Raw genomic sequence first — 96,794 nt, 5'->3', positions numbered from 1 at the left:
CTTTTCTGTCGTTCTGTTCCCTATTTGCGGTTGCAAAAGTAAGTATTTATTTCTAACTGACAAAATGTTTACCAAAGAAAATTTAAAGTTTTTTTTAGTAACCTTAATCCCTCTACAAACATCTGTCCTTACTGCTTCTGCGCTCCGTTTAACCGGACTGCAAAGATAAGAAAATTTTTAACGTCCACAACTTTTATTTCTAAAAATTTGTAAGCTCTTTTTTATCTTATTAAAAGCGGTTCTTAAATACTATTGCTTATCTAAAAGCTCTTCTGTGCTACTGGATAACTCGCGTTTTTCAGTGGGGCAAAGATAACAACTTATCATAACGCAAAACAAACTTATTTAACATAAAATTTACCATTCCGTCATATTGGAGCATAAACTGCTGGTAGGCAGAGAGAAAAATTTAAACTAATGTTTAATCTTAAATGATGTTTTTATGTAAAAACAGGTCTACTGTTTATTTTGTACATAGATAAGGCTTAAAAAATCGGCGTAGGATCTTTCTAATCCAATAATATCACCGGATTTTAAATTTAACCCCCCTGTTCCGGAAGTATCTGATTTCACTTTTGCAGATGAAACTTGAAAATAGAGGTTTTCATCATGATTTTTTGCCTGAACTCTAATGGTGGCGCCCAAAAGTTTCTTTGTTGATATGGTATACACTTCTCCCGAAATGATATCTTTTGTAAGATAAGATCTTGGAGTCAGGACATAATCCTTTTTATTGATATTAATTTTTTGATCTTTGTCTGACGAAGCAAAGATGTAAAGCATTCCTTTCTGACCTGCTAAGTTTTCTTTGGGTGTATAATACAGAGCCATTTTATAATTTGCAGGATTGATCGGTTGGGGAATGCCATTTATATTTTCAAAAGGTTTAAATGAAAATGTATTAGCTCCTATTTCTTTTGCTTTCTTATATATTAAAGAAAAAACAGCTGCATCATCATTTGAAAATCCCTGGACTTCAATTTCGCCCAAATATTCAGCCCCCGTTATCGTTTCAGCTTTTTTATAAAGAAATTTATCTTTATTGTCATGTGTTTTTTCAATTTTTGAAAGGTATACATTCTGTGCATAACACAGCTGGACACATAATACAGAAAAGGCAACTGCTAAATTTTTCATATTATTGTTGTGTAAGTATTTTGACAGATTCTTCCAGGCTATTTTCCCAATGTTTCGGTTCTACTTTATAAATCTCTTCTATTTTATCTAAAGACATGGTACTTCTTGCGGGTCTTTTTGCAGGAGTAGGATACTGATCTGTAGTTAATGGATTTAACTTTACTGAAGCGTTTGAAAATTCTGCAATTTTTTTTGCAAACTCAAACCAGGTGGTTTCCGGATAGTTTGAGAAATGAAAAATACCAAAAGTCTTTTTCGGGGTATTTATAATATTCATGATTGCTTCAGCAAGGTCATTGGCATTGGTCGGCTGTCCAAACTGGTCGGCTACAATTCCCAATTCTTCTTTTTGAGAAAAGAGGTTCAACATGGTCTTAACAAAATTCTTATTAAATTCTGAATAGAGCCATGAGGTTCTCAAAATAATCGTTTGTGGATTGATTTCTAAAGCCAGTTCTTCTCCTTTTCTTTTTGACTTTCCGTATACTCCGCTTGGATTGGTAAAGTCATCTTCTGAGTAGGAAAGATTTGTATCTCCATCAAATACATAATCCGTAGAAACGTGGATCAGAATACTTTTATGATCTGCACACGCCTGAGCAAGGTATCCTACTCCGTCGGCATTGACCGCAAATGCTTTATCCGTTTCTTTTTCAGCCAAATCAACTGCTGTGTAGGCTGAAGCATTGATACAGTAATCAGGTTTATTATCATAGAAGAAATCATTGATCTGATCTTCATCTGTAATATTTAAGGTCTGAGAATCTGTAAATATAAATTCGTAGGAATTTTCAAAGTCAGGGGCAATTTTTCTGATACAGTTACCTAACTGTCCGTTACTTCCTATTACTGCTATTTTTTTCATCTGTAATTTTATTATTTACTTATCAAAGGTACTGCTAAAGAAAATATATACTTTCATCGAAAAAGATTATTTTCCTTCGTTGCCTGATTAAGAATTTTTTGCGTTCTGAGATCTTAAGTACTTTACTCTTGGCTGGAAATCCTTTTGCTCCAGATTTACAAAGAACTTATGGAAAGTCTCTTTTATATCTTCGGGATGAACTTCAGATTTTCTTGTTGCGATATTAAAATAGATTACAGTCACCCATAATACGGCATGAACTGTTTTTTCATCCAGACTTTTCATCAGTATTTCTACTTTGGCTGTTCTGTCCTGTATTTCTATAGTCTTGCTGCTGATGACGACCTGAGTATTGTATCGTACTTCTTTTAAATAAGCGATCTCGTTTTGAATGGCAATCCAGGTGCACCCTGTTTTCTTGGTATATTCTTCGTAGGTGAATCCGTAAAATGTTTCTACGTGATCTTCTCTTGCATTGAACATATAGTCCAGATATTTCACATTATTTAAATGCCCTATCGGATCACAATCGCTGAACCTTACTTTTACGGTTGTTGATACTTCTCTTTCCATAGCGCAAAAATAAAAAAACCGCCCCTAAAAGAGACGGTTAATTTATAAAACTTTGTTAATTTATTAGTTGATGCCTAATTCTTTCTTAACAGCAGCTGTAGCATCTGCACCTGATTTGTAAACCAATGCTGCAGAGTTTGCATCCATGATGAATTCATATCCGCTAGCTTTAGCTACTTTTTCGATAGCATCGTTCAGTTTTTTCTCGATAGGTCCGAAAGCAACATCCTGCTTAGCCTGAAGATCTTTCTGAGCTTTATCCTGCATTTGAGCAATTTCTTCCTGAATTTTCTGTAATTCTGCTTCTCTAGCTTTGTTTTCGTCAGCTGTTTTCTTAGGAGCTTCCTCACTGTACTGTTTCAACTTAGCTTGTCCTGCGTCTGCTTTTTTCTTGATTTCAGCTTGTTTTGCATCTAAGAAAGCTTTAATATCAGTATCTGCTTTTTTCTTTTCAGGCATTGCATTAAGCACCCCCATCAAATCTACAGTAGCTAATTTCTGAGCTTTTGCCATACTTACCGATACAACCATTATTACCGCGGCAAATAATACACTTAATTTTTTCATAATTGGTAAAATAAATAATTTAATTTGTTTTTAGATTTTAATTTTAGGTAAAAGTTAATTTAAAAAAGTTACTTTTTACTTTTACTACTAGTCTTTTCTTTTTTATCAGATCCTTTTGATCCTTTTAATAAGACATCCAATACTTTTTCTGTATAATCATATCTAGGCTGATGGATAATAACATTAGTGTTGCTTTTATCAATAACTATGCCTAATCCATTCTTTTCAAACACTGTTTTAACAGCACCCCAGATCTGATCCTGAAAGGGTACAACCAGATTGGTTCTTAGTTTTGTAATTTCGCCATTGGCTCCAAAACGTAAGCTTGTGGTTGTTTTGATATTTTTATCCAGATCTACAACTTCTTTTTCTCTAAGCTTAAGCTGGTCACCAATAAGCAATACTTTCTCACTTTCAAATGCAGATTTTTTTCTTTCGTACTCGGAGTGCAGATTTTGAAGTTCTGACTGCCATGTATCGATTTGCGAATTTAATCTTGCCTCGGCTTCTTTGTACTGAGGTAATTTATTTAAAATATACTCCGTATCTACCACTCCTATTTTCTGGGCATTTGAGAACCCGAAAAGCAGTAAAAATACAAATGTGAAAATGATTTTAAAGTTTTTCATAGGTATGAATTATAATGATTGATTCATCAGGAAGTGAGTCTTCCATCCGGATGGTTCTGTTCCGGAAACGGTCTTATCAAATCCATAAGCAAAGTCAAATCCGATCAAACCGAAAGCTCCCATATATACTCTGACCCCAACACCTACTGATCTTTTCAGCTGGAACGGGTTGTAGGTACTCCATGAGTTCCATACGTTCCCTCCTTCAGCAAAGGTAAGAGCATAAATTTTAGCGGTCTGGTTCATTGAGATTGGGTATCTTAATTCTAATGTAAATCTGTTATAGATTGTACCTCCCCCTCTTTGGGTGATATCATCCAATTCTCCTCCATATGTAGAAGCGTTTTCGTATCCTCTTAAAGGAATTAATTCACGCCCGTCATATCTACCTCCAAATAAACCTGTTCCTCCTACATAGAATCTTTCGAATGGCGGAGCACCAAGTTTTTTGTTATATCCGTCCATGAATCCCATTTCAGCAGAAGATCTCAATACCAGTTTTCCGGCAACTTCGTTGTAGACGTCAGCTTTGAACTTGATTTTATAGAATTCCATCCACTTGTATTTATCCACCGGAGACATTGTAGAATAATCTTTATTGCTGAACAATGAATAAGGTGCAGTCATCTTCGCAGATACTTCGATATTTGAACCCATTGTCGGGAAAATAGGGTCAATCCCTGCTGAGTTTCTGCTTAAACCTAAGTTAAGACTTAAGTTATTGGCATCCCCATAATACTCTGTAGTATCTCCAAACTGGAATGGATAGTTACTGAATTTATAATTCTGGTACTGGATTCCGGTGTATAATGAGAAATAGTCATCCGGCCAGTTCAGTAATCTGTTCAGACCTACTGATGCGGAGAAGATATTAAGCTTCTGGCTACCTCCACTACTGTCATTGTATTTTACCCGTGAAGTGTTCACACTTACCGAAAGGGCAGTAGGTCTGGTTCCAAATAACCAAGGTTCAGTAAATGAAACCCCATAGTTTTGGAAATACTGTCCAGCCTGCGCCTGAATAGATAAGGTTTGCCCATCTCCCTGAGGTACAGGCTTAAAGTCTTTAAACTTAAGGAAGTTTTTCAAAGAGAAATTGCTGAAGGTAAGTCCTAAGGTACCAATAAAGCTGTTACCCCCGTAACCTGCCTGTAGCTGCACCTGGGAAGACCCTTTTTCAACGAGTTTCCAGTTGATATCTACTGTATTATCCTGCTGATTTGGCTGAATATCCTGACCTACCTGCTGCGGATCAAAGAAGGACATCCCCGCCAGATCAAAATACGTTCTTTTAATCTCTGTTTTTTTGAAAAGCTGTCCTGGTTTTGTTCTCAATGCTCTAAGTACAACATGGTCATGGGTCGTAGTATTCCCCTGCCAGGTCACTTTGTTCCATGTAGCCTGTTCTCCTTCATTAATTCTGATTTCAAGATTTACAGCATCTCCGGATACAGATTTTTCTACTGGAGTAATATTAGAGAAAAGGTAACCGTTATTCATATACATAGATTTGATATCTGAATCGTCTTCTTTACCTCCGTCTTCTCCGACTTTTTTGTTAAAACCTACAGCATCGTAGATATCTCCTTTTTTATATCCTAATAATCTCTGTAAATATTCTGTAGGGTAAACCGTATTTCCGGTGAATGTCACATCTCCGATATAATATTTTTTCCCTTCATTAAGCTTTACATTGATTTCGTAGTTATTTCTTTTATTTCTCCATACAGAATCGGAAACGATGGTCGCATCTCTATATCCCAAAGAGTTATAATAGCTTACAAGATTTTGTTTGTCTTCCTGATATTTTTCTTCAATAAATTTTGAAGATTTCAAAATTCCACCGATCCCAAATCTTTTTTGTTTGGTTTCTTTGAAAGCTTTTTTTCTAAGCTGTGCATCGGTAACCGTTTGGTTGCCTTCAAATTCGATATGGTCAATTTTTACTCTTTTGCCCTTTTCTACATTGATCGTCCAGTCTACCATAGAGGGATCATTTGCATTCACCTTATCCTGGATGGTAATTTTAGCATCAGCAAAACCTTTTTTCACATAATCCTTAGGAACTTTAGTCTTAAGGCCAGAGATCAGGTTTTGGGTGATCTTTGTTCCCGGCTTCAGATTATTGTCTTTCACCAGTTTTTCGTTTTTAGATTTACCAATACCTTTACCTGTGAATTTTACTTCTCCAAGTTCTTTAAGGTCTTCCAGGTAGAATCTTAAAATTATGGTTTGCCCTTCAATACTCTGAACATATACTTCAACTTCTGAAAAAGACTGGGTATCCCAAAGCTTTTTAACAGCGTTGCTGATTTTTTGTCCTGGAATATCTACAACTTCGCCTTTTGTTAAGCCCGTAAATCGTAAGATCTGTGCTGGCGTATATTTTTTTACCCCATCTACAACAATGTCTTTAAGAGTGTAAGTTCCTGCTTCATTTTCGGCATGTACTGCACTATTTACTTTAGTGCTGTCCTGAGGAGTTACTTGTCCATAAAAATGCGCCGAAGCAGCAAACATTATGATGGGTAATAGTCTAAACTTCATTTTATCGAGTCTTTCTTTTCTTTAAATTTATTGGGCATTTATCTGATCGCCAGTTAATCCGTATCTTCTTTCTTTATTTTGATAATCAACAATACACTGGAAGAAGATATCTTTTGTAAAATCCGGCCATAGGACATTTAAAAACTGTAGTTCGGCGTAAGCAATCTGCCAAAGAAGGAAATTGCTTATTCTAATTTCACCGCTCGTTCTGATCAGAAGGTCTACAGGAGGGAAATCTTTTGTATAAAGATAACTTTCGAATAGTTTTTCATCAATATTTTCAACATCAACTTTTCCTTCTTTCACATCAGTGCTGATATTTTTTACAGCCTCTACAATTTCATTCTGTGCGCCATAGCTTATGGCTAATACCAGGTTCCCTTTTGTGTTTTCTTTGGTAAGCTCTACTACACGTTCAAGCTGTTCCCTCACCAGAAGGGGTAGCTTTTGCAAATTCCCTATCACATGCATTCTGAGGCCTTTGCTGAAAATTTCTTCAGCTTCCAGCAATAAAGTTTCCACGAGCAGATTCATCAGTGTACTTACTTCATCTGCGGGACGGCTCCAGTTTTCAGAAGAAAATGTATACAGTGTTAAATAAGGTATATCAATCTCATTACAGGCATTAATGGCATTTCTTACTGCATTAATGGCATTCTTGTGACCGAAGGTTCTTTCTTCGCCACGAGTTTTTGCCCATCTTCCATTGCCATCCATAATGATGGCGACGTGTTTCGGTAAATTCTCAGAATTTATTTTATCTTTAATCAATGACATATTAATTAATCACAATAGCATGGAGGTCTTCCGAATGAATAGCTCAGTCCTAAACTAAAAGTATTCATCCAATCTTTGGACCTTTCATCCCCTATATTTCTTTTGTTAATAAGTTCCTGTTCTCTTTCTTTAGAGACGGCATAATAGTTTCCTGACTGCAAAAGCGAACCTCCGGTAGAAGGGTCTAGGATATCTCCATTAAAGCTGGAGGTTACATCTTTAGGCATAATCCTGCTGTGGTCCAACTGGTCTGTTAATGTATATCTAAATGTAGCTTCTGCAAATATAGACCAGTTATGGTTGAACTTATATTTTAAACCTACCCCAAAAGGGATATGCATGGTTACTTTTTTTCCTACTGTATATTGTGGTGTGCTTGTAAAATCCAGTTCGTTAAGGGGAGCCTGTGCTACTCCGTCTGCATCTCTTCTGAAGTCGTTGACAAGATTAGCTTTAGGAGCATCAAACATTAAAGCCCCGATACCTCCGAAGATGTATGGACTCACCATGCTTACCTGCTCATTATTGATAGGAAAAAAGTTGTATTCGAACATTAAGCTGGTTTCGTATACGTTGTTTTTTCCATATGAATTTCTATTCACTCTATATTCTTCTTTCGCAGCTTTATCGCTGAACTGGATCTGGTTATACCCTAGGTCCACCCGAACGGTCTGATGCGGATTAAAATTAAATCTATATAATAAACCTCCATAAAATGGGAATCCCCATTCTGACACTCTGTCTAAATCCAACGGCTTTTGTAAAATGTAATTGGTCCTCCCTACGTCCCCAACTAGGTTACTCATCCCTAGACGAACTCCCAATTCGTTTCTTTGTGCTTTAACACTTACCATTCCAAGGAAGGCAAGAAAGCTAAACAATAATTTTTTATTCATAAAAGAATATGGATTTATGGTTATTTTAAAATTTAATTTTTGCAAATATAAAACATTTTTATATTAATGATATTCTTAATGTATAGTTAAAAATAAACAAAAAAACATAATTTGTTATAAAGTAAACGGCAAAGTGCCAAAAATATTCTTTTTTCCTTAGATTCCAAATACTGACAGTATAAAAAAACCCCCATTTGCTGAGGGTTTAAAACGCTATTTTTTATTAAATATTGCCTGTACCTTATTTCGTATTTTAATCAATAACGGTTCTTCATAATTTTTATCTTCATCAAAATATCCATAACCATAGCCGTAGCCATATCCGTAACCATAGCCATATCCTTGTTTTGTATTATAGTCATTATAGATAAGACCCAAATGGTTAATCTCTTCATTATGATACTTCTCAGTGATCATCTTCAGCATATACTTTTCAGTATATTCATGACGTACAACATAGATATTGGCATCAGAATACTTCATCAGTTCATAAGAGTCTGCGACCAAACCTACTGGCGGAGAATCTATAATAATGAAATCGTATTTCTCTTTCAGCTCTTCAATAAATTTGATATTTCTCTGACTCATCAAAAGTTCTGAAGGATTGGGAGGAATGGGTCCGGAAGTAGCTACATCAAGATTCGGGATGTTGGTATGATTGATAATTTGTTCGATTTCTACTTCTCCTGTAAGATAGTTTGAAATACCATATTTATTATCAATTTTAAAATCTCCGAAGATTTTAGGTTTTCTAAGGTCCATCCCAAGCAAAATGGTCTTTTTGTCACTTAGCCCTATTACTGAAGCTAAGTTGATGGAAATATATGTTTTTCCTTCTCCACCAATGGATGAAGTGACCAAAATAGTTTTTCCTTTGCCATCTTCTCTATTGTTCTCCATCAGAAATCTCATGCTAGCTCTGATTCCTCTGAATGCCTCTGAAACTGATGATTTCGGATGTTCTAAAACAGTAAGCATATTCTCGTTACTATTATTTCCAATCACGCCAAGAAGCGGAATCTTGGTTGCACTCAACAATTCTTTAATGTTTCGGATCTTATTATCCAATACTTCCCCGATCAGAATAAATAAAAACGGAAGCAATAATAGACCGGTCATGATGCCCATCTTCATTGCCTTTACATTCGGCCCTATCGGACCTTGTCCCAGATTCTTTGCCGGATCTATTACGGTAATATCAGACTGGTTGGTGGCCACCTTCATCTGTGCTTCGTTCTGTCTTCCCAAAAGGCTGTTGTAGGTAGCTTCAATCATGCTGTATCCTCTTTCTGCATCAAGATACTTTCTTTCTTTTTCTGGATAAGAATTCAAATCACCATTGGCCTCTGCTACCTGCTGATCTATTTTATTGATCTCATCATAGTATTTTGTATAATAATTTCTCAAAGTACCTGAAGATCCGGCTCTTGCTTCGGCAATAAGTCTGTTTATTTCTTTAATAGGTTCAGAATTTGGCTTATAGATCATTGCCATTTCTCTTTTCTTTGCATATAAAGCTTTAAGCTCTGTCACAGAGGCAGAGAAGAAACCATCTTCAAAACCAGCAGCATTTGTACTGATCATTTTCTCAAAATCCTGAGCCTGCAGGGTATTTTTGATATTATTAAGAGAACTGAGTTTACTTACAATATCTGCTTTTCTTCCTTCAAGCTCTTTTATTTTATCCAGTGACTTTTCATCTCTGTCTTTGATATTATAAAGTTTTTCAGAAGTTTTCAGATAGTTTAGAACCGCTGCACTTGAATCCAGTTTTTTACGGATATTATCTACGTTGTTTTGAAGATAAAGATCTGTGTTCTTGTTAACAATATTTTTGTCGGCCAGTCTTTTCTTCTGTAGTTCGGCTACCGATTTATTTAAGAAATTTACAGTACTATTCAGATTAAATCCTTTTTTGTTAATAATCATTATAGTCCCAATCTCCTTGTCAAATTCTACACCTATCGTAGACACAATATCATTAACACTCTGATTTACAGAACCTAGAGTTACGATAATATTATCTACTTTTATTTTAGGCGTCTCTGTATTTCTCAGCAGTCTAAATCTAAGATTAGGGGCGTTATACCATTCGTTGATACTGACAATTTTATTTGCTGGTCTGTTATATCCGTTAATCGATTGAAAACCTTCGGATTCGTAACTATATAGATTGGTCGATTGTCCTTCTTCAGGCAGCACAACTTCAAAGGCATCTTTTCCTTTTGGAATTAAAGTAATGGGATAATTAATCTGCTGAAGATGTTTTTTATCGACCTGTAAAAAGATGGGCGAATCTGTTTTATCAATATATGTTGACTTGATAATCCCCTTGGTAGAGTAATTCACGAACAGATCAAGCTCTTTTACAAGAAACTCATTGTGAGATCTTGATAATAGCATTTTCTTAAGATAAACCCCATCCTGGTTTCCATTCTGGCCCCAGATAAAATTGATTGACTGGTTTGGTGTGAAATAGCTCGAGGTATTGTTTGATATACTTAAAGAAAGGTTTGAAGAATAAATGCTTTGTGCATAATATTTACTGTATACCCACGAAATGACATAGCCGATAAACAGCATCAATACAAACCAGTACCAGTTTTTTAATATTCTTCTGAGAAAATGCTCTATATCAAATAATGCAAACGATCCATACTTATCCTTCTGGGGCTCGTTTTTACTTACTTTGGTGTCTCTCTCTGGAATCATGGTTAAAGGTTTTTAAGAAGCAAGTAAATTGATAATGCCGTGGTAATCACCGATACCCCAGTCGTTAAGGTCTGTATTGGATCTTTTCCAAATCCGTTTAAGCTCTTTCCTCTGGTATTCAGATAGATCTCATCACCGTTTTGCACATAATAGTAAGGCGAATTCATGATATCTTCGCGTGTAAGGTCTATTTTTGCTATTTTGATTCCTTCCGGTAATTTTCTGTGAATAACGATATTCTGTCTGTCTATCGTTCTGTTCAGACCTCCGTTAATAGCCAATGCCTCAGTGATAGTAAGAGTATTTTTGTGTACTACTTTTTCTCCGGAAAGACCTGTTGTTTCTACGTCTCCCAGAATATAATACGTTATCCCGTTTGTATTGAGCCTTACTTCAGCCTTCCCTTCCTGAAAATTTTCATTTACTTTTTCCTGAAGTTCCTGGGTAATCTCTTCCAGGGTTCTTCCTTCAGCTTTCACATATCCTATTCCGAATACATTGATGTCTCCTTTCGAATCCACTTTTAATCCGTTAAAATAGAAACTCATATTCCCTCCTGCACCGGATCCTCCGCCAGTACTCATCAATGAAGAGCTGCCTGCTCCCGATGAGTTCAGAGATGAATAAAACTGAGCTGCATCTCCCTTGGGAGTGGTTACAACATTAAGATTAAGTATATCGTTCTTGGTAATCCTGTATGTAGGAATATTGTAGGGAACAAGTCCTTCTTCATTGATTACCAGGCTTTCGCTGGGCTGCATATACCTTACATCTTTTTTGGTGATGCAGGATGTAATAAAAAAGGGTAATAGTAAAAATAAATACTTTAAGTTCTTCATCATGTTTGAATGTTTTGCAAAAGTAAAAATTAAATTGATATTTTCTTATTATTTCGTAAACGATAAATCACATCAGGTAGATAAGCTCCAAAAAAACCTAGTAAAACTACAATCAATAAGAGCAGATTTATATTAATATGCCTTAAATAGTAAGCAACTGTTACGATCATAAGATAATAAACAATGATATAAAATGTGGAACGTCTATGCGTAAGATCTAGTTTTAGAAGTTTGTGATGGATATGGTTTTTATCGGCATCAAAAGGTGATTTTTTGTTGCAAAGCCTTATAATGATTACATTGAGGGTATCCACAATGGGCAGAATAAGAATAGCTACTGCTACAACGGGTGCAGACTGGAGGTGATACCTCGGAACATTGGGAAGCTCTTTATCTATAAAAATATCAATAAAGCATATGGATGTAAAAGCCAGCAGAAAACCAAGAAGCATCGATCCGGTATCTCCCATAAATATCTTATTGGCCCTGTAATTTGACAGATTATAATACAAAAATGCGAGAACAGTCCCTATAATTATTGCAGACAAAACAACTAAGGGATAATTGTATTCGCCAAGTCTGTAGTAGCTTATTCCGAAGAGCCCACTGCATATTACCGAATACCCTCCTGCCAGGCCGTCTATCCCGTCAATGAGATTGAATGCATTAATTAAAACAATAAAAGTAATGATACTGAATACGATACTGACTGCGTAGCCGAGTTCGTATATTCCAAAGATGCCAAACAAGCTTCTGATCCTGATATCTGACCCTATTACAACGAGTGATGATACGACGATCTGTGCTACAAGTTTCTTATAAGCCCTCATTACGACAATGTCGTCCATTACCCCTATGTACAAGAGAATAATTAATGAAGCAAATAAAAATTTATAAAGATCAAAGAGTTCATAAGCAAAAATCGATGCTGTGATCCCGATCGAGTAAAAAATGGCAATCCCTCCAAGATTGGGAATTTTCCTGAGGTGAGAGCTTCTTATCCCCGGTTCATCCATAAGATTCTTTCTTCTGGATATTTTAATAATGGTGGGGATAGAGAAAAAGGTGATTAAAAAAGCGAACAGAAAACCGAATCCTATTTTCACGTAAAAAATAGAAATTCCTGATTCGCTTAAGAACAATTCAAAATTTTTCATTCTTTTTTTTTCAAGCACATCATCTACTGTTCTAATAAAACTTATTACATTGTCTTATAAAAGGACTTCTGTCAAAGTTTTAGTAATGACCGAAATAATTGTACTTATCATTTGTGTTATAACATTTTTCTTATCAGTTTTTTTTGTCCCGCAAAAAACAACAGATAAAAAATCTTTTTTTTCAACGGCAAAGATAAAAGATAATTCTTACCAAAACGACTATAGCTCAATATATCTTGAATTTTTATTTTTCTTTCCTTCATAAAAACAGCCAATTCATCAACCATTTTATTGAATATTTCTTCGTTCTTTACAAAAGCCACATAAGCCAGAAAAGAATACACTCCTTCAAAAATCTGAAAGTTTTTCAGCTCATTCTTTTGATGAGAATATTCTGATTCTTCAAATATGGATTCCACATCTTTTACTGCTTTCAGAATATCAAGCCCTTTTTCTGTATGTGTTTTTGTAATAGAATCTGTACGCTCCAGATACTGGTAATGAAAATTCTGAGTCTGAGCCAGAATCTTACACTCCAGAATAAGCTGTGGTATGAGCTGAATATCTTCAAAATGAACGCCTGTCTTAAACCTTTTATGAGCAAAAAGTTCTTTTTTAAATAGCTTATTGCACGCAAAATAGCTGAGATCTGCAAAAACCGAAAAATGATCTTCCAGCGCTATTCTTTCCGGCATATTCGGAATCTGGGTCAGTTTCTGGGTAATTTTTCCTTCCTGATCTACCTTTTGGATATTACAGATGACCATTTTGGCCTCATATTTTTCTGCGAGGGAGACCATTTCTTCAAACATGGTTTCCCCGACATAATCATCGCTGTCTACAAATCCTATATAATCTCCTGAAGATTTGTCTATCCCAAAGTTTCTGGCATCACTTAAACCTCCATTCTCTTTGTGAAAAGCTTTTATCTTTCCGGGAAATTTCCGGGCATATTCTTCCATGATATGTCCAGAACTGTCTTTACTTCCATCATTAACAAGGACAATCTCAATATCCTGAAGACTTTGATTAACCAGAGAATCCAGACATTGAGCAAGATAATTCTCTACATTATACACAGGAACTATAATTGAAACCATCATTTTATTGGTACTAAATTAACGATTCCTTTTGCTAAAAATTCACTGAATTTCTGATATCCTTGCTTATTTAAATGAAGGGGATCTGCGTATAAATTCCTGTCTTTTTCATAATCCTCACTTACTTCATCGAAATTTAAAATGACGCTATTTTTATCCAGTCCGTTCGCTTTTAAGTCTTTCAGCAGAGTATTTCTGTAATCCGGTATTTTAAATTCTTCCCCTTTATTTAAAAACAATTCAGCACTTCTATTGCTGAGACTACTTATCATATTTTTGTTTTTAAAGTTTTCTTCAACTCCAAATTCAGGAAGAGAAACGATAATAGGTTTGATATGATAATGCTGCAACGTTTTAATGATCATCATCATGTGATGGCTATAAAAATCAGGTCCAACATGGGTTGCAGCATCATTGACCCCTGCAATTACAATACAGTAATCCGGTTTTTTTTCAATGACGGTTTTGGAAGAAAACTCTTCTCCTTCTTTTTTGAAAAGATTTCCGTAGATCCTTTTGGTTGTAGCTCCAGGATTTCCGGACGAGTAGATCTCTGCCTGAATTCCTTTATCCAAAAGCTTTTTTTGCAGAAGGGAATCAAGATTCTGACGAACCACCCAGCTGTCTCCAATAATACCAATCTGTAAACCGGTTTCCGCTTTTGTGTCTGAGGGAAAATATTTTTCTTCCCCGGCATAGGAGTATTTATTCCAGAAATATCCTATACAGAACACTCCGGTCAATAGAACAATACTTAATACTAATTTTTTTTTCATCTTGTGTATACTTAAAAGGTCAGCCTGGGATTAAGCGTTCCTCTTTTGGCTTCTTCAAAATCTCTCCTGGAACATGGAATACAGTTTTCTATATTATCATCATCTCCAAAATACCATAAATTACTGAAGGTATCTCTTTTGAAAGCGTATTGGTCTTCATCGATCAAAACGTAGAACAATTCGTAATGCCTTTCTCTGGGATGGGACCGCTGAATATTGATCCCTTCAATCAGATACCAGATCATTTGTGCCAGTAGCTGGTGGTTGAGCTGATTTTCAGAATAAATATTATAATTAAAAACCCCTACGGATTTTAAATTTTCGCTCAATCCTATCTCTTTCATATAGGCGCATATTTCCCTCCTGTTCAATCCGTTCACCTGAGCATTCATAGAAAAAGGCTCGTTGAAACTTTCAATAGCATCACAATTCAGTGTTACCAAATCTGTTTTTCTGAAAAACGGTTCTGTCTTTTCCGTAGAATTCATCATTTCGGCCAGACGAATGATATCAAATTCAACATCTTTGATTAACCTTATTGAGTCTGCTTCATTCAGATGTTTCTGATATCCCAGATGATGATAATTTTTGATCGAGAAATTCTTTGATCCTAATATCTTTCCTAAAAAAGTACGCTCATTGATCTCCTCGCCCTGCTGAAGAGAAATAATATTGCTGATCTGAGTATAGTTAATATTTTTCTTATGAAAATTCAATGTTGAAAATAGCGAAAAAGCAAAATCATTAGATCCTCCGATAATCACCGGAAGCGCTCTTTTGTAATGGCATGCCGACAAAACTTCCTGTAGAATATAATGGGAATCCTGAACAGATTTCCCGGAAACAAGATCTCCGAGATCGACTATGGGAATTTCAAAATCCAGCTGTGAAAGTTTATAAAACTCTTTTCTTACTGCTGTAAAATCCTGTACTTCCGCATCTCCGCCCGCTCCTCTATAATCCGAAACAAAGAGAAGAACAATACTGTCTTCTTTTATATCTTTTGTGATCCTGCTGCCAATCTGCCAGCTTTCTGTTTTGAAATTCCTTGGTGAAATGATAAAATCTTCAAAATCCATATTTTTAATCTGAAAACTTGAGAATGGGTTAATTTATTAATTGCTTTTACCGAACAAACATACAAAAAAACCACAGCAAGTTGATATGCTGTGGCGTTTTTGTTCATAAAAAAAGCCGTCAAAATTTATTGTTAACGGCTTTGTATATTGATTTTATATTACTTTTTTTTAGCAGCCGGCTTTTTGGCAGCTGTTGTTTTCTTGGCAGCCGGTTTCTTGGCGGCTGGCTTCTTTTTTTCTACAAAAGCATTTTTATCCTGATCCGTGATCCATTTTTTAACCTCATCCAGAGACACGTCCTTCAGCTCTTCAGCTTCATACTTCGTATCGTCTTTTTTCTTCGGGATCTTGAACATTGCTTTTCCGAATTTCACAAAAGGTCCCCATCTTCCGTTTTCAATGGATATTTTTTCTTTCTCCCACTGTTGAATGTATCGGTTTGCTTCTTTTTCCAGCTTGGCATCAATTAATTCGTTGATGTCACTTTGGGAAAGGCTATCGAAGTTATATTTCTTCGGAACATTGATAAACAGGTCTTTGTATTTGATAAAAGGCCCGAATCTTCCGGTTCCTTTGGTTACCGGATCTCCTTTATAGGTAGCAATTGGTGCGTCGGCTTTCTTCTTTTCGTTGATGATCTCCTCTGCACGCGCCTGGCTCACAGAAAGAGGATCTTCACCTTTGGGAATACTGATGAATGTTTCACCCCATTTCACATAAGGTCCGAATCTTCCTACTCCTACAGAAACTCCTTGTCCTTCAAATTCATTAAGTTCAAATGGAAGCTTGAAAAGCTCCAGTGCTTCAGCTAGAGAGATGGTTGCAATATTCTGACCGGACATCAGTGAAGCGAAAATTGGCTTTTCTTCATCTTCTGTTTCACCGATCTGAATCATTGCTCCGAATCTTCCGATTCTTGCATGAACATTTTTACCTGTTTTAGGATCTACTCCCAGAAGTCTGTCACCATTGGCTCTGTCCGCATTTTCTTCTACATCCTCAATTCTCGGGTGGAATTTGGAGTAGAAATTGGTCATCATTTCTTTCCATTTCTGATCTCCGTTGGCAATTTCGTCAAAACTTTCTTCTACTCTTGCGGTAAATCCATAGTCCAGAATTTCTTTGAAATTATCCGTCAGGAAATCATTTACCACTTCACCGATATCTGTCGGTACAAATTTATTTTTGTCGCCCCCGAATTTTTCTTCAAGAACTTCTTTTTTAATTTTATCTTTTATCAGAGACATTTTGACTACCTCACGAGTTTGAGGATCAATTTCTCTCTTGTCTACATATTCTCTGTTCTGAATAGTCTGGATTGTCGGTGCATAAGTAGATGGACGTCCAATGCCCAGTTCTTCCAGTTTTTTCACCAATCCTGCTTCCGTATATCTTGCGCTTGGTCTTGTGAATTTCTCTGAAGCCGTTATTTTTTTATAGCTTAAAATTTCACCTACCCTTACTTTAGGCAAAAGCTTCTCATTGTTTTCTTCATCATCGTCCTCTGTCTTTACAATACCATAAGCTTTCAGGAAACCATCGAAGATGATCACCTCACCCTGTGCTTCAAAATGCTGGGGCAATGATGCATTTCCTATTTCAATCACGGTCTTCTCTATTTTAGCATTAGCCATCTGTGAAGCCAGTGTTCTTTTGTATATTAACTGGTATAATCTGTTTAGCTGGACATCACCAATACTTTTAACGGCAAAATCAGTGGGACGAATTGCTTCGTGAGCTTCCTGTGCAGAAGCAGATTTTGTGGTGTAATTTCTCGGGGAAGAGTATTCGGGTCCATATTCTGAAGTAATCTGCTTTTTTGCGCCTTCAATAGCTTCCTGTGAAAGGTTCACGGAGTCCGTTCTCATGTAGGTAATATACCCTTCCTCATACAGCCTTTGGGCAAGACGCATGGTATTGGTCACATTATATCCTAATCTTGAAGAGGCTTCCTGCTGTAAAGTGGATGTGGTAAATGGTGCAGATGCTGAACGCGTTCCCGGTCTTGTTTCAACATTCAGAACTTTAAATTCTGTAGTCTTAGCTTTTTCCAGGAATTTCTCTGCATCTTCTTCTTTTTCGAAGTCTTTTTTAAGTTTAGCAGAAATTTCCTGCTCTGTTTTATTTAAAAATATTCCGTCCAGCTTGAAACTTGCTTTCGGCACAAACTCACGAATTTCTTTTTCTCGTTCTACAATTAATCTTACGGCTACAGACTGTACCCTTCCTGCAGAAAGGCCCGGTTTTATTTTTTTCCAAAGAACCGGAGACATTTCAAAACCTACAATCCTGTCCAAAACTCTTCTTGCCTGCTGGGCATTCACAAGATTCTGGTCAATATCTCTGGGATTTTCGATAGCTTTTAAGATCGCGTTTTTAGTAATCTCGTGGAAAACAATTCTTTTTCTGTTTTCAGGCTTTAATTTTAATTCGTCTGCAAGGTGCCAGGCAATAGCTTCTCCTTCACGATCCTCATCGGAAGCAAGCCAAACCATTTCGGCTTTCTTTACGGCAGCCTTTAATTCTGTTACCAGTTTCTTTTTATCAGCCGAAACTTCGTAATCAGGACTGAATGTGGCAAGGTCTATTCCCATTCCTTTTTTTGGAAGATCACGGATGTGTCCGAAACTTGATTTCACTTCGAAATCCTTCCCTAAATATTTCTGAATAGTTTTTGCTTTTGCCGGGGACTCTACGATTACTAAATTTTTCGACATTCTAAAAAAATTTTTTGCAAAAGTAAAGCTTTTTTATTATATACTTTTTGTTAAAACGTTTTAATTTAATATTTGGATGCGTTTAACACGCGTTCCCGAGGGCATTTTTAAGGAGACCAAGTCCTTTAGACCGTAAGTTTTAGCGGTAAAACCGACCGTAATAAAATAGATAATATAGAATTTTTCATCAATGTTGATAGATGTAAAAAATATACAAGTCATAAAAAAGCAGAATAGGGTTCACTATTCTGCTCTGTTATTGATTTTTTAAGTTCTACTGCTTGATTATTTTCACCAGCTTTTCTGAATCATTAATTCTTATCAGATAAATGCCTGAAATAAGTGTGGAAAGATTTGTTTTTCCGTTTTCAAAACTTCCTTTCTTTACTATTTGTCCGGACATATTATAAACCTGATAATAGTACCCTTTCTCTTCCGGCGCATTAATATAAAGGATATCTTTTACCGGGTTGGGAAATAAGGAAATGCTTTTTTGGCTTACCTTTTCTATTACCTCAGCACGGCTTAATACCTCAGCCTGTTTACCTGAAACCAATGCTGTAATCTGCAAAGCCGGAACTGGCCCCGCTTCGTTTCCTGTAACATCATACTTCACTCTCACACATCGACAGCTTGTCCCCATATAAGGATCATTATTATCATTAAAAGCGATAAAACGATTGGCTGTAGATGCAGCATCAAAAAGAACATTAACAGATCTTCCCAGATAATTTGCCGCCATAGATGCGGTCCAAACACCAGGATACTGAAAATTCACTGTATTAAATGTTCCCTGCGGCGATTGATTCGCTATAACATTTCTGAATCCTCTTGATCCGGAGTCCGGAAAGTTCCCTACTATATAAGATGGGCCTACAAACATATAGCCTATAGTAGAAGTCGTTGAAGGATGTCTTACCCTGAATCCTGAATAGTCCGCAGAAACACTGTAAAAACTGGCTACATTTTTATCTTTCTTATACCAGGGCGATTGTCCAAAATCCTGATTAGAGATCAATGCTGAAGTGGTAAGATCTGGAATTCTCCAACCTTCCGGACAGGGATCAAAAGGCGATTTTTTGCCTCCTCTGCCCCATCTGTCAGGAGCCAGATTAGGCTCATCAGCCAACCAGTCTGTTCCGTTGGTATAATTGGGCATTGTACTGTTATAGGGAGCAAAAGAACTTGGAATCATATACACCAGAGGATTCTTTACCGAATAGGACAATACTTTGGCAATTTTATCTGCAGGCCTGTCCGTTACCAGCACATTCGAAGCAGCAGCATAGGTATTGAACGGGATAATATAACTTCCTGACATATTGTTGTATGCAGCAGGCGTAAGAGTCGTGTACGCAATCGCCCCATTGTCTGACGCCGTTCCTAAAAACACATTGAAAGCAGCCTTATTATCTGCATATTGAAATGTAGGAATCGGATCTTTCCTTCCCCACTGATAATGCAGACCTGTGGCGGCCCTTATTTTCGCCAGCTCTGCCGTTGTCGGCGTAAGAGCATTGGCCACCATAGGAAAAGCCTCTACAGCACCAAGATTCCTATCCATAAACTCGGTCTGAAACACAACGTCTGCTTTGCTTACGTAGTTTACATAATTTGTAGCTTCCGCTACGGGAGTTTCAGTGGTATAATTAAAAGATCCCAGAGAAGAATCTGTGATCCAGATATGCCAGCTCCAGTATACCGGGGAAGAAATACTTCCGTTATGGAGCGTTACCACGGCATTGCCACTCTGATTGGGAGCGATCTCAACTGAAATTCTGGATTCACTGATCGCCTGAAGTGATGAAGGAGAAGGGTTAACGACTGAAATTCTGTTGATTAAAGCAGTATTGGTGGTCCATAGTACATTTGCTTTTAGATTATTAAAACTTGAAGTATTAAGTATTTCCTGATTATTCAAAAGTTGACTCTGCACCGAAAATGCTTTACTTACAGGAATTTGTATAGTATAGGGCTGTGTATTTTTAATAGACTGGTATGTATTGGAATTATCAATACCTTCTTTATATTCCAGAGGAGGAGCCAGATATTCGGAAGGAAAATCATAACGGTCCACGAGATAAAGCGGATCTTTAATGCATCTGCATCCATTGGCTTCTGACGTATACATTCCCGACATTGGCATATAGAAATATCGCCCTTTAATAGTGGGGTAATTCGGATCCGGAATGTCAGGCTGGCCTTTATCAGGAATCATATAAAGTCCTCTAATGATCACCGCCGGTGAGGCATCAAAGTGTCTAGCCATCGTTGCGGTCCATAGCGCAGTATGGTGTTGATCTGTATACTGCCCCAGGTGAGCACTTCTTATCAGTTGTCCTGTGCCGGGAAAAATTCCCATATTATTTCCACCAACATCCGAAAGATCAAACCCAAGATTAGGGTAAATCTTAACCCCCGTCATAAATGAAGGAGCTCCTGCATCCGACGGTTTTATAATATGGTATTTATTTGCTTCAAAAACATTTTTAGCCATATTGGTTCTGACACCGAAAGGAGAAAAATCGATTCTGATATCATCTATATAAGCCTGTGAACCTAAATTAGCCACGAGCATCGATGGTATCCTCCATCCATTCGGACATGGATCGTAAGGGGATTTATCTCTGTAAGGCTGTGCCTGACTATCGTTATTATACCCAGTACTGATCATCCCATTGGAATTATCAGACCAGAGATTGAGTTCTGACAGTCTGTTGTCCGGAAGAGCAGCAGAGCGTCCAAACCAGTTGACAGGAAGATTCAGGTTGTTATTATAATACGCCTGACCACTGTTATCATCTTTATTTACATAGATAAGACTTAAGGGATTTTTTACAGATATTCTAATATTATTGCGTACTTCGGCACTAGCAAGAGGAACAAATCTCGTCAGATTATCAATGCTTATTGCCCCATTAAAGTTTTTCGCTCCTCTGTGTCTAACTCTTCCCACTGATCCGGACACTTCGTAAAAGTCATTCCCTCTTGTAACCAAAGGTGGAATCGGATCTTTTCTACCCCACTGATATAGCAGGCCAATACTTCTATTCCAATCTGAAGAAGTGATGGAACTATTCAGGGCTCCCAGGTTACGGTCCATCCACTGCCAATCGGAATCAGGGATTGGCTCAACAATCCCGTCTGTTCTCATTCTGGTAATATTATCAAAACTTTTGTAAACAGATCCTTTTGTAGGATCATCGGTTACCCAGATATGCCAGCTCCAGTAGATCTCGTTATTTACCCTCAAGGCAATAACAGCATTTCCTTTTTTTGCTTTATTGACTGGTACTTTTATTTTGGCATTCTGATCAGAATCCAGAATCTCGAGTGAATATCCCGGACCTGATTTGATCAATCCATGGGTATCTTCCCACAATACATCGGCTGTTACCTGACCAGCTGGAATTCCACCATTTTTGATGTATTTATCTTCTTTCCACATAGCGTAGGCTTTCCTCACCGGAACCAAAAGGCCTTCTCCGCTTTGATTGGGATCAAAAATATAGCTGTTAGGGGCCTTTGTCCAGTCCGGGACTACCTCTACTCTATTATTTTGCCTCACTAAAGTATCCCCTCCAGATACTAATCTCTCCGTATCTCTGTACGAAGAAGGAATTTCATTGAATCCCCTACTATTCATTGAATAGGTAACAATCGACACTAAGCAAAAAATTGCCGCAAAATTTCTAACTAAATTTTTCATATTCTTGAACTTGTGTGCTATTACTGGATATACAATTCCCAAGCCTTCATTATCAATAAATCATTGATATTATAAATATCATTAATTATATTTCACAAAGATACTAATTATATCATTAATAAATTATTAATAAAATATTATATATAACTAAACAGATCTCTATCTGTACATTGACTGCATTAAGGAATTTCGTATTGGCAGGGGGATTCCAAAAGTATACGCAACAAAAAAGACAGCTTTTTCGCTGTCTTTTAGTATGATGTAATGAATCATCTTTTCTTACGGAAGAATATGGTTTCTGTATAGTTCAATTGTAAATCTTCCAATTTTAATATTGTTAAAAGAAGAGAAAACTATAAAATTAAAAATAACAAGTGCAATGATAAAAGCATAAATCATTTTTTTGACCCCACTTGAGACTACATACATTGTATTGGGAATAAGCACATACGAAAAACCAATAAATGCCCCTACAAGCCTGGATGAGAACACCGGATTGTTTCTGAATATAAAATAAAAGCAGATTCCAATAACGGCATAATTCCGATGGTATTCATAATAGGGATACAGTTCTTTCATTTTGTTGTCGAAAACAAAAAGGAAGAATGTCAGGATCATCATCATCGCTTCAGGAATTCCAAAGCCTCCGTTCAGTCTTTCTACGGATTCTTCCATATACCCGTTTAGACCAGCCACCAAAACATTATCAGAGGCCATCCCATTTAAGAAATCTCCAAAAGCCCTATACACCTCAAAGGGTGAAAGAAATATAGAAATGATAATAAGGATCAGCATGGCCGCTTTGTTCAAAGGAACCCGTGCCAGCCAGTACATGGGAAGAAACAAATAGCTCACCGTGTGTATACCGGATGCTATAAATATAAAGAACAGATAATGCCACAGCTTCCGCTGCTTGATATACCGTATCGCAAAGTAAACAATAAATGTTCCAAGATTCTGCCTCATCTGTCCACTTTCCCCTACAAAAAAGTACGGAACAAACATGAACAAGGTAAAGGTAAAAGGATAAAAAGTATTGTCCTCTGTATATTCAATCTTAAAAAAGATAGCACAGATCGCCATCACTAAGGTAAGGGCATAAAAAGGAGCATTGAAAACGCCTAGCAATATTTTATTAATCAAGGTATACAGCCACTCTACATCCAGCTGTTCCGGGCCCTCCATATGCAGCATCTTCATAAAGATACTGGTGTAACTTTTGGTATCGGAGTAAATGTACAGCCCACGATAACTTCCATAGTCCGGCCCCACATTATCCCTGAAACCGACCAGTATAATAAGATAGATTCCTAAAAACCAAAACCATTTTTTATCTACTTTTTTTCCAAAAACTTCCTGTACACTGAAAAAAAGCATGTAGGCAATTGCAACTATAAAATAGGGGTGTAATATACTCATGCTGGTCTAATGTTTTTTTTTAGCTGTTGCAGTTGGCACAGAAAAGATCTAAACCTGTAATAAGGTATGGCATAGAGTGGGAAAGGGAATACTATTGTCCATAGAAATCCGTTTATTTTTTCATCATTTTTTTTCAACATATCTAAAACAGATTCTTATTTCATTAATAATAATATTGGTTTAAAATATATTTTTTAAGAGGGAACTTTTGCAAAAGTAAATTATTTTTTCATTCTGCATAGAATATTTTGTTGATTTTCAGACAAAACTTATCGCTGAAATGTTTTGAACTAATATTGAAAAAATTAAATTTGCAGACTTGATTTCACCATGTAATGCATCGTTTTTTTATATTTTTATATTATCTGATCTCTAAAAACAGAATTTTTTCTGTAATTATTGCTTTGGGAATAGCCGTAGTATGCGGATTTTTTGCCTCAAAAATTAACTTTGAAGAGGATATCAACCAGATAATTCCCAAAAATGAAAAGTCTGACCTTACGGCAAAAGTTCTTAAGCAGCTTAATTTTTCGGATAAAATTATTGTCATTATAGAGAACAAATCCCACGAAGACCTTTTTCAGCTTTCAGAAACCGCTGACACTTTTTTACGGAAAATAGAGCCTTTAAAAAAATATATTGGTTCTGTTCAGGGTAAAGTGAACGACAGTGAGATCTCGGAAACCTTTGATTTTGTCAACCAGAATCTCCCACTTTTCCTTGATGAGAAGGACTATAAGGAAATCGAACGTAAACTGCAAAAAGACAGTATTTCAAAACAAATAGAGAACAATTATGTATCATTGGTTTCGCCAACGAGTCTTGTGATGAAAGATTTCATTAAAAAAGATCCGCTGGGAATTACCTATTTGGGGATCAAAAAATTAAATGCTTTAAATATCAGCCAAGACTTCAAACTTGAAGACAGCTATATTGTCACGAAAGATGGTAAAAACCTTCTGCTTTTTATTGATCCTAAAAATGAGAGTAACGATACTAAAGGTAATGAAGCCTTTATCAATCAGCTCAACCAGATCAAAGACCAGATCAATAGACAGTTCAAAGGAAAAACGGAACTGAGTTATTTCGGCTCGCCCGTCATTGCCGTAGCCAATGCACAACAAATCAAAAAGGACATCCAGAATACCGTAATGATCTCTATGACCGTACTTCTGATCCTGTTGATTTATTATTTCAGAAATTTTTTCACCCCTATTATTGTTTTCCTGCCAACTGTATTTTCAGTGTTACTGGCTCTGCTGATCCTTTATTTTATCAAAGACAAAATCTCGGCTATTTCTTTAAGCGTAGGGGCTATTTTAATAGGAATCACAATAGATTACGCCTTGCATATTCTTACGCATTATAAGCATAACAATAATATTGAAGAGCTTTATAAAGAAATTACCCAACCGATTGTCCTGAGCAGTGCCACGACCGCAGTCTCTTTTTTGTGTCTGGTATTCGTTCGCTCTGAAGCTTTGAAAGATCTTGGCCTTTTCGCGGCGATTACAGTCCTTTTATCATCCGTTACCGCACTCATCATCGTACCTCAGCTCTACAGGCCAAAACAGAAAGAAGAACATCAAAGCGATAATTTTATCGACAGAATAGGTTCTTATCCATATGAGAAAAACAAACCTCTGATTATTGGCTGTTCGGTGATTATCATTGCCTGTCTTTTCGGTTTCAGACATGTGGGTTTCAATGAAGATATCGGCGCTCTGAATTTTATTCCGAAGGAATTAAAAATAAGTGAAGCAAAATTGCAGAAGCTGTCTGACATCACTTCAAAATCTATTTATACGATTTCTTATGGGAATTCAGAGGAACAGGCACTGACTAGAAATTCGCGTCTGAATAATTTTCTGGAGAAAGAAAAAAGAGCCAGAAAGATCCTTAGCTACAGTTCACTAGGAAACGTCGTTCTCTCTGAAAAAGATCAGAAACAAAGGATTGAAGTATGGAATACCTTCTGGGATGCTGACAAAAAAAGCAACACTCTTTCGGAAATGGTCAGTAGTGGAAACCAATTTGGATTCAATACCAGTGCTTTCGATAATTTCAATGATGTTTTAAATAAAAATTACACCCCATTAAACCTTAAGGACTACCAACAGGTAAAAGCTTTACAAGTTTCCGAGTTTCTGAGCCATGAAGAGGGATTTTATACAGTCTCCAATGTTGTAAAAGTGGACGAAAAGAAAAGAGACGCTTTTATAAAAGATGTTGAAAAAAATCATGATGTATTGGCCATTGACCGTCAGCAGATGAATGAAAACTTTTTGGGACTGCTGAAAAGAGATTTCAGTACTCTGATTAATTATTCTCTTCTGGCTATCGTCCTGACAATTATTGTTTTCTTCAGAAATTTTGAGTTGACGGTTCTTACGATGTTTCCTATTGTTCTCACTGGTGTGGTAACAGCTGGAATCCTGTATTTCCTGGGACTGGAATTAAATATTTTCAGTACCGTAGTCTGCACACTGGTTTTTGGGGTGGGAGACGACTTCAGTATTTTTCTTACTAAAGCAATGCAAAAGGAGCATACAACAGGAAAAAATGAACTTCCTACGTACAGGACTTCGATTATTCTGGCTGTTTTCACAACAATATTATCTATTGGTTCTTTGATTTTCGCCAAGCATCCTGCTTTACATTCACTGGCGCTGGTCGCTTTGATCGGAATGTTCTCTGTGATTATCATTACCTCTACCCTATATCCGTTCTGGTTTAGATTACTGATCACCAACAGGGCAAAGAAAGGGTTATCACCTATTACTTTCAGATTATTGCTGAGATGTATGATCTGCTTCTTTTATTATGGATTGGGAGGGTTTATATTTTCCCTGATCGGAAGCGTATTTGTCAAAAGATCAAAAGGGAAAACTTTAGATATCATTAAATTAATTTTAGCTAAATTTTTAACATCAGTATTGTATATTACGCCTTTTGTAAGAAAAAGAGTGATGAGGAATCCATCAGAAGATTTCAGCAAACCTGCTGTGATTATTGCCAACCATACTTCATTTCTGGATACGTTGGCCATTGCTATGGCTACCCATAAAATCATTTATTTGGTCAATGATTGGGTATATGAGTCTCCGGTCTTCGGAAAACTAGTCAAAGCTCTGGGATTTTATCCGGTATCTCAGGGTATAGAGAATGGGATGGAAAAGCTGAAAGAAAAAATAGATCAGGGGTATTCTCTGGTTGTTTTTCCGGAAGCCGAACGTTCTTATACGAATGATGTGAAAAGATTCCATAAAGGTGCATTTTACCTGGCTGAACAGTTTGGATTGGATATTCTTCCACTGTATATTCACGGGAATTCTGAAGTACTGCCAAAAGGTGATTTTATTATCTACGACGGTAGCATTACGGTGAAAGTAGGTGACAGAATCCGTAAAGAGGATTTGAGCTTTGGGCAAAACTATTCGGAAAGAACAAAAAAAATCAATGCTTATTTCAGGCAGAAATTCGCCGAACTGAGAAGTGAACTGGAAGATGAAAATTACTTTAAGAAAAAATTATTCTTTAGCTATTTATTTAAGGATAATGAAGTGGTAAAGGAAGTGAAAGATGATTTTAACACCAACAAATCTGTCTATTTTGAATTGAACAAACATATTTCTAAAAACGCCTCTATTCTGCATATGGCAGATGATTTCGGGCAAAAAGATATATTGCTGACTCTTTACCAGGCAGAAAGAAGGATTTTTTCATGTATTGAAAACGAGGAAAGAAGACAAACTGCTATGCAGACTTATCTCGTAAAAAGAAGAAAACTGCATTACATAAAGACTGTTTCTGATATTCATAAGAGTATCGATATCCTTTTGGTCTCAGATCCTAGCTTTGACCTTAATAGGATGGATCAGCTTCCCGAAACAATCATCTTCCTGAATACTCCTCTTTTAGAAATGAGTCATTCGGATTACACCCAGGAATTTCATTCAAATGCAATAAAAATATTCAAAAAACACTAAATAAATATGAAAAGCATATTTTTGTAAACGCTAAAGAATATTAATGAAAAAGAATATACTCGTAATCTACTATTCTCAGACCGGACAGCTGGAAGACATTGTAAAAAATATGGCCCAACCTTTTGAATCTAAAAAGGAGGAATATGACGTTACCTACTACAATATCCAGTTAAAGGAAGATTTTCCTTTCCCATGGCCGGGTGATGTTTTCTTCAATACTTTTCCTGAATCCTACCTTCAGATCCCGAAAGAGATCTTTCCTCCTTCTGAAGAGATTCTGAGTAAAAAGTATGACCTTATCTTATTCGGATATCAGGTATGGTATCTTACCCCTTCGATTCCCATCATCTCCTTTTTAAAGAGTGGTTTTGCGGAAAAAATAATGAAAGGCACAGATGTGGTGACTATCTCCGGAACCAGAAATATGTGGATGCTTTCTCAGGAGAAACTGAAAGTATATTTGAGAGATCTGGGAGCAAAACTGGTAGGAAATATCGCTTTAGTAGACAGGCACGACAATTATACAAGTGTACTCACCATCCTGCGCTGGCTGACTACAGGACAGAAAGAAAAATCAGGAATTCTTCCTGCGGCCGGGATCTCAGATGAAGAAATTTCGGGAGCTGCAAAATATGGTACTGTTATAGAAAAACATCTCCGCAACGGAAATCTTTCTGGCCTTCAGCCAGAACTGATACAAAACGGAGCGGTAGAGATTCGTCCTTTTTTGGTAAGAGTAGAAAAAGTAGGCAACAAGATCTTCACAGTGTGGTCTAATCTGATTATCAAGAAAAAAGAGAAGCGCCCATTGCTGATAAAATTCTTTAAGGTATATTTGATGGCCGCGATATGGATTATCTCACCTGTCGTCTTAGTTTTACACTTACTGACAACCCCCATATTTTGGTTTAAAAGACAAAAACAAAAAACATATTTACAAGGAATTAATTTAAAATAGAATGTACGACGTATTTATAACAAAAGCATCAACATATTTACCTAATAATCCGGTATCAAATGATGAAATGGAGACTTATCTTGGTCTGATAAATGACGCTCCTTCTAAAGCAAAATCATTGATTTTAAGAAATAACAAGATCACAACAAGATACTATGCTTTGGATAAAGAAGGAAATCCTACTCATACCAATGCACAGCTGACTGCCAAAGCTGTAGAAGGACTATTCGATGAAAATTTCAAAAAAGAAGATATGAAACTCTTATCCGTAGGAACTACTTCTCCGGATCAGATGCAGCCTTCACACGCTTCTATGGTTCATGGTGAACTGAATATCGGCAAATCTATCGAAATTAATACAGCTACAGGTCTGTGTAATTCCGGAATGAATGCCCTGAACTACGGATTCCTTTCTGTAAAAGCTGGTGTGAACGAAAATGCGGTATGTGCAGGATCAGAAAGAATGTCTGCATGGATGACAGCTGATAAATTCAACCATGAAGCTGAAAATTTAAAAGTATTAGAGGAAAGACCTATCGTTGCTTTCAAGAGAGAATTTCTGAGATGGATGCTTTCTGACGGCGCGGGATCGTTCCTTCTTCAAAATAAACCGAGAGAAAATGGAATTTCTTTAAGAATAGATTTCATTGATTTTTATTCTTACGCTCACGAGATTGAAGCCTGTATGTATGCAGGATGTGATAAACTGGAAGATGGAAGCCTGAAATCATGGGCAGATTATCCTTCCGATGAATGGCTGAAGCAATCCATCTTTGCGATCAAGCAGGACACCAAAATCCTGGACAAATATATTCTGGTAAAAGGAGCTGAAAGCTTAAGATCTTCTTTTGACAAACATAATTTAGATCCTGAAAAGATTGACCATGTTCTGGCCCATATTTCTTCAGGTTATTTTAAAGATGGCCTTAAAGAAGAATTTGCTAAAAAAGGCATGGATTTCCCTGCAGAAAAATGGTTCTATAACCTTTCTGAAGTAGGAAATATAGGGGCCGGCTCTATTTTTATCGCATTGGAAGAACTCATGAATTCAGGAACGCTGAAAAAAGGAGAGCAAGTATTGCTGTGTGTCCCTGAAAGCGGAAGATTTGCCTATTCATGTGCCCTATTAACAGTTTGCTAATGGAGCATCAATTACCAACCTCTGACAAAGATTTTGTTGAAAGCCTTATTCCTCAGCGCTTCCCATTTGTTATGGTTCAGGAGCTGATGGAATACACTGATGAAAACCTGATGTCCGGATTTGAAATTAAAGAAGACAATATCTTTATTCAGGACAGAATTTTCCAGGCCTCCGGGCTTGTTGAACATCAGGCGCAGAGTGTTGCTTTACATACCGGCTACAAGTATTATCTCTTGGGGAAAGATGCGCCCACCGGATATATTGGCGCCATTAAATCTTTCGAGGTCACCACTCTTCCTGAAACAGGAGACCGTCTGATATCAGAAGTAACGATTCTGAATGAAGTAATGGGAGTAACGCTGGTAGACGTGGTAACAAAACTGAATGGCACCATCATTGCAAAATCCCAAATGAAAACTGCTGTAAAATAACTGTAATGGAAATCAAGGAAGACCACCTCATCAATATACATCACTTTCTGCCGCACCGTGAACCGATGCTGATGGCAGACTATATTCTGGAATTGACCAAAGAAAAAGTTGTGACTTCCTTTGAAATCAAAGAAGATAATATCTTTGTCCACAACGGAGAATTTGTAGAAGCCGGACTTATTGAAAACCTGGCTCAAACCTGTTCTTCGATTCTAGGGCAGAGTTTTTTCGAAAATCCTGAAGCAGACACCAAAGTGATCGGTTTTATTACCAACATCAAAAAGATCAAATTATTTGGTCTTCCAAAAACAGGCGATAAGATCATCTCAAAAGCCTCTCTGATCTCTCAGTACGAAAATATCTGTACTATTTTTTGTGAGACCTTTAATCATGATGAATTACTGATCAGAGCAGAGATCAATCTGTTTATTCAGGAAGTGAAATCTTAATACTCCATTTTAGTGAAAATATAGAACCGTACGATTATCGTGCGGTTTTTTTTTTGCTACATCAGTGCTAAATTTAATCTAAGTTCAGATAAGAACAAGGGATGGGAATTACTAATTTTTATCCTTGTCAAGGTTCAGAACCTTGACAAGGATACAGGACTGCTGATATCCGAGTAGTTTCTCACCTCATATCATTAAAATAAAGACTTTATCCCATACTCAGGTTAATGTAGGTTTTGGCAAAAGCCGGATCGGATGTTGAACGCTAAACACCAAACGAACTATTGATGTGGCTATTTGCGAAAAGATTGGTTCTATGTTCTTAACCACGGATTGCACGGATTTTCACAGATGATTATGAAGAAGGAAGCGGGAGGCTGGGAGCGGGAAGTTATTGAAGTCGGAAAATAACTTTAAGCCGGTCATATTATTCTTTTAAACTATCTAAATTATAAGATAAACTATGAGATATGGAAAGCCTGCCAGTAACTTCCAGCCTCCATCTTCCCTCTTCCTTTCCCTACTACTTAATAACCCTTATTTTTCGATATATTTGACGAAAATAAAGTCATGAGTGTAAAAGTAAGATTCTATTCAGATCATGTTGAATTCGAGTTTGAAAATTCTGTGGAGTTTCCGGTAGCCCCGGTAATAGGTGATGAAGTGAATCTTCTCTCATTTTTCAAATACCAGACTTCCGAGAGGATAGAATACTACAACAATATGGAAGACCTCTATCTGTATAACGACGCAGTTGTTTCACAGCGTACCTGGTGCAATGATCTTGAAAAGCAAGAAGTGTATCTGCTGGTCAAGCTGAATTACAGACAAAGGAAGTAAAACTCCCTTTCAAAATTAAATGTAGAAAACAAAAAGCGGAGCATTCCTGCTCCGCTTACAAAATTGGTATTATCAAAGTTTAGTACCCGAAGATCTCTTCAAGAGATACCTCCTGGAATGTTCCCATTTTATTGATAGATTCCATATTCAGGTTTTCTTTTTTACCGATGATCGCCGTGTTGTATTTTACCGGCTTAACCTCAGTATCATAGAAACTGGTAAGCTGTGGCAACGTCAATCCCTGAATTTCAGAATAAATATCTTTTCTGATATCATAGTCAACCCCTAGCTTTTTAAGCGCCATTTGGTTAAAGAAAATATTCGTTCTGTTAATTCTGTTGGAAGCAATCTGCTTCAGTGCAGAACCTCTTGAATTCTCAAACTGTGCCGGAATCTGTGGCAGAGAAACCATAAGATCATTCATTGCACTGACTGCCAAAGGAAGCTTATTAGCCTGAGTTCCGATATAGTTCGTGATATAATTGGCATGTCCTTTTTCTGTAGCATTCGCATAAGAAACATAAGCAGAATAAGCCAGTGACTTACTTTCTCTGATTTCCTGGAATACGATAGAAGACAAACCTCTTCCGAAGTACTCATTGAAAACGTTCGCTTTTCCGAAGTTGCTTAGATTCACTTCATTTCCTTTAGCTACTTTCGACATTTCCATCTGAACCATGTCGTAGTTTGTAAAGTATACTTTTCCTTCCGCTGCAGGCTCCTGATATTCTTTAGCTTTTGCAGGCTGCAGGTTGGCTGCTACAATATAAGGTTTAACTGCTTTCTCCATACCGGACTGATCCTGCCCGTAAAGCAAAATTTCATATGGAGACTGGTTTAAAGCTTTGATCTTCTTGGTCAATTCTGCCGCATCGATGCTTTCAAGGCGTTCTTTAGAAACCACATCTGCCATTCTGGAATTCTTTCCATATTTAGCATAGTTCGTCAGAGCGTTCATGATTCTTGCCTTATCTTTTTTAGCTGCATCTCTGGACTCCAATATCGTTTTTACAGTCTTGCTATAAATATCTTGGTCTGCTTTCACATTCGTCAGCCAATGATTCATCAGTTCTACGCCTTTCTTCATATTACTTTCCAATCCGCTCAATGTAATAAAGATCTGGTCATTGGAAGTTCTGAAACTGTAAGTGATTCCCAATTTATAGAACTCACCTTTCAGCTGCTCAGGAGTATATTTATCGGTTCCAAGGTATTCGAAAAGCGTTACCGCTATTGAAAGTTCCTTATCATTATCTGTTCCGAAAGGGAAGATATAACTGATTTGAGCCACGTCATTATACTTGTTCTTTACAAAGCTTATCTTTTTGTCTTTGATTTGAGAAGTCTGGATTGCAGCCTTGTAATCGATGAATTCAGGTTTGATCTCAGGCACTTTAGTTCCTAAAATATCTTTAAGGAACGGGGATTGAGCATCTCTGTTCAATTTGATTGGAGTAATTCCCGGATTCTGTACACGAACCAGTTTATCATTCACTCCTTTTTCTTTGTAAACGACTACATAATTATCCTTGAAAAATTCATTCGCAAATTTTACAACATCTGCTTTCGTTATTTTTTCATATTGATTAATGTCATCAAGCTCCTGCTCCCAGCTTATTCCGTTGATATAAATGCTGTAAAGATTGGTAGCCAGACCATCTGCTGTTTCCCAGGCCTTCATACGCTGCACCTTTTTATCATTAACGATCGCTTTCAGCATCCAATCCGGGAACTGACCTTTTTTCACTAAATCCAGCTGGTCTAATAACAGCTTTTTAGCATCATCAAAACTCTGTCCGTCTTTCGGAGTTACAGACATTGTAAAAGCACCATAGGTTTTAAAAGCAGATTCGTATGCTCCTGCACTCAATACCTTTTGGGTCTGATTCATATTAAGATCGATTAAACCGGCGTCACCTCTGTTACTTAAAATTTCGGCAACCACATCTGCCAGTCTCGCATTCTGAGTTCCATTAGAGTCTGATCTCCAGGCCATCGTCATTCTTGGGGTACTTGGGCTTTTTACGGTTCTCGTCACAATACTTTCCATCGGCTGCTCAGATACCATTTTTTTCATCGGTAGCTCCTTGTATTTGAAAGTTCCAAAATACTGATCAACCATTTTAATGGTCTTATCAAAATCAAGATCTCCTACCAAAACCACAGCCATATTATTAGGCACATAGTACGTATCAAAATATTTATGAATAGCAACCATTGAAGGACTCTTCAGGTGTTCTGAAGTTCCTATGGTCGTCTGCTGTCCGTTTGGATGCTTCGGAAAAAGCGCCTCCATCATCGCATAGTTGACAAGACGGCCGTCATTATCTTGAGCCCTGTTATATTCCTCATACACAGCCTCCAACTCTGTATGGAAAAGACGTAATACCAATTCTGAAAAACGTTCTTTTTCTACTTTAAGCCATTTTTCAAGCTCATTAGAAGGAATGTTGTTTTTATAAACTGTTTCGTCTAACCACGTGTGAGCATTTGTTCCTGTAGCTCCCAATGATGAAATCGCTTTGTCATATTCATTAGCAATAGCATATTTGGACGCTTCCTGAGAAACTTCATCTATTTTTTTATAGAGTAATTTTTTCTTTTCAGGATCCTTTTCAGCCTTGTGCTGCTCGTAAAGGTCAGAAATCTGCTGCAGCAATGCTTTTTCCTTTGCCCAGTCCTGAGTTCCCAAATGAGAAGTCCCTTTGAAAACCATATGTTCCAGGTAGTGAGCCAAACCGGTATTGTCACCCGGATCATTATTTGATCCCGTTCTTACCGGAATATAGGTCTGAATTCTTGGCGCATCATCATTTTTAGCCAGATACACTTTCAATCCGTTTTTCAGGGTATAAACCCTTACCCCTGCCTGATCATTTTTCACTGTTTCATAGGTATACCCCTGGCTGTCCGTCACCTTTTGAGTATCAAACTTCTGTGCCATTGCATGCAGCATGCAGAAAAGCGATACAGAAATAAAAAATTTCTTCATAAGTCTTATTTATTTTAATCCAAATTTCTTAGAATCCTATTAGTCTGCATTTATAACCCACTTGTTACAGCAAATCCATTACAAATCTGGGATTAGGATTTTCGGCTTAAAAATTGAACTTACTCTCTGACAATACCGATCAGGGTCATTGGTATTTAATATGATTTACATATAATGTATTTTCACTATTTTAGCCAACTCATTAAAAAGGTGATGCATTTTTCATCTTAAAGTAAAAGAATAATACGGTTTACATGAAAAAACAAGACCTGCCTCAGGACGAAAGCAATCTGAAGTCAGCAAACATGACCGAAGTCTTGTATGTGACGGATGAAAACGACAATTATACAACAGCCAACAGCATCGGCTGGGAAGCTAAAAAAGCAGCACTGGAAGAATCTCTGGAGCTTATTCATGAAAGAATTGAAGAGGCCAGAAAAGAGGTTGCCAACAACACGGTAAGTCCCATTATTTATTTCATGGAACTTAATAAAATGGATCTGGGTGTCCTCGCTTCTTATGTCGGAATGTGGCAGTGGAGAGTGAAAAGACATACCAAACCCAAAGTATTTAAAACACTAAGCGAAACCGTACTGAAAAAATATGCCGATGCATTCGGAATTTCAGTGGATGAACTAAAGAACTTTGACGGAAAATAATACGGAAATGAAGCATACACTTTATGCACAATTTCATTTCGCCAATGAAAAGATAAAAGCAACAAATGAAACTTAACTTTGAACACCATCAGACCGCACATTGCGAAAACGGTGTCGCCTCCAATCTGCTACTCAATAAAGGCTTAAAACTCAGTGAACCCATGATCTTCGGGATCGGTTCCGGATTGTTTTTTGTCTATCTGCCATTTTTGAAAGTTAATTTCGCCCCAGGCTTCAGCTATCGTCCGATGCCCGGTGCTATTTTCAGTAAAGCAGCCAAAAGATTGGGAATTAAAATCAAAAGAGAAAAATTTTCCAATCCTAAGGAGGCACAGTCCGCTTTAGAACGGAACTTAAATCAGAATATCCCTACAGGACTTCAGGTGGGCGTTTTCAACCTTACCTATTTTCCTGAAGAATATAAATTCCACTTCAATGCCCACAACCTTGTGGTATACGGAAAGGAAGACGGGAAATTCCTGATCAGCGACCCGGTAATGGATTATACAACCTCACTATCCGAGGCTGAGCTGGAAAAAGTACGATATGCTAAAGGCGCACTTCCGCCAAAAGGCCATATGTACTACCCTACTTATATCCCGGAACAGGTAAACATTGAAGAAGCCATCAAAAAAGGGATCAAGGACACCTGCAAAAACATGCTGGCTCCCGTTCCTCTTATCGGAGTAAAAGCCATGAGATGGGTCGCCAAAAGCATCCCGAAATGGGCTGAAAAGAAAGGCACCAAAGTCACCAATCACTATCTTGGTCAACTGATCAGAATGCAGGAAGAGATTGGAACGGGCGGCGGTGGTTTCAGATTTATTTATGGAGCCTTTCTTCAGGAAGCATCAGTCATTCTCAAAAATGATGAATTAAAGGAATTATCCAAAGAAATCACCGCCATAGGTGATCTGTGGAGAGATTTTGCCGTAGATATCGCCCGTGTTTACAAAAACAGGAATTCCAAAAGCGACATCTACAACAATCTTTCAAAATCGATGCTTCATATCGCTGATCTGGAAGAAGCTTTCTATAAAAAACTGAGAAAAGCGATCTGATATGGCGGAGAATATGATTGAGATTAAAAATCTTTATAAAAAATATAAAAATTCCGACGAGTTCTCTGTAAATGACATCTCGCTGAATATTGAGAAAAATGAGATCTATGGAATTCTGGGACCCAACGGTGCCGGGAAAACCACTTTGATTTCCATGCTTTCAGGATTGATAAAACCTACTTCCGGACAATTTACCATCAATGGATTTTCACCTCAGAAGGATAGTTTTAAAATCAAACAGATTATCGGAATCGTCCCTCAGGAATATGCGCTTTATCCGACCCTTACCGCTAAAGAAAACCTGATGTTTTATGGAAGCCTGTACGGTTTAAAACATAAAGATCTTAAAAGAACCATCGATGAATCTTTAGAGACGATGGGGCTTTCAAAATTTGCGGATAAAAAGGTAGAACAGTTCTCCGGAGGAATGAAACGACGCTGCAATCTTATTGCCGGAACGCTTCACAATCCGAAAGTATTATTTTTGGATGAGCCAACTGTGGGCGTAGACGTTCAGTCGAAAAAAGTAATCATCGATTTTTTACAGAAGCTGAATAAAAACGGAACGTGTATTATTTACACCTCCCATCACCTTTCCGAGGCAGAGGAATTCTGTACCAAGATCGCTATTATCGACAGAGGAAGAATTCACGCTGTAGGAACACCGGAAGAATTGGTCGCTCAGATCGCCAACGCTGAAAACCTGGAAGACGTTTTCATATCATTAACAGGAAAAGAATTAAGAGATGTTGTTGTATAAACTTTGGAGAAGCTTCGTGAAGGAAATCCTTCTTCTGAAGAGAGATATTGGAGGAATTGTCATTATTTTCGTCATGCCGCTGCTGCTCATTATAACGATTACTTTAATCCAGGATTCGACCTTCAAAAATCTGGAAGGTTCAAAAATCCCGATTATTTTTATTGATAATGATAAGTCTGAGGTATCAAAAAACATAAAAAAAGAGCTGGAAACTGGCAAAACATTCCAGCTGCTGACGAATTATACCGAAAAAACAGCGCAGGAAGCTGTGTTTTCAGGAGAATACCAAATGGCGATCGTTATTCCTGAAAATCTAACGAAAGATTTAAATTCAAATATCGATTCCAAAGTTCAGACGATCGTAAGTTCATTTGGATTGGAGGGCGATTCGGCCGCTGTAAAAAAATCAGCTCCAAAAACTAAAGACATTCATCTGTATTTTGACCCTGCCACCAATGTAGGATTTAAAAACTCAGTCATGAATTCCGTGAATAAAATGGTTTTTGAGATCGAAAACAAAAAGATCTATAAAGCATTTCAGGATCAGCTCGGAACTGAAGAAAATCTTGAGGAAAATAAAAATCTGATCAGTTTCAAAGAGATCACTCCTAAAAAGGGAATCATAGATGTAATGCCGAATTCTGTTCAGCACAACGTTCCTGCATGGACTCTTTTTGCGATCTTCTTTATCGTAGTTCCGCTTTCTATTAATCTGGTTAAAGAAAAAAGTCAGGGAACCAGCGTGAGAGCAAGGATCAGTCCTACTCCCTACTTTGTGCATATTTTGGGGAAGACATTCACTTATCTGATTATCTGTATCATTCAGTTTTTACTGATGGTGGCAGTGGGAATCTATCTTTTCCCCTATATGGATCTGCCCGCATTTGATGTTTCAGGAAAAATGTTCCAGCTTATTGTCGTGACCTTATTTTCCGGACTGGCAGCTATAGGATTTGGTGTTTTACTGGGAACTATTGCAGATACCCAGGAACAGTCTGCTCCTTTTGGGGCTACTTCAGTAGTGGTTTTGGCCGCTATCGGAGGAATATGGGTTCCTGTATTTTTAATGCCGGAATTTATGCAGACCGTAGCGAAGTTTTCCCCAATGAACTGGGGGCTGAATGCTTATTATGATATTATTTTGAGAAACAGTGGTATTGGAGGAATTGCCAAAGAACTTGTATTCCTGTTCTTATTCTATATTGCCATGGTCGCCATTTCTATTTTTTACGAAAGAAAACTCCACAACGTTTAAATTTGTAATGGTAACTAAAATGAATGGGAGTTTCCTGATGTCTATCAAAACATTAAAAAATACCTGAAGAAAACAAAATGCAGTCTAAAGAAAACCTATTAACCTGTACGGAAGAAGTAAGGGTAAGATTCAATGAAACAGATCCGCTGGGCATTGTCTGGCACGGACATTATATTGTGTATTTTGAAGACGGAAGAGAAGCTTTCGGAAGAGAACATGGCCTGACTTATCTTGATATTCAGAGAGAAGGCTATGTGACGCCTATTGTAAAGAGTACCTGTGAGCATTTCCTTCCTTTAAAATATGGGGAAACCTTCAGGATTGTCACTACTTTTGTGAATTCGGTATCGGCAAAACTCATCTATACCTACGAACTGTTCAATCAGGAAGACAAACTTGTGTGCAGCGGAGAAACCATTCAGGTTTTCTTAGACAGTAACGGAAGCTTGTGCCTGTATAATCCTGATTTTTTTCAGGCATGGAAAGATAAAATGGGATTGTAATGAAGAAAGAAATTTATATTACAGACTACAACTGCGTCACTCCTTTGGGGTTTGATGTAAGTTCTAACTGGAATCATCTGGCACAAGGGAAATCTGGAGTAGCACTCCATAAAGTGATCAAGAATCAGGAGGCTTTTTATGCTTCTGTCATCGATACAGAAAAGCTTGAAAAAGAATTTAAACGCAATTTTGACAGCCAGGATTTTACAAGACTGGAGAAAATGTTTCTTCTCAGTCTGAAGCCTCTTGTTGAAAAGCATGAACTTTCGGAAGAAACAGCGTTGATCTTATCTACAACCAAAGGCAATATCAGCTTACTAAAAAATCAGAAGGAATTACCTGAAGGCGTTTATCTGTCAAAATTAGCACAGAAAATTGCTGATCATTTTGGATTTAAAACAAAACCAATCGTGATTTCCAATGCCTGTGTTTCAGGAGTAATGGCGATTGCTGTTGCTAAAAATATGATTCAGGCCGGAAAATATAAAGAGGCTTTCGTGATTGCCGGAGATGAGGTTTCAGAATTTGTGATCTCGGGATTCAATTCTTTCCAGGCCATCGGAACAGAACCATGTAAACCTTACGACAAAAACAGGAATGGAATCAACATAGGTGAAGCAACAGCAGCAATGTATATTACTTCTACCTCAGATAAAAACGAAAAATTTAGGTTTAAAATATTAGGAGACTCAGCGGTTAATGATGCCAATCATATTTCCGGACCTTCCAGAACTGGAGACGGACTGTACGCCAGCATCAGAAATGCGATGAATGAAGCTCATGTTAATTCTGAGCAGATCAGTTTTATTTCAGCTCACGGAACCGCAACCCTGTACAATGACGAAATGGAAGCGATTGCTTTCAACAGGATGGAACTTCAACATGTTCCGTTAAACAGTATGAAAGGCTATTACGGCCACTGTCTTGGAGCTTCCGGACTTCTGGAAAGCATTATTTCCATGGAAAGTGCCCGTCACGGACTGTTGATTCCCTCTAAAAATTTTAAAGAAATGGGAGTTTCCCAGCCATTGAACATTATTGAAGAGAACCAGCCAGCATCGGTTCAGTATATTTTAAAAACAGCTTCAGGATTCGGAGGATGCAATGCGGCGATAGTTTTAGAAAAATGTTAAAATGAAAGTGATGAAAAAAACCGACAGCTGTACCATAGAACACTCAAAAATAACCGTTAACGAAAATCCTGTTTTTGAGAGCCAGACAGAGACATTTCATGACTTTGCGAAAGATGCCTATAAAAGCTTTGAACTCAATTATCCCAAGTTTCACAAAATGGATAACCTGAGCAAGCTGGCTTTTCTTGCCGCAGAAATGATTTTAAAAGACGAAGACCACAGCAGAACCGCATTGGTTTTTGCCAACCGATCATCAAGTCTGGATACGGATTTTAAATACCAGGAAAGTATCAACTCGGAAGAGAACTACTTCCCAAGTCCTGCCATATTTGTCTACACTCTTCCTAACATATGCGTAGGTGAAATCAGCATCAAACATAAAATGCAGACGGAAAATGCTTTTTTCGTGCTGGATGAATTTGATGAACAATTTTTAAACGATTATGCAGAACAGATCCTGATATCCGGAAAAGCAGAAAAAGTTCTCTGCGGCTGGACAGAACTTTATCAGGAAAATTATAAAGCTTTTGTATATTTGCTAACCTTATAAAAATGTAACACTATAACAGTGTAGCAATGTAACAATTATTGGTAAACTGGTACATTGCTAAACTGGTAAATTAAATAATTATGGAAAATTTAAAAACAGAATTGAAGCACAAAATTATTGAAGTTCTTAACCTGGAAGACGTTTCTGTAGAAGAGATCAAAGATACCGATCCTTTATTCGGAGGCGGATTGGGTCTTGATTCTATCGACGCTCTTGAGCTTATTGTTCTTTTGGATAAAGATTATGGAATAAAATTAGCCGATCCTAAAAAAGGAAAGGAAATTTTCCAGTCTATCGAAATAATGGCTCAGTTCATTGAAGACAACAGAACGAAATAAATAAATGTACCAATGTAACAGTTTAACAGTCTAGCAATTATTGGTAAATTGTTACACTGATACATTAGTACATTATTACACTGTTATATTAAAATAATAAATGAACAAGAAAATTGCCATCACAGGAATGGGCATCATTTCTTCCATCGGAAACAACGTGGAAGAAAATTTTATTTCTTTAAAAACCGGAAAACATGGAATTTCGGATATCGAAATGTTTGAAACCCGTCATGCCGGAACGATCAAAACAGGCGAAATAAAATGGTCTAATAAAGATCTTGTACAGAAACTTCAGTTACCGGAAGACAATAATGTAACAAGAACTTCCCTATTAGGCATGATAGCCGCTAAAGAAGCTGTAGAATCTGCCGGAATTTCTGATATCAATGAATACAGAACCGGGCTGATATCCTCTACCAGTGTAGCCGGAATGGATATCACTGAGAAATATTTCTATGCTTACGAAGATTTTCCTGAAAAGCAAAAATACATCGATGCCCATGATGCAGGAAATTCCTCACTGGCCATCGCAGACTATCTTGAACTAAAAGGCCTGGTCTCTACTATCAGTACGGCCTGCTCTTCTGCAGCCAATGCCATTATGATGGGAGCCAAACTGATCAAAAACGGAGTTTTAGACCGTGTGATTGTAGGCGGTACCGATTCCCTTTCAAAATTTACACTGAATGGATTCAACACGCTGATGATCCTTACAGATTCTTATAATACTCCCTTTGATAACGATAGAAAAGGGCTGAATCTGGGAGAGGCAGCAGCCTTTATTGTTCTTGAATCTGATGAAGTGGTAAAAAAAGAAAACAAAAAAGTCCTGGCTTATCTTTCCGGCTACGGAAATGCGAATGACGCCCACCATCAGACTGCATCTTCAGACAACGGGCAGGGAGCCTTTTTAGCGATGCAGCAGGCATTGAAAATATCAGGATTGGCAAAAGAAAATATCGATTATATCAATGTTCACGGAACAGCTACTCCCAATAATGACCTTTCGGAAGGGATTGCTATGATCAGAATATTTGGTGAAGGACAGGTTCCTGAATTCAGCTCCACCAAGGCTTTTACCGGACATACGCTGGCAGCGGCAGCGGGCATTGAAGCTGTTTTTTCCATCTTGGCTATGCAGCATGATATTATTTTTCCTAATCTGAATTTTAAAACGAAAATGGCAGAATTTGATTTAACTCCGGTCACGGAGCTGAAAGAGAAAAATATTCATCATGTTCTTTCCAATTCTTTCGGATTCGGCGGAAACTGTTCTACTTTAATTTTCTCAAAATCATGAGTGCAGTATACATCAACAGTGCATCCTGCATCTCTGTACAGGACACTTTAAAAGAAAATTTTTTCCAGGATCTTAAGGCTGATCCATCTGTTCAGATCTTAAAAGCGGTAGATCCCAACTATAAAGAATTCATTCCGCCTGCGATGATCAGGAGAATGTCTAAAACCGTAAAAATGAGCTCAGTAGCTTCAAATCATGCTTTAAAAGAGGCTGGAATCGAGAAGCCCGATGCCATTATTGTCGGAACCGGAATGGGATGTTCACAGGATTCTGAAAAGTTTCTGAAAAATGTGATCGACAATAACGAAGAGTTCCTTACTCCAACATTTTTTATCCAGTCCACTCACAATACCGTTGCAGGGCAAATTGCTCTGGGACTTCAGTGTCATGCGTACAATTTCACGTATGTCAATACTTCTTCGTCTCTGGAATTCTCTTTTCTGGATGCTCAACTTCAGATCACCGACGGAGAAGCCGAAAATGTTCTTGTAGGCGCTGCAGATGAGCAGACGGCCAGAACCATGGAACTTTACCGTCTTAACAATACCATTAAAAAAGAAGAAGATCTTCCTGCTGACTATTTACATTCGGAGACGAATGGGGTGATCTGGGGTGAAGGGGCTGCTTTCTTTGTTTTAGGAAAAGATAAAACGGAAAGCTCTTATGCAAAACTTAGAGACATTCAGATCATCAACAGATTGGAAATAGAAAAAACAACCTCTTTTACAGGAGATTTTTTAGCTAAAAACAATTTGAAGCACGAAGACATTGATGCTGTGATTCTAGGTTTCAGCAGTGATGCCAAATCAGACGTTTATTATAATGAATTGATGGATGTCTTTCAAAATTCGGCATTGCTTTATTACAAACATCTGAGTGGAGAGTTTAATACGGCGAGCGGTTTTTCAACCTTTATGGCTTGTCATATTTTAAAGGAGCAACAAATTCCGGAAGTGATGATGATGAATTCAGAGAAAAAAGCAGAAATAAGAAATGTTCTTCTTTATAATCACCTGAAAGGAAGTGATCACAGTCTGGTACTGTTGGAACGCGCTTTATAAAAAGGCAACGACCGGTTCAAGGCAGGGAGGAAAATAAGTACCATTCAAAATAACGCAAGATGAAACACTATCCATTTATTCTATTTTATCTTTTTTGCAACGTTTTCATCTATGCATTCCATGGAAGCTGGTGGGTTTATGCGGCTGCTTTTCTGGCCTTTTCTTTTGTAGTGATCTGGGGATCATTTGATATCGGATTAGGTTATTTTGTTAACAGCATCACCCATAAAAGAACGAAAATCAATGAAGTGGCACTCACTTTCGATGACGGACCTACTGAATTCACTCCCAAGTTTTTAGATCTGCTTAAAGAACATCAGGTAAAAGCCACTTTTTTCTGTATCGGAAAACAGATTGAGAAATATCCGGAAACTTTTCAGCGGATTATTGCTGAAGGCCACACCATCGGAAATCACACGCTTTCCCATTCAAACAATACCGGATTTCTGTCTGCTTCAAAAATGATTGAGGAAATTGAAAAATGTGACGAAATCATCTCAAAAACCGGTCATATTAAAACCGATTGGTACCGCCCTCCTTTCGGTGTTACCAATCCAAATATCGCCAAAGCCATTAGAAAAACTCATAAAACAAGCATCGGCTGGAATGTCCGTTCACTGGATACGGTGACAGACGATGAAAAGAAAATTTATAAAAAAGTTACCAGAGACCTGAAAAAGGGAAGCATCATTCTTCTCCACGATACCTCTGAAAAGACTTACAACGTATTGGCAGATTTATTGTTATTTTTGAAGGACAAAAAATATTCAATGTTTACCATCGATTCAATTACAAAATCAAAGAAAAATGATTAAAAATATTGTTTTCGGAGCATTTCTGTTCATTTCAGGCTTCTTTTCTGCACAAATGACAGCAATGTCGGGCGCTGAAGCTAAAGCATTTGTAACGAAAGTGTCTTCTGAAACCCAAGAGATTAAAACGCTTCAGAGCGATTTTACCCAGACCAAAAAAATGGATTTTCTGGATAAAAACATTGTTACTTACGGAAAAATGTCTTTAAAGTCCCCCAATATGCTGAGCTGGAAATACACCAAACCGTATCAGTACAGTATTGTTTTTAAAGACAGTAAAATTTTCATCAATGATCAGGGGAAAAAGTCATCTGTAGATGCCAAGAGTAAAACATTTGAGAAAATTAATAAGCTGATCGTCGGAAGCTCAAACGGAAAAATGTTCAGTGATCCTGAATTTACCGTGACGTACTTTAAAAACGGAAATTTCAATGTGGCTAAATTCATCCCGAAATCTGCCCAATTACTGAAATACATTAAACAAATCGAGTTGCATTTCCCAAAAAACCAGTCTACGGTTTCACAGGTGAATATGACGGAAGCTTCGGGAGATACGACCAATATTGTTTTCAAAAATACCAAGATCAATGCAGCGATTGCAGCTTCAGAGTTTACTTTATAGTCTGGTTCTTTTGTTGATTGTTTCCTGTAAAAGCTACCAGCTTACAGATGCACAACCAGTTAAAACCTCAGAGAAAACAGTTGAAAATTTGTACTTTTCATCAGGTGAAGATTATGTGTATAAGTGCCAGATGGACATTTATAAAAATCATGTAAGCGGCATTCTAATCATCAAAAAACTGAATGAGACGACACACCGCGTGGCTATGACTTCTGATTTCGGAAATAAACTAATTGATTTTGAAATTTCTGAGAATGATTTTAAGCTGAATTATGTACTTCCCGACCTTGATAAAAAAATCATCATCAATTTTCTTAAGAATGACTTCCGGGAGTTGCTGAAAAGAAAGTTTCCGGTAAGTGAATCTTTTGAGAATAAAGATGCTAAAATATTCCTTTCTAAAGCGGATAACAGGGCTTACTATCTGTTTTTCAACAAGAATGACGGGTTGCTGAAGAGCATCATTTATACTAAAAACAATAAGGAAAAAATCGATTTTACTTTTGAGGCAAAAAAACATATCTTCGCGGACAGCTTAAACCTCCGGCATAAGGATTTTAAGATCAATATAAAACTATTTCAAATAACCGAAACTGAACAGAATTAACATGAAAAAACTTCTACTTTTAGCAATTGCTTTAATTTCAAGTCTTTCTTTTGCCCAGGTCACTTTCAATCCCGGCCTACGAGTGGGCGCCAATATTGCTCATTTTTCGGATGGTCCTGTTCACGACTATTGGTATTATATTGATAATCAAAACTATTATCATAGCGGAAGCAATACGTATGATATCAAATCAAAAATTGATTTTTATATTGGTTTTCAGGCGAATATCCGATTTGCTAAATTCTATGCTCTTCAACCGGAAATTTATTATACCCGCCAGGGAGCCAAATATGAAAGTCAAAACCCGTCGGTAGCTTCTAAAACGGTGAGCCTTTCTTATATAGGAGGAGCGGTAGTGAATAAATTTTATTTCGATAAATTCAATATTCATTTTGGTCCGACTTTGGAACTTCTTACCGATCATAAAAATATTGAATCTCCAACAGATGCTGATTTAGGGTTATTATTTGGAGCAGGATATGATATTACCAAAAATTTCGGGGTAGAAGGCAGAATTAAAAAGGGCTTTGTACACATTAATAGCGACCATACGAATGTAACATTCCAAACGGGAGTTTATTATACCTTTAACATGAAAAAATAATTTTATGCAGACTATTCTTACAGACTTTTACACCTTAGAATCATACGAAAAAGCAGAAAACGGAAGTTACACGGCTTCCATTCATCTGAATAAAGATCATGCTATTTTTAGCGGTCATTTTCCGGGAAATCCGGTAACGCCGGGAGTATGTATGATGCAGATTGTAAAAGAACTGGTGGAAGAGTTTACTGGTTCAAAATTATTTTTAAAAACAGCATCAAATGTAAAATTCATGGCCATTATCAATCCTTTTGAAACACCGGACCTGAAGCTTCAGCTGGATATTACTGAAAATGAAGAAGATGTTAAAGTAAAAAATATCACTTCTTTTGGCGAGACTATTGCATTAAAAATGTCAGTCAGCTATAAAAAATAATCTCATGAAAATTCTTTTTTCTCTCGTTACGGCTTTTATTCTTTTCTTTCAGTCTGATCTGGAGGCATTACGAAGCAGCTATGCAAAAGCTAATCTTTCTAATGACAATACAGAAGCATTCATCAATCTTGCAGAAAAACAATCCGGATCTGATGCAGTAACCCATGGTTATAAAGCAGCGGCACAGATCATGGAAGCCAAAATTACCAAAAAGAACAGAAAAGCGCTTGTGAAAACAGGGGCGACAAGCCTTGAAAGCATCATAAAAAATAATCCAAACAATATAGAACTGCGCGTCATCAGGCTGAGTGTTCAGGAAAATATCCCAAAAATAGTGGGCTACAGAGGCAGCATCAAAGACGACAAGGCATTCCTGATCAGCAATTACAGTAAGCAAAATGCAGCTCTGAAAAACTACGTGAAAAAGTTTGCGATGCAGTCTAAATCCTTTACAGACGCAGAAAGAGCCACTATAAAATAAAACAATGACCCTTCCTGAAGTACAAAATGCAATCAACGAAAAGAAGATTTGCATTTTAATCCCTACTTACAATAATGAAAAAACCCTGAAAAGGGTAATAGACGGTGTGCTGGATTACACTGAAAACATTATTGCGGTCAATGATGGTTCTACAGATTCTACATCTGGTATTTTAGCGCAGTATCCGCAGATCACAGTAATTTCCCTTCCGGAGAACAACGGAAAGGGAAACGGGCTTAAAACAGGCTTTAGAAAGGCAAAAGAACTGGGGTATTATTACGCCATTACCATTGATTCGGACGGACAGCATTATCCTGATGATATTCCTGTATTTGTAGAAGCAATGATTCAGGAAAAAGAAGAGGTACTTCTGATCGGAAACAGAAATATGTCTCAGGATGGAATTCCGAAAAAGAGCAGCTTTGGGAATAGATTTTCTAATTTCTGGTTCTGGTTTGAGACCGGAATCAAACTGGAAGATACCCAATCCGGCTACCGATTATATCCATTATTAAAAATTCCAAAAAAATACTTCACCCCGAAATTTGAATTTGAAATAGAAATCATTGTAAGAACAGCCTGGAGGCATGTTCCTGTAAAGAATGTCCCGATCAAAGTTTTGTATGACCCTTCAGAAAGGGTTTCTCATTTCAGACCGTTCAAAGATTTTACAAGGATCAGTATTCTGAATACTATTTTAGTGACCATCACCCTGCTCTACATTATTCCGCGAAATTTCGTGAATAATTTCAAAAAAAAAAGCTTTAAAAAATTCATCAGGGAAGATGTTCTTGAAAGTGACGGCAGCAACCGTACAAAGGCATTCTCTATTGCATTAGGTGTATTTATAGGATTCTCTCCTTTCTGGGGATTTCATACCCTGCTTGTGATTTCACTGGCAGTTCTTTTCAAACTGAATAAAGTTTTGGCTTTTGTAGCCTCGAATGTAAGTCTTCCCCCGCTTATCCCTTTCGTCATTGCAGCGTCTCTTTTTTTGGGATCTCCGTTTGTGCATGGTGACAGTAATATTCTAAGCGGTGAACTCAATTTTGAACTGATTAAAAACAATCTGCTTCAATATGTGATCGGCAGTGCTATTTTAGCGACATCGATGTCTGCTATTTGCGGAATTGCCACCTTTCTTTTTCTGAATAAACTGAATCCGGAGAATGAGTAGGGAGATTTTAGATATCAGATATGAGACATCAGATGTGAGATGTGAGAAATGAAACTTTCTATATTGGTTTTAGCAACTAAAATACTTTAAAACAAAAACACGCTGCCCTCAAACCCATACCACGGAACTCCATCCACTTTCAAGTAATCGGCAAAAAAAGCCCTGAAGCAGAGCTCCAGGACTTTATTCTCTATACTGTTATTATTCTACTTTTATTTTGACACAATAATTTTCTGGCTGTAATCAATGGCATTCCCCTTGATGGTCACCATATAAACCCCGTTCAATAATGCATTAACGTTGACGGTGGTCTGTTTGTTCAGATTGATTTTTTCTGAAGAAACCAGTTTCCCTGTAAAATCATACACTGAAACGGTAGTGATTCCTGAAAGATCCATTCCTGAAGGAGTTTTTATCGTGAATTCAGTTTTCACCGGATTTGGATAGATTGATATTCCTTTGGAATTAGCAGAAGCCTCATTCACGGCCAAAGTATTACATTCAGCCGGAACATCGAAGTTTTCAACCTGATCGCTTAGGTCCGGAGCAGGCTGATTATAATTCTGCCATATTCCAACCAGTCCTCCTGGTGCTGCATTAACGCCTAAACCTCTTTTCGCAAATACCTTCCAGATCATACATTTATCTGCTCCGTTGGTTTTTGCCATGTCAGCAGCTAAGATCGCGTCTCTTCCCTGTATAAAGTTGGGGTTACATTGCTGCAATTTAAGGGCGTCAACTACCAATTGAAGTACTCTAGCACTTCCACTGTTAGGATTAGCCAATACATTGCTGTTATAGCCATATTTTTCTACGTATTTCCAGTTAAGATCCCAAAGCATTGTTGCCCATACAAATCCTATACTGTGAACATCTGCTCTGGTAACCGGAATGATGGTACCATTAGTTAATCTTACATTATCGTTAACTTTCATCCCATTAGTTCTGGCATAGGTATAATTATTAACTGTAAAATCAGGTGAATATCTCGCGGGTCTTATCCCTGCTCCATCTGTGGGTTGACTGGCTGTAAAGGTAGCCATCCCTCTGGGAACAGAAGCATTGTCTCCAGGTTTGTTGGTCAGCATCAAGGCAAAGAAATCAGACCATCCTTCTCCCATCTGCTCATTGGAAGTTCCGTAATTTAAACAGTTGTTTCCGGTACCTGTCATACGGTTGGTGATTCCATGTCCGTACTCGTGTGCCATAACCCCATTGTCTAAGCTTCCGTCTTTATAAACGTAATTTAATTTATCATATTTTAATGTTGCGCTGATCGTTGCTCCATTGGTAATTTCAGATTGTAAGAACTGTCCTTCCGTTTTTCCAATCATAATGGTCGGAATGGTAATAGTAGCATCTGTACCACCTAAACCTACCGGAGTATCACTATTGGGGTGATATTGTATAACTCCTACAGCACCGGCATTCTGCAGATTTTTGGTTTTAACTGCAAAACCGCAAGTCGCCGCAGTTACTACCGCTATTTTACCTGTTAAGCTTCCTGCTGCTACAGCCGTACATGCATCAGCAGGTACAGAAAGTGCTAAATTTCCAGTTACAGGAGCATTTCCTTCAAGTGCCGGGCCAAACTGTGCCGTTCTGCTTATTGGAACTCTTGCTGTGTAAATGGATGGCGAATTATAGAAGAGATTCTGCATCTGTGTAGGCTCAAATAAGTACATCTGCATTCTAGGGGCAGATCCGTCTGCAGGCGACTGGAAGTTCGCATTATTATAAGCCCCTCCGTCTCTGGCTTCTGCCAAAACAGCATCATTCCCTGCACCAACGCCACTGAAATTAGTGGTCTGAAAATTTCTGGCTGTTTCTGTGAATCCAAATTTATAAAATACGTCATGCATTTTATTATTGACATAAAATAAATTGGTCACCGCTGCAGAAGTATAATTCTGTGGAGGCAGTGTTACATCCATCGGGAAATCAAAAGCTCTTGCGGCTCCGCCATCGGCAGAAAACTGAACCGTATTGGTATTGTTTTCATCAGTGTAGGCGTACGCATTATTTCCTCTGGTGTTCGTATAATGATTGGTTCCGTCAGAATGCCATCCTTCAGGAGAAGCTGTCAAGTCCCATGGATTATTCAGCAATGCTCTGCTTCCAAAAGAAGGCGCTTCCACCGGGAATGGCAGAACGTTATAAGAGGCATTATCAGGAGCCAGAACAAAATTCTTGTGAAGACTACTGTTTTGCTGTTGTAGAGGAGCAGGAAGTACAGAAGGCTGACTATTCAGCTTTGTTTGCGATAATTCTGTTGGAAAGTGCTCGTGAGCACCGTCATGGAAATCACATGAGAGGGTAAGATTTTCGCGGTATAAAACAGAACCGTCATCTGTACTAATGATTAAAGTCCACAGATTGCCTGTCCCTCTTTCTTCTAAATCGAACTGGTATCCAAGAATCAATTCTCCGCCTTTTGCGAAGTATACGAGCTTAGTTTTTAAAGGCTCTTCTTTCCCCTGACGGTTTTTAACGGTAGTCAGGCCATTGAGTTTCCTGGCAGCTTCTGCTACCAGAGCCTCCTTATTGGTATTCTCCTTTCCTTTTACCAGGGAAGGATAAGTTTTCATAAAAGTATCGGCAAAGCTCAGCACTTTATCTTCTCTAACCAAAACATTGGCTGAACTTGCAAAAACCGGAACACCATTGATGGTTTGCTGTATTCCTACCACATCACCTTTCAGACTTGTTGAAGGGTCAACATTCACAACGGTAAATGCTTTCAGCTCAGGATTTATTCTTTGAAACGTCTTTTCAGCATTGACGTAGTCTTTGATCACCTGTTCATGTTTCTGAGCAGACAACGCACCATAGCCGAAAAAAGAACAAAGCAATAAAAACTTAACACTTAGTCGAATTCTTTTCATATGTTTTACTTTGATTTAATTTACTTCCTCTGTTAGTAGCGAAAACAACAAAATGTTACAACATTCATACATAACTTTAAAAAGTATTCTATAATATTAATCAAAAAATACATTTTAGATACAAAAATCACTTAATTCACTGAGCGGGAAATTAGATTTTATTCATGGGATCAATTTATTTAAAAACAACATCCGAAAAAGATAACGGACTCATAATCAATGTAACAAATATCGAGAGAATGATTAAAACCAATTGGTACTGATCATAGGTTTTTTCTTTATCCTCTTCTTTCACTTCAAAAGTAAATTTGATTTTATCCGGTTTTCTGATGATCATCCAGATAAAGCCCAAAATAATAAGATTTAAGACAATAGGCGCAAAAAGAAACATTTTACTCCCGAATCCATCATTTTTCCCACCATAACCGTGGATGGGTATACTATCAGGAATATCATTGTACCTTGTCAGCAGATAGGCTGTGTAACTGATTATAATGATAAAAGGAATAGAGAAGAGCAGCTTTATATGTTTTGGAATCATTTTAATTTCTTTAAAGTTTTCTTGAGGTATTTTTCTACATTTTTCCTGTCCGGTACAGTAGTAATTTCTTTTGTCAGTGCTTTTTCAAATTCACCTTTGGCTTTTAGCCACTCATTCTTACCGAAATAATATTTTCCCGACTGGTAATAAACCAACCAAAAATCAGGGTTCATGGCTTGATAATGGGGAATAAAGTTATCCGCCAGTGTCATGTCTTTATCATCTGTGGCAGTATTTAGATCTTCACTCATTACTTTAGATACCTGATAGTTTTCAAATTCATCAGAATCTGCGAAGGGATCTCTGGGAATATTCAGCGCTTTTTTTGCCTGAAAGCTTTCGGATGCCTTTTTACCGGAAAAGACTTCATTGAGATCATAGCATACAAATTCTCCCAACTGGTAAGGATTGGAAGAAACCCAGACGAGTTTTTTTTCAGGTGAAAATATCACGGCGTGATGTGCCAGCAACTGATTGATCGCTTTTTCATTCCCATAGCCTATCTTCCGGTCTTTTAAACCGGATTTATCTCTTAAAATATCGGCCATTTTTTCAGGATTCAGTTTTTTCTTCTTCTCCAGAAGTTCCTGAAGCTTTTCGTATCGGTATTCGGAATGGCTTTCCAAGATTTGTTTTTGATTTCTTTTATCTTCTTTATACGCTTCCGACTGAAAATGATTGGTACAGAAAACACGGCTTGTATTTTCCACCTTGTAAACTCCGAAATTTTTAGGGGAAACTTCTATGATCACTGCATTTCTGTCATGAGCACTTCCGACCAGAATAGATTCGGAAACAAACACTTTTCTTTTTTTTGCAATGGCAACGGCTTCGTCTATGCTTTTCGCATACTGTAGAATTTCCCGGGTCACAAGGGAAATGGGAGTCTTTGCGGTCAGGGGAATTTTGGATTTCCCGGCATTGATGGTTACTGTAATTCCTTCTTTATTCATGCCGGAAACCACACCTATCATTCCGGGCCAGCTTACGGACATATAGGGAATTCCGGTTTCCGGTTCTACAAATTCGATTAGCTTATTTTTAGCAAAATCATCCCCTACATAAAAATCAAAATTTCTCCCGATCAGTAAGTCTCCATCTTCAGTATTTTCGTTCCATACAGCCAGGGAAGTACATCCTACCATGGCCAGATCCTGCATAGCATGGCCGATGTCGTGGGCTCCGTGAAGATACAGGCTCCTGAGATATTTTGGAGCAATAAAGTTGTATTGATCTGAAGAATATCGGGACAAACCGTATAATTCTGTTTGATAGTCTTCCCGAACATTCAGGTACATTTTCCTGTTGTACCATTTTAGAAATCCTCTGAGAATTTTCTGTTTAAACTTTGACGGAACAAAACCTTCGACTTTGGAAAAGAAGATCTCTTCCTGTCGCTGCATCAGGTCTTGAGTCAATGCTCCGTTGTTATATCCCAGCTGCAATGGATTTCCTTTAATATAAAGTTCCCATAGCTGCTGCTTATTTTTTGTTAAATAATTCTGATTAAAGCTGAATGTAGAATCATTGATTTTGTTGACCTTTGGAGTTTCCACCGCATAAGCACTGATATCAGGAATATGTCTGACCGATTTTGAAACTCCGCATGAAATAAGGGAAAGGATCAGGAAAAAATAAATTCCCCAAGGTACTGTAGCAAGCCGGTTATTTTTTTTCATTCATTTTAATCATTTGTTTCAGCCGCTTATCAATTATCTCTTTCCCGAGAATTTCTGCACAGGTATTGAAGGCGCCGATGGTTACCCCAAGAATTCCATGCATATTGACAGACTGTCCCGTAAGGAAAAGGTTATCGATCTTTGTGCGGGGCGAAACCATTGTTTTTAAAGGGTTATCCGAATTTTTCATATATCCGTACATATTTCCTTCAAAGCTGCCGATATAGTCCCTGTATGACAATGGCGATGAAGTGTAGATATTTTGTATGGAATGTCTGAGATTAGGAATTTTCTTTTCCAGTGCCGAGATCATTTTTTCTGCTTTACCCATTTTAAATTCTTCGTACTTCAATCCTCTCTCGTGTTCTTCTGCTACTGTATTGATGGTTTTCTCCCAGGATTTAACCTCATCAAAATCCATATAAGAGATTGCCGTAAGACTTTCTGCGTAGTCGGGATGATGCTTTGAGGCTGTAGAAGAGAGCATATAGGTTTCAGGCCAGTTTTCTTTGCTGTAACGGAATGCGTTCCAGACCATCTCTTCTGATGAATAATGGTAGATATTATAATTAAAGCTAGGGAAAGTATGAGGTTTTAATACCAGATAAACACTAAAGCATGACGACACCGGCGCCCAGCTCATCACTCTGTTCGAAAAGGATTTTCTCAAACGGTCTTCCCCGATCAGTTTCATGACGGAACGGATTTCTATGTTTGAAATAAATTTCCCTGCAATATATTCTTTTCCTGACTTTGTTTTTACTGAAGAGAGCTTATTGTTTTCATTAAAAATAAATTCGGAAACCTCAGAATGTTTGTGTACTTCTGCTCCGTACTGCCGAAGCTTTTTGATCAGGAGTTTTGTAATCTGGCTTCCGCCTTTGATACATTTATAAGCACTCTGAATATAAGAATTTACGGTAAGCGCATGAACATAGAACGGTGTATTTTCTGAATCTCCGCCATATAAAAAATTGGAACCGAGCAATACTGCCTGCAATTTTTTGTCCTGGGTAACAGACTCTATGAATCTTTTGGTATTGAGGTGAAGAATTTCTTCATTATAATTATCTTTCCCAACTACCTGATATCTTGGAAACTGTGCACACACGTACTGGATTTCCTCACAATAGTTTTCTAAGTTTTGTTTTTCGTTAGGAAAATGGGCAATAAGCTGTTCCACAAAGTTTTCATAACCCTGCGCATGAGGATATTCTATGCTTTCATTTCCAAAAGAAATTCTGTCAGAACCGTCCTCATCCATTTTGTGAAGTTCGAGCTCCTCCATAATCTCAAGATAGGAAAAGAACTGGTGAAGATTTTGCCCTTTCGAAAGGCCTCCCAGATAATGAACTCCGGTATCAAATATCAGCTTATCCCTTGAAAAGGTCTGCAGATTTCCGCCATACTGATTGTTTTTTTCCAGGACACAGACTTTCAGACCTTCTTTCGCCAAAATCAGAGCTGAAACAAGGCCTCCCAATCCACTACCGATCACCAGTATATCGTATTCTTTTTTCAAAGGAGAAAAATTGTGTGTTTTTTTATTGAGAGTTAGTATAAGATTAAACACAAAGACGCAAAATAGCTGTTTACAGACCTGCTGTTTTTAAAAACCTAAGGCGCAAAAATTCAATAAATACGGTTGGGTTTAAAACCATCTCAACTCTCTCATCAGGTTTAATTCTGAATTATTATTAGTTTTGAGGGATAAAATTAGAAAAATTAATCAATATCATCCCAAAAATCGAAATAATTGAACCATTGAAGGGGATATTTTGTGATCATCGATTCCAGGTTCTGTACATAGGAATTAAGAAGTCCCTGAGAATCACGGTTTTTAATATTTTTCGCAACTCTTGCATATAAGTGATAGTGAAGATTTTTTTCTTTCATCACATACACATAGACTACAGGAACACCAAGACGTGAAGCGATCAAAAACGGACCGGCAGGAAATTTAGCACTTTTCCCCAGCAAATCAGCTTCTAAATATTTTGAACCTTCGAAATACCGGTCGCCTGTAAAGCAGATCAGCTCATTATCTGATAACGCCTGATTGATCTCAAAAATGTGAGACATATCGTCTTTGACGTAGATGAATTTGATGTTGCTTTGTTTAACGGCAACGCTTTCCAGATATTCTTTAATAACCGTCACTTCCTGATCGGTGGTCACCAGATTGATCTGACAGTCAAAATCAATATCAGCAAAGAAATATTCTGCAATTTCAAAATTTCCGATATGGGCACTGATCAAAACGCCTCCTTTTTTTTCTGCTAAAAGGTTTCTAAGGTTTTCTATTCCGTCAAATTCATAAGTATATTTTTCCCTTAATCCGGCAGAAATAGCTGTTTTATCTATCAAAACCTTACCGAAAGTGAAATAGCTTTTGAATACGGCAGCTTTTGCTTTCCAATAGCCATAGTTCAATCTTTTCTGAAAATAATAAGAGATGTAGCGATTGCTTTTTTTAAGAAATAAAAAATAATAGGAAGCTACAAGATAGAGCACCCCATATGAACTCCGGATTCCGATATTTCTAATACACCAGACGAATATTTTATATCCGGTTATGGTTCCTTTAGATTTACCTTTCCACTTGTTCATATATACAGTTTACCAATTGATCAATATACCAGTGTAACAATCTTTCGGCTGAAGTCATTGTTACACTGGTATATTTTTTTTATTGTTACATTATTAAAAAGAATAAAGTTCAATCGATAGTTATGCGTTTTTTGCGGCAATTTTATTTTCAATAGTGGTATAGAAATCATCAAATGTCACCATTTGTTTAAAATCTGCTTCTCCCAATTTCACTCCGAAATTGGATTCGATCACGACTACCAGATCGATATAGTCCAGGCTGTCCAGCCCAAGCGTCTTTTTCAGGTTGGCGTCATTACTGATCTCATCGCCATCTACCTCGAATTCGTTTACTAAGAAATCATTAGCGATGTCAACAATTTTTTCCCTTTCCATGTTTTTAATCAAATTTTTTAACTATTAATGCGGAGTTGGTTCCCCCAAATCCGAAAGAATTGGACAAAAATACGTCAATTTTTTGATTTTTCGTTTTTGAGACCAAATTTATCCTTTTCGCCTCATCGTCAGGGTTTTCCAGGTTGATGTTCGGTGCTATAAAATCATTCTGCATCATCAGAATCGAGTACACTACTTCACTTGCTCCTGCCATCCAGCATTCGTGTCCGGTCATAGACTTGGTAGAACTTACCGGAATTTCACTTCCGAAAATCTCGTAGATTGCTTTGGCTTCATTGGCATCCCCGATGGGGGTAGAGGTGGCATGAGCGTTAATATAATCTATATCTTCCCCTTTTAATCCGGATTGTTTCAAAGCTCTCTGCATAGCCAGAGCCGGGCCGTCTACATTCGGTGTTGAAATATGTCCGCCATTTGAAGAAAAACCGTACCCTACAATCTCTGCAAGAATGGTGGCTCCTCTTCTTTGGGCAGATTCCAAACTTTCCACCACAAGACTGGCTGCTCCTCCACTTGGGATCAGTCCGTCTCTTCCGGCATCAAAAGGTCTTGACGCTTTGGTGGGTTCATCTTCTCTCACGGAGAAAACACCCAGTCCGTCAAAACTAGCCATTGAATATTTGTTGGTTTCCTGCGCTCCCCCACAAATGATCATATCCTGAAAACCATTGCTGATCATCATATAAGCAAGGCCCAGGGAATGTGATCCGCTGGCACAGGCTGCACTGATAGTCAGGTTAATTCCTTTCAGTTTGAAGATCGTTGAAAGGTTCATTGTCACTGTAGAATTCATTGATTTAAAGATCGCGCCCGATCCCATCAATGTCGTATCTTTCTTTTCTCTGGCAATATCGATAGATTCTACTACCGCCTGAGAAACACTGTCATTTCCGTATAGAATACCCACTTCATGGCTGTCCAGGAAATCCTGGTCTATCCCTGCCTGTTTCAATGCATCACTGGTCGCAAGGTAAGCATACTCGCTTTCCTCACCCATGCTTACACGCTGGCGTCTGTTGAGCAGATTTTTAAGATCCGGTTTCGGGACTACCCCTGTAAGGCCAGACCTGAATCCGAATTCTTTTCTTTCCTGTACTAAAGCAATACCGGATTTTCCTTGATATAGGGATTCTCTGACTTCTTCCAAAGAGGTCCCGATGCAAGAATAAATTCCCATTCCGGTAATTACAACCCTATTTTCCATGAGTTTTATTAATTTAACAATGTATCAGTGGAACAATGTAACAATCCAATTGAGGTCACAGCAACATTGTTACACTGCTACATTGCTCTATTGTTACATTATTTATGAGTATATTCCCCCGTTGATATTCACAATTTCCCCGGTAATATAAGACGCTTTTCTGGATGCTAAAAACGCGACCAGATCCGCAACTTCTTCCGCTTCACCAAATCTGTTGGCCGGAATCATTGCTTTAAGCTCATCTTCATTGAAGTCCTGAGTCATATCTGTTCTGATAAATCCCGGAGCTACTGCATTTACAGTGATATTTCTTTTGGCTACTTCCTGTGCGAGTGCTTTTGTAGCGCCTACCAAAGCGCCTTTTGCTGCAGAATAATTGGTTTGTCCTGCTGTTCCTTTTACTCCGGAAACAGAAACCATATTGATGATTCTTCCGTATTTATTTCGAAGAAGTTTCTGGATAAAGAAGTTCGTTACATTGAAAAAGCCGTTCAGGCTGGTATTGATTACACTGTTCCAATCATCACTCTGCATCCACATGAATAATCCGTCTCTTGTGATCCCGGCGTTGTTTACAATGACCTCAACGATCGCATCAGGATTATTATCCTGCCATTCCGTCAAAACACCAAGACTTTCTTCAGCACTGGCCACGTCGAATTTCAGGATCTCTCCTGTAGCTCCCAACTCCTGTACTTTAGCCAGAGTTTCCTTAGCTGCCACTTCATTGGAAGCGTAGTTGATGAGGATATGGTAATTTTTTTCTTCTGCCAGTTTTATACAGATTGCTCTACCTATTCCCCTGGAGCCCCCTGTTACAATTGCACATTTCATGTGTTAGTGTTTAGTTAGTTTTTTTAAGTATAATTTTTAATCCTTAGGTGTATAACAATTTATTACTGTCCGTAATTACATTGCCTTTAAATATTTTTTCACTTCCTCCAGATACGGATACATCACCATATCATCTGAGAAAGGAGGAATAATCTTTCTTATGTCGTCATAAAGCTCTTTGGTAGAAGACGACACTTTGTCCTGAAAACCAAGATATTCCACAGCCTGAATAATGGTAATGGCTTCAATCGCCAATACTTCAAAAGCGTTCTCGATGACCTTTCTGCAGATCACTGCGGCATTGGTCCCCATGCTTACAATATCCTGATTATCATTATTATTAGGGATACTGTGTACATACATTGAATTGGAAAGCATCTGGCTTTCTGCCGTTGTAGAGGTTGCCGTAAACTGAACGCCCTGCATCCCGAAATTGAAACCTAATTTACCTAAATTTACAAAGGGAGGCAAAATTTCGTTGATCTTTGCATTTAAAAGATAGTTCAACTGTCTTTCAGCAAGCATGGTAAGCTTGGTTACTACGATCTTCAGTTTATCCATTTCAAGCGAAATATAATCACCGTGGAAATTTCCACCGTGATAGACATGCTTATCCTCAACGTTAATGATGGGATTATCATTGGCTGAATTGATCTCATTTTCAAGAACATTTTCAGTGTATTCCAGAGTATCTAAAACAGGACCTAAAATCTGCGGAACACATCGTAAAGAATAGTATTCCTGAACTTTTTCCTTAAATACTTTTTCCTGTTCTTCAAAGTGGGTATATAGGTGGTCTTCTCTTTTTCTGATCAGTTTACTATCCGCCAGATGAGCACGCATTCTTTCCGCCACTTTCTGCTGACCGTAATGTTTTTTCGTTCCGTTCAAAGCTTCTGAAAGATGATCATCATAAGCCTGAACAATCTCATTGATCGCGCATGAAAGTCTAATTGAAATATCGGTTAACTGATTCGCTTTATAGGCATTAACGATCCCTATTCCGGACATAACAGAAGTTCCGTTCATCAAAGCAAGTCCTTCACGGATCTCTACTTTGATAGGTTCAAGCCCCTCCGTTTCGAAAATGTCCCGGGTCAGTTTTCTTTCCCCTTTATAAAATACCTCTCCTTCTCCGATCAAAACCAGAGCCAGGTGGGCAAGCTGGACCAAATCGCCACTTGCTCCTACACCTCCGTGTTCAAAAATTAATGGAGTAATATCTCTGTTGATCAATTCTTTAAGCAAATGAACAACCGATTGGTGAACCCCTGAATTCCCGAGCGAAAGCGTATTGAGTCTTGCCAGCATACAGGCTTTTACCTCCTGAGCTGGTAACGGATTTCCAATTCCTGAAGAATGGCTTCTGATGAGGTTATACTGAAGCTGGTGGGTATCTTCATCACTGATTTTAAACTGAGCCATTGGCCCAAAACCGGTATTCACACCATATATTACTTTATTTCTTGAAAATTCCTTTAAAAACTGAAAACTTGTTTCTACTCTGTCTAAAAGAGCTACGTCCAGTTCTATTTTTTCATTCTCAATGATAATTTTTTGAAAATCCTTCAGTTCTAAAAAGTTATTTATTTTCATCAATTAAAAGTAATAGTTGCTAATTTTGTAAAATATTAATTAATTGTCACTAATTTTGCGGCAAAGATAGAAGTTATTATTAAAATAAAAAATCAAGATGAGCAAAGAATTTGTTGATGTTCTCGTAATCGGGGCTGGGCCTTCCGGATGCGTATCTTCTTCATACTTAAAGAAGAACAATATCAACGTAAAAGTTGTCGAAAAGACAAAATTTCCAAGACTGGTAGTGGGTGAAAGCTTAATTCCCAGGGTAATGGATCATTTTGACGAGGCTGGACTTTTCCCTGCTTTGGATAAAATGGGCTTTGAAAAAAAACTGGGAGCCCGTTTCTTAAGAGGCAACGAAGTTTGTATTTTTGATTTTAGTGATAAATTCGGGGAAGGCTGGGACTGGACCTGGCAGGTTCCGAGAGCTGATTTTGATAACACCCTGGCCCAGGAAGTGATCAATAAAGGCATCGATCTGGAATTTGAGACTGAGGTAATTGATATTCAGTTTAACGGTACAGATTCTATAACAACTGTAAAAACCAAAGACGGCAACACTAAAGAAATTCATTCTAAATTCGTGATCGACTCAAGCGGTTACGGAAGAGTTTTACCCAGACTCCTTGATCTTGAAAAACCATCAAAACTATCTCCGCATTCCGCTATTTTCTCTCATGTAGAGGATACGAACAGAGAGGAAGGTGAAGAGGGAACACTTATATCTTTTGACATTATTGAAACCGAGGTATGGCTATGGGTTATTCCTTTTTCTAATGGAAATACGAGCGTAGGCATTGTAGGGCCTACAGAATATATTGATCAGCTTTCTGAAAATGGTGATGCCTCAGAAGCTTTAAGAAAAGCGATTTCTCTTTCAGAATACTATGTAAAACGTTTTGGAGATATAGATTTTCTATTTGATCCAAGACATCTGAAAGATTATTCATGTTCTGTAAAGCAATTATTCGGAGATGGCTATGCCCTTACGGGAAATGCCTCTGAATTCCTTGATCCTGTGTTCTCATCCGGAATGGCATTTGCAACAGAATCTGGGATGCTTGCCGCGAAACTGGCTTTAAGGCAGCTTAACGGTGAAAAGATTGACTGGCAGAAAGATTATACAGACTATATCCTTTATGGGGTAGATGTTTTCACCACGTATGTAAAGGAGTGGTACACCGGCAATCTTCAGGAACTTTTCTTCCACAGACCTGAAAACGAAGATGTAAAAAGAAAAATATGTGCGGTACTCGCAGGATATGTGTGGAATAAAGACAATCCTTTTGTAAAGAAACATGATACGGTCATTAAAAACCTGGCCAATCTTATTAAACTTGAAAAACAACAGGAACAATCATAAAAAAACGGTCTGAATATTCAGACCGTTTTCGTTTTATTTAACCGTTTTTTTTATTTCTGCACCTAGCTTCTTTCCTGTGATTTCATATGCTGCAGCAATTCTGCCGTATTCCCAGGAAAAATCTTTATTCATTTTTTTCCCTTGAATTTTATCCGCTTTTAATCTCATCACTACATTCGAAGGATTATCGGTTTCTACAAAAGTAAGATCAGAAGTTAATTTGGCTTCCTGCGATCCTATCATTCCGCCATACCACCCGGCATAGATCCATTTTGCATCAATGATTAAAGTGTATTTGGCTTTAACGTCGTTTTTAAATGTTATTTTTTTTGATTTGCTGTTAATCCCTTTAAAGAAATACTCTGCATATTCTGACTTTTTAAATTTCTCCCATTGAAAAATCCAGTTTTTCCAAACGGCTTCATTTTTTTTAGCTGTGATATCTTTTTCTCTGTTTTCAAGGTACTGCGCTTCGGTGAAATTTTTCTCCTGATAAACGGCATTATCAAATTTCAACTGAACATTCACTTCAGTCTGATCCTTTAAGAAATCAAAATTTCCTGATTCGAAATTAATTTGATTTTGTGCAAAAGATGGTATTGCAACTGCTATAAACAATAACAGAAATAATTTTTTCATGGTTTATAATTTTAAAAGATTTAAGTTGCCAAATATATCATTAAAAAGCAATTCGTGTAAGCTGTCTCTCCATTTTTATTTACGGCAAACAGTTATCTCAAATCTATAAAGGTCATTGGTTTTCTACTGGTGGGATTAAAAACAGTTTTCGACAGAATATCAAAATCAATGATTTCAATTTTAGGACTTACTCTGAGTTTAGCCCGGAAATGATCACGGACTTCATTCACGAAGGTCTCATGATCTTGCTCTGTACTTAACTTGATGATAATTTCGTCCAATCCGATTTCATCAGACTGAATAACGATCTGATAGCACAAAATGGTATTGAAATCATTTAAAATATCATTCATTGCAGGCGGATAGAGCGTGGTTCCCTTATATTTGATCATCTGCTGCTTTCTCCCTACAACAGGGCCAAGTCTCAGGGTATTTCTCCCGCATCCACACGGTTCATAATGAGCTTTTACAAGATCACCCGTCCTGAAACGAAGTAAAGGAATAGCTTCCACACCTAAAGTAGTGATGGTAAGCTCACCATTCTCTCCTTCCCCAACAGGATTTTCGTTATCATCAAGAATTTCTGTGATAATCAATTCCGGGTGATGGTGGCCTCCGATCTGAAATTCGCATTCTGTGAAAGCTGTACTCATTTCTGTAGAGGCATAGGTTGAGAATAATTTAATATCCCATTTCTCTTTGATCTTCTGCGAAAGAATATTGTCTGTAAAATCCTGATTTTTGATGCTTTCCCCGATACATACTGCACCATAAACACTGGAATTTTTGTAATCCACTCCGTTTTTTTCGGCATAGTCGATCATTTTTAAAAGGAAAGACGGGACCGTGATCAGGTATTTAGGCTTGTATCTGAATATAGAATCCCATTGAAGTTCCGGAACTCCCGGACCCATTCTTACGACACTGGCTCCCATTTTCCTCAAACCCAGAAAGTAAGCCAGGCCGGCCATAAATCTTTTATCAATTGTGGTGACCATCTGGACCACATCTCCTTTCCGGATTCCTGCACAGACAAAAGAAATGGCTTCATTATAAGCCAGCCTTTCAAGATCGCTGTCCGACAATCCGAAAGTAACCGGATCACCCAAAGTTCCCGAAGTTGTGCTGTAGTCTACGATTTTATCCTGTGAAATACAGAAAAAATCATCGTTATGCTGCTGCAGATCATCTTTTGTGGTGGTGGGGATTTTCCGCAGGTCCTCCAACGTCTGAATATCCGAGATATTGATACTGTTCTTGTTAAACAGCTTTTGATAAAAAGGCGAATTGTTTTCAAGATAAACCAGAAGTTCCTGAAGCTTGTGCTCCTGAAATTTTTTGATGTCCTGAAGGTCTGATCTTTCGATGTCCGGATAGAATTCCAATGATTTAATTTTAAGGAACAAATTTATTTAATTAAAATTAAAAGATTGAATGATTAAAAGATTAAAAAATGAGTCACCCCAATAATCTTATCTCTGAAAGGTAAAAGTCTGTGTATTTGTATTTCCTGCTGTATTCACCGTGGTTACTTTTAAAGTATGTAAACCTGAGGCTTTGGAACATTTTTCATCAAAAACATAAACAAAGTCATCTTTCATACGGGCAAAACGCAGCCATTTCCCATCGAGTTCTGCACGAAATGAAACAATGTCTCCGATTTTAGCGGTTCCTTTCAATCGTAAGCTACTCCCTGTGATCAATGCTCCTTCTTTCCATCCGGGAGAAACAGACGGCATATTCTGATCCAGCAGAAGTGTTGCCGTTCCCAATCGGTTAAACTCTGATTCCATTCTGTCACCATTCCATTTTCCTTTGACAACATGGGTATCACTTCCATAATCTAAAAGGACAACTACATTCGCTTTTTCTTCGTTGGTTAATTTTCTATTGGGTTTTATTTTTAAAGCATAATTATCATGAACGGGAATATAAGGTGAATGCAAAACGATTGTATTGGAAACAGCATCTCCATTAGTGCTTGATTTTTCAGACATTTGAAAATTCAGTGCATCATAGACTGCATTTTTGCTAAGATTGATTTCAGCATTTTCAGTGGAAATTGTTTTCCCTTCATTAGCCTTTACCATTTTATTGGTTGGAAAAATCTGATCTGAAGTTTTATTCAACCTGATTTTTGTTTTTAGTCTGCTGGTATTTCCATTGACATCTTTTAATACAATTTCAATGTTGTGAACATTTTCGTCCTTTAGATTAATGATTCCGTTTAAATCTGGCGGACTGTAATTTTTCAGCTTCATCCCCGGCAAAGAAGATAAGTGCTGAATGCTCATTTTATCTTTGATCAACTTAGGATAATCTATACAGCCATTGATATAGCGGGTGTCATCATAACTCACTTTATCAATGGAAAAGCTGTACATTACCTGATCATCCATGAGCAATTCTGCATGATAAATTCCAAGATTGAATCCCTGGTTGGCTTTATCAACTGCTTTAATCGCCAAACTAATCGTTGGTGAACTGACCTGAATTACATCTGTGGTATATACATTACCTGTTTTTTTAACAGCAATTCCGTTGGCTCCGGGCTCATAGGTACTGAAACGTCGGTCATACCAGTAAAGTCCACTGATAACAGGAGCAATACTATCCGGAATACTAAAACCAAAAAGTAACGGGTTGATGCATTCTTCAGTTTTTGTATCTCTTATCTCGAAATGCAAATGCGGGCCTGCTGAACCTCCCGTATTTCCACTTAAAGCAATGAGCTGCCCTTTAGTTACCGGAAACTGTCCGGGAGAGAACGTGATATCCTGTTCCCACTTTTCATCTTTGTACTGTCTTTCTTTAACATATTCATCAAGTTGGTCATAGTACTTATTCAGATGGGCATACAAAGTGGTATACCCATTCGGATGGGTAATATAAACTGCATTTCCAAAACCATACCGCTCGACTTTTATCCTGCTTACATATCCGTCTGCTGCTGCCACAACTGATAAATTTTCCTGGCTGTTCGTGCGCAGATCCAGGCCCATATGAAAATGATTGGTACGGACAGCCCCAAAGTTGGCGGCCAGCTGCATGGGAATAGGTAAAGGATTCCGGAAATAATTTTGCGGATAGCTTTTCTGGGCAAATATGATAATCGTACTGATGAAACAAATAATGACTACAACTTTGGACAGGGCTTTCATGAAGGGGCTGGGTTTAGGGATTATTTAAACTTACGAAATTTTAAATAAAAAAACAGATCCTCCCCATCTGTAATTGATTGATTTTACAGAAAAATAATTCCGTGATAATATTAACTATAATCGATAAAGATAAAAAAGAAGCAGATGCATTAAACATGCGAAGCAGGCAAATGGCCAGATGTGCCAAGACTTAGCGATTTTGAATAATTTACAGTCACCTCCGGGTGGTTTTTATGGCATAAATGTGTTGGAAAAACGGCTTTATTCATCATTCACTCTTCCCATTTCACCCCTTTCTTCATTTATATTTCTGAAATTGAACTTTTTAATAGATATAAGCTAAATAAAACATATATTATAAACCGACAAAATTTAGTAAATTTGCAGACTTAATTAATCAACGATATTGAGATATTTACAATGAGCCAATTTAAAGAATACAAAAACCTCAACCTTATTGACATAGCCGAGAATGTATCGGAGTTTTGGAAACAGAATAAAACGTTCAGTAAAAGTGTTGAGATTCGCGAGGGTAATGCCGAGTTTGTTTTTTATGAAGGTCCGCCTTCAGCAAACGGTATGCCCGGAATTCACCACGTAATGGCCAGAGCATTAAAGGATATTTTTTGTCGTTACCAGACTCAGAACGGAAAACAGGTTTTCCGTAAAGCAGGCTGGGATACACATGGACTTCCTGTAGAACTGGGCGTAGAAAAAGAATTAGGAATTACTAAAGAGGATATTGGCAAAAAAATCTCTATTGAAGACTACAATAAAGCTTGTCGTGAAGCGGTAATGCGATATACAGACGTATGGAATGACCTTACGGAAAAAATCGGATACTGGGTAGATCTTGAAGATCCGTACATCACGTATAAGTCAAAATATATGGAGACCGTCTGGTGGTTGCTGAAGCAGTTGTATAATAAAGAATTATTGTACAAAGGCTACACGATCCAGCCTTATTCTCCGAAAGCAGGAACAGGGCTTTCTTCTGCGGAATTAAATATGCCGGGAACTTATCACGATGTTTCTGATACTACAGTGGTAGCTCAGTTCAAAGTAAAGAAAGAATCTTCTGACTTATTTGGTGATGTGGAAGGAGACGTAAGCATTCTTGCCTGGACGACTACTCCATGGACATTGCCTTCCAACACAGCATTGGCTGTAGGAAGAGATATTGAATATGTTTTAGTTAAAACGTTTAATCAATACACTTTTGAACCCATAACGGTTGTTTTAGCGAGAGTCCTTTTAGAAAAGAACTTTGGTAAAAAATATGTGGAAGGAACTGATGAAGATTTCGCTAATTATACATCAGAAAGCAAGACAATTCCTTATCAGATTTTAAAAGAATTTACAGGAGTAAAATTAACAGGAACTCAATATGAGCAGCTAATCCCTTGGTTTAAGCCTAATGATTCCCCTGAAAAAGCTTTCAGAATAATTTTAGGAGATTTTGTAACGACTGAAGACGGAACCGGTATCGTTCACATCGCGCCAACTTTTGGTGCGGATGATGCAAGAGTGGCCAAAGAAGCCGGCATTCCTCCCATGTTGATCAAAGACGAAAATGACAATCTGGTTCCGCTGGTAGATTTACAGGGAAGATTTATCAAGGGAGCCAATGTTCCTGAATTATTCTCAGGGAAATATATCAAGAACGAATATTACGATGAGGGTACTGCGCCTGAAAAATCATGGGATGTAGAATTGGCTATTTTATTAAAAACAGAAAATAAAGCCTTCAAAGTAGAGAAATATGTTCACAGTTATCCGCACTGCTGGAGAACGGACAAGCCTGTATTGTACTATCCGCTGGATTCATGGTTTGTGAAAATGACCGCTGTGAAAGACAGACTGGTAGATTTAAACAAAGAAATCAACTGGAAGCCTAAATCTACGGGAGAAGGACGTTTTGCGAACTGGATTGAAAATGTAAACGACTGGAACCTTTCGCGTTCAAGATATTGGGGAATCCCTTTACCGATCTGGAGAACGGAAGATTTAAAAGAAGAAAAGATCATTGGTTCGGTAGAAGAATTATACAATGAAATCGAAAAATCTGTTGAGGCAGGATTCATGAGCGAAAACCCGTTCAAAGGTTTTGTGATCGGAAATATGTCTGAGCAGAATTATTCATTGGTTGATCTTCATAAAAATGTAGTAGACAAAGTAATTCTTGTTTCAGATTCAGGAGCAGCCATGAAGCGTGAAAGCGACTTGATCGACGTTTGGTTCGATTCAGGTTCGATGCCTTATGCACAGTTGCATTATCCTTTTGAGAATAAAGAATTAATTGACAATCATAAAGCATTCCCGGCAGATTTTATTGCGGAAGGCGTTGACCAGACACGTGGTTGGTTCTATACCCTTCACGCGATCGGAACCGCGGTTTTTGATTCAGTTGCCTATAAAAATGTGATGAGTAACGGGCTTGTTCTGGATAAAAACGGACTAAAGATGTCAAAATCCAAAGGAAATGGAGTGGATCCGTTTGAAACATTAGCCGTTTATGGACCGGATGCTACGAGATGGTATATGATCTCGAATGCAAACCCTTGGGAAAATCTGAAGTTTGATATCGAAGGAATCGACGAAGTAAGAAGAAAGTTCTTCGGAACCCTTTATAATACGTATTCATTCTTTGCATTATATGCCAACGTGGATGGATTCAATTATACAGAAAAAGAAGTGGAAAACCGTCCGGAAATCGACCGATGGATCCTTTCGGAGCTTAATCTTTTGGTTAAAGAAGTAAAAGCATTCTACGAAGATTACGAACCGACAAGAGTAGCCAGATCAATCAGCACCTTTGTGAATGATAACCTGAGCAACTGGTACGTAAGATTATGCAGAAGACGTTTCTGGAAAGGAGATTATTCTGATGATAAGATTTCTGCTTACCAGACTTTGTATACTTGTCTTGAGACCGTGGCGAAATTATCTGCCCCTATTGCTCCGTTCTTTATGGATCAATTGTATCAGGATCTGAATAAAGTAACCGGAAAAGAAAACGGTGAGTCTGTGCATTTAACGGACTTCCCTGTAGCAGATGAAAGTCTGATCGATCAGGATCTTGTAGAAAAAACGCATTTGGCACAGAATATTACAAGTATGGTTTTCTCGTTGAGAAAGAAAGAAAATGTAAAAGTTCGCCAGCCGTTACAAAAAGTATTGGTTCCGGTTCTGGATGCTAAAACGGAACAACAGATTTTAGCCGTTGCAGATTTGATCAAACAGGAAGTAAATGTTAAAGAACTTCAGCTGATTAATGCCGAAGAAGCCTCTCATTTAATTATAAAACAGATCAAACCGAATTTCAAAGCGCTGGGTCCTAAATTAGGAAAAGACATGAAAAGGGTAGGCGGAGAGATCGCCAATCTGAATACAGAACAGATCGCCAGTCTTGAAAAAGAAGGAAAGATAGACGTTCAAGGTTACGAAATTACCCTTTCCGATGTAGAAATTTCTACAAAAGATATCCCGGGATGGACCGTAACTTCTGACGGAAAAACAACTGTGGCATTAGATTTGACGCTAACAGATGAGTTAAAATCTGAAGGGATCGCAAGAGAGTTTATCAACAGAATTCAGAACCTGCGAAAAGAGAAGGACTTTGAACTGACAGACAGAATAAAAATCTCCATTGAAGAAAATTCACCATTCATTGAAGATGTTAGGAAAAATGAAGAATATATTTCTTCTGAGGTCTTGTCAAATAAAATAGAAATTGTATCTTCACTTTCAAATTTTAACGAAATCGAAATAGATGAGGTTAATTTTAAGATAAATGTTGAAAAAAATTAACATATAGTTATTGTTTTTTAAATTCCATTTCATAATTTTATTAAAAAAGAGAAAAGAACATGTCAGACGAAAGAGTAAGATATAATGATTCTGATTTACAAGAGTTTAAAGCGATCATTAAAGAAAAAATAGAGAAAGCAGAAAAAGATTTGCAATTGATCAGAGAAAGTTTCATCAACGACCAGAACAACGGTACGGATGATACCTCTCCAACATTCAAAGCATTTGAAGAAGGTGCAGAGACTTTAAGCAAAGAACAAAACTCTATTTTGGCAGGACGCCAGGAAAAATTCGTTCGTGATCTAAAAAATGCTTTGATCAGAATTGAGAATAAAACCTACGGTGTTTGCAGAGTAACAGGAAAGCTGATTCCTAAAGAAAGATTATTGGCTGTTCCGCATGCTACCTTAAGCATTGAAGCGAAAAATATGCAGAAATAAGCCGTAAGGTTTGTAAAAATAATATTGGGTTTATATGGTATTCATGAATACTTTATAAACCTAATTTTTAATGTATACCCATGAGCGGAGTATTAATTTTAGGCGTCATCGTGGCCGCAGTTTTGCTGTTTTTCAACAGAGCATGGATCAAAAACAGATTCTTTCCTGATGAACACAGAAACTACACCATCGATGATCAGTTTAATTCTGATAAACGCGAGAGAGAAAAAGAAATCGACAGACTTCTGAGTAAGATGGGCAAAAACGGGATCAACGACTTGTCTCCAAAAGACAGAAAGAGACTCGATGAATTGTCCAAAATGTAAAATTTTAAATAGATAAGAAAATGGAATCGATCATAGTACATCCTAAAAACCCTATGGAACTGAGCGCACTGAAAAGTGTTTTAAAAGATATGAATATCAGATACGAAAGAGCTCAGACCAAAAATACTTTCCATACAGAAAAAGTGGCCAAAAAGATTTTCGACAAGAAAAATCCTGAGAAACCTACTAAACCAAAAGGATTGTAATGAAAAAGATCTTAGCTATAACATTTTTAGTATTGTTAATTGATCAGGCTTCGAAAATTTATATCAAAACCCATTTTAATCTGGATGACAGTGTGACTGTTCTTCCGGGCTTTAAACTGACTTTCGTAGAAAATCCGGGAATGGCTTATGGCCTGCATTTCGGGGGAATCATCGGAAAATATTTTCTGGTAATTCTGAGACTTTTCTTAATCGGAGGAATGGTTTATATGTTTAAGAAATGGCTAAAACAGGGAGCTTCCAATTATCTTCTGATCCCAATGGCTATTATTTTTGCCGGTGCTATCGGAAATATCATTGACGGAATGTTCTACGGACTCATCTTCGACAGCGGTACGGTTTACGACCAAAGCATCGACCGATGGATCGGATACGGAGGAATTTCAAAGTTCGTTCCTGTAGGACAAGGCTATTCTTCCTTTATGAAAGGCTGTGTAGTAGACATGCTTCACTTTCCTATCGTAGACTGGTATGTTCCTGAAAATATTCCCGTGATCGGTGGAAAACACCTTGAATTCTTCAAATATATTTTCAACGTGGCTGACTCTGCAATTACAGTAGGTGCCGCATTCCTGTTAATATTCAGAAAAAAAGCTTTCCCCAACGGACTTGAGTTTTAAAAAACAGTATTCCGGATGAAAAAAGTAATTAAAAATATTTTTAAAATGTTCCTGCTGCTGCTTGCGGCGGGAATTATTTTTATAGCCTGGGCCAATTACAGCATCAGAAAAGAAAGCCGTGATTTTGTTTCTTACAAGATTTCTGATGTACCGGAAACTAAAGTAGCCTTACTACTCGGAACCGGAAAAACATTAAGCAACGGAATGCCTAATGCTTATTTTTATAACAGAATCCAGGCTGCTATCGATCTTTATAAGAGCGGAAAAATAAAGTACATTCTCGTAAGCGGAGACAACAGCAGCAAATACTATAATGAACCCGAAGATATGCAGTTGACTTTGATGAAGTATGGTATTCCGAAAGAAAGAATCGTGATGGATCATGCCGGATTCCGAACCCTGGATTCCGTAGTCAGGGCGAAAGATATCTTCGGACAGGATAAACTGGTGATCATTTCACAGAAATTTCACAATGAAAGAGCTGTTTTTCTGGCGAGAAAGAATGGAATGGAAGCTTTCGGATACAATGCCAATGATGTGAATAAATACGCCGGATTAAAAACCAATCTGCGAGAATATCTGGCAAAGACTAAAGTCTACTGGGATTTACTTTTCGGAGTACAGCCGAAGTTCGGAGGAAAAAAGATTTTGATCCCTTAATGTTGTCCTGCTGATTGCTTAAATTTAACGATGATCCTAATATGGGTAAGACTTTTTATCAGCAAACCATTTTTTCATATTTGAATTTTATACAAACATCCGTGCAATCTGAGGGAGAATTAATTAAATTTGCAATTCATTAATTTTTATAAATAATTTAAACAAATGTCAAGAATTCTTACCGGCATTCAAGCCACCGGAACTCCCCATCTTGGAAATCTCCTTGGGGCGATCATTCCTGCTATTGAACTTTCCAAGCAGGAAGGAAATGAATCATTTTTATTCATTGCGAATCTTCACTCTCTTACCCAGATTAAGGATGCGAAGGAGCTAAAACAAAATACCTACGAGATTGCTGCGGCTTGGCTTGCTTGTGGGCTGGATACAGAAAAAACATATTTTTACAGACAGAGTGATATCCCTGAGACCTGTGAACTTTCTTGGCATTTATCATGTTTTTTTCCTTATCAGAGACTTACCCTTGCCCATTCGTTTAAGGATAAGGCAGACCGGCTTCAGGACGTGAATGCAGGTTTGTTTACCTACCCTATTCTGATGGCTGCTGATATTTTACTGTATAATGCAGAAATAGTTCCGGTAGGAAAAGATCAGCTTCAGCACCTGGAAATCGCCCGTGATGTAGCGTCAAGATTCAACAATCAGATGGGGGAAGTTTTTGTACTGCCACAGTCTGAACTTCAGGAAGACACGAAATATGTTCCCGGAACAGACGGCCGCAAAATGTCTAAATCTATGGGAAATATCATTAATATTTTCTTACCTGAAAAGGAACTGAAAAAACAGGTGATGAGTATAGAAACCGATTCTAAAGGTCTGGAGGAACCTAAAGACCCTGAAACAGATAAAGTGTTCGCTATCTACCAGCTAATTGCCACTCCTGAACAAACCGAGGAATTAAGAGCTAAATATCTGGCTGGAAACTTCGGTTACGGACACGCCAAATTAGAGCTGTTAAGTCTGATCTTAACCCGTTTTGCAAAAGAAAGAGAAACGTTCGCCTATTATATGAACAATCTGGACGAACTGGAGGCTCAACTTCAGGAAGGTGCAGCAAAAACAAGAGTAGTGGCTACCGAAACCATTAAAAAAGTAAGAGCAAGCTTAGGAATCTAATTTTTCCTTTCCAATCCTACAAAAGCCTTTCTGTTTGAAAGGCTTTTTTTATTTCGAAAGAATAAAGCAATGCATCCCCTCTTCGAACTCATACACAATATCCCATCCGGGGTATTGTTTTATGATCGTCCTGATGATAGAAAGTCCAAGACCCGTAGAACTATGATCCGCCCCATGCTTGTAAAAACGGTTGAAGATCTGTGATTTGTCTAGAGGAATACCATTTCCACTATTCTTGAAGATTAATTTATGGTCTTCTATCACGATGTCTACATTTCCCTCCTGATTATTGTACTTCACTGCATTTTTAAGCAGGTTAGAAAGCAGGATACCGGCGAGATCAGGATTAAAATCTGCACCAAAAAATCCGTCCTCCGCAATATTAATATGAATCTTTTTAAACTCAATAAAATCCTCATAGCTTTTGACCAGCTCAGTAATCATTTCATTGAAATTAACCTTTGACGTTTTATTAAACTGACTGTTCTCAATTTTTGAAAGCATGAGCAGCGATTTATTCAATCCTGCCATTCTTCTCAAATCTCCTTTTACTTCTGAAATAAAATTCAGATTCTTTTTATCAAGATCTTCATTCTGAATCACGAGATCGATTTTGTTGATCATAATTGCCAGCGGCGTCTGAAGCTCATGCGAAGCATTTTCAATAAACTGTTTCTGCTGATGGAAAACAAGCTCATTCCTCTCAATCATTTCCTCTATTTCAACATTCAGTTCTTCAAACTCTTTGATCGAGTAGCTTTGATGCTCTTCCGGAGAAGAAACTCCGAACTGGTAGTTCTTAAGCTTATCCAGAATCGTATAAAAAGGACGCATGGCCTTATTCAGCATATAGCCATTCACGGCCAAAATACTTATGACAAGCAAAATATACAATACAATTAAAGCCGTTGTCAGGTCATACACCAACTCATCCTGTTCTACCGTAGACGTTCGTATTTCAAGCCTTTGCCTCTTTCCGAACTGATCTATAAAGTCGGTCTCAAGTACGCGATAAGGCTGGTCTTTGTCGTCATACTCCATATAAAACATCTTATTGTAGAGCCTGTTCTTCTGTTTATAGCTGGCTTCTGAAACAGGCTTGATTTTAAATTCATTAAATCCAAAATCTGTACTGTTCAATAATTCAGGATCATGATACACTGCTTTAATAATCTGTATCTTCCTGTCTTTCAATCCGTCATCTACATTATCATACACTTCATCCAGGATATAGGCGTAAAAGAGCGCTGCCCAGACTGCAATAATGAGCAGCAGGATCACGATCATGTATTTGATGGTGTAGTATTTTAAGGAGACTTTCATTAGATGAATTTATAACCTATTCCGTAAACAGCCTGGAAATCGGCTTCTGCCTTGAGGCTTTTCAATTTTTTACGAAGATTTTTAATCTGTGAATAAATAAAATCAAGACTGTCTGCCTGATCGATATAGTCTCCCCAGATCGCTTCAGCCAAAGTAGTTTTCTGTAATGTTTTTTCCGGATGAATCATAAAATAATACAAGAGATCATATTCCTTACGGTTGAGAATCAGATCTTCTTTCCCGACTTTAACGGTCCTGTTTTCCGGATCAATACTTATGTTTTTATAGGCAATGGAATTTTCGCCATCCTGATTCTTTCTTCTGATAACAGATCGGATCCTGGCCATCAGCTCGGCAAGGTGGAATGGTTTTGCCAGGTAATCATCCGCACCGATTTCTAATCCGGCTACTTTATCATCTACAGAATCTTTAGCCGATAAAATAATCACAGGATCTTTTTTATGCAGTTTCTTGATTTCCCTTAGTAAATCAATACCATTTCCGTCCGGCAGCATAATATCCAAAAGAATACAGTCATATTCATAGGAAATGATCTTTTCCAGCCCGGCACTGTAGGTAAGGGCAAATTCTACAATAAAATGCTCTGCCTCCAGAAAAGTCTGTACAGTATCTTTCAGTTCCGGTTCATCTTCAACAATTAGTATCTTCATTCCGCAATATTGGCTTATCAAATATATGAAATTAGGAAGGAAGGTTGGATTCTTCTGCTGCTCATGATATTCCGGTTACCCTTCCTGTTAAGATTTAAAAGGTTAATCTATTTAATTTAATCATCTATTTTCTTGAAGTTTCCTTTCTTGTCAAATTCAAGATCCAGTCCGTTTGAAAGTTCGGCTTTATAAGACCATCTTTCTTTTTCTACCTTAATAATATACGTATTAGGGAAATTCTTAGCCGCATAGTTTCTGATGGATGCAGGAATAAATCCATAAGGCAGTTTCTGGTGTTTCCCGTCCACTTCTTTCCAGTCTCCACTGCTGTCGAATTCTACTTTCATTCCATTAGCCAGATATACTTTATATTCGTCCACGCCATAAATCTCCCTGTCTTCAAGAGCAGATCCTACAGCAATTCCTTTAAAATGAGTGGCAAGGAAGTTTTTCGCAGTTTTAGGTAACTGATTCGCGTTGATTGCTCTATCCTGTGCAAAAATAAATCCGCCTGCCAACAAGAATATAAAAACAAGCGCTCCGGTGATTTTTCTAAAATTTTTCATACTGTTAAATTTTTTCTGTCATTATTATAAAGCAAAGGTCAGAATCAATTTAGGAAAGAATTAGGAAAACTCAATCGAGGGAAAAATAGAGAGGAATAGAAAAAAATAAGCCATTAAAATCTTAAGAAAATTAAAAAGTATCATTTGTCTTTATCTTCTTATCCTGAGTTCGGGCTAATAAAATTAACATTACGCAGCTGCTTGAAGAGGAAGATTAGAGTCTACTGGTATCCTTGTCAAGGTTTTAAACCTTGACAAGGATACTTTCTGGAGACTACACCTCGGAGTGGGTGAAACATTAATAATAGTTCAAAAACAATTCAGGTTCTTACAGCTACTGAAAAAAGTAAATTTATAGGTACTCTTTGATCTGTAAAAGATGAGTGATGGCTTTCAGACCTTCTTCCTGTTTATTTTCTTTATAAACATCGAAGAAAATCACATCGAGTCCATAGTTTTGGGAACCTACTACATCTGCAATCCAGTCGTCACCAATCATTATGCTCTCTTCTTTCTTGGCTTCTGCCAGTCCTAAAGAATAGTCAAAGATTTTTGGATTGGGTTTTCTTACCCCAATAGAATCTGCGCTGGTAATGGTTTTAAAGTACTTGTCTATTCCGGATAAGATGCATTTTCTTTCTGTCACTTCCTGAAATCCATTGGAAATAATGTGCAAAGTATAATGCCTGGATTTAAGATATTCCAAAATATATTCTGCTCCCTCCACCAGTTCATTATGGTTAAGGATCTTATCCAGAAAATGTTCTTCAAAATACTGGGAAAGCTCTTCATCATCTACTCCAAAATGCCTGAATGTATCATAAAAACGATGCTTTCTCAGATATTCTTTATCGATGATACCGTCTCTTATTTTTTCCCAGAGGCTTTCATTGATGTCATGGTAGACGGAATGAAACTCCTCAAAGTCTATCTCATAATGTAAAGTGATTTCCTGCTTTTTAAAAAGATCGTTGATGGTAAGGTAAGCATTCTTACGGTGGTCCCAGAGCGTATTGTCCAGGTCAAAAAAAATGTGCTGAATTTTCATACAGCACAAAATTAATAATTTTAATTTTTGGAAATCGGGAAATTCTTGTTTTTAGTGGAGACCACTTCAAGACTTTTTGAGTAATTCAATAGAAAATCAATTGTTTGTTTCTTAGGTTTCAAAGTTTTCACTTTTAAGGAATCATTTTTTTTCATAGGCGAAAAGTATGTTTTCCTATAAACGTGAATTTTCTAAAAATATTATCCTATCGTGTCAATACAATATTATTTTCGTCCATGATTTTTCTCAGGTTGATCAGCGCATACCTTACTCTGCCCAATGTGGTATTGATACTCATATTGGTATGATCCGCAATTTCTTTGAAGCTCAGCCCGTCAAAAAATCTTAATTTAATGACTTCCTGCTGGTTCTGTGGAAGAAACTGAAGCATCTTGAGCAGATCCTCCTGAATCTGTAACGTTACAAGTTGATCCTCAATATTTTCCGATGGCTCTCTGATCAGGTCAAAAATAGAATACTCGTCTGTTTCAAAAGTAGTTTCCGAAACTTTAACATTTTTCGCTTTTAATCTGAAATGATCAATGATAAGGTTGTGTGCGATTCTTTTTGCCCAAAGAATAAATTTACCTTCTTCATTATATCGCCCTTCTTTCAGCATCAGGATGATTTTCATGAATGTATCCTGAAAAACATCATTGGCCAGGTCTTCATCATTAATTTTGTAAAAAATGAATGTAAACAGTTCTCTCTGATGACGATGAATAATGGCTGATAGGGCTTCTTCGTCTCCTTTCTGGTAAAGGGAAATTAGTAGGCTGTCCGTTTTTAATTTCATAACTCTTCTCAATAATAAAAAATTTGCAGACCAGCAATTCTCCAGATATTTTATCTGGCCCTAGCTGTAAATACAAAACAGTTTTTTAGAGTAAAGTAAAATCAATAGGCGGTACAATTATTATAGGGTGTAAATATAATAATTTTTTAATAACTGTTAACCAATTATTAAATTTTTACGAGAAAAATTTAAAAAAACTTATTTAAACATATCATGAATAAACACTGTGGGGATATTTAATGTTAAATTAACATTTAGCCCTTTCATCTCTTTTCCGTTTAAACGGGCATCTCCAATCGGAAAAGCATATCCTCCGGCAAGATCTAAAAGTCCGAAAAGCGTAACTCCGATTTTCGGAGCAATGTATTTATTCGTTCCTTCTGCCCCTATTAAAAGGTAGTAGGAATGATAAAAGTCTACATTTTTCTCAAAATTAAGGAGTACATCTGCCTGCAATTTAGGCATGATGGCAAATTTGGAACCTGCAGAACCCATTAAAGCAGATCCTCCCAGCCTGTAAATCACGTCATCATTCTTCAGGAAAAGCAGCTTCCCTCCCACTTCTCCAAAGCTCTGGTTCTGGTAGGTATACCCCACGCTGATCATCTTGTGCATGGTGTACTGTGCCTTTGCCACTACGCTCAGGAAAAATATAAAAAGTACAGTAACTGCTGATCTAAAATTCATCATCTTTAAATTATTTAAGGTGTAAAATTAAAAAAAACTGCCTTATCCAAAGATAAAGCAGTCTATTTATTATTTCTTAAGCGAAATTAAATTCCGAAAGAAGCTTTAATCTCGTCTACTTTGTCCAGTTTTTCCCAGGTAAAGAACTCAAGACCTGTAAGGGTAATCTCATTTTTCTGACCTTTATTGAAGGTTTTATCAGCGGTATAATGCTCTTTTCCCATATGTCCGTAAGAAGCCGTTTCCAGATAGATTGGATTTCTTAGTTTCAAGTTCTGCTCGATCGCATAAGGTCTTAAATCGAAAATTGTAGATACTTTCCTTGCAATTTCACCATCATTAAGATCTACTTTCGCCGTTCCATAGGTATTGATGTATAAACCACAAGGCTCTGCAACACCGATAGCATAAGAAACCTGTACCAGAACTTCATCCGCCACACCAGCAGCGACTAAGTTCTTTGCAATATGTCTTGTTGCGTAGGCTGCACTTCTGTCTACTTTTGAAGGGTCTTTTCCAGAGAAAGCACCACCACCGTGAGCTCCTTTTCCACCGTACGTATCTACGATAATTTTTCTTCCTGTAAGACCGGTATCTCCATGAGGACCTCCGATCACAAATTTTCCAGTAGGATTGATGTGATATTTGATCTGGTCATTGAACAAAGCTTTGATCTCTTCAGTCTGCTGAGCTACTACTCTTGGAACAAGGATACTCTTAATATCTTCGCGGATTTTATTCAGCATTTCTTCTTCAGTTCCAAAATCATCGTGCTGTGTAGAAACTACGATAGAATCAATTCTTACTGGCTTATGGTCATCAGAATATTCAATAGTTACCTGGCTTTTTGCATCCGGGCGAAGGTAAGCGATTTCGCTACCGTCTCTTCTCAATACAGAAAGTTCTTTAAGAATCGTGTGGGCAAGATCTAAAGCAAGAGGCATATAATTAGCCGTCTCGTTCGTGGCATATCCGAACATCATCCCCTGGTCACCAGCACCCTGTGCGTTTGCTTTAGCTTCAAAAGATTCGTCGTTTACTGCTCTGTCTACCCCTTGGTTGATATCCGGAGACTGCTCATGGATCGCAGAGATTACTCCACACGAATCACCATTGAACATATATTCTCCTTTAGTATAGCCTATTCCGTTGATCACATCTCTTGCAATAGTCTGTACATCAAGATAGGCATCAGACTTTACTTCTCCCGCCAGTACAACCTGCCCGGTAGTTACAAGAGTTTCACACGCTACCTTAGAGTTTTTATCGTATGCTAAAAAATGATCGATTAATGCATCGGAAATTTGGTCGGCAATTTTATCCGGATGTCCTTCTGAAACTGATTCAGATGTAAATAGATAAGACATATTATTCTTTGTTTTTTAGATTAAAATAAGTGAAGAAAAATAAGAATACATTGCCCAGAAAAAAGAATACTGTTTTAGCATATTTTTAGAGAGGTTGCAATCAGGTCAAATTTTTCCTCGTTTATAAACGTCTGCAAATTTAAGTACTATTTTTTTAATACTAAAGAATTTTGCTTGTTAATTATAATTTTCTTAAAATTAATGATTTATATCACTTTGCAGACTTCTTAGTTCATTGCGGCTTGATGCTCACAAATTCCTTCGGATTGATATGATAATTAAGTTTAAGCTCTAAAGAACTTTTGATAGAGTGAGATAATTCATCAATAATCTTCTGCTTAAAGGTCGGCTTATAATAGATGATCTTGATTTCTCTGTAAGGGAAAGGTTTTTTAAATCTGAAAACATTCTCCTTCTGCTCATCGGAAAGCTGGCTCAATGCCAGTTCCGGCAAAATACTGATGCCTCCTACTTTGTCCACCATATGCACCAAGGTCTGAATGTTAGATGCCAGGAAGTCTAAATTTTTAGGTTTCAAAGTATTCTCTTTCAGATGGCAAATATTTTCAAACTGATTTCTCAGGCAATTCCCTTCCTCCAGAAGCCATACTTTTTCAACATTCAGTTCTTCAGGAATGATGTACGAGTTCTTTTTATTGGCTTCCGTATTGGAGCTGTAGATCATCAGTTCTTCATTAAACAGAAAGTCCTGATAAAATTCATCGGCAGTATCATAGGGGGTAGAAATGATTCCCGCGTCCAGCTCACCGGCTTTTAAAGCCTTGATAATATTATCTGTGGTCATTTCCTTTACATTCATCTGGATTTTCGGATTTTCTTCCAAAAACTTAAAGATTTCTGTTGGTAAAATGAACGAGGAAACAGTAGGAATAATTCCCAGATTAATCGTTCCGCCCAAAATATTATTCAAAAGATTCGCTTTATTTTTCAGCTCATTGACAGATTCTATAATTACCTTTGCCTGATCAATGATCTGAAGCCCCACATCGGTGGTACGGATAGGGTGTGTAGTTCTGTCGAACACCTTCACATCCAGTTCATCCTCAAATTTTTGTATCATCGCGCTTAACGTGGGCTGCGTGATAAAGCACGCCTGAGCGGCTTTACCAAAATGTTTGTACTTATCTACAGCGATAAGATACTCCAGTTGCTGAATGTTCATCTGATTAATATTATCTATTACAAAGATAAAAGGTTTTTGCTATTAGTAATCAAAAATTCAAGTAAATTTGATATTTAATACGTCTGCATAAGACGTTTACAAGGGAAATCAATCATACAAATCATAACGATATGGATTCTAAAAAATTAACGCTCAGCAATGGCGCTCCTTATTTTGAACACCAGGACTCACAAACCGTAGGTCCGAGAGGGCCTGTACTTTTACAGGATTTTATTCTTCAGGAAAACCTTGCTCACTTTGTAAGGGAAAGAATTCCTGAAAGAATTGTGCACGCTAAAGGAAGCGGTGCTTATGGAACATTTACGGTCACTCACGACATCAGTCAGTATACCAAAGCCAAATTATTTTCAAAAGTTGGAAATTCATGCAGGATGTTTGCCCGGTTCTCTACCGTGGGTGGAGAAAAAGGAAGTGCAGACACCGCAAGAGATCCCAGAGGTTTTGCTTTAAAATTTTATACGGAAGACGGAAACTGGGATCTGGTAGGAAACAATACACCTGTATTTTTCATTAAGGATGCCAAAAAATTTCCCGACTTTATCCACACTCAGAAAAGAGTACCGAAAACCAATTTAAAAAGCGCCACGATGATGTGGGATTTCTGGAGCCACAATCCTGAATCCCTGCACCAGGTCCTTATCTTAATGTCAGACAGAGGAACTCCGCATGGCTACAGACACATGCATGGATTCGGATCTCATACTTTTGCCATGATCAATGACAAAAACGAAAGAGTATGGGTGAAATTCCATTTTATAACAAAACAGGGAATCAAAAACTTCACCGATGCAGAGGCTGTAAAGATGGCAGGTGAAAACCCTGATTTTGCACAGGAAGATCTTTGCAACGCTATCGAAAACGGAGATTTCCCGAAATGGACGATGTTTATTCAGGTGATGACTGAAGAGCAGGCAAAAGATTTCAGATGGAATCCTTTTGATGTTACCAAGGTATGGTTCCATGATGACTTCCCGATGATCGAAGTGGGAGAAATGGAACTGAACGAGGTTCCCGTTAATTATTTTGCTCATGTAGAGCAGTCCACATTTTCACCGAGCAGCCTCGTGAACGGAATAAGCTTTTCTCCGGACAAAATGCTTCAGGGAAGACTGTTCTCTTATCCTGATGCCCACAGATACAGAGTGGGAGTGAATGCCCATCAATTGGAGGTGAACCGATGTCCTTTTGCTGTAAATAACTACCAGAGAGATGGCTTTATGGCTGATTCTAGTGAATATCAGGACAAACCTAATTATTACCCAAACAGTTTTGATGATGTAAAACCGGATCCATCTTATAAGAATTATGAATATGAACTGGACAGTGCTCATGTAGCGAATTACAACCGTAATGAAAATGACGATGATCATTACACCCAGCCTGGACTATTGTATACAAAATCCATGACTTCTGAAGACAGAGAGCATTTGATCAGCAACATTATCGGAAGCATGAAAGGAATTACAGGACCGAAAAGAGAGGAGATTATCAACCGTCAACTATGTCATTTTTTCAGAGCCAATATCGAGCTTGGCATGAAAGTGGCATCACAGCTGAATATCAATATAGATGCGAATATGATGAATCATTCGAAATAGTATTTTGAACGATAAATCAAAAAAAAGGAAAAAAAACCAATATTTTTTCCTTTTTTTTGTAAAAAATTTATAATTTGCAGAAAATAATATTTTAAAGTGGAAAAATGAGTTACGAAAATATATTATTAGAAAAAGAAGACAAATTAGCTGTTGTAACAATAAACAGACCCCAAAGCTTAAATGCTTTAAATGCAAAAACGATTCAAGAGATCAGCTCAGCAATGGATGAACTGAATGCTGACCCAACCTGTAGAGTTATTATCATTACAGGAAGCGGTGAAAAGTCATTCGTAGCAGGAGCCGATATAAAAGAATTCAGTGATTTTGGACAGGAAAAAGCCGAAGAACTGGCCAGAAACGGGCATAATACCCTGTTCAACAAAATTGAAAATACATCTAAGCCTGTAATTGCGGCCGTTAACGGTTTCGCATTAGGAGGAGGTTTAGAGCTTGCCATGGCGTGTCATATCAGATATGCATCAGAGAATGCGAGACTGGGACTTCCGGAAGTCACCCTTGGATTGATTCCAGGCTACGGAGGAACACAAAGACTTCCTAAACTTGTAGGAAAAGGCATCGCCAACGAAATGATCTTCTCCGCTAAAATGATTCCTGCTCAAAAAGCAAAAGAAATCGGATTGGTGAATGAAGTATACCCTATTGAAGAATTATTAACCAAAACAAAAGAATTAGCGAGTACTATAGCCCATAACTCACCAATGGCTATAGCAAAGGCTATACAAGCCGTTAACTTGTCTGATACGGATAAAGGTTTTGAATCTGAAATTAAGTTTTTCGGAGAACTTTTTGAATTGCAAGACAAGAAAGAAGGAGTTACTGCTTTTATAGAGAAAAGAAAGCCTAGCTTCTAAGATTTTTAATCCAAATTATTTCGAAAAAACTAATGCTGCGGTATGAATAAGTTTGATAAAGCTTATCTAAAAATGGCCCAAGAGTGGGCAAAACTTTCCTACTGTAAGAGAAAACAGGTAGGAGCTCTTATCGTAAAAGATAGGATGATTATTTCAGATGGTTACAACGGAACTCCGTCGGGGTTTGAAAACTGTTGTGAAAATGAAGAAGGGAAAACACACTGGTATGTACTTCATGCGGAAGCCAATGCGATATTAAAGCTGGCCGCTTCCACTCAGTCTGCAAAAGGTGCCACGTTATATTTAACGCTGTCGCCCTGCAAAGAATGCAGCAAACTGATTCTACAGGCAGGAATTACAAGACTTGTGTATATTAATGAGTATTCAGACGACGATGGGATAGCGTTCTTGAGAAATCATAACATTGAAATAGAACAAATATCGGACTGTGAACTAAAAAAATAAGCACAAATGACTTGGGATGAAAAGATCAAAGATTTTGAAATATTTCTTCGCTTCGAAAGAAATTTTTCAGAAAACACACTCGATGCCTATATTCGAGACATTAAAAAATTAAAAGATTACGCAGAAGTGGATCTGGAAAACGTCGGTCCAGACGCTATCGGCTACGAAAACTTACAGGAGTATATCTTCAATCTTTCCAAACAAAAATTCAGCGAAAGATCTCAGGCAAGATGGATTTCTTCTATAAAGGCTTTCTTCAAGTTTCTGCTTGAGGATGAGTTCAGAGAAGATAATCCTGCGTCTTTACTTGAAGGACCAAAATTGGGATTATATCTTCCTGACACCTTAAGCCTGCCTGATATCAACAAGATTATTGCAGCCATTGAGGCCAATTCTGACCTCGGAAAGAGAAACCATTGTATCATTGAAGTTCTTTACGGATGCGGATTGCGTGTCTCTGAACTTATTGATCTTAAAATTTCGAACATCAATTTCAAAGAACAGTACATTAAAGTAAACGGAAAGGGAAATAAAACCCGTTTCGTTCCTTTGGCTGATTATACTGCCGAACTTTTGGAAACGTACATCAACGAAGTACGGTCGAACAGCAAGATCAACAAAAAATATGAGGATACGCTGTTTCTTAACAGCCGTGGGACATCCATGTCCAGGGTAATCGTATTTCTGATCATAAAAGAACTTACGGATAAAGCTGGAGTAAGCAAAAAAATATCTCCCCATACTTTCAGACATTCTTTTGCAACGCATCTATTACAGAATGGAGCAGACCTTCGTTATATCCAGGAAATGCTGGGACACTCAAGCATTACCACAACGGAGATCTATACCCATCTGAAGACAGAAGAACTTCGGGATGTGATCCTGAATTTCCATCCGAGAAATATTAATATTGCTCAATAAGAAGTTCCATCTGACCTTTGAAAAAATAATAATAAACAGATGAAATTATTGAAATATTGCCCGAGCTGTGGCAAAGAAACCCTAAACTGGGACGGCGAGAAGAAATGGAGTTGCCCGGAATGTGGTTTCCGTCTTTATAATAATGTTGCCGGTGCGGTAGCTGTTGTTATCCGACATGGTGACGAAATTTACCTTACCAGAAGAAACCGGGATCCTAAAAAAGGAAAGCTCGATCTGGCAGGAGGTTTTGTAGACCCAAAAGAAAGCGCAGAAGAAGCATGCAAAAGGGAACTTTATGAAGAACTTCAGCTTGATGTGGATATTTCAAAATTAACGTATTTGGCCAGTCTTCCTAACGTTTATCAATACAAAGAAATTGATTACAATACGATCGATCTGTTTTATGAATATCAAGTTCCGGAAAAGTTTGAGGTCAATCTTGAACTTTCCGAAATATCAGAGGCCGTTTGGATTCCTTTACATGCATTGGATCTTGATGATATTGCTTTTGACTCTCAAAAGAAGTTTTTTAAGGAATATCTGAAGAATATCTAGACTATAAAAAAATATCCCGCAGATTCTGCAGGTGGTGAATCATGATCAACATCATAGAACCGGACCTGTAAAATCTGCGGGAATTTTATATGGTTTGCTGTTTTGCTAGTAAGATTTTGTTTTTAGCATCTCTTCGAAGTAATGAACCAGCAGTGTTCTTTCTGCATCAGATAGATTAGCTTCTTTATGATAAACGATGTAACCGGGCATAGGCATGGTCTTGTTTTGTACCGTCTGAATGGCCTTATTCAGCATGCTTTCTTTTAACTCCTTGTTATAAGTTCCCCAAATAGAAAAATTAAGATGTTCCCTTCCTTCATTGATATGGCTTTTGATAGACCATGAAATGGGAGCAATGTGTGCATATTTCGGATAAACCGTTTCATTGGAATGACAATCGTAACACGCTCCTTTTATCAAGCCCCCGATCTTCTCAGGAGTCTTTTTAGCATCAACAAAGTTAACGGCTTTGTCAACAGGCTTATTTACTTTATCAATGGGAATAAACTGGATCAGTGCAAAAACAACCAGTGTCCAGAATAATACTTTTTTTACCGTTTTCATATTTCTATTTTACCGGTGTCAATACAGCATTTCCGGATTCCGACTTCAATTCTTTCTCTACCTCTTTCTTCACCGTTTCTTCCGGCGTATCTTCTTTTGGGGTATCTGGTACCGGTTTCGGCGTATTTCCTTTGGGATTATCCAGGGTCCTGGTATCTTTTAAGTCCCAGTCTTCCTTGGTTTCCCACAGCGGCCTTACGATTGCTTTTTTGTAGAATACATATGAATCTTCCGCAAAAGTTTCTGTTTCAAAATCAGCTTCGTCCCAAAATTTATTTCCATTGTTATCGACCAGTATCCGTACAATATATTCATTAGGTTTAAGAATATCAAATTTCACAGTATTCCCTTTCGTATACCTGGAATACACTACCTTATCTGAAGAATCCAGAAGCTGAATCCAATAACTGGCATCCGGAGCATTCTGAAGAGTAAAGGCAAGACTTCCGAACTGATCGACTTTCTCTACCTCAAAATCGAAACGTTTGGACTGCACATTTTTAGCATAAAAGGACGAAACGGTTTCTTTTGGAATGGTTAACTGGTATTTTTTTCCTGTCACAAAATCAGAATGAATCACGATTTGGTAAGGATTGGTTTCTGAGATTTTGGCTGTGAATTCCTGAGTCGTTAAACTATCGCTTTTCAAAATCCACTTTTCAGGACTAATCTTGTCAATAATATAGCCGGATTTTATTCTGAAATCTGAATTCGGGGCCAATCCGGGACCTCCGTTATCATTCTCAATATCCATTGCGTTCTTCTTGTTGTACTTATAGAACACAGACACGGTATCCTGCTTACTGCCGATATCATAACTGAATTTAAGATTATCATTTGTTGTCTGTCCTACATCGCTTTTTACAGCATCAAACCAAATCTTTACAGAATCTGATTTCGGACGATGGGTCACCTTAATATCCTGAAGCTTTTCGTTGATGGAAGCTACTTTCACATTCTCAGGATTCCCTTCAAAGGTCATAACAATTCCGCCTGGACTTTCTTTCATTTCCCCATATTTCAAAGGCTTTTTGGAAGGATAAATTTTCAAATTCAACCCTGAAACAGACTTTTCAATATCGATCGGTTCTTTCTGAAATCCTATTTTTTCTTTTCCGGGATCATACACAGAGTTTCCGTTTTCATCCTCAAAGGCAATGATCTTATATTTTCCTGGAGTAAGATAATTAAGCTCGTAATACCCATCTTCATCCACTTTTGTAATGTAGTAAGGTTTTTGCTTGTAATTGATGGTATCTTTTACCTGGTAAAGTCCTACCACAAATTTATTTTCACCTTGCTTCTTTTTGATGGCTAAAGCATCTGTAATATCTCCGCTTACGTAGAGGTCATCCAATTTATCCCCCGTTGAAAAGGCAAAATTGAAATAACGGAGAATATTAGCTTCGTTATTATCTGCAATGGAGTTTCCAAAGTTGAAGTTATAAGTCGTATTGGCCTGAAGCGTATCTTCCCATTGAATCATCACATACTTATTCGCAATATTAGAGGGAAGAATTCTCTTTATATTTTTAATAGGCGGCGATATGATCAGGTTTTTATTGATATCCTTTAAAGTGATGTACTCATCAAAATCCAGTCTGAGCTCATGGATGTCTCTTTTGACATTAATCCTTGTGGTATCAATGTTTGAGCTTAAAAACTTTGGAGCCAGGGTATCTTTAGGACCTCCTACGGGAGCTCCCACTCTTGCACATGAATGAGCAAGAAAGCAGATGACGAATAATAGAAGAAGTCTTTTCATAGATGTTTAAGCAAAATTAAACATTATTCTCCAAAAACTTCATGTCCGGCATTTAAAGTATCTTTATTATCGTTCATTACACTATGCAATTTATCCTTCTGAACAGGAAAATCCTCGAATAATCCTGATAATGCCAGGGCTGTGTAGACTTTATTTGAATATCGGTTTCCAATCGCAACAATGGTCACTTTAGATTTCAGCAAATGCGCAAATACTGAGTTGGTCCCATGCCACCAGCCATTATGGTAGGTAAGTTTTTCACCGTTATCAAAGATTTTCATCCTGAAACCTAATCCATAATTATTCATTCCCGATTTTTCATTGCTGTAGGGTGTGAAAACCATCTGCATCAGATCAGGCTTCAGGAAATCCTTAGAAAACATCGCTTTGGAAAAATTATAAAGATCTCTTGGTGTGGTATAGACATTCTTGTCTCCATAAATAAGATCAAGCCTGTCCAGAGGATATAGTTTTCTTCCACCGTAATAAAAAGACTGTGCAGCTGTAGGAATATCTTTTTCCTGGAAAATGTAGGTATGCTCCATTTTCAGAGGCTGAAATACCATTTCTTTCATCGCCTGCGGAAAAGGAGTTTTAGTAATCTTCTCTATCAGCAGAGCCAGCATCGCAAAATTGGTATTGCAGTACATAAAGCCTGTATCGGTATCTCTTGCAAGGTCCGGTTTGTATTTAATGATCATATTCAGGACATCCTGATTGGTGATGAAAGCCTTTGAAAGTTCTGCCGGAGCCGGCTGTATTTTGGCAATAAAATATTCGTATTTCGGAAGACCACTTCTCTGGTCGAGCAAAGTCTGTACGGTAACATTCGGGTAAGGGAATCCCGGGAAAAATTGGGTAAGATGATCAGAAAGTTTAATTTTTCCGGCCTCTACGAGCTTCAACATGGCCATCGCAGTCAACGTCTTGGAAACTGAAGCCACATGAAGCGGTGTATTTTTATTGATGGGCATCTGATCTCCTTCTCTTCCGAAGCCTCTGTAATTTTCATAGATGATATCGTCTCCTTTTGCGACAAGGATTCCGCCACTCAGGTCTCCGCCTTCCCAGATCTTTTTATAATATTGATCGATGTACCCTGTTAATATTCTTTTGTCACCAAGCTGGCTTTCTGCTTTGGTAAATACATTGTTCAGATCTACATTTCCATAATTGGGGAGATTGGTATTTTCGGTTACAGAATCTTTTGGATCTGATTCTTTTTTACAGGAAAAAAAAAATAAAAAAACAATTAAAATGAGGATAAAATTTAGCTTCTTCATGGATTTCAAAAATGACTGGCAATTTAATAAAACTCAAAATAAATTATGAAAGAACAATATAGATTATGAATTATTTAACATTATTCAATGCTCTTTTGAAAAATATAAAATCACCTGACGCAAATCTTCTCAATGCGGATCAACTTTTTTATAATTTAGATTAAGCACCTATTCTTCAAAGTTAAAAATTTACTACGAAAAGCTTTAAAAACACATATTTTAAATCAATCCATCCACATAAAAGACAATTTATGCTGGATTCAGGCGATTATTTAAATTTTTATTTTTTGTATTAATATCTTATATGTGGGAAATATGTATTTTTGCACTCAATAAAAAATAAAAAAAATGTTGAAAAAAATCTACTTTTTCTCTTTCTTCTTTCTGGTCACTATTGCTTTAAGGGCACAGACGCCACTTGTATTAAAATTTTTGGTGACCGATGCTAATAACCTAAAAATAAAATTAAATACTCAAGGCATCTACAACTACTCCTATGTAAAGACCAACAATTCTGCTATTACAGGTAATGGAACCGGAAATACAGGTTTAACAGAAATAAATGTTCCTTCAATAGGAACATATGCTATTTCAATCACGCCTACAGGCACTTTTAGACTTGGTTCCGGAACTGATGTTGATAAAGTTGTCGAACTGACACAATGGGGGCAGATTACCTGGAATACTAATTTATCGGGAATGTTTTCCGGATATGCCAATATTCAAATTACAGCAACTGATATTCCTGATTTTTCTCAAGTTACTAACCTTAGCTCGTTTTTTTCAGGTTGCACCAACTTATCAATTGTCAACAACATTAACAATTGGAATGTGGGTAATGTGACCAATATGAGCAATTTATTCTTTAATGCCAAAGCTTTTAATAGACCAATCGGTAGTTGGAATACCTCAAAGGTGACAGATATGAGCCAGATGTTCTTTTATGCTGATGCATTCAACCAGGATATTGGCAGTTGGAATGTTTCAAATGTGACCAACATGAGTTCAATGTTTAATCGTGCGAAGACATTCAACCAGAATATAAATAATTGGAACGTGTCAAATGCTCAGAATATGTCACTGATGTTCGAGGCATCTCAGGCGTTTAACCAACCATTAAACAACTGGAATACTTCAAATGTCACCAATATGGCTCAAATGTTTTCTTATCCAAGTTTCAACCAGGACATTTCCTCTTGGGATGTATCTAATGTTACCGACATGTCTCGCATGTTTTGGTCTAATAATAATTTTAATAAGAATTTAGGCAACTGGACACTTTCTCCGATAGTCAATCTGACAGAAATTTTTGGCTACAGTGGTTTAGATTGTGGAAATTATGGGGCAACATTAAAAGGCTGGGCTGAAAATCCAAATTCTCCACTTGGACGACTTGTAGGAGCAGTTGGAAGAACTTACGGAAACGCAGGCCAAATATATCGTAATCAATTAATTAACAACAAGGGCTGGACATTTGTTGGAGACAGTTTTTCTCCAAACTGCTCGGAGCCTTCGTTACTTGTTGAAGAAATAAAATCAGGCAAGACAAAATTACTGCTGTACCCAAATCCTGCCTCAGAAATGATCTTTATAAAATCAGAATACATCACTAAATCGGTACAAGTTTTAGATGCTTCAGGAAAAGCATTATTGAGCAAAGTGGGTGAAACAAATCAATTAAACCTGCAGCAAATTCCTACCGGAACCTATTTTATTAAAATTGCAACAGCCGATGGATCTGAAAGCACACACCAACTCATAAAAAAATAAACAATATGTAAAAATTGCCTTTTGCTGTGTAAATATACCAGCTTCCGGCAATAAATGGCAAAGCACAGATCGTAAGATCTGTGCTTTTTTATAATTTGAAAAGGTGATGTCAAAAATAGATCAGTAACTTCAGCAAGGATGATTGACTACCTTGCAAACTTCTCCACAATTTTATCTGCAATCACTTGAGCAAGTTTTTCTTTACTCTGATGAGTCCAGCCTGCAATATGAGGGGTAACAATAACTTTTTCTGATTCTAAAAGATATTTTAAATCATCATTTTCATTTTCCAGATGTTCAAAAGATGACTTTTCATATTCTAAAACATCTAAACATGCCCCTTTTATTTTTCCTGATTTCAGATTTTCAACTAAATATTTAGTTTCTACATTTTTTCCTCTTGCCGTATTCACAAAATAGAAGTCTTTTTTCATTTCTGAAATAAAGGTTTCATTGATAAGATAATGGGTTGCAGAAGTGAGTGGAATGTGAAGACTTAAGACATCTGCAGACTGTTTCAGTTCTTCCAGACTTACCTGTGAGGCATATTCATCCGAAAGCCCGGGAAGGATATCGTGAAATATGACTTTACAGCCGAAACCTGAAAATCTTTTAGCGGTGGCTTTTCCCATATTACCATATCCGATTAGCCCGACTGTTTTTCCCAGCAGCTCGTCACCTCTGTTTTCTTCCCGTTTCCAGATCCCGTTTTTCACTTCCTGAGAAGCAATAAAAAGTCGGTGCATCAGAATCAACAGCATGCCTACAACATGTTCCGCTACAGAGTCTCTGTTACCTTCAGGAGAATTGATGAGCTGTATTCCCAGCTTTTCAGCAACAGGAATATCAATATTCTCCATTCCCGCTCCTACTCTGGCGATAAATTTCAGATTCTTTCCCTTTTCAAGAAAGTTTTTGTCCAAAGGTATCCGGCTTCTGATGATGATTCCGTCATAATTTTGAATTTTATGGCAAACCTCATCGTAGGAAGATGTGAAATCCTCTTCCAGCACAAAGTTTTTAGCCAGAAGCTGTTCTGTGATGAGAGGATGGTTTTTATCTAAAAGGAGAATTTTCATAATTTAAACACGAATGATTATATAAACCGTGATTTTACTTTTTATCCTTCTTTGAATCCTTTGTTTCTTCCGGCTCCTGGAACAATTTTTTAAGCTCTACAGAGTCAAGAGGTTTCATTCTTCCGGAAAGGATAAGAGAAAGCTCTTTTCTTCTGATCGCCGCAGCATGTCTCAGCTTTTCTTCTTCAGTTTCCGGGATCATATCCGGGATAGGAATAGGACGGTTGAATTCATCTACCGCAACGAACGTGTAGATTCCTTCATTGGTATGGATTTTCTTCTGATTGATCGGGTCATCCAACCAAACATCTACATATACCTCCATTGAAGTAGAGAACGCTCTGGATACTTTGGATTCCAGAACTACGACTCCTCCTTCAGGAATCGGATGATTAAAGGAAACGTGATTTACAGATGCCGTCACGACTCTTCTTTCACAGTGTCTGGCTGCAGAAATGGAGGCACAACGGTCCATTTTTGCCAAAAGCTCACCTCCGAAAAGGTTTCTTAAAGAATTGGTTTCGTTCGGAAGAACAATATTGGTCATGATGGTCAGGGATTCTGACGCTTTTTTTATTTTTGCCATTGAGTCTTAGTGTTGTTTTGAGATGCAGGAGCTGGTTTACTACCTTTCCCGGCTGGTTTTGATAATGAATCTTTTTTCAGGGAATCTGAAACCGCAGTTTCAGGGCCGTGAACCATCACCTTTATGGTATCCTTTACAATTCTGTGGGTAGAAGTCTGTACGGAAACCTGATCAAAAGATTTTTTTCCGAAAAGAAGTTCTTGTTGGGTCAATGCGAGGTAAACAATTCCCAAAACAGGAACAGCAAGCAGGAAAATCCAAAGAATTGATTTTTTGAATTTATAGTCTTTTTCCCGGTTTACAGTGGTACTGACCTTTTCTCCGTTATTGATATCCGAAAGTCTTATTTCTTCGAGTCCATAGAAATCCGGATGTCCCGATTCGATTCTTTTCCCTTTGAAATGGGCTGTATCATTTTCAATAGTGATGATTCCAAGATTCTGAATTTCCAGGACCTGATCTGCCTGGAGTTTTTTCTTCCAAAAATCGGTCTGGATTTTCAGATCACTTTTGGAAGCCTCCAGAGACATCTGTTTCTGTGCTGCAATAAAAGCGGCCAGCTCGTCAGACTGTATTTCATAATCCACGGCAAAAACAATCTCGCTTGCCGGCGGAAGGATGCTTCCGTTCTCAGAATTAATAATTGCCTTGGAGTTTTTAAGCGAAAACATACCGAAGCCCGGAACCGTCACAGTTCCAAATTGTTTCAGATATTCTAAAATGTAAGCTGAAATATTCATTTGGCAGCAAATTTATAATTTTTTCATGACTTTTTGAAGAGATTTGTCGGATATAAAAAAAGACTGCCGAAACAGTCTTTTGATAAATAGATATAAAATTGAATGTATTAAAACCTGTTCGGCAAATTATTGTGCCGATTATTGAATTTTCCAACTGATCCCGAACATAAAATTAGTTCCTGCCTGTGAAAAATAGTAGGGATCACCATCGTAAACTGCTCCATTATTTACATACTTTTTATTCAAAAGGTTATTCACCAGCAATTTTAATGCAATATCATTATTGGCGATTTTAAATTGGTATTGCGCATTGAAATCTGTCAGAAAATAATCTTTCACTTCCAGATTTTTGTTCCCGGTGTTATCCAGATATTGCTTTCCTACATACTGGTTCATCAAAGCAAACTGGAAATTTTTGTTGGGATTAAACTTCAGTCCAAGATTGGCAATCACATTGGGAGAGAATGATATTTCGGTATCTCCCAGGCTCTGAAGGGTTCCCTTATTTTTAATATTGAAATCAAGATTTCGGTTCTGGCTGAGACTGACATTTCCGGTGATTTCCCATTGCTTTGAAATCTTAGCCAACGCTCCGATTTCAACTCCTCTTCTGTAGCTCTTTCCCGAATTGGTTCTGATAAATGCCCCTACATTATTCAATTGTCCGTTCAACACTAACTGATTGACGTAGTACATATAATATAAATTCGCAGTTATCGATAAAATCCCGAATTGCTTTTCAATCCCGGCTTCAAAATCGTGAAGCTTTTCAGCTTTCACTTCATTATCGCTCATTAAGTCATCTCTATTCGGTTCACGTTGGGCATGTGCGTAGGAAAGAAATACTTTTCCGCTTCCTATCTTATAGTTGACCCCAGCTTTTGGGTTAAAGAAAAGCCAGTTTTTATTAAGATTACCGCCTTCTCCGTCTCCGGCAGTCAGAATTCTTGTATTATAATCAATATTTCTGAGCTGAAGATCTCCGAAGAATTCAAAATGCTCACCCGTTCTCCACAAAGCCTTGGCAAAACCCGCCACCTCAGTTTTTACAGAACGGTTTCTGTAGTATTCATATTCATTTACCTGTGGAAAATAAACACCTGTAACATTCCCAAAGTGTCTGCCGTAATATTGGTTAGCCACTACCCCAAAATTAAGGTCTACATTTTCCAGTTTTCCATACAATGTGGAAACGGCTCCGTAAAAATCATTATCCAACCATTTTTTTCTGATAAAATCAGTCTGCTCTACAGCAGATCCATTCACGATCGGTACGGGTAAATTATAATTGGAATAATGGGTAGCCTCTTCATCCGTTTCATCTACTCTTTTATAATTTTCATAATATCCTCTTCCTTTCGTATAGTGGAAAGTAGTTTCTAAACTCCAGTTATCACTAAATTTCTGTTCCCATAAAAGCTGATAATGATTTTGTCTGTAATTGTCTGTTTCATTATCGTAGAACTTCTCTTCTCCTGTGAAAAGATCTGTATATTGTCCTGAATAATTGAATTTTGGAGTGGTCTGCCACGTTGGTCGGTCAATTCCGTTCCAGGCCTGATAAGTCTTCTCTTTTCCTCCGAAAGCCATCAGACGAATTCTCGTGTTTCCTTCTTCAAATAATGCGGTGAAATTATAAGAATCCAGGTTGGAAGAAGCTCGGTCTATATATCCGTCCGAATGAATGCGGGTATACCTTCCCATTACCGAAAGCCTGTTTTTCCAGAATTTCCCGGAACCTGCCTCAGCAGAATATTTATAGGTATTGAATGAGCCATAACTGTCATCTGTTTTAAAATACATTTTCTCATCCGGCTCCCTGGAAATCACGTTGATGCTTGCTCCAAACGCAGAAACCCCATTATTGGAAGTTCCCACCCCTCTCTGAATAACGATCTGTGAAGCAGAACTCGTAAGATCCGGAACATTCACGAAAAACGTCCCCTGACTTTCAGAATCGTTGTAAGGAACACCGTTCATCATCACATTGATTCCTTTCCCAGCCACTCCACGGATTCTGAATCCTGTGTATCCGACTCCGTTTCCGGCATCAGAAGTAGAGATAATAGAGGTTTGATTTTTCAAAAGGATCGGAAGATCCTGACCTAGATTTCTGCTGTCAATATCCTTCTGCACATTGATAATTTCCTTAGCAACGGGAAGTCTTTTGGTAAAATTGACTGCTTCAATTTCCCTGATTTTCAGGGAATCCTTATTTTGAGCCTGGATAAAGGCTACAGAGCCTACAGTAAGCCCTAAAAAAAATAATCCTTTCATTCTATAAATCTTTAAAATTTAATGAATAAAAGGGGCGGATTAAATAATGTAGCAATTTACTAATTTAACAGTCTAGCAATGAGATTGGTATATTGTTATACGGTTCCATTGGTACATTTTCAAATTTCCCTAAACGGCATTATCCGTTCCAGGTTCATTGGGTATAATCTCAGCCTGTTACAGCACCCCTTTATTTCAGCCGCGAAATTACAAAAAAAATACGGGTTTTGGGATACGCTTTTCGGGGGTTTGAGATATGAGGTGCGGGATTTGAGTTATAGAAGTTAGTTTGATTATATAGATCTGCTCAATTTGTCTGATCTGTGAGATTTTAACCGTTAAAGATTCATTCTCTCCGCATTTCAAAAAGCCAAAAGCTAGATTCCAGCCGCCAGAAGCCAATCGCCATTAATACGTCTTATTTCTTACATCAATATAATAATAGTTTTTACCATCTTTTGTGACTTCAAACATTCTTCCCAGTTTCCAGCTGAAATTTCTTTTGATGTTGGAATACTCAAAAGGAATGATCACTTTATTATTGACATCAATCACTCCAAAGCTGTCGTTATGGGAGGCTACAATCATTGGATTGGTGGTATCGTCGCCTTCCATGATGTATAGATATTGGTACTGAGGATAAATTTTGTAGTCCCTGTAGTCTGATGCATTCACGAATGTTGCTTTTTCAATGACTCCGTAAAAGCCATTTAAAACATAAGCCTGATAAAGTTGCTGCTTATAGTCTCCAAACTTACACTTTCCGAGATCCGAATCTTTAAACTGATACACCCTTTTCCCTGTTTTGTCAACCCGGTAAGAGATCATATCTTTTTCTACTGTTGCATAGTCGTCGGTTCCAAATTTTCGTACTTTTTGATTCGGAGAGTTCAAAAGATTACAATCTTCATAAAAAAAGACAGCAATATGATACTCCGGTTTAATGATGAATTTTCCATTCTGATTGACATATCCAAAGTTTCCATTCTCTTTTTTAGGAATCAGCACCGGGAGATCCTGATGAATGATGACCAGATCAGGATTTGATTTAGCCACAGCAGGCGCTTTCTTTATAATAGTTTTCGATACGTTTTTAGCCGGTAATTTCTTCACAGATTTCGCCTGTGAAAAAATGAAAATCGACATAAATACGCACAAAAAATTCAGGATATTTTTCATATTCACCATTTGCGTGCAAAACTACGGCCAAAAATAGAAATTATCAAAATCATATTTATAAAGAATCTAAATAATTTAGCCTATAAAAAATATTAAAAATCCGTAAATTTGGGAACACTTTTTAAGTGTTTGATAATCTAAAAACGTTTTGGAGATATAATTTCTGGCAGTCATGCTGTCAAAAAGGTGTATAAATCTTACCCAAAGAGAGTTTTTTCAACAGGACAAACCGCAGGTAAACTACGTACACTTCTATTAGAGATCATCTATACTTCACTTCGAAACTGAACATTATCTCGCATTTTTTAAGGAGGTAGATGATGTTGTTTATTACTATAGTCGTTTTGCTGCGGCAACTTTAAATGTTTTATTGTAATTTATAACCCTGTTTAGAATAACAGTACAGGCTCTACTTTTAAAATTTTAAAAGACTTCTATTATTATGAATATGTATCAGGATTATATCCAAGAGATTGAAGAAAGAAAAAACCAGGGGCTTCATCCAAAGCCAATTGATGGTGCTGAATTACTAAGCGAAATCATTACACAGATTAAAGATTCAGGTAATGCAGACCGACCGGATTCTCTTCAGTTTTTCATTTACAACACCTTACCGGGAACAACCAGTGCAGCAGGTGTGAAAGCTCAGTTTTTAAAAGAGATCATTCTCGGTGAATCCGTAGTAGAAGAAATATCACCGGCTTTTGCTTTTGAATTATTATCTCACATGAAAGGAGGTCCTTCCATTAAAGTATTATTGGATCTTGCTTTAGGTGATAATGCATCTATTGCTAAAGAAGCGGCCAACGTTCTTAAGACACAGGTTTTCCTTTATGATGCTGATACCAACCGTCTAAAGGAAGCATTCAATAGCGGTAATGCGATCGCAAAAGAAATCATTGAAAGCTACGCAAAAGCGGAATTCTTCACAAAACTTCCCGAAGTTGCTGAAGAAGTGAAAGTAGTTACATTTATCGCTGGTGAAGGGGATATCTCAACCGATTTACTTTCTCCGGGGAATCAGGCGCACTCAAGATCAGACCGTGAACTTCACGGAAAATGCATGATCACGCCTCAGGCACAGGAAGAAATCAAAGCTTTACAGGCTCAGCATCCCGACGCAAGCGTCATGCTTATTGCTGAAAAAGGTACGATGGGTGTAGGTTCATCCAGAATGTCAGGGGTAAACAACGTGGCTTTATGGACCGGAAAACAGGCTAGCCCTTACATTCCTTTCGTAAATATTGCTCCAATTGTTGGAGGAACCAACGGTATTTCTCCGATTTTCCTTACTACAGTGGACGTTACCGGTGGTATTGGTCTTGACCTTAAAAACTGGGTAAAAAAACTTGATGAAAATGGAGAGCCGATTCGTAACGAAGCAGGAGAGCCGATTCTGGAAGAAGCATACTCTGTAGCTACAGGAACAGTTCTTACCATCAATACAAAAACAAAAAAATTATACAATGGCGACCAGGAGCTGATTGACATTGCTAAGGCATTCACGCCTCAGAAAATGGAATTCATTAAAGCTGGCGGATCCTATGCTATTGTATTCGGTAAAAAATTACAAACATTTGCTGCGAAACTTTTAGGAATAGAAACACCCCTTGTTTTTGCTCCTTCAAAAGAAATTTCTCACGAAGGACAAGGTCTTACCGCAGTAGAAAAAATATTCAACAGAAATGCCGTTGGAACCACTCCAGGAAAAGTATTACATGCTGGTTCTGATGTTCGTGTAGAAGTAAACATCGTTGGATCTCAGGATACGAC

Annotated in this window: 84 protein-coding genes (1 of these 84 only partly in view); 38 read left to right on the top strand and 46 right to left on the bottom strand. The window is 37.6% G+C overall.

Features of this window, described 5'->3' with window-relative positions:
* Nucleotides 1–456: 456 nt before the first annotated feature.
* The 17 genes from BW964_RS18540 to BW964_RS18460 all read right to left on the bottom strand — a co-directional run bounded on the left by BW964_RS18540 (nt 457) and on the right by BW964_RS18460 (nt 23,499).
* Nucleotides 457–1,137: a hypothetical protein gene (locus tag BW964_RS18540; protein ID WP_076509460.1), complete on the bottom strand. Its 681-nt coding sequence runs from the start codon at nt 1,135–1,137 to the stop codon at nt 457–459.
* A 1-nt stretch (nt 1,138) separates the two neighbouring features.
* Nucleotides 1,139–2,002, bottom strand: a complete 864-nt coding sequence (gene rfbD / locus BW964_RS18535) for a dTDP-4-dehydrorhamnose reductase (RefSeq protein ID WP_076509458.1) — start codon at nt 2,000–2,002, stop codon at nt 1,139–1,141.
* An 87-nt stretch (nt 2,003–2,089) separates the two neighbouring features.
* A complete protein-coding gene (locus tag BW964_RS18530) occupies nt 2,090–2,575 on the bottom strand; it encodes an acyl-CoA thioesterase (protein WP_073335675.1) in 486 nt (161 codons plus the stop codon).
* A gap of 63 nt (nt 2,576–2,638) precedes the next feature.
* On the bottom strand, nt 2,639–3,142 hold the full coding sequence (locus tag BW964_RS18525; RefSeq protein WP_076509456.1) for an OmpH/Skp family outer membrane protein: 504 nt from the start codon (nt 3,140–3,142) through the stop codon (nt 2,639–2,641).
* A 68-nt stretch (nt 3,143–3,210) separates the two neighbouring features.
* Nucleotides 3,211–3,771 (bottom strand): OmpH/Skp family outer membrane protein, encoded by a 561-nt coding sequence (locus BW964_RS18520; RefSeq protein ID WP_076509454.1) that lies wholly within the window; start codon nt 3,769–3,771, stop codon nt 3,211–3,213.
* Nucleotides 3,772–3,780: 9 nt separating this feature from the next.
* The gene (gene bamA / locus BW964_RS18515; protein ID WP_076509452.1) at nt 3,781–6,318 is read right to left on the bottom strand and encodes an outer membrane protein assembly factor BamA; all 2,538 of its coding nucleotides are present in this window, start codon (nt 6,316–6,318) and stop codon (nt 3,781–3,783) included.
* Between the two features lie 27 nt (nt 6,319–6,345).
* Nucleotides 6,346–7,095 carry an isoprenyl transferase gene (locus BW964_RS18510; RefSeq protein ID WP_076509448.1) on the bottom strand — a complete coding sequence of 250 codons (750 nt, stop codon included), beginning with the start codon at nt 7,093–7,095 and terminating at the stop codon, nt 6,346–6,348.
* 5 nt (nt 7,096–7,100) lie between these two features.
* The gene (gene porG, locus BW964_RS18505; protein WP_076509446.1) at nt 7,101–7,991 is read right to left on the bottom strand and encodes a type IX secretion system protein PorG; all 891 of its coding nucleotides are present in this window, start codon (nt 7,989–7,991) and stop codon (nt 7,101–7,103) included.
* A gap of 213 nt (nt 7,992–8,204) precedes the next feature.
* Entirely contained in the window at nt 8,205–10,703 is a 2,499-nt protein-coding gene (locus BW964_RS18500) for an exopolysaccharide transport family protein (RefSeq protein ID WP_076509444.1), read from the bottom strand.
* A gap of 2 nt (nt 10,704–10,705) precedes the next feature.
* Nucleotides 10,706–11,545, bottom strand: coding sequence for a polysaccharide biosynthesis/export family protein (locus BW964_RS18495; protein WP_076509442.1), 840 nt, complete (start codon nt 11,543–11,545; stop codon nt 10,706–10,708).
* 26 nt (nt 11,546–11,571) lie between these two features.
* Entirely contained in the window at nt 11,572–12,699 is a 1,128-nt protein-coding gene (locus BW964_RS18490) for a glycosyltransferase family 4 protein (RefSeq protein ID WP_076509485.1), read from the bottom strand.
* A gap of 116 nt (nt 12,700–12,815) precedes the next feature.
* Nucleotides 12,816–13,802: a glycosyltransferase family 2 protein gene (locus BW964_RS18485; RefSeq protein WP_076509439.1), complete on the bottom strand. Its 987-nt coding sequence runs from the start codon at nt 13,800–13,802 to the stop codon at nt 12,816–12,818.
* Complete coding sequence (locus BW964_RS18480) at nt 13,799–14,575, bottom strand: SGNH/GDSL hydrolase family protein (RefSeq protein WP_076509437.1); 777 nt, start codon at nt 14,573–14,575, stop codon at nt 13,799–13,801. The genes BW964_RS18485 and BW964_RS18480 overlap by 4 nt, the downstream gene beginning before the upstream one ends.
* A gap of 11 nt (nt 14,576–14,586) precedes the next feature.
* Nucleotides 14,587–15,654, bottom strand: coding sequence for a formimidoylglutamase (locus BW964_RS18475; protein WP_076509435.1), 1,068 nt, complete (start codon nt 15,652–15,654; stop codon nt 14,587–14,589).
* A 158-nt stretch (nt 15,655–15,812) separates the two neighbouring features.
* Nucleotides 15,813–18,371 (bottom strand): type I DNA topoisomerase, encoded by a 2,559-nt coding sequence (gene topA, locus BW964_RS18470; RefSeq protein WP_076509433.1) that lies wholly within the window; start codon nt 18,369–18,371, stop codon nt 15,813–15,815.
* A gap of 274 nt (nt 18,372–18,645) precedes the next feature.
* Nucleotides 18,646–22,080 carry a T9SS type A sorting domain-containing protein gene (locus BW964_RS18465; RefSeq protein WP_084176016.1) on the bottom strand — a complete coding sequence of 1,145 codons (3,435 nt, stop codon included), beginning with the start codon at nt 22,078–22,080 and terminating at the stop codon, nt 18,646–18,648.
* A 279-nt stretch (nt 22,081–22,359) separates the two neighbouring features.
* A complete protein-coding gene (locus BW964_RS18460) occupies nt 22,360–23,499 on the bottom strand; it encodes an EpsG family protein (RefSeq protein ID WP_076509431.1) in 1,140 nt (379 codons plus the stop codon).
* A gap of 335 nt (nt 23,500–23,834) precedes the next feature.
* Between BW964_RS18460 and BW964_RS18455 the strand changes: the two genes are divergently transcribed.
* The 6 genes from BW964_RS18455 (at nt 23,835) to BW964_RS18430 (ending at nt 31,307) form a co-directional block, all read left to right on the top strand.
* Nucleotides 23,835–27,488: an MMPL family transporter gene (locus BW964_RS18455; RefSeq protein ID WP_076509428.1), complete on the top strand. Its 3,654-nt coding sequence runs from the start codon at nt 23,835–23,837 to the stop codon at nt 27,486–27,488.
* Nucleotides 27,489–27,531: 43 nt separating this feature from the next.
* Nucleotides 27,532–28,446 (top strand): hypothetical protein, encoded by a 915-nt coding sequence (locus BW964_RS18450; protein ID WP_076509426.1) that lies wholly within the window; start codon nt 27,532–27,534, stop codon nt 28,444–28,446.
* Between the two features lies 1 nt (nt 28,447).
* Entirely contained in the window at nt 28,448–29,587 is a 1,140-nt protein-coding gene (locus BW964_RS18445; protein WP_076509424.1) for a dialkylresorcinol biosynthesis protein DarB, read from the top strand.
* On the top strand, nt 29,587–30,018 hold the full coding sequence (locus BW964_RS18440; RefSeq protein WP_076509420.1) for a hotdog family protein: 432 nt from the start codon (nt 29,587–29,589) through the stop codon (nt 30,016–30,018). Before BW964_RS18445 ends, BW964_RS18440 begins: the two co-directional genes overlap by 1 nt.
* 5 nt (nt 30,019–30,023) lie before the next feature.
* Nucleotides 30,024–30,467 (top strand): hotdog family protein, encoded by a 444-nt coding sequence (locus tag BW964_RS18435; RefSeq protein ID WP_076509418.1) that lies wholly within the window; start codon nt 30,024–30,026, stop codon nt 30,465–30,467.
* A 570-nt stretch (nt 30,468–31,037) separates the two neighbouring features.
* Complete coding sequence (locus tag BW964_RS18430) at nt 31,038–31,307, top strand: hypothetical protein (protein ID WP_076509416.1); 270 nt, start codon at nt 31,038–31,040, stop codon at nt 31,305–31,307.
* 79 nt (nt 31,308–31,386) lie between these two features.
* On the opposite strand, the gene BW964_RS18425 is transcribed toward BW964_RS18430, so the two are convergent.
* Complete coding sequence (locus tag BW964_RS18425) at nt 31,387–34,299, bottom strand: M16 family metallopeptidase (protein ID WP_076509414.1); 2,913 nt, start codon at nt 34,297–34,299, stop codon at nt 31,387–31,389.
* A gap of 254 nt (nt 34,300–34,553) precedes the next feature.
* Between BW964_RS18425 and BW964_RS18420 the strand changes: the two genes are divergently transcribed.
* The 17 genes from BW964_RS18420 to BW964_RS18340 all read left to right on the top strand — a co-directional run bounded on the left by BW964_RS18420 (nt 34,554) and on the right by BW964_RS18340 (nt 47,598).
* A complete protein-coding gene (locus BW964_RS18420) occupies nt 34,554–34,958 on the top strand; it encodes a flexirubin biosynthesis protein DarG (RefSeq protein WP_076509412.1) in 405 nt (134 codons plus the stop codon).
* Between the two features lie 65 nt (nt 34,959–35,023).
* Entirely contained in the window at nt 35,024–36,019 is a 996-nt protein-coding gene (locus BW964_RS18415) for a BtrH-related acyltransferase DarH (RefSeq protein ID WP_076509410.1), read from the top strand.
* A gap of 1 nt (nt 36,020) precedes the next feature.
* Nucleotides 36,021–36,779: an ABC transporter ATP-binding protein gene (locus BW964_RS18410; protein WP_076509408.1), complete on the top strand. Its 759-nt coding sequence runs from the start codon at nt 36,021–36,023 to the stop codon at nt 36,777–36,779.
* A complete protein-coding gene (locus BW964_RS18405; RefSeq protein ID WP_076509406.1) occupies nt 36,766–38,034 on the top strand; it encodes an ABC transporter permease in 1,269 nt (422 codons plus the stop codon). The genes BW964_RS18410 and BW964_RS18405 overlap by 14 nt, the downstream gene beginning before the upstream one ends.
* Before the next feature lie 77 nt (nt 38,035–38,111).
* Complete coding sequence (locus BW964_RS18400) at nt 38,112–38,537, top strand: acyl-CoA thioesterase (RefSeq protein WP_076509404.1); 426 nt, start codon at nt 38,112–38,114, stop codon at nt 38,535–38,537.
* A complete protein-coding gene (locus BW964_RS18395; RefSeq protein WP_076509400.1) occupies nt 38,537–39,670 on the top strand; it encodes a beta-ketoacyl synthase N-terminal-like domain-containing protein in 1,134 nt (377 codons plus the stop codon). The genes BW964_RS18400 and BW964_RS18395 overlap by 1 nt, the downstream gene beginning before the upstream one ends.
* Before the next feature lie 10 nt (nt 39,671–39,680).
* Entirely contained in the window at nt 39,681–40,220 is a 540-nt protein-coding gene (locus BW964_RS18390) for a 3-oxoacyl-ACP synthase (protein ID WP_076509481.1), read from the top strand.
* Between the two features lie 80 nt (nt 40,221–40,300).
* Nucleotides 40,301–40,558, top strand: a complete 258-nt coding sequence (locus BW964_RS18385; RefSeq protein ID WP_073335724.1) for a phosphopantetheine-binding protein — start codon at nt 40,301–40,303, stop codon at nt 40,556–40,558.
* Between the two features lie 100 nt (nt 40,559–40,658).
* The gene (locus tag BW964_RS18380) at nt 40,659–41,858 is read left to right on the top strand and encodes a beta-ketoacyl-[acyl-carrier-protein] synthase family protein (RefSeq protein ID WP_076509398.1); all 1,200 of its coding nucleotides are present in this window, start codon (nt 40,659–40,661) and stop codon (nt 41,856–41,858) included.
* Nucleotides 41,855–42,919, top strand: a complete 1,065-nt coding sequence (locus BW964_RS18375) for a beta-ketoacyl synthase N-terminal-like domain-containing protein (protein WP_076509396.1) — start codon at nt 41,855–41,857, stop codon at nt 42,917–42,919. Before BW964_RS18380 ends, BW964_RS18375 begins: the two co-directional genes overlap by 4 nt.
* 59 nt (nt 42,920–42,978) lie before the next feature.
* Nucleotides 42,979–43,734 carry a polysaccharide deacetylase family protein gene (locus BW964_RS18370; protein WP_076509394.1) on the top strand — a complete coding sequence of 252 codons (756 nt, stop codon included), beginning with the start codon at nt 42,979–42,981 and terminating at the stop codon, nt 43,732–43,734.
* Nucleotides 43,727–44,353, top strand: coding sequence for a flexirubin biosynthesis/transport protein LolA2 (locus BW964_RS18365; RefSeq protein ID WP_076509392.1), 627 nt, complete (start codon nt 43,727–43,729; stop codon nt 44,351–44,353). The genes BW964_RS18370 and BW964_RS18365 overlap by 8 nt, the downstream gene beginning before the upstream one ends.
* Nucleotides 44,319–44,960 (top strand): flexirubin biosynthesis protein LolB2, encoded by a 642-nt coding sequence (locus BW964_RS18360; protein WP_076509390.1) that lies wholly within the window; start codon nt 44,319–44,321, stop codon nt 44,958–44,960. The genes BW964_RS18365 and BW964_RS18360 overlap by 35 nt, the downstream gene beginning before the upstream one ends.
* 1 nt (nt 44,961) lies before the next feature.
* Complete coding sequence (locus tag BW964_RS18355) at nt 44,962–45,564, top strand: outer membrane beta-barrel protein (protein ID WP_076509388.1); 603 nt, start codon at nt 44,962–44,964, stop codon at nt 45,562–45,564.
* A 4-nt stretch (nt 45,565–45,568) separates the two neighbouring features.
* On the top strand, nt 45,569–45,940 hold the full coding sequence (locus BW964_RS18350) for an ApeI family dehydratase (protein ID WP_104669452.1): 372 nt from the start codon (nt 45,569–45,571) through the stop codon (nt 45,938–45,940).
* Nucleotides 45,941–45,944: 4 nt separating this feature from the next.
* Nucleotides 45,945–46,421, top strand: coding sequence for a hypothetical protein (locus tag BW964_RS18345; RefSeq protein ID WP_076509386.1), 477 nt, complete (start codon nt 45,945–45,947; stop codon nt 46,419–46,421).
* Between the two features lie 4 nt (nt 46,422–46,425).
* On the top strand, nt 46,426–47,598 hold the full coding sequence (locus tag BW964_RS18340) for a DUF2062 domain-containing protein (RefSeq protein WP_076509375.1): 1,173 nt from the start codon (nt 46,426–46,428) through the stop codon (nt 47,596–47,598).
* Between the two features lie 212 nt (nt 47,599–47,810).
* Here BW964_RS18340 and BW964_RS18335 read toward each other — a convergent pair whose 3' ends face one another.
* From BW964_RS18335 to BW964_RS18295, 9 genes are all read right to left on the bottom strand, one after another.
* Nucleotides 47,811–50,483: a T9SS-dependent M36 family metallopeptidase gene (locus tag BW964_RS18335; protein WP_076509373.1), complete on the bottom strand. Its 2,673-nt coding sequence runs from the start codon at nt 50,481–50,483 to the stop codon at nt 47,811–47,813.
* 175 nt (nt 50,484–50,658) lie between these two features.
* Nucleotides 50,659–51,024, bottom strand: a complete 366-nt coding sequence (locus BW964_RS18330; protein ID WP_076509371.1) for a DUF1648 domain-containing protein — start codon at nt 51,022–51,024, stop codon at nt 50,659–50,661.
* Complete coding sequence (locus tag BW964_RS18325) at nt 51,021–52,703, bottom strand: C45 family autoproteolytic acyltransferase/hydolase (RefSeq protein ID WP_076509370.1); 1,683 nt, start codon at nt 52,701–52,703, stop codon at nt 51,021–51,023. The genes BW964_RS18330 and BW964_RS18325 overlap by 4 nt, the downstream gene beginning before the upstream one ends.
* Entirely contained in the window at nt 52,690–54,225 is a 1,536-nt protein-coding gene (locus BW964_RS18320; RefSeq protein WP_076509478.1) for a phytoene desaturase family protein, read from the bottom strand. The genes BW964_RS18325 and BW964_RS18320 overlap by 14 nt, the downstream gene beginning before the upstream one ends.
* Before the next feature lie 203 nt (nt 54,226–54,428).
* Nucleotides 54,429–55,313, bottom strand: coding sequence for an LpxL/LpxP family acyltransferase (locus BW964_RS18315; RefSeq protein WP_076509369.1), 885 nt, complete (start codon nt 55,311–55,313; stop codon nt 54,429–54,431).
* A 120-nt stretch (nt 55,314–55,433) separates the two neighbouring features.
* On the bottom strand, nt 55,434–55,688 hold the full coding sequence (locus BW964_RS18310; RefSeq protein ID WP_076509477.1) for an acyl carrier protein: 255 nt from the start codon (nt 55,686–55,688) through the stop codon (nt 55,434–55,436).
* A 4-nt stretch (nt 55,689–55,692) separates the two neighbouring features.
* On the bottom strand, nt 55,693–56,913 hold the full coding sequence (locus tag BW964_RS18305; RefSeq protein ID WP_076509368.1) for a beta-ketoacyl-[acyl-carrier-protein] synthase family protein: 1,221 nt from the start codon (nt 56,911–56,913) through the stop codon (nt 55,693–55,695).
* A 102-nt stretch (nt 56,914–57,015) separates the two neighbouring features.
* Nucleotides 57,016–57,747 carry a flexirubin biosynthesis SDR family reductase FlxB gene (gene fabG / locus BW964_RS18300; protein WP_076509366.1) on the bottom strand — a complete coding sequence of 244 codons (732 nt, stop codon included), beginning with the start codon at nt 57,745–57,747 and terminating at the stop codon, nt 57,016–57,018.
* A gap of 75 nt (nt 57,748–57,822) precedes the next feature.
* On the bottom strand, nt 57,823–59,343 hold the full coding sequence (locus BW964_RS18295; protein WP_076509365.1) for a flexirubin biosynthesis tyrosine ammonia-lyase FlxA: 1,521 nt from the start codon (nt 59,341–59,343) through the stop codon (nt 57,823–57,825).
* 97 nt (nt 59,344–59,440) lie between these two features.
* On the opposite strand from BW964_RS18295, the gene BW964_RS18290 reads away from it, so the two are divergent.
* The gene (locus tag BW964_RS18290) at nt 59,441–60,691 is read left to right on the top strand and encodes an NAD(P)/FAD-dependent oxidoreductase (RefSeq protein WP_076509363.1); all 1,251 of its coding nucleotides are present in this window, start codon (nt 59,441–59,443) and stop codon (nt 60,689–60,691) included.
* Between the two features lie 33 nt (nt 60,692–60,724).
* Here BW964_RS18290 and BW964_RS18285 read toward each other — a convergent pair whose 3' ends face one another.
* From BW964_RS18285 to BW964_RS18275, 3 genes are all read right to left on the bottom strand, one after another.
* The gene (locus tag BW964_RS18285; protein ID WP_076509361.1) at nt 60,725–61,330 is read right to left on the bottom strand and encodes a hypothetical protein; all 606 of its coding nucleotides are present in this window, start codon (nt 61,328–61,330) and stop codon (nt 60,725–60,727) included.
* Between the two features lie 92 nt (nt 61,331–61,422).
* The gene (locus tag BW964_RS18280) at nt 61,423–62,715 is read right to left on the bottom strand and encodes a flexirubin biosynthesis putative acyl-CoA ligase FlxY (RefSeq protein ID WP_076509359.1); all 1,293 of its coding nucleotides are present in this window, start codon (nt 62,713–62,715) and stop codon (nt 61,423–61,425) included.
* An 87-nt stretch (nt 62,716–62,802) separates the two neighbouring features.
* Complete coding sequence (locus tag BW964_RS18275) at nt 62,803–64,491, bottom strand: M23 family metallopeptidase (protein ID WP_076509358.1); 1,689 nt, start codon at nt 64,489–64,491, stop codon at nt 62,803–62,805.
* Between the two features lie 420 nt (nt 64,492–64,911).
* On the opposite strand from BW964_RS18275, the gene ileS reads away from it, so the two are divergent.
* From ileS to trpS, 7 genes are all read left to right on the top strand, one after another.
* Nucleotides 64,912–68,301, top strand: coding sequence for an isoleucine--tRNA ligase (ileS, locus tag BW964_RS18270; protein ID WP_076509356.1), 3,390 nt, complete (start codon nt 64,912–64,914; stop codon nt 68,299–68,301).
* A 59-nt stretch (nt 68,302–68,360) separates the two neighbouring features.
* Nucleotides 68,361–68,741 carry a TraR/DksA family transcriptional regulator gene (locus tag BW964_RS18265; protein WP_034740299.1) on the top strand — a complete coding sequence of 127 codons (381 nt, stop codon included), beginning with the start codon at nt 68,361–68,363 and terminating at the stop codon, nt 68,739–68,741.
* A gap of 80 nt (nt 68,742–68,821) precedes the next feature.
* Nucleotides 68,822–69,067, top strand: a complete 246-nt coding sequence (locus tag BW964_RS18260; RefSeq protein WP_076509355.1) for a DUF6576 domain-containing protein — start codon at nt 68,822–68,824, stop codon at nt 69,065–69,067.
* A gap of 20 nt (nt 69,068–69,087) precedes the next feature.
* Complete coding sequence (locus BW964_RS18255; RefSeq protein WP_076509353.1) at nt 69,088–69,273, top strand: DUF2683 family protein; 186 nt, start codon at nt 69,088–69,090, stop codon at nt 69,271–69,273.
* Complete coding sequence (locus BW964_RS18250; protein ID WP_076509351.1) at nt 69,273–69,911, top strand: lipoprotein signal peptidase; 639 nt, start codon at nt 69,273–69,275, stop codon at nt 69,909–69,911. Before BW964_RS18255 ends, BW964_RS18250 begins: the two co-directional genes overlap by 1 nt.
* A 15-nt stretch (nt 69,912–69,926) precedes the next feature.
* A complete protein-coding gene (locus BW964_RS18245; RefSeq protein WP_076509350.1) occupies nt 69,927–70,571 on the top strand; it encodes a SanA/YdcF family protein in 645 nt (214 codons plus the stop codon).
* 165 nt (nt 70,572–70,736) lie between these two features.
* Nucleotides 70,737–71,705 carry a tryptophan--tRNA ligase gene (gene trpS / locus BW964_RS18240; protein ID WP_076509348.1) on the top strand — a complete coding sequence of 323 codons (969 nt, stop codon included), beginning with the start codon at nt 70,737–70,739 and terminating at the stop codon, nt 71,703–71,705.
* Between the two features lie 48 nt (nt 71,706–71,753).
* On the opposite strand, the gene BW964_RS18235 is transcribed toward trpS, so the two are convergent.
* The 8 genes from BW964_RS18235 to BW964_RS18200 form a co-directional block, all read right to left on the bottom strand.
* Nucleotides 71,754–73,028: a sensor histidine kinase gene (locus BW964_RS18235; RefSeq protein WP_076509347.1), complete on the bottom strand. Its 1,275-nt coding sequence runs from the start codon at nt 73,026–73,028 to the stop codon at nt 71,754–71,756.
* Entirely contained in the window at nt 73,028–73,699 is a 672-nt protein-coding gene (locus tag BW964_RS18230) for a response regulator transcription factor (RefSeq protein ID WP_076509345.1), read from the bottom strand. Before BW964_RS18230 ends, BW964_RS18235 begins: the two co-directional genes overlap by 1 nt.
* Before the next feature lie 116 nt (nt 73,700–73,815).
* Complete coding sequence (locus BW964_RS18225) at nt 73,816–74,265, bottom strand: PepSY-like domain-containing protein (RefSeq protein ID WP_076509344.1); 450 nt, start codon at nt 74,263–74,265, stop codon at nt 73,816–73,818.
* Nucleotides 74,266–74,617: 352 nt separating this feature from the next.
* Nucleotides 74,618–75,313: a YjjG family noncanonical pyrimidine nucleotidase gene (locus BW964_RS18220; RefSeq protein ID WP_076509342.1), complete on the bottom strand. Its 696-nt coding sequence runs from the start codon at nt 75,311–75,313 to the stop codon at nt 74,618–74,620.
* A gap of 205 nt (nt 75,314–75,518) precedes the next feature.
* Complete coding sequence (locus BW964_RS18215; RefSeq protein WP_076509341.1) at nt 75,519–76,109, bottom strand: RNA polymerase sigma factor; 591 nt, start codon at nt 76,107–76,109, stop codon at nt 75,519–75,521.
* 198 nt (nt 76,110–76,307) lie between these two features.
* Nucleotides 76,308–76,799: a hypothetical protein gene (locus BW964_RS18210; RefSeq protein WP_076509339.1), complete on the bottom strand. Its 492-nt coding sequence runs from the start codon at nt 76,797–76,799 to the stop codon at nt 76,308–76,310.
* Nucleotides 76,800–76,882: 83 nt separating this feature from the next.
* Nucleotides 76,883–78,163, bottom strand: coding sequence for a methionine adenosyltransferase (gene metK, locus BW964_RS18205; protein WP_076509338.1), 1,281 nt, complete (start codon nt 78,161–78,163; stop codon nt 76,883–76,885).
* 232 nt (nt 78,164–78,395) lie between these two features.
* Nucleotides 78,396–79,346 carry a LysR substrate-binding domain-containing protein gene (locus tag BW964_RS18200; RefSeq protein WP_073335787.1) on the bottom strand — a complete coding sequence of 317 codons (951 nt, stop codon included), beginning with the start codon at nt 79,344–79,346 and terminating at the stop codon, nt 78,396–78,398.
* A gap of 131 nt (nt 79,347–79,477) precedes the next feature.
* Between BW964_RS18200 and BW964_RS18195 the strand changes: the two genes are divergently transcribed.
* The 5 genes from BW964_RS18195 to BW964_RS18175 all read left to right on the top strand — a co-directional run bounded on the left by BW964_RS18195 (nt 79,478) and on the right by BW964_RS18175 (nt 83,778).
* Nucleotides 79,478–80,965, top strand: coding sequence for a catalase (locus tag BW964_RS18195; RefSeq protein WP_076509336.1), 1,488 nt, complete (start codon nt 79,478–79,480; stop codon nt 80,963–80,965).
* Between the two features lie 104 nt (nt 80,966–81,069).
* Complete coding sequence (locus BW964_RS18190; RefSeq protein WP_076509334.1) at nt 81,070–81,837, top strand: enoyl-CoA hydratase/isomerase family protein; 768 nt, start codon at nt 81,070–81,072, stop codon at nt 81,835–81,837.
* 42 nt (nt 81,838–81,879) lie between these two features.
* A complete protein-coding gene (locus BW964_RS18185) occupies nt 81,880–82,302 on the top strand; it encodes a deoxycytidylate deaminase (RefSeq protein WP_073335793.1) in 423 nt (140 codons plus the stop codon).
* A gap of 6 nt (nt 82,303–82,308) precedes the next feature.
* On the top strand, nt 82,309–83,223 hold the full coding sequence (xerD, locus tag BW964_RS18180; RefSeq protein WP_076509333.1) for a site-specific tyrosine recombinase XerD: 915 nt from the start codon (nt 82,309–82,311) through the stop codon (nt 83,221–83,223).
* A 39-nt stretch (nt 83,224–83,262) separates the two neighbouring features.
* Nucleotides 83,263–83,778 carry an NUDIX hydrolase gene (locus BW964_RS18175; protein ID WP_076509331.1) on the top strand — a complete coding sequence of 172 codons (516 nt, stop codon included), beginning with the start codon at nt 83,263–83,265 and terminating at the stop codon, nt 83,776–83,778.
* A gap of 105 nt (nt 83,779–83,883) precedes the next feature.
* Here the strand turns inward: BW964_RS18175 and BW964_RS18170 are convergent, their stop codons facing one another.
* Genes BW964_RS18170 through BW964_RS18160 form a run of 3 tightly spaced genes read right to left on the bottom strand, consistent with a single transcriptional unit; the run spans nt 83,884 to nt 87,390 of the window.
* Nucleotides 83,884–84,342, bottom strand: coding sequence for a heme-binding domain-containing protein (locus BW964_RS18170; protein WP_076509329.1), 459 nt, complete (start codon nt 84,340–84,342; stop codon nt 83,884–83,886).
* Nucleotides 84,343–84,346: 4 nt separating this feature from the next.
* Entirely contained in the window at nt 84,347–86,107 is a 1,761-nt protein-coding gene (locus BW964_RS18165; RefSeq protein WP_076509327.1) for an Ig-like domain-containing domain, read from the bottom strand.
* A 23-nt stretch (nt 86,108–86,130) separates the two neighbouring features.
* On the bottom strand, nt 86,131–87,390 hold the full coding sequence (locus BW964_RS18160; protein WP_076509325.1) for a serine hydrolase domain-containing protein: 1,260 nt from the start codon (nt 87,388–87,390) through the stop codon (nt 86,131–86,133).
* A gap of 348 nt (nt 87,391–87,738) precedes the next feature.
* Here BW964_RS18160 and BW964_RS18155 point away from each other — a divergent pair, with 348 nt between their 5' ends.
* A complete protein-coding gene (locus BW964_RS18155; protein ID WP_076509323.1) occupies nt 87,739–89,160 on the top strand; it encodes a BspA family leucine-rich repeat surface protein in 1,422 nt (473 codons plus the stop codon).
* 146 nt (nt 89,161–89,306) lie between these two features.
* Here BW964_RS18155 and BW964_RS18150 read toward each other — a convergent pair whose 3' ends face one another.
* The 5 genes from BW964_RS18150 to BW964_RS18130 all read right to left on the bottom strand — a co-directional run bounded on the left by BW964_RS18150 (nt 89,307) and on the right by BW964_RS18130 (nt 94,988).
* Nucleotides 89,307–90,239: a 2-hydroxyacid dehydrogenase gene (locus tag BW964_RS18150; RefSeq protein WP_076509321.1), complete on the bottom strand. Its 933-nt coding sequence runs from the start codon at nt 90,237–90,239 to the stop codon at nt 89,307–89,309.
* 34 nt (nt 90,240–90,273) lie between these two features.
* On the bottom strand, nt 90,274–90,825 hold the full coding sequence (locus BW964_RS18145) for an acyl-CoA thioesterase (RefSeq protein ID WP_076509319.1): 552 nt from the start codon (nt 90,823–90,825) through the stop codon (nt 90,274–90,276).
* Complete coding sequence (locus BW964_RS18140; protein WP_076509317.1) at nt 90,813–91,565, bottom strand: HU domain-containing protein; 753 nt, start codon at nt 91,563–91,565, stop codon at nt 90,813–90,815. The genes BW964_RS18145 and BW964_RS18140 overlap by 13 nt, the downstream gene beginning before the upstream one ends.
* Nucleotides 91,566–91,703: 138 nt before the next feature.
* The gene (locus BW964_RS18135) at nt 91,704–93,842 is read right to left on the bottom strand and encodes a TonB-dependent receptor (RefSeq protein WP_076509315.1); all 2,139 of its coding nucleotides are present in this window, start codon (nt 93,840–93,842) and stop codon (nt 91,704–91,706) included.
* A 408-nt stretch (nt 93,843–94,250) separates the two neighbouring features.
* Nucleotides 94,251–94,988, bottom strand: coding sequence for a WG repeat-containing protein (locus BW964_RS18130; RefSeq protein ID WP_228432038.1), 738 nt, complete (start codon nt 94,986–94,988; stop codon nt 94,251–94,253).
* A 475-nt stretch (nt 94,989–95,463) separates the two neighbouring features.
* Between BW964_RS18130 and BW964_RS18125 the strand changes: the two genes are divergently transcribed.
* Nucleotides 95,464–96,794: the start of a bifunctional aconitate hydratase 2/2-methylisocitrate dehydratase gene (locus tag BW964_RS18125; RefSeq protein ID WP_076509311.1), read on the top strand. It continues 1,450 nt past the right edge of the window; only the first 1,331 of its 2,781 coding nucleotides appear in the window; its start codon is at nt 95,464–95,466; its stop codon lies beyond the right edge, outside the window.

The sequence above is a fragment of the Chryseobacterium shigense genome (assembly GCF_900156575.1).
Taxonomy (GTDB): domain Bacteria; phylum Bacteroidota; class Bacteroidia; order Flavobacteriales; family Weeksellaceae; genus Chryseobacterium; species Chryseobacterium shigense.
This window is presented reverse-complemented; position numbering and strand designations above follow the sequence as displayed.

Excerpts from the sequence above, each read along its gene's own strand:
- BW964_RS18540 (WP_076509460.1), bottom strand. The coding sequence starts at position 1,137 with ATGAAAAATTTAGCAGTTGCCTTTTCTGTATTATGTGTCCAGCTGTGT.
- rfbD (WP_076509458.1), bottom strand. The coding sequence starts at position 2,002 with ATGAAAAAAATAGCAGTAATAGGAAGTAACGGACAGTTAGGTAACTGT.
- BW964_RS18530 (WP_073335675.1), bottom strand. The coding sequence starts at position 2,575 with ATGGAAAGAGAAGTATCAACAACCGTAAAAGTAAGGTTCAGCGATTGT.
- BW964_RS18525 (WP_076509456.1), bottom strand. The coding sequence starts at position 3,142 with ATGAAAAAATTAAGTGTATTATTTGCCGCGGTAATAATGGTTGTATCG.
- BW964_RS18520 (WP_076509454.1), bottom strand. The coding sequence starts at position 3,771 with ATGAAAAACTTTAAAATCATTTTCACATTTGTATTTTTACTGCTTTTC.
- bamA (WP_076509452.1), bottom strand. The coding sequence starts at position 6,318 with ATGAAGTTTAGACTATTACCCATCATAATGTTTGCTGCTTCGGCGCAT.
- BW964_RS18510 (WP_076509448.1), bottom strand. The coding sequence starts at position 7,095 with ATGTCATTGATTAAAGATAAAATAAATTCTGAGAATTTACCGAAACAC.
- porG (WP_076509446.1), bottom strand. The coding sequence starts at position 7,991 with ATGAATAAAAAATTATTGTTTAGCTTTCTTGCCTTCCTTGGAATGGTA.
- BW964_RS18500 (WP_076509444.1), bottom strand. The coding sequence starts at position 10,703 with ATGATTCCAGAGAGAGACACCAAAGTAAGTAAAAACGAGCCCCAGAAG.
- BW964_RS18495 (WP_076509442.1), bottom strand. The coding sequence starts at position 11,545 with ATGATGAAGAACTTAAAGTATTTATTTTTACTATTACCCTTTTTTATT.
- BW964_RS18490 (WP_076509485.1), bottom strand. The coding sequence starts at position 12,699 with ATGAAAAATTTTGAATTGTTCTTAAGCGAATCAGGAATTTCTATTTTT.
- BW964_RS18485 (WP_076509439.1), bottom strand. The coding sequence starts at position 13,802 with ATGATGGTTTCAATTATAGTTCCTGTGTATAATGTAGAGAATTATCTT.
- BW964_RS18480 (WP_076509437.1), bottom strand. The coding sequence starts at position 14,575 with ATGAAAAAAAAATTAGTATTAAGTATTGTTCTATTGACCGGAGTGTTC.
- BW964_RS18475 (WP_076509435.1), bottom strand. The coding sequence starts at position 15,654 with ATGGATTTTGAAGATTTTATCATTTCACCAAGGAATTTCAAAACAGAA.
- topA (WP_076509433.1), bottom strand. The coding sequence starts at position 18,371 with ATGTCGAAAAATTTAGTAATCGTAGAGTCCCCGGCAAAAGCAAAAACT.
- BW964_RS18465 (WP_084176016.1), bottom strand. The coding sequence starts at position 22,080 with ATGAAAAATTTAGTTAGAAATTTTGCGGCAATTTTTTGCTTAGTGTCG.
- BW964_RS18460 (WP_076509431.1), bottom strand. The coding sequence starts at position 23,499 with ATGAGTATATTACACCCCTATTTTATAGTTGCAATTGCCTACATGCTT.
- BW964_RS18455 (WP_076509428.1), top strand. The coding sequence starts at position 23,835 with ATGCATCGTTTTTTTATATTTTTATATTATCTGATCTCTAAAAACAGA.
- BW964_RS18450 (WP_076509426.1), top strand. The coding sequence starts at position 27,532 with ATGAAAAAGAATATACTCGTAATCTACTATTCTCAGACCGGACAGCTG.
- BW964_RS18445 (WP_076509424.1), top strand. The coding sequence starts at position 28,448 with ATGTACGACGTATTTATAACAAAAGCATCAACATATTTACCTAATAAT.
- BW964_RS18440 (WP_076509420.1), top strand. The coding sequence starts at position 29,587 with ATGGAGCATCAATTACCAACCTCTGACAAAGATTTTGTTGAAAGCCTT.
- BW964_RS18435 (WP_076509418.1), top strand. The coding sequence starts at position 30,024 with ATGGAAATCAAGGAAGACCACCTCATCAATATACATCACTTTCTGCCG.
- BW964_RS18430 (WP_076509416.1), top strand. The coding sequence starts at position 31,038 with ATGAGTGTAAAAGTAAGATTCTATTCAGATCATGTTGAATTCGAGTTT.
- BW964_RS18425 (WP_076509414.1), bottom strand. The coding sequence starts at position 34,299 with ATGAAGAAATTTTTTATTTCTGTATCGCTTTTCTGCATGCTGCATGCA.
- BW964_RS18420 (WP_076509412.1), top strand. The coding sequence starts at position 34,554 with ATGAAAAAACAAGACCTGCCTCAGGACGAAAGCAATCTGAAGTCAGCA.
- BW964_RS18415 (WP_076509410.1), top strand. The coding sequence starts at position 35,024 with ATGAAACTTAACTTTGAACACCATCAGACCGCACATTGCGAAAACGGT.
- BW964_RS18410 (WP_076509408.1), top strand. The coding sequence starts at position 36,021 with ATGGCGGAGAATATGATTGAGATTAAAAATCTTTATAAAAAATATAAA.
- BW964_RS18405 (WP_076509406.1), top strand. The coding sequence starts at position 36,766 with ATGTTGTTGTATAAACTTTGGAGAAGCTTCGTGAAGGAAATCCTTCTT.
- BW964_RS18400 (WP_076509404.1), top strand. The coding sequence starts at position 38,112 with ATGCAGTCTAAAGAAAACCTATTAACCTGTACGGAAGAAGTAAGGGTA.
- BW964_RS18395 (WP_076509400.1), top strand. The coding sequence starts at position 38,537 with ATGAAGAAAGAAATTTATATTACAGACTACAACTGCGTCACTCCTTTG.
- BW964_RS18390 (WP_076509481.1), top strand. The coding sequence starts at position 39,681 with ATGAAAAAAACCGACAGCTGTACCATAGAACACTCAAAAATAACCGTT.
- BW964_RS18385 (WP_073335724.1), top strand. The coding sequence starts at position 40,301 with ATGGAAAATTTAAAAACAGAATTGAAGCACAAAATTATTGAAGTTCTT.
- BW964_RS18380 (WP_076509398.1), top strand. The coding sequence starts at position 40,659 with ATGAACAAGAAAATTGCCATCACAGGAATGGGCATCATTTCTTCCATC.
- BW964_RS18375 (WP_076509396.1), top strand. The coding sequence starts at position 41,855 with ATGAGTGCAGTATACATCAACAGTGCATCCTGCATCTCTGTACAGGAC.
- BW964_RS18370 (WP_076509394.1), top strand. The coding sequence starts at position 42,979 with ATGAAACACTATCCATTTATTCTATTTTATCTTTTTTGCAACGTTTTC.
- BW964_RS18365 (WP_076509392.1), top strand. The coding sequence starts at position 43,727 with ATGATTAAAAATATTGTTTTCGGAGCATTTCTGTTCATTTCAGGCTTC.
- BW964_RS18360 (WP_076509390.1), top strand. The coding sequence starts at position 44,319 with ATGCAGCGATTGCAGCTTCAGAGTTTACTTTATAGTCTGGTTCTTTTG.
- BW964_RS18355 (WP_076509388.1), top strand. The coding sequence starts at position 44,962 with ATGAAAAAACTTCTACTTTTAGCAATTGCTTTAATTTCAAGTCTTTCT.
- BW964_RS18350 (WP_104669452.1), top strand. The coding sequence starts at position 45,569 with ATGCAGACTATTCTTACAGACTTTTACACCTTAGAATCATACGAAAAA.
- BW964_RS18345 (WP_076509386.1), top strand. The coding sequence starts at position 45,945 with ATGAAAATTCTTTTTTCTCTCGTTACGGCTTTTATTCTTTTCTTTCAG.
- BW964_RS18340 (WP_076509375.1), top strand. The coding sequence starts at position 46,426 with ATGACCCTTCCTGAAGTACAAAATGCAATCAACGAAAAGAAGATTTGC.
- BW964_RS18335 (WP_076509373.1), bottom strand. The coding sequence starts at position 50,483 with ATGAAAAGAATTCGACTAAGTGTTAAGTTTTTATTGCTTTGTTCTTTT.
- BW964_RS18330 (WP_076509371.1), bottom strand. The coding sequence starts at position 51,024 with ATGATTCCAAAACATATAAAGCTGCTCTTCTCTATTCCTTTTATCATT.
- BW964_RS18325 (WP_076509370.1), bottom strand. The coding sequence starts at position 52,703 with ATGAAAAAAAATAACCGGCTTGCTACAGTACCTTGGGGAATTTATTTT.
- BW964_RS18315 (WP_076509369.1), bottom strand. The coding sequence starts at position 55,313 with ATGAACAAGTGGAAAGGTAAATCTAAAGGAACCATAACCGGATATAAA.
- BW964_RS18310 (WP_076509477.1), bottom strand. The coding sequence starts at position 55,688 with ATGGAAAGGGAAAAAATTGTTGACATCGCTAATGATTTCTTAGTAAAC.
- BW964_RS18305 (WP_076509368.1), bottom strand. The coding sequence starts at position 56,913 with ATGGAAAATAGGGTTGTAATTACCGGAATGGGAATTTATTCTTGCATC.
- fabG (WP_076509366.1), bottom strand. The coding sequence starts at position 57,747 with ATGAAATGTGCAATTGTAACAGGGGGCTCCAGGGGAATAGGTAGAGCA.
- BW964_RS18295 (WP_076509365.1), bottom strand. The coding sequence starts at position 59,343 with ATGAAAATAAATAACTTTTTAGAACTGAAGGATTTTCAAAAAATTATC.
- BW964_RS18290 (WP_076509363.1), top strand. The coding sequence starts at position 59,441 with ATGAGCAAAGAATTTGTTGATGTTCTCGTAATCGGGGCTGGGCCTTCC.
- BW964_RS18285 (WP_076509361.1), bottom strand. The coding sequence starts at position 61,330 with ATGAAAAAATTATTTCTGTTATTGTTTATAGCAGTTGCAATACCATCT.
- BW964_RS18275 (WP_076509358.1), bottom strand. The coding sequence starts at position 64,491 with ATGAAAGCCCTGTCCAAAGTTGTAGTCATTATTTGTTTCATCAGTACG.
- ileS (WP_076509356.1), top strand. The coding sequence starts at position 64,912 with ATGAGCCAATTTAAAGAATACAAAAACCTCAACCTTATTGACATAGCC.
- BW964_RS18265 (WP_034740299.1), top strand. The coding sequence starts at position 68,361 with ATGTCAGACGAAAGAGTAAGATATAATGATTCTGATTTACAAGAGTTT.
- BW964_RS18260 (WP_076509355.1), top strand. The coding sequence starts at position 68,822 with ATGAGCGGAGTATTAATTTTAGGCGTCATCGTGGCCGCAGTTTTGCTG.
- BW964_RS18255 (WP_076509353.1), top strand. The coding sequence starts at position 69,088 with ATGGAATCGATCATAGTACATCCTAAAAACCCTATGGAACTGAGCGCA.
- BW964_RS18250 (WP_076509351.1), top strand. The coding sequence starts at position 69,273 with ATGAAAAAGATCTTAGCTATAACATTTTTAGTATTGTTAATTGATCAG.
- BW964_RS18245 (WP_076509350.1), top strand. The coding sequence starts at position 69,927 with ATGAAAAAAGTAATTAAAAATATTTTTAAAATGTTCCTGCTGCTGCTT.
- trpS (WP_076509348.1), top strand. The coding sequence starts at position 70,737 with ATGTCAAGAATTCTTACCGGCATTCAAGCCACCGGAACTCCCCATCTT.
- BW964_RS18235 (WP_076509347.1), bottom strand. The coding sequence starts at position 73,028 with ATGAAAGTCTCCTTAAAATACTACACCATCAAATACATGATCGTGATC.
- BW964_RS18230 (WP_076509345.1), bottom strand. The coding sequence starts at position 73,699 with ATGAAGATACTAATTGTTGAAGATGAACCGGAACTGAAAGATACTGTA.
- BW964_RS18225 (WP_076509344.1), bottom strand. The coding sequence starts at position 74,265 with ATGAAAAATTTTAGAAAAATCACCGGAGCGCTTGTTTTTATATTCTTG.
- BW964_RS18220 (WP_076509342.1), bottom strand. The coding sequence starts at position 75,313 with ATGAAAATTCAGCACATTTTTTTTGACCTGGACAATACGCTCTGGGAC.
- BW964_RS18215 (WP_076509341.1), bottom strand. The coding sequence starts at position 76,109 with ATGAAATTAAAAACGGACAGCCTACTAATTTCCCTTTACCAGAAAGGA.
- BW964_RS18210 (WP_076509339.1), bottom strand. The coding sequence starts at position 76,799 with ATGATGAATTTTAGATCAGCAGTTACTGTACTTTTTATATTTTTCCTG.
- metK (WP_076509338.1), bottom strand. The coding sequence starts at position 78,163 with ATGTCTTATCTATTTACATCTGAATCAGTTTCAGAAGGACATCCGGAT.
- BW964_RS18200 (WP_073335787.1), bottom strand. The coding sequence starts at position 79,346 with ATGAACATTCAGCAACTGGAGTATCTTATCGCTGTAGATAAGTACAAA.
- BW964_RS18195 (WP_076509336.1), top strand. The coding sequence starts at position 79,478 with ATGGATTCTAAAAAATTAACGCTCAGCAATGGCGCTCCTTATTTTGAA.
- BW964_RS18190 (WP_076509334.1), top strand. The coding sequence starts at position 81,070 with ATGAGTTACGAAAATATATTATTAGAAAAAGAAGACAAATTAGCTGTT.
- BW964_RS18185 (WP_073335793.1), top strand. The coding sequence starts at position 81,880 with ATGAATAAGTTTGATAAAGCTTATCTAAAAATGGCCCAAGAGTGGGCA.
- xerD (WP_076509333.1), top strand. The coding sequence starts at position 82,309 with ATGACTTGGGATGAAAAGATCAAAGATTTTGAAATATTTCTTCGCTTC.
- BW964_RS18175 (WP_076509331.1), top strand. The coding sequence starts at position 83,263 with ATGAAATTATTGAAATATTGCCCGAGCTGTGGCAAAGAAACCCTAAAC.
- BW964_RS18170 (WP_076509329.1), bottom strand. The coding sequence starts at position 84,342 with ATGAAAACGGTAAAAAAAGTATTATTCTGGACACTGGTTGTTTTTGCA.
- BW964_RS18165 (WP_076509327.1), bottom strand. The coding sequence starts at position 86,107 with ATGAAAAGACTTCTTCTATTATTCGTCATCTGCTTTCTTGCTCATTCA.
- BW964_RS18160 (WP_076509325.1), bottom strand. The coding sequence starts at position 87,390 with ATGAAGAAGCTAAATTTTATCCTCATTTTAATTGTTTTTTTATTTTTT.
- BW964_RS18155 (WP_076509323.1), top strand. The coding sequence starts at position 87,739 with ATGTTGAAAAAAATCTACTTTTTCTCTTTCTTCTTTCTGGTCACTATT.
- BW964_RS18150 (WP_076509321.1), bottom strand. The coding sequence starts at position 90,239 with ATGAAAATTCTCCTTTTAGATAAAAACCATCCTCTCATCACAGAACAG.
- BW964_RS18145 (WP_076509319.1), bottom strand. The coding sequence starts at position 90,825 with ATGGCAAAAATAAAAAAAGCGTCAGAATCCCTGACCATCATGACCAAT.
- BW964_RS18140 (WP_076509317.1), bottom strand. The coding sequence starts at position 91,565 with ATGAATATTTCAGCTTACATTTTAGAATATCTGAAACAATTTGGAACT.
- BW964_RS18135 (WP_076509315.1), bottom strand. The coding sequence starts at position 93,842 with ATGAAAGGATTATTTTTTTTAGGGCTTACTGTAGGCTCTGTAGCCTTT.
- BW964_RS18130 (WP_228432038.1), bottom strand. The coding sequence starts at position 94,988 with ATGTCGATTTTCATTTTTTCACAGGCGAAATCTGTGAAGAAATTACCG.